A 115,343-nucleotide genomic window follows, 5' to 3' on the forward strand; every position below is an offset into this window, starting at 1 on the left:
AGTGATACTTGACCAGGAAGCTCGCCGTGTCCTGGTTAGTCTTGAACGCGCCGGAATCTTCGATCCCGTACTTGTTCTTCCAGTAGTCATATTCGAAGCCGACATACAGCTGCTTCTCGCCCCAATGCAGCGCCTTGCCCAAGTCGTACTTGACCTGTGGGTTGAAGTGCAGGTTGGCGTGGTAAGTGCCACGGGCGTTCCTGTCGTTGTCCACCACCCAGTCCATGAAGCCGTCGATCAGCACGTTGGAGTTGCCCACGGGAATGGTGTACGACCACACCGGCGTGATCTGCCACACGCCATCGCCCGGGCGGTTGCCTTCGGTCTGGCGCTGGTAGAAGTTCAACTGGAAGTAGTCGAAGCCAGGGATGTTCAGGTCAAAGCCCGGGCCCAGCAGGTACGACTCGTTATCGCCTTCGCCGAACTCGTAAGTGAAGGCCAGCAGCACATCTTTGATCGGGCCGAACGAGAGGTCTTTGTCGAAGATCTTGCCGAACGACAACCGTGGGCTGAACTCGCCGTAGTAGGTGCTTGGGCCGACGTTGCCGTCTTCCTTGCCGTTGTAAAAGATGCGGTCGACGAACAGGAAGTTGTCGCCGTACTTCCACGCATCGGCGTGCTCGAAGGTGACGGTTTGCTGGATCTGCGGGTTAACGGTGAAGTTCTTGCCCCACAGGTACGTCAGGCTGTTGTTCTGCCACTGCAACAAATCGCCTGCCACGGCTTGGCCGCCGGCCAGCAGGGATCCTGCCAGCATCAGGCCTTTGAACATAGGTTTCATTCGGTTGCTCCCGAGTCAAAGTTTTATGGTTGTTTTTCTACGCAGGCGCTCTGGTGTGGCGCCTTTTGGTTCGCTGCAAAAATCGTCTGTTTGGTCAGCTTTAATGCTTTTAGCAAGAGCTGCGCCAAGGTGTTTAAAAAGCCAATAAAAGGCCTTCGGCTGCACTTGATGCAGTCGAATCCGGAGGTTTTTTTCTGCACGTTGGCCGCAGACATTGGGCCAGGATAAGTTGGCCCTGCAGTCAGCTTTTACATTCGCTGTTTTTTTTTGAGTCGATTCGAGCGGGCGCGGAGAATACTGGCTCCCAGGCCTTGGCTCAAGTGCGCTGTTAGAGAGCGCAGGGGGCGAGAATGGGGCGCGGCTTGTGGCCGGCCCCAGGTGAATAGGGTGCATGTGGGTATTTCCTGTTGGTTATTATTTTTGTTGTTGTTTGCTAACAGGCCAAATCAATGCGTGTGGGCGACCGCGGGGCGTTCCGAACCGCCGAGGATGTTGAACAGGATGTTCAGCGACAAGGCGCTGAGGGTGGCCATGGCGATTCCACTGTGGGTAATCGGACTCATCCACAGGGGCAATTGCGCGAAGAATTCCGGGCGCACCACCGGGATCAGGCCCATGCCGATGCTGACTGCCACCAGCAACTGGTTGCGGCGGTCGGCAATGTCGGCCTCCTGCAGGATCTTGATGCCCGTCGCCGCGACCATGCCGAACATGGCAATGGCGGCGCCGCCCAATACTGCCGGTGGAATCGATGCCACCAAAAAGGCGGCTTTGGGCAGCAGGCTCAGCACAATCAGGAACGCCCCGGCCATGATCGTCACCGAGCGGCAACGCACGCCGGTCATCTGCACCAGGCCGATATTCTGGGCGAATGAGGAGTGGGTAAACGTATTGAAGAAGCCGGCGAAAAATGAGGCGCCAGCGTCACACAACAGGCCACGGCGCAGCATCCTTGGCGTGACCTCCTGGCCGGTGATTTTGCCCAGCGCAAGAAACATCCCGGTGGACTCGACGAAGATGATCACCACCACCAGGCACATCGACAGGATCGGTGCCAACTCGAACTTGGGCATGCCGAAATGCAGTGGCGTCACCACTTGCACCCACGGTGCCTGGGACAGGCCGCCGAGGTCGACCATGCCGAGCAGGCCGCACAAGCCATAGCCGAGCGCCATGCCGATCAGCACCGAGATATTTACCCAGAAGCCGCGCATGAAACGGTTGATCAGCAAGATGGTGGCCAGTACCAGCGCGGCAATCGCCAGGTAAACCGGCGAGCCGAAGGTGGCGGCGGCACTGCCGCCACCGGCCCAGTTCACGGCCACGGGGAACAGCGACAGGCCGATGGCAGTGATCACGGTGCCGGTCACCAAGGGCGGGAAAAACCGCACGACCTTGGACATGAACGGCGCGATCAGCATGCCGAAAAAACCGGCAGCGATGGTCGCGCCGAAGATGCCCTGCAGGCCGATGCCAGGCATGCCGGCCATGGCCACCATGCTGCCGACGGCGGCGAAACTGGCGCCCATCATCACCGGCATGCGAATGCCCACCGGGCCGATGCCGAATGACTGCACCATGGTGGCAATGCCAGCCACGAGCAGATCGGCGTTGATCAGAAAGGCGATTTCTTCACGGCTCAAGCCTGCGGCCTGGCCAATGATCAGGGGGACGGCGACGGCGCCGCCGTACATCAGCAAGACGTGTTGCAGGCCTACCAGAATCAGTTGCAAGAGGGGCAGCCGCACCATGGCGGGTGCGGCGGGAATCTGCGGTTCGGCTAACTCGGTCATGCAACACCTCGGATCTTTTTTATTTTTGTGTTGTTTGGAACGCACTCTGTAAATCACCACAAATCCCTGTGGGAGCTGGCTTGCCTGCGATGGCGGTGGCTCAGCAACTCATCTGGTGGCTGATGCACCGCCATCGCAGGCAAGCCAGCTCCCACATTTTGGATTTGTGTTACTCGGGCTGTCAGTTAGTGCGCGCCCCCTGGTTGATCCAGGTGCCAATCAAATCCCGCTCCTGCTGGGTCATCTGGGTGATGTTGCCCAGCGGCATGATCTGGCTGGCCACGGCCTGCGCTTGAATACGCGCCGCCTGCTGCTGGATCTGCGCCGGGGTATCGAACATCACGCCTGCCGGTGCGGTGCTGAACAGCGGGCTGGTGGGCTTGGCCGAATGGCACACGGCGCAGCGTTCCTGGATCACGCCATGCACCTTGTCGAAATCAATCGTCGCCTGGGCCGGTGCCGCAGCAGGTTCTGCAGCGGGTGCGGCTGGCGCAGCAGGTTTCAAGCCACCGCCCAATGCGGTTTCCGGCAATGGCTGGTACTCGATGGCCGCGGGTGCCTTGGCCACGTCAGGTGCAGTCGAAACAGGTTTAGGACCGGTCACATACGCCAGGCAAATCATCGCCAATGCGCCCACCGGCAACGTCCACGCATACTTCTGGCTGTTATGCCGTGTGTTGAAGTAGTGACGCACCAACACCGCTGCCACCGCGATACCCGCCAGGATCAGCCAGTTGTATTGGCTGCCGTAGGTGCTCGGGAAGTGGTTGCTGATCATGATGAACAGCACCGGCAAGGTGAAGTAGTTGTTGTGACGCGAACGCAGCAGACCCTTGGCCGGCAGCGCCGGGTCAGGTGTGCGGTTCTCGGCGATGGCCGCTACCAGCGCGCGCTGGGCGGGCATGATGATGCGGAATACGTTACCGACCATGATGGTGCCGATCACCGCACCTACGTGCAGGTAAGCACCGCGACCGCTGAAGACCTTGCTGAAGCCGTAAGCGGCCGCAATCAACAGTACAAACAGGATAAAGCCGAGCAGGGCAGGGCGTTTGCCCAGCGCCGAATCGCACAGAAAGGAATAGATGAACCAGCCGACGAACAGTGAGCCAATGCCCAGCAGTACGCCTTCGGGGCCACTGAGGCTGCTGCCCGGGGCCAGCAGGTACAAGGTCGGGTTGGCGTAGAACACTACGCACAGCAGCGCGATGCCCGACATCCAGGTGAAATAGGCTTCCCATTTGAACCAATGCAGGTTGTCCGGCATGGTCGGCGGGGCCAGTTTGTATTTTTCCAGGTGGTAGATACCGCCACCGTGAATCGCCCATAAGTCACCGGCCAGGCCGTCTTTGGGGTTGACGCGATTAAGGTTGTTTTCCAGCCAGACAAAATAGAAGGAAGCGCCGATCCACGCGACGCCAGTGATCATGTGAACCCAGCGCACGCTAAGGTTCAGCCATTCCATCAAATGTGCTTCCACAGTCTTTACCTCTCGCCTGTCACCCTTGTTGTCGGGTGATCAGACCTTCTCTTATTGGTGGGGGGCGAGGATCAACCGCTCATCCTCTTTGAAAAAATGCTCATCGCAGTTATTGCCTGTGCCACTGCGATCAACCACCAGGAAGTCATCCCGCTTTTCGATCGTCAGCACCGGGTGGTGCCAGACGCCGCGATGGTAATTAATGCCCTGCCTGCCGTTGGTGACGAAGGCGCGGACCAAGCCCGATACAGGTTCATCGCCAAGTGGCGCGACCACGATCAGAAAGGGGTTGCCGAGCAGCGGGATGAAGGCCTGGCTGCCCAGCGGGTGTCTTTCCAGCATACACACGGTCAGCGGCATGTCCTGCGCATCGGCGCGGAAGATGCTGATGATTGCGTTGTCTTCTGGCGTGGCGGTTTCAACCGTCGCCAGTTTATGAAAGCGCATGGTCGACCCGTTATTGATCATGAAGTGATCGCTGCCATCGGTTTCGATAACGTCTCCGAAAGGGGCGAAGGCTTCTTTGGTCAGGGGTTCGATCACTAGTGTGCGCATGGCTGTCTTCTTATCCGGATTCTGTGTTGTTTGTTCTATTGCTATCGCGGGCAAGCCCGGCTCCCACATTTTGATCTGTGAATACATTCAAATGTGGGAGCTGGCTTGCCTGCGATGGGCTCACCGCTTATTTAGCGACTTTACCGAGGACCCGCAGGCGGCTCACACCACCATCCGGGAACACGTTCAGGCGGATGTGGGTAATCGGCCCCAGTGCCTTGATCTGCTCGGCAAACGTGTGTTCAGCGTGCATTTCCAGTTTCTGCGCCGGCAGCAGCTCGCGCCAGAACAGCGATTGGGTTTCGATCTGGCTGTCGGTGCCGCCCTTCACGAACGCGCCCTGGATCGAGCAAGTGTCCGGGTAGTTGCCCTTGAAGTGCAGGGTGTCGACCACGATTTTCTCGATCTCGCCGGGGTGGCCCAGGGCGACGATCACCCAGTCATTGCCTGGCGTACGACGACGGGCGGTTTCCCAGCCGTCGCCCATGTTGATGCCACGGCCCGGGTTGAGGATGTTGCTCATGCGGCCGAAGTGTTCGTCGGAGCACGCCAGGGCGCGACCGCCGTTGAGGGCCGCTGCCAGGTCGACCTGTTCGTTGTCGCCCACCGAGGACCAGTCGCGGAACGGCACGCCGTACACACGCAGACGGGCCACGCCGCCGTCCGGGTAGATGTTGAAACGCAGGTGGCTGAAGGCCTGGTCGTTATTGATCTCGTGGTAGTGGTGGCTGTTGCCTTGCAGCTCCACGGCCGACAGCACTTCCACCCACTGGGTGTTGGCGTCCGGCTCGCCCGAGGCCAGGAAGCAGGCTTCCAGGGAGGCCGATGGCGGGAAGTTGCCGGTGAAGAATGAAGTGTCGATGTCCACGCCCTTGATCGAGCCGGGTACGCCGAGGCGGATCACCGCGCTGTCGTAGCCTTCGAAGCGCTTGCGGCGTGACTCCCAGCCGTCCATCCACTTGCCGTTGTCATCGAAAACGCCCTCCTTCCACACGGCCGGGGTCGGCTGGAACAGGCGGTTGGCGTCAGCGAACCAGTCATCGGTCACCGAGATGATCTTGGTGCCCAGGCGGGCATCGGCCAGGTTGACGAACTTTTCGAAAGGTACGGCGTAAGCTTTCATTCTTCTTGTCTGCCTTAGATAGAGTGGCTGGGGATGGTCTGTTAGAGGGTCAGTAAACGGAACAACGCGATCTTGTTGATCTCGGCCAGCGCGCATTTGAACTCGGCGTCTGCCGAATTATGAATGCGCGTTTCGAACGCAGCGAGGATCTGATGCCGGTTGCTGCCTTTTACCGCCATGATGAAGGGAAACTTGAACTTGGCCTTGTAGGCATCGTTCAGCTCGGTGAAGCGCGAGAACTCTTCGGCCGTGCATTGGTGAATCCCCGCGCCAGCTTGCTCATCGGTGCTGGCTTGGGTCAGTTGGCCCTGGACGGCAGCTTTGCCGGCCAGGTCCGGGTGAGCGTTGATCAGGGCCAATTGGCTGGCATGATCGGCGCTTAACAGGATATCGCTCATGCGCTGGTGCAGGGTTTCGATCTGGTCGACCGAGCTGTCCTGGCCCAGGTCGAAGGCCTTTTCGGCCACCCATGGCGAGTGTTCGTAGATATCGGCGAAAGCGGCGACAAATTCATCGCGGCTCAGGGTCGATGGCTTCAGGGTCTGGAACGCAGTCATTTCGCCGCTCCCGTGTACGGGTGGGTTTCGTGCCAGTGACGGGCGATGTCAACGCGACGGGTAAACCACACCTGTTCATGGCCTTTGGCGTATTCGATAAACCGTTTTAACGAAGCCAGGCGCGCAGGGCGGCCGATCAGGCGGCAGTGCAGGCCGATGGAAAGCATCTTCGGCGCCTCGGCCCCTTCGGCATACAACACGTCGAACGCGTCCTTGAGGTACTCGAAAAAGTCATCGCCCTTGTTGAAACCCTGCACCTGGGTGAAGCGCATGTCGTTGGTGTCCAGGGTATAAGGGATCACCAAATGCGGCTTGCCGGTCGGGTTGTTCGGCTCCCAGTAGGGCAGGTCGTCGTCATAGGTGTCGCAGTCGTACAGGAAACCGCCTTCCTCCATCACCAGCCGGCGAGTATTGGGGCCAGTGCGGCCGGTGTACCAGCCCAGTGGGCGCTCGCCGGTGAGTTCGGTGAGGATGCGGATGGCTTCGAGCATGTGCTCGCGCTCCTGGGCCTCGTCCATGTACTGGTAGTCGATCCAGCGGTAGCCGTGGCTGCAGATCTCGTGGCCGGCGTCGACCATTGCGCGGATCACATCCGGGTGGCGCTGGGCGGCCATGGCGACGGCGAAGATGGTCAGCGGGATATCGAATTCTTTAAACAGCTTGAGGATGCGCCACACACCCGCACGGCTGCCGTACTCGTACAGCGACTCCATGCTCATGTTGCGGGCGCCTTGCAGCGGCTGGGCCGAGACCATTTCCGAGAGGAAGGCTTCGGACTCTTTATCACCGTGCAAAATGTTGCGCTCACCGCCTTCTTCGTAGTTGAGTACGAACGACAGCGCAATGCGTGCCTTGCCCGGCCAGTGGGGGTGAGGAGGGTTACTGCCGTAACCGATCAGGTCGCGTGGGTAGTCAGCGCTCACTGCAGTCTTCCTTCTTGTTCGTGATAGCAAGTGTGTGTGGCGGCCGGGCAGTGAAAAGACTGGGTGGCGTCACAGCGATGAGTGATTGTATACAACTTATCTGTCACTTTGTAAGCCTACATTTCTGCATTTTTTCTGCATCGCCGGGTTCAGATGCTGTAGCAAGAAACTTGCCTGACTGGTCAGTTAATGGACAAAAGGTCGTTTAAAAGCAAGGTTTACTCACGAATTGACTCATCGAGCAACACCGACGGGAAGATCCAAAGCTTTGTGATTTTTATTGTGTACAATTTTTTTAAAAAGTGTCTTAATCAGCCATCGCCGGCTTTTTCGATGCCCTGAAAAAGTGCAGGTTTCTCTTTTACTGACTTCAGGAGGCGCGTAGACGCCATGGGACGTTTGACCACACACGTTTTGGACGCCGCACACGGCTGCCCCGGTAGCAATATCAAGGTCGAGCTGTACCGCGTCGACGGCGCGCAGCTGGAACGGGTTGCTACTGCCACCACCAACAGCGACGGCCGTTGCGATGCGCCGCTGCTGCAAGGCGACGACTACCGCAGCGGTGTTTACCAACTGCAATTCAGCGCCGGCGACTACTACCGCGCCCGTGGTGTGCAATTGCCGGAACCGGCGTTTCTCGACGTCGTCGTGCTGCGTTTTGGCATCAGCGCCGAACAGGATCACTACCATGTGCCTTTACTGATTTCGCCTTACAGCTACTCCACCTATCGCGGTAGCTGAGTCGTCACCTCGCTTCACACCCCCAAAGCTCTTCGTTGGTTTTTTGCCCGCCCACACTGCGGGCTTTTTTTATTCTGAATGGCTCACGGGCCGCCCAAGTATGTAACGCACCTGGGGCGGTCGAGGTACCTAGGCTCGGCTTTTCTGTATGGAACAGTCCGCCATGAGTACCGACACCACCGCCTGGTTGGCCGCTGAGGCTGCTGCGGCGCAAACGCTTAATTTTGATGACCCGCAAACCTCGGACGCGCAGCGTGATGCGGCGATTCGCACACTCCTGACCCGACGGCTAAACGCGGTCACGCAGCCCAGTCTTGAAATCAATCGCCTGTACGAAGCCCAAGCCAGGGCCAGAGAGGCGGTAAAACTCTTAAAAGACTTGATTGGGCGTGCGCCGAGAGTCTTGGGCATTATCCGGGGCGCATTACGCAAGGCCTTTGCGCTGGACCCCGATACGCTGTTGTTCACCGAGTTCCGGCCGCCGCCTTTGCCCCAGAAGGTCTACAGCCTGACCGAAAAAGGCTTGGCACTTCTCATTGATCCGGATGTGCCGCTGGACATTAACCAGTTCACTACATTGCGTATCAAGGACGAACCGGCACGGACGTTGCCGTTTACCGCTTGGGATGCGTTGGTACGTGTGAAGGGGTTGGCGCTGCTCGGTCAGGTTGAGAAGGCTGAACGAGACTATTGGCAGCAACTGGCCTATGGCTCCTGGCTGACGCGCAAGCAGCGTTGGGTCCAGTTACGAAAATCCTTGTTCGCCGAGCATGCACTGCTGGCCCATCGCGTTTACCAGCTCTCGGACCGCGGCTATGCCATGGTCCGTAAAGTCATGGAGATCCCCGGCGCCGATGCGCGCCGTCGCGCCGCAGGTGAGTGGGCGAATATTCAAGTGAGCAGGGTGGCGTGGCCTGGCACAAATCGGGCACTGGTTCCTGTGCCGGGCGCTTTGCATATTTATCGTGAAGGCATCGCGGGGGACACGCCCCATGTGATTTATCTGCCGGGTCTGATTCGGGAGTTTTACGAGTTCAGTTCCTGGTATCGAATGCAATGTGATCTGCCTGCGCTGGTCAACGGCCCTTTGAGCCAGGTGCTATGGCAGTGTTTGCCACTGCGCCGTTGGCATGAGCTGTGTAACACACCCAGTGTTACGCCTCAGGCGTTTACCCTTCAGCTTATTGGTGTACACCAGGAAGACGTGTTGCTTGCCAGTGCGACCGAGCTGCTGGAGGCGCAGTGGGATAACGAGGTGGCCTGTGCCTTGTCAATCAACCCTGCGGCTGTGGGCGTTCAAGGTGTGGGGCAATTCAACGCTCCTGAGGTGAAACGCTTCCTCAAATTCATCGAAAAAGGCCGTCGCCGGCTGGCATGCAGCCTCCTGCTGGGAAACAGCCTGGACGCCTTGCCGGAGTGGGATCATCAGCGCCGCAGCGGTGAGATTGTGTGTGCAAGTTTGACGCCGGACCTCGCCCTCAAGACCCGTGAAGCGCAACTCAAACGTTACGAAAAAGGCTTGATGGCCCTGCTGGATCCGACGGATGTGGGCAAAAGCACAGCACCCTATCAAGACTTTTTGAACCTCGATCAGCGATGGCAGGAACAAGTGAGCACCGTGAGTCAATTGGCCCATGCCCCGCACGAGCGCATGTTTGAAAAGGCGTTCTGGCTTGAACAGCCTTTGGGCACGTCTAATCGCGGCTCATTGGTGGGGACTGCCCTGCGCCGGGCTTTGCTTCTGGAAGCCCAGATGCAGCAACAGTTGAACCTGATGCCTTCCGTGCATCTGGAGCGATTGAATACGGTATTGAGTGAGTCTTGGGTGCCTGGCGACAGTGCTGCTGATACCTGTGTATTGCAAGTAACGGTCGGCAGTGAGTCCGGCCAGTTGTACCCGCTGCTGGGGGCTCTGCTCGTGACCACCCACCAGGCCCTGGCTCACCCGAGTGGCTCACACTCAGTATTGTTATACGTGACGGGTCTGTATGGCGGGCTTGTGCCCTTTGACAACGTGAACGCGTTCGCCAAGGGGCTTCAAGCCAGCCTGAAAAGCCGCGATGGCTCCGTGTTGTGGCGCTGCATCGAGCGTGATCACCGTGTGGCTGCGCGGGGCTGGATCCAGGCGTTGCCCAAGGATGCGCCATTGGTAGTGAGTTATGAGGCCATCAAGCGCACGATGCTCAAAGACTTGTTCATTAAGCTAATGCAACGTTACGCGGCGTTGAACAAACGTGTGGGCAGGGGTGTTCGGTTGTTCAGTGAGGTGAGCGATCCGCAGTTGAGCCGAATGTTACTGGCCCAGGAGTTGTTCGAGTGCCTGCAAGTACCCGCCAATGATGCTCGCACACTGGCCTTGGCCAATATCAACCTGTTGCAGATGGCAGCCACTCAGGCGAAAAAACTCCCCTCGTGGTTGGGCATTGCCTCAACCGGTAGTCGAAGACACTACAAACGATTGTTACGCCGTTACCTGATGAATGCCTTTGCGGTGGAGAACAAACTGTGGCGGGATTTACCGGACTTGGAGTCATTCGCCCGTAATGGCTTGATTGCGCGATTGACTCGGGACGGGTTTTACCCGCGACTGGATATCGACAAACCCCTGATAGATTTGCCCGATGATGTCAGCTCCCAATTGTGTGGCTGGTCGAGTCAGTGCGCAGTGGGCGATCGCGATACAAAAAAGGTCGTCAGCTCGCAGCGCACCACTTTCAGCCTGCTGCAATTAGCGTTGCATAACCTTGACCCCAAGGCACCCTGGACCCGCTGGCGATTAAATCGCGCACGCTGGCTGGACCCCGCCTGGAAAGAGCGCTTGAGCGTGCGTTACCTGATCAACACCCTGTCATCGCTCGATCTTGGGGGCGAGTACGACAAGCGGATCCTCAAGGCATTTTATCCGCCGACGTCTACTCCGGCCACGTCTCCTGGGCTCTCACAGGCTTTGGTCTATAGGGCTTTGCGACAACGCGCTCAGATGCAGCTGTACTCTGCGGTCCAGCAAGGTTTGAGTGATAAAGCGCAGCGTCTGTTTACCCTGGCGATGGCCGCTGGGTCGGCAAGTGACCTGAAAAAAGATGGGTTCGACGTAGAGTTGGCGGTTCTGCGCCTGATGGACGCAACCCCAGAACATGATCGGCACATTGCTGGCTTATTGTTCATTCATGACAGGTTATCAAAGCTCTGTGTGGTGTATTGGCCCATGGCTGCGGCAAGCCGGGTGATTGTTGCGTATGCCAGTCTGGACGAAGCAGAAAAGGCGTTGAATCTTATCGGCGCACTCCCCGAAAACCAGAAGGCGTTGGCGCGCCAGGTGGCGCCAGGTTGGGAGGCGCAGGCGCTGGCCGGCTACCCCGATAAAGACCCAGGGGTGCAACCCCGCCGGCCTCACTCGCTTGAGCCGGGTCAACCCGGTCTATATCGTTTTGTTGCCATGCTTGTGGAGTTTTTTTTGGCCCCGCACAAAAAACCGGCGGTGGACAATGAAAGCATCGAGGCATTGATCAAGGAGCAAATCGAGTCGCAGCCTGAACATTGGTTAGCGGCTGCGCCCACCACCTGTGGCAATGCCATGGCGTTGTTGGCCCACGCTAAGGTGTTCGATCTGCAACGGCGTACCCAAGCCCAATCCCAGTCTTCCCAGGCGCTGGAGCAATACCGCGAGCAGCGTTTGGGGGAGCAGCACGACGCGACGATTCGCGGGCTGCTGGGCTTTGTCCCGGTACTGGGTGTTGGCATCAGCCTGTATGAAATGCTGCTTGCAGCGCGGCGCTATCATCACAGCGGGTCTGCCCATGATGCTGTGGATGTGGCGTTCTTGACGATGCTTGCGTTCTTCGACGTGCTGACATCCTTTGGCCCTTCCGCGAAAGGCGCGCGCGTGTCGCGTGTCGCTTTAGGCCGCTTGCATCGCCATCAAGGGGTCACGCTCGGTACCCGCGCAGGCCTGAAACCGTCACCGATCAAGCCACGTCACCTGCTGGAGCACTTCCAGTCCCCTGATGGACTGGATGGGGCCATTGAATTGGCGGGGCCGGGCGCTAAAGGGCGGTACGCGAAAGATGGCCGGCAGTTTATTCGCGAGGGTAAAGATATTTACCCGGTATATCAGCGTGAGAACGAATGGGGACTGCGACTGAAAAAGAGCCAGGGAGAAGGGCAAGATGAACTGATTTTACACATCGAGCAGCCCCACGAATGGCAGTTAGGGGCCGATGCACCGGTGCCCGGGCCGAGTTCAGGCGTATGGCAACCTTGGGCGCCCACCAGGAGCGCAGCGGATTGGTCACCGCCTTCGCGTACGGGCCTGGAAGCGAACTTGCGCGCGTTGCCTGTGCCCACCAGTGCCTGGCAGGCGTGGGGTTTTCGGCGCAGTGACTCACTGATCGAAGTACCGCCCCTGGGCCGCAATATATACCGGGTGGCTGCAACGCCGGGTGCGGCGGCTTTTGATCTCTTGCGACTAGGGCCTGATTACTATCGGTTGTTGCCCCAGGGTACAAACGCGTCGTCTTCGAGCATCGTCTTTATAATGAGAAACCAGGATGTTTCGTTCAGGGCATCCGTGGATATAGAGCGCTGGCTGGGCGTGGCTGCTGCTGAGCAGCCGATACCGGCGACCCTGGGTGCCAATGGGCTGTGGACGCCCCATCAAGTGCTGTTTAATGAACGCCTGGACGTCACGGTGGGGCGGGCGTTTCCTGCTATGACCCCGGGCAGCAGGCGGTTTGTCGCCGACCGGCTCACTGAGTTGGCGGACACCGGCCCCAGGGTGACGGCCACGCACTTACTCAATATCAGGGCGACACTCGACCGTTGGACGGCCCCGGGAAACCCGGACCGCCTGCCCGATCTGCTGAGAATGCTACGGCCTGCGGGCGAGCCGGGTGCCCTCACCATTAACATAGGGATCGATGGGGTAGCGCCGGGAGGCACGCGGCTGGATTTCACGCCGCCCTTACACCTTGATCCCTCGTTGCTCAGGCGCAGCCGCGGCAACGGCGTACTTCGTTCGCGAGCTGTTCACACAGCTGTCAGGCAGATACTCGAAAGATATGGATTCACCGTCAGGAGCATTCCAAGGCGGCATGGCGGGGCCAGTACGAGGGACTTTTACTGCACCCATCCGCATTCGAGTTCGGTTTACTTTGTGCTGAATAATTGGGTCGATAATCGCAACGTCAGCCTGCGTTCCAGGGTGGCCCCGCAGCTCTCCGAGGCTTGGTTTCGCGAGCGTATCGGTTCGCAGTCGCCATTCTCGGCGGAGTTTGCCGCCATTGATCAAGCCATGACACAAAACCGTCTGGTTCGGATCGTTGCAGGCATTCAGTGGCAAGTTCGTTATGGAGAGCCCGCCAGTGTGTATTTTGCCAAAGTCGCGCCGTTTAACCCTTGAGCAGCGCTGCGGTTGCCGCCCCGCCAAATAGCGTGGCACTGACGCGATTGAACCAGCTCTGGCCCGCGCCGCTGCGCAGGTAACGCGCGGCACCGTGGGCGCCGAGGCCGTAAGCCAGCTTGCAGAGCAAGTCGAGTACGGTCCAGGTCGCGATCATGATCAGCAGTTGCGGCAGAAACGGCTGCTGGCTACTGAGGAACTGCGGCAGGAAGGCGGCGAAGAACAGGATATCCTTGGGGTTGCTGGCGCCGAGCACAAAGGCCCGGCCGAACAGTGCGCGAAAACGCGGCACCGCCGGCGCCTGCGGTACCTCGGCGCCATGGGTTGGCAGGCGAGATTGCTGCCAGCTCTGCCAGGCCAGATAGAACAGGTACAGCGCGCCGATGATTTTCAAGGCGCTGAACAACTGCTCGGAGGCCAGCAACAATGCGCCCAGGCCCAGAGCCGAGGCGCTCAACAGGCAGATCGAGGCAAACACCCCGCCCAGGAACGCCGGGTACGAACGGCGCAGGCCGTAGTTGAGGCTATTACTGATCATCAACAGCGACAACGGCCCGGGGATCAGGATCACCACCAGTGCCGCACCACTGAACAACAGCCAGGTATCCAGGTTCATCTACATTTCTCCCTCTATGCAAAAGCCCCACCCGAAGGTGAGGCGGTTTTTCAGCCGTTCCCGAACTACAGGAAGATGAACTTGGCGATAAAGATCGCGCACAGCACCCACAGGCTGACAGAAATCTCACGGTACTTGCCGGTGCCTGCCTTGAGCGCCACGTAAGTGATAAAGCCCAAGGCAATCCCGTCGGCGACCGAGAAGGTCAACGGCATCATGATCGCGGTGACAATCGCCGGAATGCTGTCGGTGGCCTCATCCCAGTTGATATGGGCCATGCTCGCCATCATCAGCATCGCCACGTAAATCAGCGCGCCGGCGGTGGCATACGCCGGAATCATTCCCGCCAGTGGCGCAAAAAACATCGCGGCCACAAACAGGATGCCCACGGTCACGGCGGTCAGCCCGGTGCGACCACCTGCGGCCACACCCGCCGCGCTTTCCACATAGCTGGTCACCGGCGGCACACCGACCATGGCGCCAAACACGCTGGAGGCACTATCGGCCTTCAGCGCGCGGGACAGGTTATCGATCTTGCCATCGGCGTTGACCAGTCCGGCCCGTTGCGCGACGCCCATCAGTGTACCCGCGGTGTCGAACATGTGTACAAAAAGAAAAGCAAATACCACGCTTATCATGCTTACATTGAATACACCTTTTATGTCCATGGCCATCCATGTCGGCGCCAGGCTCGGTGGGGTTGAGAGAATGCCGTTGTAGTGCACCAGGCCCAGGCCCCAACCGGCGAGGGTCACGGCGATGATGCTGATCAGGATCGCGCCGAATACCCGGTGATAGCTGAGGATCGCAATCAACAGGAAGCACACGGCCGCCAGCAATGGCGCAGGCTCGTGCAGCGAACCGAGCTTGATCAAGGTGGCCGGGCTGTCGACGATAATGCCGGCGGTCTTCAGGCCGATCACCCCAAGGAACAAACCGACGCCTGCGCCCATGGCATGACGCAAGCTCACAGGGATGCTGTTGAGCAGCCATTCACGCACGCGCGACAGTGTCAGGCCCATGAACAGCACGCCGGAAATAAACACTGCGCCCAGCGCGGTTTCCCAGTGGTAGCCCATGGTGCCGACCACGGTGTAGGTGAAAAACGCATTCAGGCCCATACCCGGTGCCAAACCTACCGGCCAGTTGGCGTACAGCCCCATCAGCAGGCAGCCCAGCGCGGCGGCGATGCAGGTGGCGACGAACGCCGCACCGTGATCGATACCGGCGTCGGCCATGATGTTGGGGTTGACGAAGATGATATAGGCCATGGTGATGAAGGTGGTGAGGCCGGCAATCAGTTCGGTTCTCACTGTGGTGCCATGCAAGCGCAGTTTGAACAGGCGTTCCAGCCAGCCGCCTTGCGGTGGGGCGAGGTCCAGCGTAGGGGCTTCGGTTTTTTGGCTATCCACAGCAAGTACTCCTCAAGAGTTTTATTGTTATTTCCAGCGCCGGTCACAGAGGTGGGCAGCAGCGCTTTGAGGTACTGGCGGGTTTTGTTGACCAATAGGTCAGGAACTCGCACGAAGCGAATTATGCTTTTGTATACAAATAAAGCAAATAATGTTTTCTATTTTGTTTGCGAAAGGGGATGAAAGGCTGATGCCGGCGCGATTTATCGGGTTGCGCAGGGCAAAGTTGTTGTGGCGAGCAGGCTTGCCCTGCGTTGGGCTGCGTAGCGGCCCCCAAACCTGCCAATGGATTCTCGCTGAAGCCCCGCGATGACTGTCTCAGGGCCGCTTCGCGTCCCAACGCAGGGCAAGCCTGCTCGCCACAACAAGCTCGCTCGGCATAGGGTTAAGGTTGGCCGGCGAGGGCCTGGTTCACGGCTAGCCAGCCTGCCACGGCGTCTTCACCGGCTTCACTGAACGCACGCTGCAACAGCTTCACCTGTTCGCGGCGCAACGACTGCTCAAAACGCTGGCCGTCTTCCGTCAGTTCCAGCAGGCGTTTGCGCTTGTCGGCCTCGGAGGCAACGCTGTCGACCAGGTGCATTTCCTGCAATTGGCGCAATGGCATGTTCAGCGCCTGCTTGCTCACCCCAAGCAACTCCAGCAGCTGCTTCACGCTCAAGGCGGGGTAACGCGCGATAAAAAATACGATGCGCTGATGCACGCGGCTCAGGCCACGGCGCTCGAGCATTTCGTCGGCCTTGGCGGTAAAAGCCTGGTAGCCGAAGAAAAAGGCTTCCATGGCTTGTTGTTGGCTGCCCTGGTTTTTAAGGTCAAGCATATTGACGTATCCACGCGAGTCGTCGTAATTTCGGTCAACCAGTTTGACGTATTTGCCCCCGACTTCGCTACCGGTGACCCTATGGCCTTCTCTGAACGTGTTACGCGCCTCAAAAGCTCCTTGATCCGTGAAATTCTTGCGGCGGCCCAGCGCCCGCAAGTGATGTCGTTCGCCGGTGGCCTGCCCGCCGAAGCCATGTTGCCGGTACTGAATTGGGATGAACTGCCACTGAACATCGGCCAATACGGTATGAGCGAAGGCGAGCCGCAATTGCGTGAACTGCTCGCCGCCGAGGCCCGCGCCTTGGGCTTACCGTGCCAGGCCAGTCAGGTGCTGGTGGTCAGCGGTTCCCAGCAAACCCTCGACCTGGCAGCCAAGCTGTACATCGACAAGGGCACTGAAGTCTTGCTGGAAGGCCCGACCTACCTGGCTGCACTGCAAATTTTCCAATTGTTCGGCGCCGATTGCCTCACCGTGCAACTGGAGGCCGACGGCCCGAACCTGGCTGCCCTGCGCGCCAGCCTCGAACGCCATCACCCGGCGTTCATCTACCTCATCCCGACCTTCCAGAACCCCTCGGCCGTGCGCTACAGCGAGGCCAAGCGCGCAGCCGTGGCCGCCTTGCTCGATGAATTCGGCGTAACCCTGATCGAAGACGAGCCCTACCGCGAGCTGACATTCGACGGCGCCAGTGCGCAGCCCATCGCCGGGCGGTTGAAAAAAGCCAGCTGGATCTACACCGGCACCGTCTCCAAGACCCTGTTGCCGGGGTTGCGCGTCGGTTACCTGATCGCCAGCGAGGATTTGTTCCCGCACCTGCTCAAGCTCAAGCAATCGGCCGACCTGCACACCAACCGCATCGGCCAGTGGCAAGCGATGCAGTGGATCGGCACGCAAAAATACCAGCAACACCTGGCGCAGTTACGCGACTTTTACCGCGAGCGTCGCGATGCCTTTCAGTCGGCTCTGGAGCGCCACTTTGGCGACCTGGCCGACTGGCAAGTGCCTCAAGGTGGATTATTCTTCTGGCTGACCTTGAAACAACCCCTCGACACCCGCACCTTGTTGGCGCAAGCATTGGATCAGGACGTGGCGTTCATGCCCGGTGAACCGTTCTTTTCCGAGCCCGATCAACACTTGGGTTCGTTGCGCCTCAATTTCAGCCATATCGACCCGGCCCGTCTGGACGAAGGTCTCAAGCGCCTGGCCGCGGTGGTCCGTCAAGCACAGCACGCGCAAGCGGCATAAGGGGAGCCCCATGTACAAGGTTTATGGCGATTACAAGTCGGGCAACTGCTACAAGGTCAAATTGATGCTCAACCTGCTGGGCATCCCGTACCAATGGATCGATGTCGACATCCTCAAGGGCGACACCCAGACTGCTGAGTTCCTGGCCAAGAACCCCAATGGCAAGATCCCGGTGCTGGAACTTGAAGACGGCACTTGCCTGTGGGAGTCCAACGCGATTCTCAACTTCCTGGCCGATGGCAGCGAATTTTTGCCGTCCGAGCCACGCCTGCGCACGCAAGTGTTGCAGTGGCAGTTTTTCGAGCAGTACAGCCACGAACCGTATATTGCGGTGGCACGGTTTATCCAGTTTTACCTGGGCTTGCCCGCAGACCGTCTTGAGGAATACAAGAAGCTGCACAAAGGTGGCTACAAGGCCCTCAAGGTCATGGAGCGCCAACTGCAACTGACCCCGTATCTGGTGGGCGATCAATTCTCCATCGCCGATGTGGCGTTGTATGCCTATACCCATGTGGCCGAGGAGGGTGGGTTTGAGCTGGACGCTTATCCGGGTGTGCAGGCGTGGCTGGCGCGGGTGGCGAGCCATCCAAAACATGTAGCGATGCTTGATTGAGTTCACGCGGTCAAAAATGTGGGAGCTGGCTTGTGTGGGAGCTGGCTCCCACATTGATAGTGTCCAGTTTCAGTTCGATGTTGTGCCAGACAGCTCATCACTCAGCAGCTCAAAGCAACGCTGCGCCGCCGGGCTGAGGCCCATCCCGCTGCGACTGATCAACCCGATCTCGCGGTTCACGCCGGGATGGTCAATATTGATGCGCTTCAACCCCTGCAAACTGTCCGCCGCCGACTCCGGCAACACGCTGATGCCCAGCCCCTGGCGCACCAACGCCAGCACCGTCGACATGTAGTTGGCTTCCATGCCGGCATTCATTGTCAGCCGTGTCTGATCAAACAACGCGTCCACCTGCTCACGCACACTGCTGTCGCGCCCGGTGAGGATGATCGGCTGGTCCGCCAATTGCTCCAAGGTCAGTTGGCGATGGTGGGCGAGGGGATGTTCCAGTGGCACAAACGCACACAACCGATCATTGAGTACCGGCAAAAACACCAGGCCGTGGCTCAGCCGTGCGCGCACACCAATGCCAAAGTCCACCACGCCTTCGCGCACCTGTGCATGAATGCGATGGGCGACCAGGTCATGCAAACGTACTTCGATGCCGGCAAAGCGTTCGCGAAACAGGCGCAAGGCCGGCGGCAGGGCGCCGGCGCACACCGAGGGCAGTGCGGCGATGGTGACCACGCCGCGGCGCAGGGCGGCGAGGTCGCGCGAGCCAGTGACGATGTTGTCCAGGTCCAGCAACAGTTTTTCCATGGGGCCGCGTGCGTCCTCGCCGGCGGCGGTAATGCTCACATGACGAGGGCTGCGGTCGAGCAGGGCGACACCAAGCCAGTCTTCGAGTTGTTGCACCTGCACCGTCAGGGCTGAGGGCGATAAGTGCAACTCGTTGGCGGCCTTGGTGAAACTGCCGGTACGGGCTACGGCTAAAAAGGCTTGTATGTGTTGGATACTGTTCTTCATTTTGTTTTTCCGAACGTGCCAGGCCGAATATTCCAATTTACAAAGACTAACCTGCTTCCAATACTCCAGGGAAAACAATAACCGGCCACCAAGGCCGCTCTGGAGTAACCCATGCTCGCAACCCTGGGTGTCATCACCATCCTGTGCCTGCTCGCTGCCGTCATGAGCAAACGCCTGTCGCCACTGGTGGCGCTGATCGCCTTGCCGATCATCGCCGCACTGCTCGGCGGTTTCGGCCTGCAAACCAGCGCCTTCATCATTACCGGAATCAAGAACGTCGCCCCAGTGGTGGGCATGTTTGTGTTCGCGATTCTGTTTTTCGGGATCATGACCGACGCCGGCATGCTCGATCCCATCATTGATCGCATCCTGCGCACCGTAGGTACGCGTCCTACGCGGATTGTGGTCGGCACCGCGACCCTCGCGCTGCTGGTGCACCTGGACGGCTCCGGGGCGGTGACGTTTCTGGTGACGGTGCCGGCGATGCTGCCGCTGTATACGCGGCTGGGCATCGACAAGCGCATCCTTGCGTGTGTCTGTGCCATGGCCGCCGGGGTCAATTTCCTGCCGTGGACCGGCCCGGTGCTGCGCTCGTCGGCGGCCTTGCATGTGCCGGTGGCCGACCTGTTCCAGCCGCTGATCCCGGTGCAGATCGTCGGCCTGGTCTTCGTGTTTGCCTGCGCCTGGTGGCTGGGCCGTCGTGAAGAAAAACGCCTGGGCCTGGGCGCCGGTTCCTCGGTGGAGGCGGTACCGCAACGGGTGCTCAGCGACGAGGACATCAAGCTGCGGCGCCCACGGCTGTTCTGGGTCAACCTGTTGCTGACCGTGCTGGTAATGGTGGTGATGATTGCCGGCTGGGTCGACCCGGTGGTGATGTTTATGCTCGGCACCGTGGTGGCGCTGTGCATCAACTACCCGAATGTGGATGCCCAACGGGCGCGCATCGATGCCCATGCGAAAACCGCCCTGACCATGGCCAGTATCCTGCTCGCCGCTGGCGTGTTCACCGGCATCATGCAAGGCACTGGCATGCTCAAGGCGATTGCCGAGGTGGCGGTCGCACAGATTCCCGCCGGCCACGGCAAGTTGATCCCGGCGGTGGTGGGCTTTATTTCCATGCCGTTGAGCATGTTGTTTGACCCCGATTCCTACTATTTCGGCGTGATGCCGGTGATCGCCGAGGTCGGCAAAGCCCTGGGCGTCGACCCGCTGCAAGTGGCCCAGGCCTCGTTGCTGGGCGTACACACCACCGGTTTCCCGGTCAGCCCGCTGACGCCTGCGACCTTCCTGCTGGTGGGCCTGTGCAAGATCGAACTGGCCGATCACCAGCGCTTCACTATTCCGTTTCTGTTTGCTGCGTCGGTGTTGATGACCCTGACCGCATTGCTCCTGGGAGTGATTTGAGATGAAAACCTTGCGCATCGGTTCCGGCGCCGGCTACTCCGGCGACCGTATCGAGCCTGCCGTGGAACTGGCCGAACAGGGCGACCTGGATTACCTGGTGTTCGAATGCCTGGCCGAACGCACCATTGCCCTGGCGCAACAGGCGCGTATCAGCGACCCGCAGGGCGGTTACGACCCACTGCTGAGCGAGCGTATGCGCCGGGTGTTGCCATTTGTTGGCTTGAAGGGCCACCGTCGCCTGCGGGTAATTACCAATATGGGCGCGGCCAACCCCGTGGCGGCGGCCGTTGAAGTGCGGCGGGTTGCCAACGAACTGGGCCTGAACCTCAAGGTCGTGGCGGTGGTGGGCGATGACGTGTTGGAGGTTTTACAGCCCGGTTTTTGGCTGGATAACGGCCAGACCGTTGGCTCTTTGGGCGAGCGGCTGATATCCGCTAACGCCTACCTGGGCGTCGACGGCATCCTCGAAGCCTTGCGCGCCGATGCCGATGTGGTGATCACCGGGCGCGTGGCCGACCCGTCGCTGTTTTTGGCACCGCAGATGTTTGAGTTCGGCTGGGCTGCGGACGAATGGCAGCGGCTGGGGCGCGGCACGTTGGTCGGGCATTTGCTGGAATGCGCGGGCCAGGTCAGCGGTGGCTATTTTGCCGATCCCGGTTTCAAGGATGTGGATGAGCTGGCACGCCTGGGTTTCCCGTTGGCTGAAATCGATGCCGATGGCGAAGCTGTGATCACCAAGGTGGCGGGCTCAGGCGGGCGGGTCAGCCGTGCGACGTGCACCGAGCAGATGATCTACGAAGTACACGACCCGGCGGCTTATCTCACGCCGGACGTGACGGCAGACTTTTCTCAAGTGAGCTTTGTGGAGGAGGGCGTGGATCGCGTCCGTGTCCAAAACGCCAGTGGTCGCGCTCGGCCTGAACAGTTAAAGGTCAGCGTGGGTTACCTGGACGGATGGATCGGTGAAGGGCAGATGTCCTACGGCGGCCCAGGCGCGGTCGCACGGGCTGAGTTGGCGCGGGATATCGTACTCAAGCGCCTGGCACTGATGGGCGTAAAGATGCAAGAGCTACGCGCCGAGCTGATTGGCATGGATTCATTGCACGGCCCACGCAGCAGCGTCGAGCCCTGGGAAGTGCGCCTGCGCGTGGCCGCCCGTTGTGAAGAGCGCAGCGAAGCGGTGCGGGTTGGCAATGAAGTGGAGACCCTCTACACCAATGGTCCGTCGGGCGGCGGCGGCGCGAGTAAAAGTGTGCGCCAGGTGGTGGCAGTAGCGTCGTTATTGCTGCCCCGCAGCGTGGTCAACCCGAGGATCGAAGCATGAAACTGCACACACTGGCCCATTCCCGTACCGGCGATAAGGGCGACACTTCGAACATCTCGATCATCGCCTACCGCGCCGAGGATTATCCGTTGCTGTGCGAACAGCTCACGCCCGAGCGCGTCGCCACGTTTTTTGCCGGCTTGCGTGAGCCGGGCGCAGCACCGGTGCGGCGTTATGAATTGCCCAACGTGCAGGCGCTGAACTTCGTGCTGCCGGGGATCCTGCGCGGCGGCGTGACCCGCTCGCTGGCGCTGGACGCCCATGGCAAGTGCCTGGGGTCGGCCTTATTGGATCTGGTAATACTGACTTAATTACACAGCCAAACAAATGTGGGAGCTGGCTTGCCTGCGATAGCATCAACTCAGTCTACCTGAATCACCGAGGTGCCTGCATCGCAGGCAAGCCAGCTCCCACACAAGCCAGCTCCCACTTGGGTTCTTCAGCGGCTGTCAGACGGCGGCAAACCGCTTGTCGAGGTAATCAATGATCACCTTGGAGTCATACATCCAGGTGGTCTGGCCATTCTCTTCGATACGCAGGCATGGCACTTTGATCTTGCCGCCTTGCTCCAGCAGGGTCTGGCGGTCCTGTTCGTTGTTTTTCGCGTCCTTGAGCGCCACCGGCACATTCAGGCGGTGCAGGGTGCGGCGAGTCTTCACGCAAAACGGGCAGGCGTGAAACTGATACAGCGTCAGTTCCTTGGCCGCCGCGTTGACCTGTGCCTGTTGCTCGGCAGAACGCTGCTTTTTGCGCGGGCGGGTCAGGAAGTCGCCCGCGATGATGATTTGGCCGAGACCCACTCGAAGTGCTTTGACGAACATGGCTGAAAACCTCTTGCCCATGAAGAAGGGGCCGCAGCTTACCTGAATTTCGCGGGCGAAAAAAAACCGGCGATGAACGCCGGCTTTTCCTTACGCAGCCTGTTACTTGATCAGGCTGAGGAATTCGCTGCGGGTGGCCGCGTTTTCGCGGAACTCACCCAGCATCACCGAAGTGATCATCGACGAATTCTGTTTCTCCACACCGCGCATCATCATGCACATGTGCTTGGCTTCGATCACCACCGCCACGCCCAGGGCGCCAGTCACTTGCATCACGGCATCGGCGATCTGGCGGCTGAGGTTTTCCTGGATCTGCAGGCGGCGCGCATACATGTCGACAATCCGCGCAACCTTCGACAGGCCCAGCACTTTGCCGCTTGGGATATACGCCACATGCGCCTTGCCGATAAACGGCAGCAGGTGGTGTTCGCACAGCGAGTACAACTCGATGTCCTTGACCAGCACCATTTCGCTGTTGTCGGAGCTGAACAAGGCACCGTTGGTGACTTCTTCCAGCGTCTGTTCATAGCCGCGGCAAAGGTACTGCATCGCCTTGGCGGCACGCTTTGGCGTGTCGAGCAGGCCCTCGCGGGAAACGTCCTCGCCGAGCTGGCCGAGGATCGCGGTGTAATTCTGTTCCAGGGACATGAAACTACCTGTGGGATTTTCGCAAAGCGCAAGGTTACGGTGGCGGGCACATCGCTGCAAGCCTGACGATGGCACTTGTTACTCGTCGCGCCCTTCCATCATGGTGCGCTTGAGCATCACATACACCGCACCGGCGCCGCCGTGGCGGGCCTGGCAGGAGGTAAAACCGAGTACCTGGGCATGCTGGCGCAGCCAGGTATTGACGTGGCTCTTGATCATGGGACGCTTGCCGTCCAGGCGCACGGCCTTGCCGTGGGTGACGCGCACGCAGCGGATTTCGAATTTGGTCGCTTCGGCCAGGAAGGCCCAAAGGGTTTCGCGGGCTTTTTCCACGTTCATGCCGTGCAGGTCGAGGCTGCCTTCGAACGGGATCTGGCCGATCTTGAGCTTGCGCATCTGGCTTTCCTGCACGCCGTCGCGAGCCCACATCAGCTCGTCTTCGGGGCCTACATCGATCACGAACTGGTCCGACAGGCCATCCACCGTGGTGGCGTCGGTGCGCACGGTCGCGGCCTGGCGCAACTTGGCGATCTGTGCCCGGTCGGCCTTGGGTTTACCGGTGTCGGCACGATCATGCTTGATCGGCTTGACGCCGCGCAGCTCGTTTTTGAACAGGGAAAAATCGTCGTCTTGCATGTGAGCCTCCGCGAAGGGCGGGCAGTTTACCTAAATCGCGGCGGCCAGGGCGCAGGAAACGCTATCCAAGCGCCATCAGTCGTGCTTTTTCATCAAGTGCGAAGCGATGTTCAGTGACAGCGGCTGACGCATTTTCCGACGGCTACGACGCCATAACCACACACCCAACCACAGCACCAGCAGTCCGATTACCAACAGGATAGCCGAACCGCCGGGGCTGGCATTCAACTCGCCAAGGGCCGGCGAATGACCAAACAGGCCGGCGCCACCAGCGCCGGCCAACAGCAAACCTACAATGGCCAGCAACGCGGCAAAGCCGGCTACCAGGCGCAGACGCCAATTGCTCGGGCCTTTGGGGCGCAAGCGACGAGCGTCAAAACCATCGGATATCTTCATTCCGACCTTTCCTCCAGGGTATCGGCCCTTCGACCGGAAGATACACAGGTTGTTCCGACAGCAGCGGTAAATGCGCCAAATGAGAGGGCTTTGCGGATGAGCGGGGCAATAAATACGCCGCTCATCTCAAGGGCGATCAGATCAGATCTTTGGTCAACGCGAGGGTGGCGAAGTTGTCGGCCATGATGGCCATTTCAGTTTGCTGTACGTGCTCGGCGCTCAGGATGCCACCTTTGTAAGGCAGGTCACGGGTGGCGCAGGCGTCTTCCACCAGGGTGCAGCGAAAGCCCAGGTTCTTGGCGGCGCGCACGCTGGTGCTGACACTGGAGTGGCTCATGAAACCGCAGACGATCAAGTCCAGGGAGCCGAGGTCTTGCAGGTGTTTCTCCAGGCCGGTGCCATGGAACGCGCTGGGCAGCAGTTTGCCGATGATGGTTTCATCGCCTTGGGGTTCCAGGCCAGGAATGAACTCGCCGCGCTCGCCCTGCGGGTCGAACAGGCCACCGACGGTGCCAAGGTGACGTACATGCACGATCGGGCGCCCGGCATTACGCGCGGTTGTCACAAGCTGCTTGATGTTGTCGACCGCCGCGTCCATGCCGGACAGGGCGAGTGGGCCGCTGAGGTATTCCTTCTGGGCGTCGATGATCACGAGGGTCGCATGGTTCAGGTTGGCTGCTGCGTAACCGCGACCGCTGAGTTGAAACATCGTCTTTGGAACGGACATTCTGGGGCTCCTGTGAGGGGGGCTTTTGTCACATTGTCCACTGGCTGAGCGGTTCTGTGAATCGCTACCATCGTAAGGTACGCCGTTGTTGACGTGCAGCCATGTCAAGAGGTGGGCTTGATCAGCGCAATGATGGCAATTTGAATGATTTCCGACAGATGGTGAAGGGTTTTCGTACATCGTCGGTACAGGCGAAGGCTGTTAGAATCGCCAGTCGTTTTTTCCAGGAGCTTGCCCCCGTGATTACCTCCCGCCTGCGCACGTTGCGCGACCACATCCGTTGGGCTGTCAGCCGTTTCCATGGGGAAGACCTGTTTTTCGGGCATGGCACCGACAATGCCTGGGACGAAGCCCGGCAATTGGTGCTCGGCGCCTTGCACCTGCCTTGGGAAATTGCCGACAGCTACCTGGACTGCAACCTCGAAGAAGAGGAAGTCGCCCATGTGCAGCGCTTGCTGCACAAGCGTATCCACGAGCGTGTCCCTACCGCCTACCTGTTGAAGGAAGCCTGGTTCTGCGGCATGTCGTTTATTGTCGATGAGCGCGTGTTGATCCCGCGTTCACCGATTGGCGAGTTGATCGAAAACCGCTTCGAGCCATGGCTGGCCCAGCCGCCGGCGCGCATTCTCGACCTGTGCACCGGCTCCGGTTGCATCGGCATCGCCTGTGCCTACGAGTTCCAGGACGCCGAAGTGGTGCTGGGCGACTTGTCCTTCGAAGCCTTGGAAGTGGCTAACCAGAACATTGAGCGTCATGGTGTCGATGAACGCGTCTACACCGTGCAGGGCGACGGCTTCGATGGCCTGCCGGGCCAGCGTTTTGACTTGATCGTGTCTAACCCGCCGTACGTGGATGCCGAAGACTTCGCCGACATGCCGGATGAGTACCAGCACGAGCCGGAACTGGGCCTGGCCTGCGGCGACGATGGTCTGAACCTGGTGCGACGCATGCTGGCCGAGGCCGCCGACCACCTGACCGAGAAGGGCTTGCTGATTGTTGAAGTCGGCAACAGCCAGGTGCACGTCGAGGCGCTGTACCCGGAAGTCGACTTTGCCTGGCTGGACTTCCAGCGCGGCGGGCATGGTGTGTTCATGCTGACGGCTGAACAGTGCCGGGAGCATCAGGCGGTGTTCGCGGCGCGGGTTTAACTTCATTCCACAATAGGAACGCGGTCAGTGTGGGAGCCGACAAGCCAGCTCCCACATTTGGAATGCATTCCAACCTTTCAGCGGTGTGTGGCAATCCAGATCAACAGCCCCGCCTGAAACACCGTAAACGCCACCAGGCACGTAATGGTAAAGCGCAGCCCACTGTCCTCGCGCTTGAACTTGGTGACCTTTTCTTCTTCCTTGCGCAGCTTCACTTCCTGCTCGGCCAGGTTCTGCTCGGCCTGCTGCAGCATTTGCGCAGCTTCGAGGATCTCCACGTACTGCACCTTCTCGGTGTTCCAGCTGTCCAGCACTTCGCTGACTTTGCCGGGTTGCACGTTCCCTTTGAGGTGCTGCACATCGGCGTAGGCCACATCAAAACCCTGGATGCGCAGGAAATGATCGCGACGCAGGCGCGTGGCTTCGTTGAGTGCATCCTTGTTGGCGAGGTCCACGCCGTCTACGCGGTAATGTGACCACTTCTTTTTCGCCCACGCGGCGGCCTGTGCCACCAGAAAGCGTCCCAGGCCACGGTTGGCCGGTTCAATTTCCAGGCTGTTACCCGGGCCGAAGTGCACACGGTGCGTCTCGTGATCGACCCAGATATCCAGGTGGTTCTGCTCGCGGCGCACACGTTGGCCGGGCAACTGGATCACCATGCGTAACAGGCTGTGTTTCTTGTCATGGCGTTCGGTATAGCCAAACTGTACGAACCGCAGCGGCCGTGCGCCGGTGGCACGATCAGTGGCCAGGGGCGCCAGGCGCAGCATCTTGAAGTGTTCGGCCTGAACGTCCGCCCACGGCAGGGCCGCGGCCTCGACAGCCTCGGGTTTTTCGGCCGGGGTGTCGGCGGTAGATTCGGGTGTTGCTTCGGTGGTAGTCATGCGGCGCGATCCTGTCCAAGCCCGGCGAGCCGACAGTCTTTTTACTGTCGACTCTGGGCTTATCGGCCGTTTTATTCAGGACTGGAGGCAAATAATCGCTTAACGGGGTTGAAGTCCGTCGATAAAGCGCACGATGCGTTGGCCCAGCTCGGCGGCGAGAGGCAGTTTGGGGTCGTTGTACGACTCAAGCTGTTCCTTTACATCCTTGGGCACGATGCGCATCACGTGGTTCATGCCTTGAATCACGGTCAGTTGTGCGTCGGGCTTGGCCGCTTGCAACTGCTGGGCATCCGCCACGCCGACCTGGATATCGTTGGTGCCCTGGATGATCAGAGCCGGCATGTTCAGTTTGGCGAAGGCGGCCGACGGGTCGGCACGAAACAGGCTGATCAGGTACGGCTGCACACTGGGGCGGAAAATGCCTTCCAGCGGGCGCGGTACATCGGCATCCACCTGGCCGGCCTTAAGGTGGTCGAGAATTTCATTGCTGCGCAGCAACAGGGCAGGGGGCAGATGATCGGCCAGTTGCTGGCGGATCACCTGGTCCACCGGCCGGGCGCTGCCGGACAGCGAAATAACCCCGGCCGGGTCGAGTTGCGGCGCGGCGAGGGTGGCGACCAGCGCACCTTCGCTATGGCCCAGCACGATCAACTGGCTCATGCGGCTGTCGGCCTTGAGCAGCTTGCCCCAGGCCACCGCATCGGCCACATAGGCGTCCAGGGTGAGGTTGCGTTCGTCGGGGGTGGCGGCCAGGCTCGCGGCCACGCCGCGTTTGTCGTAGCGCACGCTGGCGATGTTATTGCGCGCCAGCACCCAGGCCAGGCGCTTGAGGCTGTCGTTGCGCGCACCATCGGCGCTGTTGCCGTTGCGGTCGGTGGGGCCGGAGCCGGCGATGATCAGCACCACGGGCACCGGCTTGTCGGATTTTGGCAGCAGCAGCGAACCAAACAGCTCGCCGCTGCCGGTGTCCAGGCTGATCGGCCGTTGCAGCACGACGGGGGAGGCGGCGAAGCCAAGGCTGGAAAACAGGGTAAGGGTCAAAAGCAAAACTCGCAGCATCATCACGCCATCATCAGGAAGGTGCCGGTTGGACCAACGTCTACCGGTAAGGTTTCGAGGATGAACTACTCGGTTAGCCTGCGTATACTGGCTGCCTTAAGTTATTACGGTTGAGTTGATTCAACTGATTTCACGGAGCGCCCTGCATGTCCGGCAATACCTTCGGCAAGCTGTTCACTGTCACCACCGCGGGCGAAAGCCATGGCCCGGCGTTGGTCGCCATTGTCGACGGCTGCCCGCCAGGCCTCGAGTTGTCTCTGGAAGACCTGCAGCGTGACCTCGACCGCCGCAAGCCCGGCACCAGCCGCCATACTACCCAGCGCCAGGAGCCCGACGAAGTCGAGATTCTTTCCGGCGTGTTCGAAGGTCGCACCACCGGCTGCGCCATTGGCCTGTTGATCCGCAACACCGACCAGAAGTCCAAGGACTACTCGGCGATCAAGGACCTGTTCCGCCCGGCCCACGCCGACTACACCTACCACCACAAATACGGTGAGCGCGACTACCGTGGTGGTGGCCGCAGCTCGGCGCGTGAAACCGCCATGCGCGTGGCCGCCGGTGCCATCGCCAAGAAATACCTGGCCACCCAGGGCATCGTGATCCGTGGCTACATGAGCCAATTGGGCCCGATTGAGATCCCGTTCAAGACCTGGGACAGCGTCGACGACAACGCCTTCTTCAGCCCCGACCCGGACAAGGTGCCGGAACTGGAAGCCTATATGGACCAGTTGCGCCGCGATCAGGATTCGGTGGGTGCCAGGATTACCGTGGTCGCCGAAGGCGTCAAACCGGGCCTGGGCGAGCCGATCTTCGACCGCCTCGACGCCGAGCTGGCCCACGCGCTGATGAGCATCAATGCGGTCAAGGGCGTGGAGATCGGCGCCGGTTTTGCCTGTGTCGCCCAGCGCGGCACCGAGCATCGCGATGAAATGACGCCGCAAGGTTTCCTCAGCAATAACGCGGGCGGCATCCTCGGCGGTATTTCCTCCGGCCAGCCGATTGTTGCGCACCTGGCGCTCAAGGCCACGTCGAGCATCACCACGCCGGGCCGTTCGATCGATGTGCACGGCAACCCGGTGGACGTGATCACCAAGGGCCGCCACGACCCGTGCGTGGGCATCCGCGCCACGCCGATTGCCGAGGCGATGATGGCCATCGTGTTGATGGACCACCTGCTGCGCAACCGTGGGCAAAACGCCGATGTGCAGGTGAGTACGCCGGTGTTGGGCCAGCTGTGACGGCGTGTGGCGAGGGAGCTTGCTGTGGCGAGGGAGCTTGCTCCCGCAGGGCTGCGCAGCAGCCCCCCACAATATGACGCAAAGCCTCCCATACTGGCGCCTCTCCAGCTTCTACCTCTTCTACTTCGCCCTGCTCGGGGCGACGGCGCCGTTCCTGGCGCTGTACTTCGACCACTTGGGGTTCTCCAGCGCGCGTATCGGCGAGCTGGTGGCCATCCCCATGCTGATGCGCTGCGTGGCGCCCAACCTGTGGGGCTGGCTCGGCGACTACACCGGCCGGCGCCTGGCCATCGTGCGTTTTGGCGCGGTGTGTACCCTGGCGAGTTTCTCGCTGATCTTCTTCAGCAAAACCTACGCCTGGCTGGCCCTGGTGATGGCACTGCATGCGTTCTTCTGGCACGCGGTGTTGCCGCAGTTTGAAGTGATCACGCTTGCGCACCTGCAAAAGCAAACCGCGCGCTACAGCCAGATCCGCCTGTGGGGCTCCATCGGTTTTATCCTCACCGTGGTGATCATGGGCCGCCTGTTCGACGGGCTGAGCCTGGACATTTACCCGGTGGTGGTCGTGGTGATCATGGCCGGCATTATTGGCGCCAGCCTGTGGGTGCCGAACGCGCAGCCCGCCGTCCAGGGCAATCGCCTGGCCGGTGACGGTTTCCTCAAGCAATTGCGCAGCCCCGGCGTACTGGCGTTTTATGCCTGCGTGGCCTTGATGCAAATGAGCCATGGCCCGTATTACACCTTCCTGACCCTGCACCTTGAACATTTGGGTTATAGCCGTGGCGTGATCGGCATGCTGTGGGCGCTGGGTGTGGTCGCGGAGGTGCTGATGTTCCTGGCCATGAGCCGGATCCTGACGCGTTTTTCGGTGCGGCGGGTGCTGCTGGCCAGTTTCGTGTTGGCGGCTATCCGCTGGTTGCTGCTGGGGTCATTCGCTGAAATCTTCTGGGTATTGCTGCTGGCGCAAGTGCTGCACGCCGCCACGTTCGCCAGCTTTCATGCGGCCGCCATCGCCTTTGTACAACGCAGTTTCGGCGCCAGACAACAAGGCCAGGGCCAGGCGCTGTATGCCGCGCTGGCCGGCACCGGGGGCGCGTTGGGCGCCCTTTACGCCGGCTACAGCTGGAACCTGTTGGGGCCGACCCTGACCTTCAGCATCGCCAGCGTCGCCGCCCTGGCCGCCGCCATTATCATTGGCCTTCGATTGCAAGAACCGACTACAGGAACCGAGCAATGAGTTATGTCGCTGTTTACGCTGCCGCCACACCGGATACCCCGAACAAGGTCCTGACCCATTTCGACGATATCGTCTCGACGCTGGCCGACCACGGTGTGCGTTTTGCGCGCTGGCAGCCGGCGCCGATTGAGAAGGGCGCCAGCGACGCAGACATGATCGCCGCGTACCAGCCGCAGATCGATGCCCTTGGCTACGCCGCCGTGCAGGTGCTTAGGGCTGCGGGCGATCCGGCACAGAACGTTGAACTGCGTGCGCAATTCCTCAGTGAACGCCGCTACAGCGAAGACGAAGTGCGTTTCTTCGTCGCAGGCCAAGGCCTGTTCAACGTGCACGTGGGCGACTATGTGTATGCCGTACGTTGTGAGAAAAATGACCTGCTGGTGATTCCGGCCGGCGTGCCGCATTGGTTCGATATGGGCGAGAACCCGCACTTTGTCACCTTGCGTTTGTTCAACACAGCTAAAGGCTGTGAGCCTCAACTCACCGGCGATGCTATTGCCGATGGCTTCCCGGGCTTGGACGACTAAGCACAGATATTTAAATGTTCAACCCAGGCAAGTTGGAAGTTGTTGTGGGAATAAGCCTGATTATCTGTAAGGCGTAGCTGTTTCTGCTGCGCCCTGTGCTTTCAATCCATTCGTTATGTAACTCTCTGCAGACTCGATGTTTATATCACCTGTCAATAGCAGGAATCCGAAAGGTGATAGGGCATCCACTACGAAAGGAGAGAGCACAATGAGTGGCCCAGAACAGTCGTGTCGCACGCCGGTGGACGCGCCGATGACCGTTAGAAGACGTCTGAGCCTGGGCGGCAAGCCCCTCACCCCGACAGAGCTGGAAATTTTGCGCTGGGCCTCGGAAGGCAAGACCGTCTGGGAAATCAGTCAGATCCGGGCAACCTCTGAAGCCACGGTGAAATTCCATCTGCGCAATATCTACGGCAAGCTGGAAGTCACCAACCGCGTACAGGCGATGAATGAGGCCAGCCGACAAGGCTTGTGCTGAAGCCACACAAAAAAGGGCCGCGACGCCTGTAAGCGTCGCGGCCCTTTTTGGTTATCGGTGGTTTATGCCGAGTGGTAGGTCGGCAGGGCAAAGCGGTTCTGGCTTTGCAGCATCGAAATCTGTGGCAGCTCACTGGCTTGTTCGGCCAGGTCGCGGCGGATCGCGCTGATCACCCAGGTCAGTTGGTCAGCGGTGTGCAGCTGTTGATACGAGATCGAACGCTTGACCTGTTTGCCTTCGCTGTTGCGCAGGGTCAGCAGGATACCGCCGTCTGGACGTGGCTGAGTGGTGACGTCGTATTGGGAGAATACAGAAGCGAATTTATCTTGGATCAGGCTCATGTCTATCAGCTCCGTTGGCTCAAGTTGGCAAGCATGGAGAGATAGGTGCAGTGATTGTGCCAGTATTGGATATCTGAAAAAGTCGTTATAAATCAATTAGTTAAAAATTTTACAGATTTTCGGTTTCGTGCAATTTGCATGAATGGCCATCGTGCATCCTGCATTTTGCGTTATTCGCGCCAGCTGTTTCAGGTCAGCCTCGAAGATAAAGACCGCCTCGGTTGGGCAAAATTCCTTTTCGGTGGAAGCCGACTCGGGATACAAAACTTTTCAAATCCCGCATGTACAGTCAAAGAATGGCAGGCGTATTTTCCCGCATGGCATTCGGCATCTGCCTACAGGGCTGCCGCTATGTCTGGATCATACGAAGAATAAGAAAAAGGACGTTCCGCCATGAGCCATCAGCAAGACGACATGATCACGTGGGGCAAGCTCTTACGTAAGGTGCCTGCGATTGTTCGAGCTTTGCCACGCGTAGTGCGTGGCATGCGCGCCGCGAATGTCACCGACCCCGCGCAGCCTTGCGGCCTCGGTTGGCACTTTGAACAGGCTGCGTTGCGCAACCCCGACGGCGCGGCGTTGTTGTACGGCGACAGCGTGCTCAGCTACCGCGAAGCCAACCAGCGCGCCAATCGCATGGCTCATTACCTTCAAGCGCAGGGCATCGGCAAGGGTGATGTGGTCGCGCTGTTTATTGAAAATCGCCCGGAACTGCTCCTCAGCGTACTGGCCGTGGCCAAGCTGGGCGGTATCTGCGCCATGCTCAACACCGCGCAAACCCAGGCGGCGCTGGTGCACAGCCTGAACCTGGTGAACCCGGCGGCGATCGTGGCAGGTGCAGAATTGGTAGACGCCTATGCGGCGGTGCGCGAGCAAGTGTCGATTGCGGCCGAACGCAGCTGGTTTGTGGCGGATCAGTCCTCAAACGCGGTGCCGCAGGGCTACACCGACCTGATGGCCGCCAGCGCTGACAGCCCGGTGGACAACCCTGCCAGCAGCGGACAAATCTTCTTCAACGACCCCTGCTTCTATATCTACACCTCCGGCACTACCGGTTTGCCCAAGGCCGGCATCATGAAGCACGGGCGCTGGACCAAGACGGCGGTGAGTTTCGGCAGCATCGCCCTCGACATGGGGCCGCACGACGTTCTGTATTGCACTTTGCCGCTGTACCACGCCACGGGCCTGTGCGTGTGCTGGGGTTCGGCGATTATCGGCGCATCGGGTTTCGCCATCCGGCGTAAATTCAGCGCCAGCCAGTTCTGGGACGATGCGCGCAAATTCAACGCAACCACCCTGGGGTATGTCGGTGAACTGTGCCGCTACCTGCTGGACCAACCGCCCAGTGCGCAGGATCGCGACAATAAAGTCACCAAGATGGTCGGCAATGGCTTGCGTCCCGGTGTCTGGGCGCAGTTCAAGCAGCGTTATGGCGTCGAGCACATCTGCGAGCTGTATGCCGCCAGCGACGGCAACATCGGTTTTACCAATGTGCTGAATTTCGATAACACCATCGGCTTTTGCCTGCAGCATTGGGCGCTGGTGGAGTACTCCCACGAAACCGGTGAGCCGCTGCGTGGCAGCGATGGTTTCCTGCGTAAGGTGCAAACTGGCGGGCAGGGCTTGCTGCTGGCCAGGATCGATGAAAAGTCGCCGTTCGACGGCTACACCGACCCGGAAAAGAACCGCAAGGTGGTGCTCACGGACGTGTTCGAGAAGGGTGACCGCTACTTCAATACTGGCGACTTGCTACGCAGTATTGGCTTTGGCCATGCGCAATTTGTCGACCGACTGGGCGATACGTACCGTTGGAAGGGCGAAAACGTCTCCACCACCGAAGTGGAAAACGTGTTGCTGCAGCACCCGCAGATCGCCGAAGTGGTGGCCTATGGCGTCGAGATCGAGAACACCAATGGCCGCGCAGGCATGGTCGCCATCACGCCAAGCGAGTCCTTGGCGGCCCTGGACATGCGTGAGCTGTTGCAGTTTGCCCACGGCCAGTTGCCGCACTATGCGGTGCCGTTGTTTTTGCGCATCAAGGTCAAGATGGAAACCACTGGCACCTTCAAATACCAGAAGGTCAAGCTCAAGGAGGAAGCCTTCGACCCGGACAAGGCCGGTAACGACCCGGTGTACGCATGGCTGCCCGGCTCCGACAGTTATGTACCGGTCACCGGGCTATTACTGGCGCAGATCCAGGGCGGGCAGTTCCGTTATTGATTCTGGCTATGAATGCTTTTGACAAAAAAGCCATGACAGCGGGGAACTCCCTCGCGACACTGAGCGCCTTATACACATTCGCAGACAAGGAGCCCCCGCATGTCAGACCAGCCCAAACAAATGACCGACGATGAAGCCGCCGAATTCGCCGAGCAGGTTTTTGATGTGGCCCGCAAAGGCGATGCAGCGATGCTGGCTGCGCTGCTGGCCAAAGGCTTGCCGGCCAATTTTCGTAATCACAACGGCGACACCTTATTGATGCTCGCTGCCTACCACGGCCATGTCGAAGCGGTAAAAGTGTTGCTCGAGTTCAAAGCCGACCCACTGATTGCCAACGACAAAAATCAGCTGCCGATCGCCGGTGCAGCGTTCAAAGGCAACCTGCCGGTGGTGAAGGCGTTGATCGACGGCGGCGCGCCGGTGGATGCAACCTCCCCGGACGGGCGCACAGCGCTGATGCTGGCCGCTATGTTCAACCGCGTTGAAATGGTCGACTACCTGCTCGGCCAGGGCGCCAACCCCAAGGCCGTCGATGCCCAGGGCGCGACCGCGCTGGCTGCCGCGCAAACCATGGGCGCGGCGGATACGGCGGCACGGTTGCAGAAACTGGTGTAGGCTACGCGCCCTCAAAAACCAGCCCGCCACAGGACCTTCCCATGCAAACCGCCCTCGTCGAACTTATCAGCAAAATCAGCGCCGGCGTCATGGGCGAGGACGAGGTGGCGCGTATCGCCACAGAAGCCGCCCAAGCCTACGCGGACCCGGTGGCGTTTCTGGCGGCGAACCCGGATATCAACTACGACGACACGTTCCCTATCCCTCTGGGTGAGTGGGTAGTGGTTGGCAGCCTGCCGGACACGGTGCTGTTCCAGGCCGACACCTATGGCGATCTGTTCGCGCAGATCGTCGCCTCGTTCGGCCCGGGCGTGGCGTTCAACCTCAAGCCCAAGCAGTTGGCCAAGACCGAAGACCTCACCGCGCTGAACCGCATCCAGATCCAGATGAGCGCGTTGAGCCCCGAAGATGGCGGCTATGTGTTGCTTAACTTCAGCCAATTGCTCGATGACGAGATCCAGGCGGTGCTGGTGTACGGCAATGACCTGCCGCGCGTGTTGCAACTGTGCGCCGAAGTGGGGATCAAGGCCGAGCCGTCACTGGAAGCCTTGAAAGTCGCTGTGCACGTCTGAAATAAAACGGAACCCCTGCCAGGGCTGACTATCCTACAAGTGCATGCCCTCACTTAGGAGCGACACCATGGGTTCCACTTTCAACGGTCTTATCGGCCTGATCATCCTGGCGCTGGATATCTGGGCGATCATCAACGTGTTCAAAAGTGGCGCCAGCACTGGCGCCAAAGTGCTGTGGATCCTGCTGATCCTGTTGCTGCCGGTACTGGGTCTGATTATCTGGGCGATTGCCGGGCCGCGCGGTAACGTGCGGATCTGATCGTTCACCCACTCCATCTAGAGTGGGCACAGTCAATGTGGGAGCGGGCTTGCCCGCGATAGCGGTGTATCAGTATCAGATGTTTTGACTGACACACTGCAATCGCGGGCAAGCCCGCTCCCACAGTGGTTTCCAGTGTACTCAGGATTTTGTGTGTCGAAACTATTCGCTGCACACAATTTTCACATCTTTTCCAAGACAATTCGGCGGTTTTACGGCTCTCCCAAGGCTCTAACTCACGTGCCATTAAAGGCCGGGCCACGGCGCACGTTCAGTAATTAATAGCGTTGATGCCGTTGATCGGGCACCATTTGCGCCACCGCGTTAACCGCCTACCCCAGCCAGCCTGGGCGAGGGACGGACGCCACTGCATAATTTCGAAACTTAAACTTCCAATGGGTCCTAGAACGACATGGCAAACCCGGACGCCCTGAGTCAGCAGCGAGCTTCTAATCGCTTGCTGCAACCGACCGTCAAATCCCATCTGGCATACACGCTGCTTTGCGCGCTGGTCATGATGGTGATGTTCTCCCTGCTGCGCCTGGCGCTGCTGGTCTACAACCGCGAGATGATCCTCGACACGCCGGCCTCGACCTTCCTCGAAGCCTTCGTCAACGGCACGCGCTTCGACATCCGCTTTGTGATGTATGCACTGGTTCCGCTGCTGCTGGCCTTGTTCAGCGTACGGGCCATGGCGGCACGCGGGTTCTTCCGTTTTTGGCTGACCATCGCGTCCAGCATTGCCCTGTTCCTGGGCTTGATGGAGATGGACTTCTACCGCGAGTTTCACCAGCGCCTCAACGGCCTGGTCTTCCAATACGTGAAGGAAGACCCGAAAACCGTGATGAGCATGCTCTGGTACGGTTTCCCGGTGGTGCGCTACCTGCTGGCCTGGGCCGTAGGCACGCTGATCCTGAGCATCGCCTTCAAGGGCGCCGACCGTGCGACACGCCCACGTGGCCCGTTCAGCGGCGGCACCGTCGGCACTCGCCAGGTTGCTCCGTGGTACAGCCGCATTGCGGTGTTCGTGGTGTGCCTGCTGATCGCCGTGGTCGCCATTCGTGGCACCCTGCGCCAAGGCCCGCCGCTGCGCTGGGGTGATGTCTACACCACCGACTCGAACTTCGCCAACCAGTTGGGCTTGAACGGCACCCTGTCGTTGATCGCCGCAGCCAAGTCGCGCTTCTCCGAAGAGCGCTCGAATATCTGGAAAGCCACGCTGGACCAGCCGCAGGCTACCCAGACCGTGCGTGACATGCTGGTGTTGCCGCAAGAGAAACTGGTGGATACCGACACCGCCGCCGTGCGCCGTGACTACACGCCACCGGCCGAGAAAACCCTGCCGATCAAGAACGTCGTGGTGATCCTGATGGAAAGCTTCGCCGGTCACTCGGTCGGCGCACTGGGCCGCCCAGGCAACATCACGCCGTACTTCGACAAACTGTCCAAGGAAGGCCTGTTGTTCGACCGTTTCTTCTCCAACGGCACCCACACCCATCAAGGTATGTTCGCCACCATGGCGTGCTTCCCGAACCTGCCGGGTTTCGAATACCTGATGCAGACCCCGGAAGGCAGCCACAAGCTGTCGGGCCTGCCGCAGTTGCTCAGCGCGCGCAAGTTTGACGACGTGTATGTCTACAACGGCGATTTCGCCTGGGACAACCAGTCGGGCTTCTTCAGCAACCAGGGCATGACCAACTTCATCGGGCGCAACGACTTCGTTAACCCGGTGTTCTCCGACCCGACGTGGGGCGTGTCCGACCAGGACATGTTCAACCGTGGCCTGGAAGAATTGAAGGCCCGCGAAGGCGGCAAGCCGTTCTACGCCCTGCTGCAAACCCTGTCCAACCACACGCCGTATGCGTTGCCGACGCCCTTGCCGGTCGAGAAAGTCACCGACCGTGGCAGCCTCAACGAGCATTTGACGGCCATGCGTTACTCCGACTGGGCCTTGGGCCAGTTCTTTGAAAAAGCGCGTAAAGAGCCTTACTTCAAGGAAACCCTGTTCGTGATCGTGGGTGACCACGGTTTTGGTAATGAACAGCAGATCACCGAGATGGACCTGGGCCGCTTCAACGTACCGATGCTGATGATTGCACCGGGCATGCAGGAGAAGTTCGGCGAGCGTGACCACACCGTGGGTACCCAGATCGACATCGTGCCGACCATCATGGGCCGCCTGGGTGGCGACACCTTGCACCAGTGCTGGGGCCGCGACTTGTTGAACCTGCCGGAAGGCGACAAGGGCTTTGGCGTGATCAAACCGTCGGGCAGCGACCAGACCGTCGCCCTGGTCACTGCTGATCGCATCCTGGTACTGCCTAAAGAGATGCCACCGAAACTGTGGGAATACGAACTGGGCGCTAACCCGACCGGTAAGGTGATTCCTGAATCGCCGGACGAAGCCGCGCTGAAACAGAAACTTGAGTCGTTCCTGCAGACGGCCACCAAGAGCCTGTTGGATAACACCGCCGGTGTGATCGACGGCAAGCCGGACTAATAATCCGGGCATAAAAAAAGAGGCCTTCTAGAAGGCCTCTTTTTTTTGTCCGGATTTTATATCCGGCCGAGCAGCAACAGCACCAACAGTACCACCAGCACCACACCCAGAATACCCGACGGGCCATAGCCCCAGTTACGAGAGTGCGGGAACACCGGCAGGCCGCCGACCAGCAGCAGGATCAGAATTATGATCAGAATCAGGCTCATGTTTTTTTCCTTGTAGGCCTTCTGAAAAGACCGGTTGTTTAACGACAGGCCCGTGGGTTTATTTACGGACGCCTTAACAACTCCGACTGTGCCGTTGTGGAGAAAATTCCATAGTTTCTTAAAGCATTTCGCACACTGGCTTATTTCTTTTAATGCGTTCGCAATAATGGGCACTTAGTTGAAAAAGATTGAACTTACGCTATAAGCCGGGCTGCTACCTGGCTGGCGGTTTGCCTGAGGCATTCATCAATTGGATGGTGCGTGGGTGCAGGAAAAACCTTCGCTACACTGCCGATCACTTCTTCCGTGAACTACAAGGCTACTTACCTATGCAAAATCGCATGATGATCACTGGCGCCGGATCCGGCCTGGGTCGCGAAATCGCGCTGCGCTGGGCACGCGAGGGTTGGCAGTTGGCCTTGTCGGACGTCAGCGAGCCAGGCTTGCAGGAAACCCTGAAGCTGGTGCGCGAGGCCGGTGGCGATGGCTTTATCCAGCGCTGCGACGTGCGTGACTACAGCCAGCTCACCGCCTTTGCCCAGGCTTGCGAGGTGAAGCTGGGCGGCATTGATGTGATCGTCAATAACGCTGGCGTGGCCTCGGGTGGTTTTTTTGCCGAATTGTCCCTGGAAGATTGGGACTGGCAGATTGCGATCAACTTGATGGGCGTGGTCAAGGGCTGCAAGGCGTTCCTGCCGCTGCTGGAAAAGAGCAAAGGGCGGATTATCAATATCGCGTCCATGGCTGCGCTGATGCAGGGGCCGGCGATGAGCAATTACAACGTGGCCAAGGCCGGTGTGGTGGCGTTGTCGGAGAGTTTGCTGGTGGAACTCAAGCAGCAGGAAGTCGGTGTGCATGTGGTATGCCCGTCGTTTTTCCAGACCAACCTGCTGGATTCATTCCGTGGGCCAACGCCTGCGATGAAGGCGCAGGTCGGCAAGTTGCTGGAGAGTTCACCGATTTCGGCGGCGGATATTGCCGATTACATTTATCAGCGGGTGGCAGAAGGGGAGTTCATGATTTTGCCCCACGAGCAGGGGCGCATGGCGTGGGCGTTGAAGCAAAAGAACCCGCAGTTGCTGTATGACGAGATGACGCTGATGGCCGACAAGATGCGCGCCAAGGCGCAGGCAACTAAAGGCTGATGATGATCGTTCCCACGCTCCGCGTGGGAATGCCGCCCCGGACGCTCCGCGTCCCGCTTTTGAAGGCGTGACGCGGAGCGTCACCGGATGCGTTACCACGCGGAGCGTGGGAACGATCAGAAACTGGGGCTTGTCTGTCAGAAAAATTACCGGGCTACGTAGGCCTTTCCTGATTTTACTGCAAGCCATTGCTGCGCCAAATCCAATCGCGCATGGTCAAGGTCCTGTCACTCCAAAAGGACAACCGCCATGCTGGTCTTAAGCCGCGCTGTGGGCGAAGTCATCTCCATCGGCGATGACATCGCCCTGCACATCCTCGAACTCAACGGTACCCAAGTGAAATTCGGCATCGACGCCCCGGTGGGTGTGAATGTCCATCGGGCCGAGGTGTATCGCAAGATCCTCGAACGCCAGGCCACAGAAACCCACGCCGAACCCAACCGCTGAACCCTGCTCAGTCAAACAGATGCTTGGGCACGTCGTGCTTGAGCATCAACTGGCATTGCTCGCTCTCCGGGTCGAACACGATCAGGGCCTGGCCCTTGGTCAGCGCTTGGCGCACGCGCAGTACGCGGGTTTCCAGGGGCGTGTCGTCGCCATTGTCGGTACCGTCGCGGGTGACGAAGTCTTCGATGAGGCGGGTCAGGGTGTCGACTTCAAGTGCGTCGTAGGGAATCAGCATACAAGCCTCGGAGGTAGGAACCCGGCGATGCTACTGCGCCGGGGGCCCTTGTTACCAGCAGTTACCATCAGTTACCAGTAGTTGCCAGTGTCAGGACTTCTGTCCGACCAGGCTGTCCACCGACGGCACGCGGGTGTCGCTCTCCATTTGCGTTTCGTGCTCGATCTGATGGCTGAACCGGTCCAGCGAACCCTGGGCCGGCTGTGCGTCGCTGGCAAATACCGGCGGGCTGAGGATGTACGCGCCCAACAGGCGGCTGAGTGCGGCCAGGCTGTCAATGTGTGTGCGCTCATAGCCATGGGTCGCATCGCAGCCAAACGCCAGCAGCGCGGTGCGAATATCGTGGCCGGCGGTGACTGCCGAGTGGGCGTCGCTGAAGTAATAGCGAAACAGGTCGCGGCGCACCGGCAGTTCATTCTCCGATGCCAGGCGCAGCAAGTGACGGGACAGGTGATAGTCATACGGCCCGCCGGAATCCTGCATCGCCACACTCACCGCGTGTTCGCTGGAGTGCTGGCCGGGCGCGACCGGGGCGATGTCGATACCGACAAATTCACTGACGTCCCAGGGCAGGGCGGCGGCGGCGCCACTGCCGGTTTCTTCGGTGATGGTGAACAGCGGGTGGCAGTCGATCAGCAACGGTTCGCCGCTGTCGACAATCGCCTTGAGTGCGGCAAGCAGGGCGGCCACACCGGCTTTATCGTCCAGGTGGCGGGCGCTGATATGCCCGCTCTCGGTGAATTCCGGCAGTGGGTCGAACGCCACGTAGTCACCGATGCTGATGCCTAACGAGTCGCAATCGGCGCGGGTGGCGCAGTAGGCGTCCAGGCGCAATTCCACGTGGTCCCAGCTCACCGGCATTTCATCTACGGCGGTGTTGAACGCGTGCCCGGAGGCCATCAACGGCAGCACGCTGCCACGGATCACGCCGTTGTCGGTAAACAGGCTGACACGGCTGCCTTCGGCAAAACGGCTCGACCAGCAGCCCACCGGTGCGAGCGTCAAGCGGCCGTTGTCTTTGATCGCACGCACGGCGGCGCCGATGGTGTCCAAGTGCGCGGAAACAGCGCGGTCGGGGCTGTTTTTCTGGCCCTTTAGCGTGGCGCGGATGGTGCCGCGCCGGGTCATTTCAAAGGGAATGCCCAGCTCTTCCAGGCGCTCGGCGACGTAGCGCACGATGGTGTCGGTGAACCCCGTGGGGCTGGGGATGGCAAGCATTTCCAGCAGCACTTTCTGCAGGTAGTTGAGATCCGGTTCGGGGATGGTTCGGGTCATGGAAACTCCTGATGAGTTGAGGGCATCGATGGTTTCGATGAGGTGCTGAGAGGTTCATAGGCTGTGCCGGCCTCATCGCGGGCAAGCCCGGCTCCCACATTGGAACGCGATCAAACTGTGGGAGCGGGCTTGCCCGCGATGGCGCCAGTCCAGGCAACACATCACTCAAGCCGTCGGCTGACTGTGCGGAAACAACAAATCCACAAACTTCTCCGCTGTCGGTTGCGGTTCGTGATTAGCCAGCCCGGCGCGTTCGTTGGCTTCGATAAACACATACTCGGGCTGGTCGGCGGCGGGCACCATCAGGTCCAGGCCGACCATGGGAATGTCCAATGCACGGGCGGCGCGCACGGCGGCGTCTACCAATGTCGGGTGCAGGATCGCGGTGACGTCTTCCAGGCAACCGCCGGTATGCAGGTTGGCGGTACGGCGCACCGCCAGGGTTTGGCCACGGGGCAAGATGCTGCTGTAGTCGTAACCGGCGGCGTGCAACGTGCGTTGGGTTTCGGCGTCCAGCGGGATTTTGCTCTCACCATCGGTGGCCGCCTGGCGGCGACGGCTCTGGGCTTCGATCAAAGCACCGATAGAGTGCTGACCATCACCGGTAACCTCGGCCGGGCGCCGAATTGCAGCGGCAACTACCTCAAAGCCGATCACCAGGATGCGCAGGTCGAGGCCTTCGTGGAAACTTTCGAGCAGCACACGGCTGTCGAATTGACGCGCCGTCTCGATGGCTTTTTGCACCTCCTCGATGGTCTGCAGATCCACTGCCACGCCTTGGCCTTGTTCGCCATCGAGCGGCTTGACCACGATGCGCTGATGCTCGTCGAGAAACTCCAGGTTGTCGTCGGCACTGCCGGCCAATTGTTGCGACGGCAGTTTCAACCCCGCTGCGCTGAGCGTCTTGTGGGTCAGGCTCTTGTCCTGGCACAGGGTCATGCTGATGGCGCTGGTCAGGTCGCTCAACGACTCGCGGCAACGCACACGGCGCCCGCCGTGGCTGAGGGTGAACAGGCCGGCGTCGGCGTCATCCACTTGCACATCAATGCCACGTCGATGGGCTTCTTCGACAATGATGCGCGCATACGGGTTAAAGCCTGCCTGCGGGCCGGGGCCGAGAAACAGCGGCTGGTTGATGCCGTTCTTGCGCTTGATCGCAAAGGTGGTCAGTGCGCGAAAACCGAGCTTGGCGTAGAGGCTTTTGGCCTGACGGTTATCGTGCAGCACCGACAGGTCGAGATAGCTCAGGCCACGGCTCATAAAATGCTCCACCAGGTGGCGCACCAGCACCTCGCCCACACCGGGGCGCGTGCACTGCGGGTCGACCGCCAGGCACCACAGGCTGCAACCGTTTTCCGGGTCGTGGAAGGCTTTTTGATGGTTCAGGCCCATCACGCTGCCGATCACCGCGCCGCTGTCTTCATCCTCGGCCAGCCAATACACCGGGCCGCCTTGATGGCGTGGTGTCAGGCGCTCGGCATCGACGGGCAGCATGCCGCGGCCTTGATACAGCTGGTTGACCGCCTGCCAATCGGCATCGGTTTGCACGCGGCGAATGCGAAAGCCGCGAAATACCCGCGTAGCGGGGCGGTAATCGCTGAACCACAGGCGCAAGGTGTCGGAGGGGTCGAGGAACAACTGCTGCGGGTCAATCCCGAGGATTTGCTGGGGCGCTGCCACGTACAGCGCGATGTCGCGCTCGCCCGCCTGTTCATTGAGCAGTTCCTGGGCCAGGCTGGCCGGGTCCGGAAAGGTATGCCCGATCAATAACCGGCCCCAGCCGCAATGCACGGCAATCGGCTCGGCGCCCAGTGGGCTGCCGTCTTCAGCCAGGCGCGCCTGCAGGCGCTCGTAGGTCGGCGCCTGGCCCTTGAGCAAGCGTTGGCTGTAAGCCGCTGCAAGAGGTTTCATCGATCAGATTCCTTGTTCGCTGAGCCACAGGTTCAGCGCCGCCAGTTGCCATAGTTTGGAGCCGCGCAGCGGCGTCAGTTGGCCTTGCGGGTCGGTCAGCAGGCGGTCAAGCATGGCCGGGTTGAACAGGCCGCGATCCTGGCTTGGGTCCATCAGCAAATCGCGCACCCAGTTCAAGGTATCGCCCTGCAAATGCTTGAGGCCCGGCACCGGGAAGTAGCCTTTCTTGCGGTCGATGACTTCGCTGGGGATGACTCGGCGCGCGGCTTCTTTGAGCACCTGCTTGCCGCCATCGGGCAATTTGAATTTGCCTGGCACACGGGCTGACAGTTCTACCAGGCGGTAGTCCAGGAACGGCGTGCGCGCCTCCAGGCCCCAGGCCATGGTCATGTTGTCGACGCGTTTGACCGGGTCGTCCACCAGCATCACGGTGCTGTCCAAGCGCAAGGCCTTGTCCACGGCGGCGTCCGCGCCGGGCATGGCAAAATGCTCGCGCACAAAGTCACCGGCGGCGTCATTGGCGGTCAGCCATTTTGGCGCGACGGTGGCGGCATAGTCGTCGTAGCTGCGGTCGAAAAATGCGTCTCGGTAGGCGGCATACGGGTCGTTGGCGCCGTCCACCTGCGGGTACCAGTGGTAACCGGCGAACAGTTCATCCGCGCCCTGGCCGCTTTGCACCACTTTGCAATGTTTGGCCACTTCCCGCGACAACAGGTAGAAGGCGATGCAGTCATGGCTGACCATCGGCTCGCTCATGGCACGGAACGCTGCCGGCAGTTGCTCGATGATTTCGCTTTCGGCGATGCGCAACTGGTGGTGACGGGTGCCGTAGTGTTTAGCGATCAAATCCGAATACCGGAACTCGTCGCCACGTTCGCCACCGGCGTCTTCAAAACCGATGGAGAAGGTCGACAAATCCTGCACGCCGACTTCCCGCAGCAGGCCCACCAGCATGCTCGAATCGACACCGCCCGAGAGCAGCACGCCGACATCCACGGCCGCACGTTGGCGGATCGCCACGGCTTCGCGGGTGCTGTCGAGCACGCGGTCGGTCCAGTCTTCGAGGCTGAGGTTTTTTTCATCCTCGTGCGGGCCGTAAGGCAGGGTCCACCAGGTTTTCTGTTCGGTGGTGCCGTTGGCATCGATGCGCATCCAGCTTGCCGGCGGCAGCTTTTCGATGCCTGCCAGCAAGGTGCGCGGTGCAGGCACCACGGCGTGGAAATTGAGGTAGTGGTTGAGTGCGACCGGATCCAGGATCGGGTTGATATCGCCGCCCTTAAGCAGGGCCGGCAGCGCTGAGGCAAAACGCAGGCGCTGGCCGGTGCGCGACAGGTACAACGGCTTCACACCCAGACGGTCACGGGCGATAAACAGGCGCTGCGCGTCACGCTCCCAGATGGCAAAGGCAAACATGCCATTGAGCTTGGGCAGCAAGGCTTCGCCCCAGGCGTGATAGCCCTTGAGCAGCACTTCGGTGTCACCGCCGGAATAGAAGGCGTAGCCCAGGGCTTCCAGCTCTTCACGCAATTCCGGGAAATTATAGATTGCACCATTGAACGCCAGGGACAGCCCCAGCTGGGCGTCGACCATCGGTTGGGCGGAGCCGTCCGACAGGTCCATGATCTTCAGGCGGCGGTGGCCCAGGGCAATCGGCCCTTGGGCATGGAAACCCCAGGCGTCCGGGCCTCGCGGGGCAAGGTGATGGGTGATTCTCTCTACGGCTGCCAGGTCGGCAGGTTGATGATCAAAGCGTAACTCGCCAGCTAGTCCACACATAAATTCCTTACCGGTTTTTCCGTTGGGGAGGGCAATACTCGATACGCCCGACAGGGCGCGTACCCAGAAACTGACCCAGTGCTATGCGTGGAGTTTTAGACCGATAAGTTATAAGGCAAATAGCCGCGATGCTCGCGACGGCGTCGTTTCTTCCCTCACGGTGATCAGCGTGTCGCCGGTTTTCCTCGAACCAGCGCGCGCAAGGCAAACCGGTTCGGGTGGCAGGCTTCGGCCACGCTGGCCGGCACCGGCAGCGGTTCGTCGCTCAACCAGGCGGCCAGCAGTTCGCCGCACAGGGGCGCGGTGATCAGCCCGCGTGAGCCGTGGCCGCTGTTGATATACAGGCCCGGCAACCACGGGCAGGGCGTATCCGGGACTTGCCGGGCGTCTTTGCCCAGTACGGCATAAGCCTGTTGGAACGCAGCGCTTTCGGCCAAGGGGCCGACGATTGGCAGGTAGTCAGGGCTGGTGCAACGAAAGGCGGCGCGGCCTTGCAAGTGTTCGGCGTTTAGTGAGTCAGCGCCAAGACGCAGCAGCAGGTCTTCGGAAATCTCCCGCAGCATCGCAAGGTTGCCCGTGTGCTCGGCGAGGGTGGGGGTGAGGTCTTCATTGTTGAAATCAAAACTGGCGCCCAAGGTGTGTTCGCCAAGGCGCGCGGGTGCCACATAACCTTCGGCGCACACCACGGTGGCCAATGCCGCACTCGCCGGAGTTTGCGCCAAACGTGTGATCTGCCCGCGAATGCGCTTGAGCGGCAAGCCCGCACTATGCGGGAATCGCTTGATTTCGGCTGCACCGGCCAGCACTACCACGTTGGCGCTTGCCAGTACGTCATCGCCGTCACGGGCTTGCCACTGCTCGTCGACGCGGTGCAGCTCCAGCGCCTCGTGATGGGTAAGCACCTTGATAAGCGGATGCGTGGCTTGCCATTGGCACAGCGCCGGTGGATGCACCCAGCCACCTTCGGGGAAAAACAGCCCGCCCTGGGCCAATTGTATGCCGGCCTGTAGTTGAGCCTGATCGCGGCCCAGCAGGTGCAACAGATCCGGTGCGAAGGCCTCGGCCAGTTGCGCCTGGCGTTGGGCTTCCTTGGCGTCAAACGCCAGTTGCAGGACACCGCAACCGTCCCAGTCAACGCCGCGCTGCAAGTGCTCCAGCAGGCGCCGGGTGTGGCCGAAACCGCTGAGTATCAGCTGCGACAATGCTGTGCCATGGGCCGACAGCTTGAGGTACAGCACGCCCTGCGGGTTGCCCGATGCTTCCTGGGCCAGGGCGGCGTGACGTTCCAGCAAGCTCACGCGCCAACCGCGAGCGGCCAGGCTGGCGGCGGTGGCGCAACCGGCCAGGCCGCCGCCGATGACCATGGCGTGGCGTTCGCCTTCGATGCCTGCCGGGCGCGCAAACCAGGGTTTGGGTGTGGCCGGCGGTGGCGTATCTTCGGGCCAGCCGAGGAACTCACCGCGCAGTATTTCCCATTTATGGCCGATGCCCGGTGTGCGTTTCATCTTGAACCCGGCGGCATTGATCAACCGGCGTACCCAGCCGGTGCTGGTGAAGGTGCTGATGGTCGAACCCGGTGCCGCCAGGCGCGCCAGTTCGGCGAACAACTCAGCGGTCCACATGTCGGGGTTCTTGGCCGGGGCAAAACCGTCGAGAAACCACGCGTCGATTTGCGCGTCCAGTTGCGGCAATTGCTCCAGGGCGTCGCCGATCAACAGCGTCAGGGTCACCCGGCCGTTATCCAGCACCAGGCGCTGGAAGCCTTGATGGATCGCAATGTACTGAGCCAACAGTTGCTCGGCGAAGGCACTGAGTTCCGGCCAGAGGGCCAGGGCGCGTTGCAGGTCGGTGTGGCTCAGAGGGTACTTTTCCACACTGACGAAGTGCAGTCGCGCACCGGCCACGGCGTGCTGTTCAAACAGTTGCCATGCGCAGAGAAAATTCAAACCCGTGCCGAAGCCGGTCTCGCCAATGACCAGTCGCCCACCCACCGGCAGGGCCGCAAAGCGCGCCTGCAAGCGGTTCTGCTCAAGGAACACATAGCGGGTTTCTTCAAGGCCCGACTTGTCGGAGAAGTACACATCATCGAAGACCCGCGAGTGCGGTCGACCTTGGTCATCCCAATCGAGCTGGGCGTGGGTGATGGGGTTCATGGGCGACTCATAAAAAAAGCAGACAAAGGCAAGGCGGCCATTCTAGCCGATCACGGGGCAGAGGGCTGATTGCGGGTGGTAACCCAATAGATTTTGCATGGAAAAAACTGCTGTGCGCAGCCTCCAAGCCATCAACAATCAGCGCTAATCCTGGGCAGATTGCTGCGGTATCGTCATTCCTTGATTGATAGGCAATAAAGGATATTGCTGATGCGCACCCAGGATGATTTGAACAATAAACTGAGCCAATTGACCCAGAGCCAGCTGCAAGCGGCCTTGCTGGAAATGACGGGCGATCTGGACAAAGCTCAGGTGCTGCAAAAGCAACTGCCTGGCTGGATGGTCAACGCGCCGCCCGGCGTGCTGGATGCATTGACTAAAGATGGCCTGCAGGTTGCAGATGCCCAGGCAGCCGTCGCCGAGCGATTGAAGCCATTGCAGGCGCTGGATGAGTTTTGCAGTGAGCGGCTCAAGCAATACTGCTCTACGCGATGGCAACGGGTTGTGGACCCCAAAAAAGATCTTTTTATTCGTGCGGTAAACGAATACGAGAAAGAGGTCTTGCCGTTGAAGTATGTGAAGACGGTGAGGTTGGTGCAGGACAGCCTGCTGCATGTGGCGATGCAGAATTTCTCAGAGGATGAAGCCCGGGCGCAGCACTTTCCCGTCGGGTCGCTGTTGCAGTCGGGGTCTGCTGATCGTGAAGTCATTGGCATTACACCCCTCGAGTTTGCGCAGGGGTGTCGCGCCCTGGATCTTGGCCGCTTGTATCAGCAGCACATCAGTGACGTGCTTGAACTTGACAGCGACCCGGCAGGTGATAAGCCTTACCTCAATAATGTAGCGACCGATATCGGCCGGATGAAAATCCTGGACGTAAAAGTCGACGCCCATATTGCCTTGATGCGAGGGGACATTACCCAAGGCACCTACGCGATGTTGTGCACATTGCTGGACCGCCAATTGACGCCGTCCCAGGCCCAGGCCGAAGGGGTGCTGTACGACGGGCGCCCGGTCATTTGGCAAGGGCTCAATACCCAGGGCGGATGCCTGTGGAGCATTCTGGTGTTTTCCGCTCGCTCGATTGCGCAATACCCGCAAGCGCCTTGTGTGGTGTACATGCCCAATGAACCGGAACGGCCATTCTTTGAGTATGCCTCGCTTGACGACTTTCAGGTCTACCTCAAGCGCAAGCTTGCACTGGCCGCGTACCGTGCCTTCTTTACGCGTTACCTGAGCCAGGGGGACCGGGTTGGGTTCTTCACCCGTTTCGATCAAGCCCAGAGCCTGGGGGCGCTGGACGCCAACCCCATTACGGCCAGCCTGGCGCGGCACTTTTTCGACACTTACGCCGCAAAGCTGCAAGCCGATGCACGGGCCCTGGCGGTGCCGGTGGCCGAGGTCGATGAGGACGTCCGTGAGCAGCGCTTGCAGACGTATCTGGACGCCGGTTTGACGGTGCTCAACCTCGCAGGGTTTGTCGTCCCGGAGCTGGGGTTATTGATGACAGCCGTGGCGGTAGGCCAGATGCTCGGCGAACTCTATGAGGGCATTGAAGACTGGCGCCGTGGTGATAAGAATGAGGCGTTCCAGCAGTTGGCAGTGATCGCGCAAAACATCACGTCGATGGTGTTGTTCGCGGCAGGGAGCAAGGTTGTCGGTTCGGCCATGCAGCGTACCGGCCTTAATCTGAATGGTTTTTTCCGTAAATTCGAGGTGATAAACCCCGCTGTGGGCAACCAGCGGCTGTGGCGTCCGGATATCACGCAATACGTCCATGATCAGCGCCTTGGCGACGAGCAGGTTGCCGACGCGTCGGGAATCTACACGGTGGAGGGGCATTCGTACGTCAAGGTCAATGACTGTATCCACCGGATCGCGTTCGACGCGAGACTGGATCAATGGCGGGCCAGCCACCCGGTGCGGCAGACGGCTTATCGCCCGAAATTGCTGCATAACGGTGAAGGTAGCTGGCGTTTTGCGTTCGAGAAGCCCGACGAGTGGGAGAACCCGGAGTATCTTTTTTCGCGGTTGAAACCGACAGGTCCCGGCTCTTCGCTCCCTCCTCGCAAACTTCTACAGATCAAGGCCATTATGGATTTGCCCGATGATTGGGGCGTCTATCAGGCCCAGGAGTGTCTGCCGTTTCCCGCACGCTTTCGCGATCTGTACGAACGTTTCAGGCTCGATCAGTCCATTCGCGATTTGAACTGGCAGTTGGAAAGCGGTGCTTCCCCCAACATTGAAAACTCGACCTTGCAGATGCATGCCTTGCCCCTGTTACCGGGGTGGCCCGCCGGGCGCTATTTTGAGCTGCTGGATGCAAAGCGCAGTGTCATGGCGCGTTACCCTGCCAGCGAACCTTACGATGCAGGCCTGCGTTTGACGATCACCGAGCCGATGCTCAGTGAGGGGAAAGTGTTTGAAGTGCTGTTGTCCGGGCTGGATGACGCTCAAAAGACCGGCTTGTTGGGAGAGGGCGTAGACGCCGATCAGGCGCACACCGTGTTGGCGCGTCAGTTGCTCGCGCATCTGAAGGCTGATCGCAAGCCGCTGTTTGAGCAGTTGTATCAGACCTATGATGGGCCCGTACCGCCGGAATGGGCGTTGCTCAGGCGCACCTACCCGCAATTGCCCTGCACGCTGATGCGCGAATTGATGGCCGAAACGACCACCGTGCAGCGTGAGTCCCTGCGCGATAATCAACGGGTTCCCATGGCGTTGGCCGAGTCAGTGCAACGTGCTCTTGAGGCACAACGCCTGGACCGCGCCTTGATGGGGTTTGAGCAGCCAGAGTTGGCCAGCCTGGATACTGCGCTCATCGCCGTTCGGACAATGCCGCGCTTGGCGGGGTGGGGGGCAGAGCTGCGGCTTGAGTTGCGCCAGGACTCGCCTCAAGGCGACTTGTTGGCCTTGGGCGCGTTCAAAGACGCTGGTGTGCGGCGAGTAGTAGTCAGGTCGAACGCAGGGTTTGAAGCGTTCAACGACAACGGCCGCAGTCTCGGTGGACCTTATGCCGGGCCGGAGGGCCTGTTCGAGGCGATCGATGCAACGCTGATGGATGGCCAGCGAGTGGCATTGGGATTGCCGCTGAAGGACGCCAGTAACATTTGGCGTTTGCGATACATGAGTGCCTCGCAAGCGAAAGGCGATCGGGAACTGGCTGCCGAGGCTTTTTCCAGCCAGGTCAGCGAACCGGCGTCGCAGGGGGTGAGCTGTGAAATGGCCGATTTGCCGACGGGGCCGTTGGTTCATCCAGCCGCACTGGTGCGTAAGGTAAAGCGTTTGTACCCATTGTTCAGTGAGGCTCAAGTGTCTTCGCTATTGATGACGTTGGGCGCTGACCATCTGGCCCGGGCCAAGGCGGTCAAACGTTTGAAGGCAGAACTCGGTCATTTGCGCGCGCTGCTCAAGCATTGGAAAACCGATATCCAGGGCATGGAGACACAGCCGGGCCTGAGTGACGTTCGTACTAGCCGCCAGCAGGTGGCTGAGCGCATTGAAGCGTGTTGGCGGCGTCAAAGCTTTGCTCTGGATGAGCATCAGACGTCCGTTGCCAGTTTGAACCTGGATGGGATGCGCGTTGGCTCACTGCCGACGCTGCCAGCCGACATACGTTTCGACCATGTTCGGCAGTTGTCACTCAGGAACATGCGACTGGGCGATGACGTCGCCTATTTCCTGAAGTGCTTTAAAGGCGTGCAGCATTTGAAACTGGGGCGTAACCGCCTGACCCGCTTGCCGGAGGTATTTTCGCGAATGCTCGACCTGGAAAGTTTGTCGATGCCCCGCAACCGTCTTGTGCTCACCGAATACACCCGACTGAAACTGGCAGACCTGAATACGTTGCGCCTGCTGGATCTGAGCCACAACCCGCTGGACAAGTTGGTGGATGTCAGCCGGATGCGTGACCTGCACACCCTGTTGTTGCAGGACACCAAAATCGTCGACTTACCCGCAGGGCTTGGGCGCCTGGCTCACCTGGAGCAAGTGGACCTGCGCGATAACGTGATCACCGTGTTGCCTGAGTGGTTGTTTACGGTGTCACGCAGTTTCAGCCAGTCGATTGACCTGGGCGGCAACCCGCTCTCCAGTACCACGATAACCGCGCTTACGCGTTACCGTGACGAAGTGGGAATTGGCATGGGGTTTGTAGAGGACGATCAGCCACGCATGACCGAACTGAAGGCCAGGGCATTGTGGTTGCCGGACGAGGTGGCCGCCCGAGAGGCCCACAAATCTACCGTGTGGGCCAACCTGCGGGATGACCCGGACTCGACGCCGTTGTTCCACTTGCTGGCTGAGCTGTCCGGTACTGCCGACAATCGTCATGTGCACGAGGACTTGACCCGGCGGGTCTGGGACGTGTTGCAGTCGACCCACGACAGTACCGACCTGCGCGAGCAGGTCTTTCAACTGGCGGCTCATCCGGCGAACTGCGCAGACGACGCCGCGCAGATTTTCAGTCAGATGGAGGTGCTCAAGGAGGTCGAGAAGGCAACGCAGCAGGCCGGTCGTGTAAAAGGCAATTCCGGGGCGCTGTTGAACTTGGGCCGAGGGTTGTTTCGCCTCAGCGAGCTGGAGAAAATTGCGGCCACCTACGCTGTCGAAAACGCGTCCGTGGACCCGCTGGAAGTCAGCCTGGCATTCCGGGTAGGGTTGGCCAAAACCCTGCAGCTACCGGGGCAGCCCAAGCACATTCAATATGGAGAATTTGCCAATGTGACCAGCGACAGTCTGGAGGTGGCGCACTCCCAAGTGCGCACGGCAGAGCTGTCCCCCACGTTCTTGCGTTTTATTTCACAGCTGGCGTTCTGGAAAACCCACCTCAAGCAGCAGTTTTCCGGTGCGTTCGAGTCGGCGACAGAACCCTTTGATACGCAGCAACAAGCACTTTTTGAGAACAGCCAGAATCTCACCGACGCGCAGTACCTTGAGCAAATGGAGGCCCTGCGTTCGCCTCGCCGGCAGGCTATTACCGAAGTGGTAGAGCGGCTCACACAGCAGATGTTGAGGCAGCATGACCTTGGCATTTGCCATCTGCCAGGGAACTAGCCATAGGGGACGGCGATTGATCCATGGCAACTGTTTTGGAATTCTTTGAGTGGCGTGGTGCCCAATCCGCTAGTCTTGAGCCATCTTGAAATGGAGCTGCCCATGTTCGAATCCGCCGAAATCGGTCACGCCATCGATAAAGACACGTACGACGCCGAAGTGCCGGCCCTGCGTGAAGCCTTGCTGGAAGTACAGTACGAACTGCAACAGCAGAAGCGCTTCCCGGTGATCATCCTGATCAATGGCATCGAGGGCGCGGGCAAGGGCGAAACCGTCAAGCTGCTCAATGAATGGATGGACCCACGGCTGATCGAAGTGCGCACCTTTGACCAGCAGACTGACGAAGAACTGGCGCGCCCACCGGCGTGGCGCTATTGGCGTCAGCTGCCGGCCAAGGGGCGCATGGGCATCTTTTTCGGCAACTGGTACAGCCAGATGCTGCAAAGCCGCGTGCATGGCCAGATCAAGGACGCGCGCCTGGACCAGGCCATCGCCGGTGCCGAGCGTCTGGAAAAGATGCTCTGTGATGAAGGCGCGCTGATCTTCAAGTTCTGGTTCCACCTGTCCAAGAAACAGATGAAGGCACGCCTCAAGGCGCTGGCCGACGACCCGCTGCACAGCTGGCGCATCAGCCCGCTGGACTGGCAGCAATCCGAAACCTACGACAAGTTTGTGCATTTCGGCGAGCGCATCCTGCGCCGTACCAGCCGTGACTACGCGCCGTGGCATGTGATCGAAGGCGTGGATGCGAATTACCGCAGCCTCACGGTGGGCAAGATCCTGCTCGAAAGCCTGCAAAACGCCTTGAAGCTGCCCAAGGGCAAGGCCAGCGGCATGAACCCGGCGCCTTTGATTGCCTCCGTGGACAAGAAGGGCCTGCTCGACAGCCTCGATTTGACCCAGCGCCTGGAAAAAGATGATTACGAAGAGCAACTGATTACCGAGCAGGCGCGCTTCTCTGGCTTGATGCGCGACAAGCGCATGCGCAAGCACGCATTGATCACCGTGTTTGAAGGCAACGATGCGGCGGGCAAGGGCGGCGCGATCCGCCGCGTGGCGGCAGCGCTGGACCCGCGCCAGTACCATATCGTGCCGATTGCCGCGCCGAGTGAAGACGAGCGCGCCCAGCCGTATCTATGGCGCTTTTGGCAGAAGATTCCGGCTCGCGGCATGTTCACCGTGTTCGACCGCTCGTGGTATGGCCGCGTATTGGTGGAACGCATCGAAGGCTTCTGCACCCCGACGGACTGGATGCGTGCCTATGGCGAGATCAATGACTTCGAGGAGCAACTGCGCGATGCGGGGGTGATCGTGGTCAAGTTCTGGCTGGCGATCGACAAAGATACACAGTTGGAGCGCTTCCAGGCCCGTGAGGAAATTCCCTTCAAACGCTTCAAAATCACCGAAGACGACTGGCGCAACCGCGACAAGTGGGATGACTACCGGGCGGCGGTGGGTGACATGGTCGACCGCACCAGCACCGAAGTGTCGCCCTGGACCCTGGTGGAAGCCAACGACAAACGCTGGGCGCGGGTCAAGGTGCTGCGCACCATCAACCGCGCGCTGGAAGAAGCGTTCGACAAGACCGACAAGCACGATAAGAAGAAAAAGAAATAAAGCTGGCGGCACCTCCTGTGGTGAGGCTCCCGTGGTGAGCGACGCTTCTGTGGCGAGCAGGCTTGCCCTGCGTTGGGCTGCGCAGCAGCCCCCGACCCAGGCAGCGCGTTCTCTCAGGCAGACCTCATTGACAGGTTTTGGGGCCGCTGCGCAGCCCAGCGCGAGCAAGCTCGCTCGCCACAGTTTGCGTCGCCTTCAAGTCCTGTGGTGAACAGAGGCTTCTGTGGCGAGCAGGCTTGCCCTGCGTTGGGCTGCGCAGCAGCCCCCGACCCAGGCAGCGCGTTCTCTCAGGCAGACCTCATTGGCAGGTTTTGGGGCCGCTGCGCAGCCCAGTGCAGGGCAAGCCTGCTCGCCACAGAAGCCTCGTTCAGGCGGTCATGCTTTTGTATATGCCAGGTGAATGATCGTCGCGGTTGGGCAGGCCGGCCTCTATGCTCGGTCCATCTCCCAACCACAAGATCGAGGTAGCCCATGCGTGAAGTAGTGATCGTCGACAGCGTGCGAACCGGCCTGGCCAAGTCCTTTCGTGGCAAGTTCAACCAGACACGCCCGGATGACATGGCGGCCCATTGCGTCAACGCGCTGCTGGCGCGTAATGGCGTCGACCCGGCGACGGTCGAGGATTGCATCGTCGGCGCCGGCTCCAACGAAGGTGCCCAGGGCTACAACATCGGGCGCAACGTGGCGGTGCTCTCGCAACTGGGCACCGGGACGGCGGGCATGACCCTCAACCGGTTCTGTTCCTCGGGCTTGCAGGCGATTGCGATTGCGGCCAACCAGATCGCCTCGGGTTGCAGCGATATCATCGTTGCCGGTGGTGTCGAGTCCATCAGCCTGACCATGAAAAGTGTCAACACCGATAACCTGATCAACCCGCTGCTCAAAGAGCAGGTGCCGGGCATCTACTTCCCCATGGGCCAGACTGCCGAGATCGTCGCGCGCCGCTATAACGTCAGCCGCGAAGAACAGGACCTGTACGCCCTGCAAAGCCAGCAACGTACCGCCCAGGCCCAGGCCGACGGCTTGTTCAACGATGAAATCGTGCCGATGGCCGTCAAGTACAAGGTCGAAGACAAAAACACCGGCGAGGTGCAGGTGCTCGATGGCGTGGTCGACCGTGACGACTGCAACCGCCCGGACACCACACTGGCCAGCCTCAATGGCCTCAAGCCGGTGTTTGCCGAAGACGGTTCGGTGACGGCGGGCAACTCTTCGCAGTTGTCCGATGGCGCTTCGATGACCTTGGTGATGAGCCTGGAAAAAGCCCTGCAATTGGGACTCAAGCCCAAGGCGTTTTTCCGTGGCTTTACCGTGGCCGGTTGCGAGCCGGACGAGATGGGCATCGGCCCGGTGTTCTCGGTACCCAAATTGCTCAAGGCCAAGGGTTTGCAGGTGGCGGATATCGACCTGTGGGAGCTTAACGAAGCGTTTGCCTCGCAGTGCCTCTATGCTCGCAATCGCCTGGAAATCGACAATGGCAAATACAACGTCAACGGTGGCTCGATCTCCATTGGCCACCCGTTCGGCATGACCGGGTCGCGGCAGGTCGGGCACCTGGTGCGTGAGTTGCAGCGACGTAACCTGCGCTACGGCATCGTCACTATGTGCGTGGGCGGTGGCATGGGCGCTACCGGATTGTTTGAGGCGGTGCGTTAGTCAATCGACAGCTCACACCTATCCATACAAAAGGGGGAGCGTGCTCCCCCTTTGCGCATTCGCTGTTTGGTAATAATCAGGTACTTCTCTGCTTGTTTGATTAGTTGCTCAAAGGCCGTAAATACGGTTATTTTTTAATGCGCGTAATCCCCATCTTACAGAGACGGTCTAATTTGAATTGTTCTCATTAATCTGCATGTAGTCCTTTTCCTTCAGCCAGTTTTAAAGTTTTGGCAAATAGCCATGTTTTTCCTGCGCGCTTTGGCGTACTGCGGCTACTTGGTTTGCGGAAACAGACGGCTTACTTGCTCAAGTGTGAAGTGGAGAATTGCCCGGCGTTGAGCTGATTCCTGGATTGCAATACAACAAGTTGGAAAAACTCAGGAATCATCGGCTTAACAGCACGGGTTATAACCGCTCGTTTAATCAGCCCTGCACCGACCTGTGGCCGGGCTTCTTTAATGACACTTGTTAATAAGTGGGAATCTGTAGATGAATACCAAAATGAAAGCTGCGCTGTTGTCTATCGGTCTGTTGGCCGGCTCGATCTCTGTTGCGCAGGCAGCGGATGGGACCGTCACGTTTCTGGGGTCGGTGCATTCGGGTGCTTGCTCCATCAAGCCTGACTCTGTGGATCAGACCGTTCGCCTGGGGGCGATTGCCAAACACCAACTGGAATCGGGCGGCAAGTCTGAAGCGCGCCGCGTGCTGATTGAACTGGAAGGCTGCGACCTGTCCGGCCTGACCGATAACACCGTGACCACGACCTTCACCGGCGCACCGTCGAGCGTGGTTCCAGGTGCGATCGGTACGGTCGGCGGCGCTGGCGGCGTGGGCATCATGATGACCCACGGTGGCGCACCTGTTGAGCTGGGTGTTCCTACCACCCCGCAAGTCATCTCCACCGGCAACAACACCCTGGAGTTCGGCGCTTATGTGCAAGGTGCCGCCACGGACCCGATCATTCCTGGCGATTTCAGCGCAGTAACCAACTTTACCTTGGCTTATCAGTAAGTTTTTCCCCCCGCCACCACGTGTGGCGGGGGGACGCTGACGGGAGATCCAGGTGAAAACATTCCTACGTTTGGCTATCGCCTCTTCATTGACGACGTTGATCTGCCCTTACGCTCTGGCCCAGGACGCTTCGCAGGGTGAAGGCGTCGTCCTGTTGGGCGGAGAAGTCGTGGACTCAGCCTGCGGGCTGGAGCTGAGCAGTATCGATCAAACCATCGAAATGCCGTCGGAGCCAGTTGGCCGGCTGTTGCGCAACACGCGGGGAGAAGATCACCCGTTTCAGTTGCGTTTGGTCAACTGCTCACTGACACGTCCGGACCCGTCGCGCCCAGGGGCAACCCTGCCTGACTGGGAGCACATGCGGGTGACGTTTGATGGGCCGACCGACCGGGCTGGGCTTTCCTTTGCTGTGTTCGGTGGCTCCCAGGGGGTTGCCCTGCACATTGTGGACGCGGCCGGCGAAGAGAGTATTCCCGGGCAGCGAATGTCGCCTACGCCACTGTCGGAGGGCGATATGACACTTAACTACAGGTTTTATCTGGTTGGCAATGGACTGCCACTGGTAGTGGGCGCCCACAGTGCCGCAGTGCGGTTCAAGTTGGAATACTTTTGAACATTGATGGACAGGCTTTCATGTTGAATACAGCGAAGATCAAAAACACGCTGCGCCCGAGTCTGTTTGGCGGGCTGATGTCTCTGGCGGGAACTGCATTGGGTGCCGGCGATATCGAGTTTAATACCGACGTTCTTGACTTGATTGATCGCACCAACATTGACTTGTCTCAATTTGCGCGCAGCGGGTTTATTTTGCCCGGCACGTACTCGATGGTCGTGCACATCAACGGCCAGCCAATTGCCGAACAATCGGTGGCGTTCTATCACCCCGATAATGATCCCAAAGGCAGTCAGGCGTGTTTATCTCGCAGCCTGGTGGAGCAGTTGGGGCTAAAAGCGGCGGATGCCGACAAACTTGCCTGGTGGAAGGGCGGCGAATGCCTTGATGTTCAAAGCTTGCCAGGCACCGAGGTCAGTGGCGACCTGGCCACGTCCACGCTGAGCATCAATCTGCCCCAGGCCTACCTCGAATACAGTGCCATCAACTGGGACCCGCCCTCGCGGTGGGACGAAGGGGTGCCGGGGTTGTTGGTTGACTACAGTCTGACGGCGCAGTCCAACTACCAGCGCGGCGATGGTAACCGCAATAACCTCAGTGGCAACGGCACTGTTGGCGCCAATGCCGGCGCCTGGCGGTTGCGGGCCGATTGGCAGGGGCGCGTCGAGCGTGGCCGGCAGGAAGCGGCCGGGCCGCAAAAGCTGGAGTGGAGTCGCTACTACGCGTACCGCGCCATTCCTGCGCTGAAGGCACGTTTGGTGGTGGGCGAGAACTACCTGTATTCGGACCTGTTCGACAGTTTCCGCTTTACCGGTGCCGCGCTCAACTCGGATGAAAGCCAGTTACCGCCCAACCTGCGTGGGTATGCGCCGGAAGTGGTCGGGGTGGCCAAGACCAATGCCAAAGTCATCATCAGCCAACAGGGCCGCGTGCTTTACGAAACCCTGGTAGCGGCGGGGCCCTTTCGCATTCAAGACTTGCAGGATGCAGTGACGGGCAAGCTCGATGTGCGGGTGGAAGAACAGGACGGCTCGGTCCACAGCTTCCAGATGGATACAGCCGGGGTTCCTTACCTTACCCGCCCGGGGCAAGTGCGTTACAAGCTGGCATCCGGGCGCCCGTCCAACCTTCAGCATGGCGGCGACGGCGACTTTTTCGGCACCGGGGAGTTTTCCTGGGGCATCAGCAATGGCTGGTCGTTATTTGGCGGCGGCATGACCGATAACAACTATCGGGCGTTGTCCGTGGGGGCGGGGCGCGACTTGCTGGCGTTCGGCGCGGTCTCGCTGGATGTGACGCAGTCTCACGCCGAGGTGTGGAACGAGACGCTGTCGGGCAAATCCTACCGCCTTCAATACTCCAAGAACTTTGAGCAGTACGACAGCCAGGTGACCTTCGCCGGTTACCGGTTCTCCGAGAAAAACTTCTTGAGCATGAGTGAATACCTGGATGCCCGGTATTACGGGCTGAACGGTGAACTCGGCGGGCGTGGTGATTACCGTGACCCGAATGAGGGCTGGAAGCCGATTGGTGGCAGCAAGGCGCTGTACACGGTCACGGTCAACAAGCAGTTTCGTGACCTGGGCGCCACCGTCTACGCCAGCTACAACAAGCAAACCTACTGGGATAGGCCCGACACCCAGCGCTGGAACCTGTCGCTGTCGCGCTACTTCAACGTGGGCACGGTCAAGAACATGAGCCTGTCCCTGAACATGTACCGCACCCAGGAATACAACTACAAAGACAACGGCATGGCCGTCACGGTCAGCCTGCCGCTGGGGCGCACCGGCACACTGTCGATGGACGCCAACCGGGCCGCCGGCAAGAACAACTTTACGACGCGCTACAGCGATCGTCTCGATGAGCGCAACAGCTATCAGCTCAGTGCCAGCGATTCGTCCGCCAGTGGTTACTTGAGCCATATGGGCGACCAGGCCGATATCGACGTCAGCGCCAGCACGCAAGAGGGCGGCTACAGCAGCCTGGGTGTGTCGGCGCGTGGCGGTGGCACGGTCACGCAATATGGCGCGGCCTTGCACCGTACCACCAGTACCGGCGGCACGCGCCTGATGCTCGACACCGGCGGTGTACCCGACGTGCCGGTGCGCGGTTACGGCTCGCCGACCCGCAGCAATGCCTTCGGCAAAGCGGTGATTTCCGATATCAGCAGCTATCAGCGTACGGCAGCCAGCGTGGACCTGGAGCGCTTGCCGAGCACGGTCGAAGCTACTCAATCGGTCACGCAGTTGACGCTCACCGAAGGGGCGATTGGTTATCGCTCGCTGAGCGTGATTGCCGGTGAAAAAGCCATGGCGATTCTGCGCCTGCCGGATGGCAGTTCGCCGCCCTTTGGCGCCACGGTGAAGAACCTCAAGCAACAGGACACCGGCATCGTGAATGACGGCGGCAATGTCTACCTCAGCGGCCTGCAGGCCGGCGAGCAGATGGTCGTCAGTTGGGGCGGCAACGAGCAATGCATCCTCACGCTCCCCACCGTTCTGCCCGTCGATGGCTTGACGCACGCCCTGCAGCTGCGCTGCCAGAGAGTTGCCGCTGCCCCATCCCTGCCCGAGCCAGCCACGCTGACCGGGGAGCTTACCGACACGGAGAACACAGCCTCATGAAGCTTGATATGCGCCTCACCTTCCCAGCGTTCGCGCTGCTGGCCCTAGGCTTGAGCCAGGGCGCCAGCGCCGCGGTTGGCCTGGATCGTACCCGGGTGATTTTCGATGGCGGCAAAGATGCCACCAGCGTGAACATCACCAACAACAATACTCAGCTGCCGTACCTGGCCCAGGGTTGGATCGAGGATGAAACCGGTAAAAAAATCAACTCACCCTTGATCGTGCTGCCGCCGGTGCAGCGCCTGGAACCCGGCAAACAAAGCCAGGTGAAAGTCCAGGCGCTGCCGGCCGCCAAGTCGTTGCCGCAGGACCGCGAGACGGTCTATTACTTCAACTTGCGAGAAATCCCGCCGCGCAGTGATAAATCCAACACCCTGCAAATTGCCCTGCAAACCCGCATCAAGTTGTTCTACCGCCCGGATGCGATTGCGCCGAGCCAGCAAGACCTGTCCAACCCCTGGCAGCAGAAACTGACCCTGACCCGCGAAGGCGACCACTACCGGGTCCATAACCCGACGCCGTACTACGTGACCCTGGTGGATGCACGTGCCAGCAAAGACGGCAAAACCGTGCCGGGCTTTGCGCCGGTGATGGTTCCCCCCAAGGACGCGCTGACCCTGGGCCCCAGTGCCAAGGCACTGGGTACGTCACCTTATCTGGCCTATGTGAATGATTACGGCGGCCGTCCACTCCTGGCGTTCACCTGCAATGGCAATACGTGCCAGGTCAACGCGCAGGCCTCAGCGCCGAAATGAGTAATGCTGCTGGAGAACATCATGAAGTCGCAAAGTGTGAAGGTCTTGGGCTGCCTGTTATGGGTCTTGGCGATGGGCGCGCACGCCGCCGACGATGACGAAGATATCGAAGGGATGAGTGGAATGTTGAATGTCCTCGGGGCCATGAATGAGTCGCCTTGCAGTCTGGATATGACCTCATTGCACCAGACGGTGGACCTGGACGCGGTGTCGACCAGCCATTTGCAACGGCCTGGTGATCAGGCGCCCGCCAAGGCTTTTCAACTGCGTTTTACCGACTGTATGCGCACCGCCGGTCGCGTGCGTAACGAACGCACGGGCAACCTGACATGGAGTGCTTACCAACCTGTGTTGTCGGTGGCGTTTGTCGCGCCGGCCGACGCCGATGATCCACGGTTGGTCAAAGTCCAGGGCATCACCGGGATGGGCCTGCAATTGACCGATCCCCTTGGTCGGGATGTACAGCTGGGCTCAAAGGGCGAACCGTTGATTCTGCCCGTGGGCCGCAATACCCAGACCTGGAATGTTCGGCCTACGCGCACCTCGGCGCCGTTGAGCAGTGGGGCTTTCAGGGCCGTGGTGGAATTCAGGCTCAACTATGAGTAAGGGCAGAGCGATGGCTAACTCAATCGGCCCGTGGGCCATTCTTATCGGTGGCGGTTTACTGTGGCCTGTCAGCCAATGCGTGCAGGCCGACACCAGCCTGACCATCCGCGCGGTCATCATCGCGCCGCCGCCTTGCGTGATTAACAGTGGCGCAACCCTGGATGTGCCGTTCGGCAATGACCTGCAGACGTCACGGGTAGACGGGGTTAATTACCGTCGTGACGTGCCCTATACCGTCACCTGTAATTCGCCGTTCAGCAACGCCCTGACCCTGGAACTCAAAGGCACCGGCGCCGGGTTTGACAGCCGCGTGCTGTCGACTCGCAAGGCCGACCTTGGGGTCAAGCTGTTCGTGAATGGCGCTGACTGGCCGTTGAATACGGCCGTGAATTTCACCTATCCCAACTTCCCGGCGGTACAGGCGGTGCCCGTCAAACGCGTGGGCAGCACGCTGAGCGGCGGGGCATTTGATGCTGTGGCAACCCTGGTGGTCGATTACCAATGACGAGGAATGCTCAATGACATTTTGGCAGCAACGCGTGTTGCTTACCTTGTGTTCCATCGGCCTTTGCAGTGGTGCGTCGGCCAACCTGACGTTCAGCGGCACGCTGAATGAGCCGCCGCCCTGCACGATCGACAGCGGCAACACCATTGAGGTGGATTTTGGCGATGTGGGGGTAAAACGCGTCGATGGTGTGAAATACCGCCGGGGTGTCGGTTATGCCATCAACTGTGGCACCGACACGCTGCCGTGGGAGCTCAAATTGAGCGTCAACGGCACAGCCACCTCGTTTGACGGTGCAGCGGTACAGACCAGTGTGCCGGCACTGGGTATTCGGATTTTCCAGAATAACCTGCCACTTCCACTTAATACGCCACTGGACATCACCCTGTCGTCACCGCCGACATTGGAGGTGGTGCCCGTGCAGCAGCCAGGCGCCATTTTGACGCCCGCGCGGTTTACGGCGGTGGCCACGTTGTTGGCCGAATACCAGTAGGAGTTGAGTCGATGCGAGACCAAATTGTGCAAAAAGGCGGGTTGGCGTTATTGCTCACCGTCGGCCTGATCCCCCTGGGGCACGGCGCGGACAACCTGATGTTCAAGGGCAACCTGGTGGAAGAGGCCTGCACCATCCGCCCTGGCGATGAGGCCATCACGCTGGAGCTCTGGGACGTCACCAGCAAGCACCTTTATATCAACACGCGAACCGTGGGCAAGCGGTTCCAACTGCACTTGGAAGAGTGTGACACCACCATTGGCAACACCGTGACCATCACCTTCGGCGGTGCCGAAAATGGCGAACTTCCAGGCTTGCTCGCGCTGGACGGTGGCAGTGGTGCCTCGGGGATTGGCGTTGGTATTGAGACGCTGAGCGACAAGCCGTTGCCCTTGAATACCGTCAGCGATGAGCAGGTGCTGAGCGATGGTAGCAATGTGATCGAACTCAAGGCCTATGTGCAGGGCGAGCCGACGGCGATAAGAGATCAAACCATTGGGCACGGTGCGTACACGGTGACCTCTACTTTTACGTTGGACTATCCGTAGCGGCTACGTCCTCTTCACGACGTGAGCCGAGTGCCCGGCGGGCGACATTCGGGTAGATAAAAGCCGCGAGAGATTAAAAAATGAAACAGCGCTATGGAGCCATTGTGCTTCTTGTACTGATGGGAATGACTACGGCTGCGAGTGCAACTGATTGTCGTGTGAACGGCGGGGCTTGGATATTTGTAGGTGCGGGTGGGACTTTAAACCTGCAAGTTCCCGTCACAGTTCAACTGAGCGCAGACAGAACTCGTATCATGCTCGAAGGGGCAAGGTTAGAGTGCCGGTTCTCGGGTTTTGGCGGTAGCCAGCCTTGGTATACGGACTACTGGGCTACGTCCGCAAGAGTGGGGCCGGCCTGGGTGCCAGGCCCGAAGTTCACCAGCCAAGGCACCGGCTTACGCATCAACGGCAGCTATCAAAATACCCCGGTCCCGAATGGTATCCGAACGACGACCATGCCTAACAACGGCATCGGCGTGCCGGTCGATGTCACACCTTATATTTTGGTGCGTAACAATCCGACCAATCCTATCGACGTTCGATTAGGAGACGTCCTCGGAAGGTTAAACCTGGACCAGACAAATAACTATAACTCCGGCAGCTCAACGCTCGCGCTCACGTACACGGCCGCCAACAACTTCTCCATCTCCCCATCCACCTGCACCATCAACAATAACAATCCGATCGAGATCAACTTCGGTACCGTCCATCAGCGGGCAATCGGCACCGACCCGTTGACCTCTTCCGTCGTCAGCAACCGCAGGCTCACTTACTCATGCCCGGACGGCGGCATTACCACGCCCATCACCATCACCTACAAAGGCACCCGCTCGGCCTTCGATGCACGGCTGTTGATGATGAGTAACCCGGATGTGGGCACGGCCATGGTGCATGCCGGTACTGCGGTGCCGGTGAACGGCTCGTTCCTGACCCGTATCACTAACAGTGTGGGAGCAGACGATGTGACCTTTTCGCTGGTGCGGCGCAATGGCTCCTTGCCGACCGCAGGCGCCATAAGCGGCAGTGGTGTGCTCGTAATGGGTGTGCCATAAGGCCCAAGCTCGCCGGCAGCCAACCCTACTAACCCCAACACTCTAACGGGCGGCGCGAACAGGGGGCTGAATATTCCTCGGACGGCGCCTGGGTAGAAAAATCACGAGAAGTCAAAATGAAATCACTTTATGGCGCGCTGGCGCTTCTCGCCCTGGCGGGTTTTACCACAACCGCGCACGCCGTCGATTGCCGTGTTAACGGCGGGGCTTGGCAGAATGGCAACCCCAACCTGCAGGTGCCGGTGACGGTCACCCTGGCTGCAGATCGCACGAGGCTCATGCTCGAAGGTGCAAGGCTGGAGTGTCGGTTTACCTATAGCGGAGGCCCCGCTTGGCATACGGACTTTTGGGTCAGTGGAAGCGCCGCAGGTACGGCCTGGACTCCCGGACCAAAATTTGCCGGCGAAGGCACCGGTTTACGCATCAACGGCGCTTTTCGAAACACGCCGGTGCCGTCCGGCATAGGGATTGCGAACATCCCCAACAACGGAGTGTTTTACCCGATCAATGTCACCCCCTACATTTTGCTGCGTAATTATCCGTCCAACCCGTTCGATGTTCGTATCGGTGACAACCTCGGCCTGTTGCGCCTGACCAGCTCGAACAATTACGACGGCACCCGGCCACAGCTCACGGTGACCTACACGGCGGCCAACAACTTCACCGTCTCGCCCTCCACCTGCACCATCAACAATAACAACCCGATCGAGATCAACTTCGGCGACGTCCACCAACGCGCCATAGGTTCCGACCCGTTGACATCCTCCGTCGTCAGTAACCGCAGGCTGACCTACTCGTGCCCCGACGGTGGGATCAACACACCGATCACCATTACCTACAAAGGCACCCGTTCCGCGTTCGACCCGCGCCTGCTGATCATGAGCAATCCCGATGTGGGCACGGCGTTGTTGCGCGGCGGTGCTGCAGTGTCTGTCAACGGCTCATTCCTCACCCGCATCACCAACAGTGTGGGCGGCGATGATGTGACGTTTTCGCTGGTGCGGCGCAATGGTTCACTGCCGACGCCTGGCGCCATCAGCGGCAGTGGTGTGTTGGTGATGGGGGTGCCCTGACCCCCAAATGATCGATACCCAAAGCACAACGCCTCGCCCTAGAATGCCAGCTCCTCCACCTCTGGCATTTTGGGGCGCTCATGCACATCTCTTCCGGTCGCTGGGTCTATGGTTTTGGCCTGACCCTGCTGACTGCGTTTCTCTGGGGCATTCTGCCGATCAAACTCAAGCAAGTGTTGCAGGTGATGGACCCGATCACCGTCACCTGGTTTCGCCTGGTGGTGGCCGGCAGTTGCCTGTTTATCTACCTGGCGCTGAGCAAACGCTTGCCCAGTCGCAAGGTGCTTGGTCCCAGGGGCGGCTGGCTGGTGGCGATGGCCGTGTGTGGTTTGGTGGGCAACTACGTGTTGTACCTGGTGGGCCTGAAAATGCTCAGCCCCGGCACCGCGCAATTGGTGGTGCAGATGGGGCCGATTTTTTTGATGATCGCCAGTGTGTTCGTGTTCAAGGAGCGTTTCAGCCTGGGGCAGGGCATGGGGCTGGTGGTGCTGATCTTGGGCTTTGGTCTGTTCTTCAACCAGCGCCTGGCTGAGCTGCTGACCTCCATGGGCACCTACACGGCGGGCGTGTTGACGATCCTGCTGGCTACCACCATCTGGGTGTTCTATGCCCTGGGCCAGAAGCAATTGCTGACGGTGTGGAATTCGCTGCAGGTGATGATGGTGATCTACTTGTCGTGCGCCCTGTTGCTCACGCCATGGGCACATCCGCTGGAGGCGTTGCAATTGAGTCCGCTGCAAGGCTGGTTGCTGCTTGCGTGCTGCATGAACACACTGGTGGCCTATGGTGCGTTTGCCGAAGCACTGGCGCATTGGGAGGCCTCGCGCGTCAGTGCGACTCTGGCGCTGACGCCGTTGGTGACCTTTGTGGCGGTGGCGGTGGCGGCGTGGCTGTGGCCGGACTATGTGCAGGCAGAAGAGATCAATGCCGTGGGCTATATAGGGGCATTGGTGGTGATGCTGGGTTCAGCGACGGTAGCACTGGCGCCGTCGCTGCTCGCCGGGCTCAAGGCCCGGCGGGTGCGTATGGCATCTTAATACCTTATTAAGGACGAACACTCTCACTGTGGCGAGCAGGCTTGCCCTGCGTTGGGCTGCACAGCAGCCCCAGCCAGCTTTAACTGACTCACCGAGTCGCCAGTTCTCTCAGTGGCCGGCTTCCAGCATGTTCTCCGGGCGCACCCACTGATCGAACTCTTCATCAGTCAGATAACCCAGGTCCAGCGCCGCCTGGCGTAGCGTCAAGCCTTCGGCGTACGCCTTCTTGGCAATCTGCGCCGACTTGTCGTAGCCGATATGCGGGTTGAGCGCCGTGACCAGCATCAAGCCGCGCTCCAGGTGCTCGGCCATTTGCTCGGCATCCGGCTCAAGGCCTGCGATGCAGTGCTCCTGGAAGTTGTTGCAGCCGTCGGCCAGCAGGCGGATCGATTCGAGCAGGTTGTGGATGATCACCGGCTTGTACACGTTCAGCTGCAAGTGCCCTTGACTGGCGGCGATGCCGATGGTCACGTCATTGCCCAGCACTTGGCAGGCCAGCATCGACAGCGCTTCGCACTGGGTGGGGTTGACCTTGCCGGGCATGATCGAGCTGCCCGGCTCATTGGCTGGCAGCTTGACCTCGGCCAGGCCTGCGCGTGGGCCGGAACCCAGCAGGCGCAGGTCGTTGGCGAGCTTCATCAGCGCCACCGCCAGGGTCTTCAGTGCGCCGTGCAGGGTGACCAGCGGTTCATGGCCGGAGAGGGCGGCGAACTTGTTGGGGGCGGTAACGAACGGCAAGCCGGACAAGGCCGCCAGCTCGGAGGCGATCGCCTCACCAAAGCCATGCGGCGAATTGAGCCCGGTGCCCACGGCGGTGCCGCCCTGGGCCAGCTCGCACACAGCGGGCAGGGCGCTACGGATGGCGCGCTCGGCGTAGTCGAGTTGGGCGATAAAGGCCGAGACTTCCTGGCCGAAGGTGATCGGCGTGGCATCCATCATATGGGTGCGGCCGGTTTTCACCAGTTTCATATGGCGTGCAGCCAGCTCGGCCAAACCGCCAGAAAGCGTGGCGATCGCCGGGAACAGGCGTTGATGAACCGCCTGCACCGCCGCAATGCTCATGGCCGTGGGAAAGCAGTCGTTGGAGCTTTGCGAGCGGTTCACATGGTCATTGGGATGCACCGGGCTTTTGCCGCCACGGGCCTTGCCCGACAGCTCGTTGGCGCGGCCGGCGATCACTTCATTGGCGTTCATATTGCTTTGGGTGCCGCTGCCGGTCTGCCATACCACCAGCGGGAACTGGTCGTCGTGCTGGCCATCGAGCACTTCATCGGCGGCCTGTTCGATCAGGCGGGCGATGTCGGCGGGCAAGTCGCCGTTGCGGTCGTTGACCCGTGCTGCGGCTTTCTTGATCAGGGCCAGCGCGTGCAACACCGCCAGCGGCATGCGTTGCTCGCCGATGGCGAAGTTCACCAGCGAGCGTTGGGTCTGGGCGCCCCAGTAAGCGTCATCCGGGACTTGGACGTCTCCCAGGCTGTCGGTTTCGATACGGCTCATCGGGCACACTCCTTCAGGTTCGTTTGCGCAGTTTAGGCTGTGATCCGTTGGTGGGGTTCCATAAAAGACTTTTCATCGAGGGTATTCCCATGCGGTTCAGGCCGCCTGTGATGGCGTCAACGGGTTGTCACTGATAAACCGCGGTGCTTGCATCGCAGCGGTGCGACGATTCGACAAGCCGGCTCGCATAGAAAGGCAGATCCCAGCCCCGTGCCCCCGCAAAACCAGGCTGAACAAGGCCTGGGGTTGAGCCGCAAGGTTTTTTAGGCGCAGAATGGTCGCCCTTGGGGTCTTACCTCGCCTGCTAGAAAGGAAACTCGATGACTCGTCTTCGTGCCATCTGTACCGCGGTTGCTCTGGTTTGCGCCAGCGGCCAGGTTTTTGCCGATACCGCCAGCCATAACGCCAGTGCCGAAGCCTTCCTGACCCTGGCCCACGCTGACAAGCTGGGTACCCCGGTGTACATGCAAGTGCAGCAAATGTTTGCCCAGCGTTTCGCCCAGACCAAGGCACCTGCCGCCAAGCAGTCCGTACTCGACAGCTACCAGGCCAAGGCCAATGCTGCGCTGGACCAGGCCATCGGCTGGCCGAAGCTGAAGCCGGACATGGTCAAGCTCTACACCACCAACTTCAGCGAATCCGAGCTCAAGGACCTGGTAGCCTTCTACCAGTCGCCACTGGGCAAGAAAGTCCTGGAAAAAATGCCGCAACTGACCCAGCAATCGGCCCAGATGACCCAGGCCAAGCTGGAAAGCGCGGTACCTGTGGTGAACAAGCTGCTCGAAGACATGACCAACGAGCTGACGCCTAAAGCCCCGGCCCCGGCCAAGAAGAAGTAAACAGGAATGACCATGCAACAGCGTATCGAATCGGCACTCGTCGCCCTGAGCCCGGAATACTTGAGCGTGCTGGATGAAAGCCATATGCACAGCCGTGGGTTGCAGACCCACTTCAAGGCCGTGCTGGTCAGCCAGCAGTTCGAGGGGCTCAACCGCGTCAAGCGCCATCAGAAGGTCTATGCCACCCTGGCTGACCTGATGAGCGAATTCCATGCGTTGGCGCTGCATACCTACACGCCTGACGAATGGGCGAAAATCGACGCAGCCCCGGCCTCGCCGACCTGCGCCGGCGGGCACTGACACTGTGGCGCATGGGCGTTATGTGGCGAGGGAGCTTGCTCCCGTTGGGCTGCGCAGCAGCCCTGATGCCCATCACTGCGATCTTTGTGAAAGGTCACAATCGCCTTATCGGGGCCGCGTCGCAGCCCAGCGGGAGCAAGCTCCCTCGCCACAGTAAAGAGGCGGCCCATAAACGTCGCCAATTTTGTTAGAATCCGCAACGCGCCGCTTAGCCGGCGCGTTTTTTTTTGCATCCGGTTCACCCCTTACGAGGGTAGCCACCTGGAGAGAACACCCATGACTCAACCGATTGTCGTGGCGGCACTGTATAAGTTCGTCACCCTCGAAGATTACGTCGCCCTGCGCGAGCCACTGTTGCAGGCAATGGTCGATAACGGCATCAAAGGCACCTTGCTGATCGCCGAAGAAGGCATCAACGGCACCGTTTCCGGCAGCCGTGAAGGCATTGATGGTCTTATGGCCTGGCTCAAGAACGACCCACGCATGGACGACATCGACCACAAAGAGTCGTACTGCGACGATCAGCCGTTCTACCGCACCAAGGTCAAGCTCAAGAAAGAGATCGTGACCCTGGGCGTCGAAGGCGTTGACCCGAACAAAAAGGTCGGCACCTACGTCGACCCGCAGGACTGGAACGCGTTGATCAGCGACCCTGAAGTGCTGTTGATCGACACGCGCAACGACTACGAAGTGTCGATCGGCACCTTTGAAGGCGCAATCGACCCGAAAACCACCAGTTTTCGCGAATTTCCTGACTATATCAAAGCCAACTTCGACCCGGCCAGGCACAAGAAAGTCGCGATGTTCTGCACCGGCGGCATTCGTTGCGAGAAGGCTTCCAGCTACATGCTCAGCGAAGGTTTCGACGAGGTTTACCACCTTAAAGGCGGGATTCTGAAGTACCTCGAAGAGGTGCCGCAGGCAGAAACCAAATGGCAGGGCGACTGCTTTGTGTTCGACAATCGCGTGACCGTGCGTCACGACCTGAGCGAAGGCGACTACGATCAATGTCATGCCTGTCGCACACCGGTCAGCGTAGAAGACCGCGCGTCCGAGCATTATGTGGCTGGCATCAGTTGCCCGCATTGCTGGGATAAGCTGCCGGAGAAGACCCGTCGCAGCGCCATCGACCGGCAAAAGCAGATCGAACTGGCCAAGGCCCGCAACATGCCGCACCCGATTGGCTTCAACTACAAGCAAACCCCTTCCGAGGCCTGACCCATGCCCGCGCGCCTGCTCTATGTGATGGACCCGATGTGTTCCTGGTGCTGGGGCTTTGCCCCGGTGGCGCAGGCGCTGGTTGAGCAGGCCCAGGCGGCCGGCGTGGATGTGCACCTGGTGGTGGGCGGTTTGCGCACCGGCAGCGGCGCGGCACTCGAGCCGACTACACGGCGCTATATCCTTGAGCACTGGCAGGCCGTTACCGACGCCACCGGCCAGCCGTTCAAGCGCGAAGGCGCGTTGCCCGACGGGTTTGTCTATGACACCGAGCCTGCGTGCCGCGCCATCGTCACCGCGCGCAGCCTGGCGCCGGATTGCGCCTGGACACTGCTGGGGCTGATCCAGCGTGCGTTTTATGTCGAGGGCCGCGATGTGACCCTTGCCAGCGTGCTGGTGGAACTGGCCGAGCAGGCGGGCATTCCGCGCATCGAGTTTGCCGGCGCCTTCGACCGCGCCGAGCAACATGCGGCGACGGCGGCTGACTTTACCTGGGTGCAGGACTTGGGCATCGCCGGTTTCCCGACGCTGCTGGCCGAGCGTAATGGCCAGCTGGCGTTGCTGACCAACGGTTATCAGCCGTTGTCCGAGCTGTCGCCCTTGCTCGCCCGATGGCTGGAGCGTGCCACCTGTGCAGGATGAGCCCAAACGCACCGACCGACTGACTTGGGCGGAAGTTCGCCGCCTGGCCCTGCGTCACAAGAAATCCCTGTGGATCGCCAATGGCTTTGCCGTGCTGGCGACCCTGTGCAGCGTGCCCATCCCTTTGCTGTTGCCGTTGCTGGTGGACGAAGTGCTGCTGGGCCACGGCGATGCTGCGCTCAAGGTGATGAACCACGCGTTGCCACTGGGTTGGCAGAAGGCAGCCGGTTATATCGGCCTGATGCTGTTGGTGACCTTATGCCTGCGCTGCGGTGCGCTGGTGTTTAACGTGGTGCAGGCGCGGCTGTTTGCGCGGCTGGCCAAGGACATTGTGTACCGCATCCGCGTGCGCCTGATCGAACGGCTCAAGCGGATTTCCCTGGGCGAATACGAAAGCCTGGGCAGTGGCACGGTGACCACGCATCTGGTCACCGACCTGGACACCCTGGACAAGTTTGTCGGCGAGACTCTCAGCCGCTTCCTGGTGGCCATGCTCACGCTGGTCGGTACCTCGGCGATTCTGGTGTGGATGCATTGGCAACTGGCACTGTTGATCCTGCTGTTCAACCCCTTGGTGATCTACGCTACGGTGCAGTTGGGCAAACGCGTCAAACACCTGAAGAAGCTCGAGAACGACAGCACTTCGCGCTTCACCCAGGCGCTGACCGAAACCCTCGACGCCATCCAGGAAGTGCGCGCCGGCAATCGCCAAGGCTTTTTCCTCGGGCGCCTGGGCCAGCGCGCCAAGGAAGTGCGCGACTACGCGATCCATTCGCAATGGAAAACCGATGCCTCCAGCCGCGCCAGTGGCTTGTTGTTCCAGTTCGGCATCGACATCTTCCGCGCGGCGGCGATGCTCACGGTGTTGTTTTCCGACCTGTCCATCGGCCAGATGCTCGCTGTGTTCAGCTACCTGTGGTTCATGATCGGCCCGGTGGAGCAACTGCTGAACCTGCAATATGCCTACTACGCGGCGGGTGGTGCGCTGACGCGTATCAACGAGCTGCTGGCACGGGCCGACGAGCCGCAATATGCCGGCGGCGAAGACCCGTTCACCGGGCGTGAGACCGTCGGCATCGAGGTGCGCGGCCTCAACTTCGGCTATGGCGAAGAGTTGGTACTCAACCAGTTGAACCTGGCTATCGCACCCGGCGAGAAGGTCGCGATTGTCGGCGCCAGCGGCGGCGGCAAAAGTACCCTGGTGCAACTGCTGTTGGGGCTCTATACCCCACAAGCCGGCAGTATCCGTTTCGGCGGTGCTACCCAGCAGGAAATCGGCCTGGCGACCATTCGCGAAAACGTCGCAGTGGTGCTGCAACACCCGGCGCTGTTCAACGACACCGTGCGCGCCAACTTGACCATGGGCCGCGCCCGCAGTGACCAAGCCTGTTGGCAGGCACTGGAAATCGCCCAGTTGGATGCTACCGTCAAGGCACTGCCCTTGGGCCTGGACAGTGTGGTGGGGCGCTCGGGGGTGCGTTTTTCCGGTGGGCAACGCCAACGCCTGGCGATTGCACGCATGGTGCTGGCCGAGCCCAAAGTGGTAATACTGGACGAGGCCACCTCGGCCCTGGACGCAGCCACCGAGTACAACCTGCACCAGGCGCTGGCGCGGTTTCTCAGTGGGCGTACTACACTGATCATCGCCCACAGGCTTTCTGCGGTGAAACAGGCCGACCGGGTACTGGTGTTTGATGGCGGGCATATCGCCGAAGATGGCGACCATCAGCAGTTGATTGCCGATGGAGGGTTATACGCCAAGCTCTACGGGCATCTGCAACAAGTGCGTTGATTTGGCTGAGCTATCGAGAGCGGATTCTCGCGTGCGTATCAAGCAGTGCATGTGCAAGGGATCTCATGAAGCAAAAGCGTACTCTCGCAGCGACGTTAAGCAAGCCTCGGTTGTTGGGCATTGTCTGGCCCTTTATCGCCGTCGTGCTGTTCCAGGCATTGCTGGGCTGCGTCAGCCTCTACATGCTGTCAGCGGTGCGCGGCTATGTAGCAGGCGAGAGCTTGTGGTCCAAGGGCCAGAAAGACGCCATCTACTATCTGAGCCTTTACGCCGATAACCGCGACGAAGCGACGTTCCTCAAATACCGGCAAGCCATCGCGGTGCCCCAGGGCGGCCATGAGCTGCGCGTCGCGCTGGACCGTCCCACGCCCGACCTTGCGGCCGCGCGCCTGGGCATCCTCAAGGGCGGCAACCACCCCGATGACGTGTCCAATCTGATCTGGCTGTACCTCAATTTTCGCCATTTCAGCTACCTGGAAAAAGCCATCGAGTTGTGGACCGTGGGCGATGGTTACCTGGTGCAACTGGATGACCTGGCCCAGGCGATGCACCGGGCGATCCGCAGTGATCAGGTCAGCCCTGGCGACATTGCTGGCTGGAAGACGCGCATCATCGCCATCAACGACGGCGTGACGCCAGCCGCCAAGGCCTTCAGCGATGCCTTGGGCGAAGGTTCGCGGATGATCCTGCGCCTGTTGCTGATCACCAACCTGGCCACCGCCCTGGGGTTGATCGTGCTGGCACTGCTGCGTACCCACAAACTGCTGACCCAGCGCCACGCCTTCGCCACCGCGTTGCAAGCCGAGAAGGAGCGGGCGCAGATCACCCTGGAGTCGATTGGCGACGGCGTGATCACCACGGATGTCGACGGCGCCATTGCCTACATGAACCCGGCGGCCGAGGCGCTGACCCATTGGAAGAACGCGCAGGCCCAAGGGTTGCCGCTGGCGGCGTTGTTCAACCTGCTTGATGAGAACGCCGAGCCCGATGGCTTCGCCCTGATTGAACACATTATCAAGGGTGAACTCAGCGGTGGCAGCGAGCATTCCAAGCTGATCCAGCGCGTGGACGGCAGCACGGTGTCAGTCACCCTGGTAGGTGCGCCGATCCGCAACGCCGGCAAGGTCAGCGGCGCGGTGCTGGTGTTGCACGACATGACCCAGGAGCGCCAGTACATCGCCAACCTGTCGTGGCAGGCGACCCACGATGCCTTGACTGGCCTGGCCAACCGCCGCGAATTCGAGTTCCGGCTGGAGCAGGTGCTGCAACAGGTAGCGCGCCAGCAGAGCGGGCGGCATGCCTTGATGTTCCTCGACCTCGACCAGTTCAAGCTGGTCAACGACACCTGCGGGCATGCGGCGGGCGATGAGCTGCTGCGGCATATCTGTGCGTTGCTGCAATCGGACCTGCGCGAAGGCGACACTCTGGCGCGCCTGGGCGGCGATGAATTCGGCATCCTGTTGGAGAACTGCCCGGCAGCGGTGGCGGAAAAGATCGCTGAAAGCCTGCGCCATACCGTGCAAAGCCTGCATTTTGTGTGGAAGGGCCGGCCGTTCATGACCACCGTGAGCATTGGTCTGGTGCATATCTCGCAATCGCCGACCACCCTGGAAACTTCGCTGCGCGCCGCTGATATGGCCTGTTATATGGCCAAGGAAAAGGGCCGTAACCGGGTGCAGGTCTACCATGCCGATGATTCGGAATTGTCCATGCGTTTTGGCGAAATGGCCTGGGTACAACGCCTGCACATGGCCCTGGAGGAAGATCGTTTTTGCCTCTACGCCCAGGAAATCTCGCCGTTGGGCCATACCGATGGTGGTAATGGTCATATTGAGATACTCCTGCGCCTGCACGACGAGGCGGGTCGGATCATCTTGCCGGACAGTTTTATTCCGGCTGCAGAACGTTACGGTTTGATGACTTCGCTGGATCGTTGGGTCGTGGAAAACGTCTTTAAGATTATCGCCCGTTGTATGCAAGAGCGTGCAGGCCGTCCTATGGCTATGTGTGCGATTAATCTGTCAGGCATAACTATTGGCGATGATGATTTTCTCGGGTTTTTACGTGAGAAATTCGAGGCTTACAGCATTCCGCCGGAAATGATTTGTTTTGAAATAACAGAGACCAGCGCTATTGCCAATTTGGGCAGTGCAATCCGCTTTATTAATGAACTCAAGGCCTTAGGTTGCCATTTTTCACTTGATGACTTTTGTGCCGGAATGTCCTCGTTCGCTTATCTTAAACATTTACCTGTAGACTTCCTGAAGATCGACGGGAGTTTCGTAAAGGATATGCTGGACGACCCGATTAACCGTGCCATGGTCGAAGTGATCAACCATATCGGCCACGTCATGGGTAAGCGCACAATTGCCGAATTTGTTGAAACACCGCTGATCGAGCAAGCTTTACTTGAGATCGGTGTGGATTATGCTCAGGGCTACCTGATCGAACGTCCGCAATTGTTTACCTTTGATAGTCTGCAGTGCCGACCCGTGCGGCCGCAGCCACTGTTGCTAAAGGCGCCCGGCACATTCCGCTGAAGCATTCGACGGTCTGTACAATCACACTAGAAAAGGAGCCCTACAGTGATCGACACCTTCAACCGAACCGGCCCGCTTATGGAAGCCTCGAGTTACCCAGCCTGGGCGCAACAACTGATCCAGGACTGTAGCGAGAGCAAGCGCCGGGTTGTCGAACACGAACTGTACCAGCGCATGCGTGATAACACGCTCAGCGCCAAGACCATGCGCCACTACCTGATCGGTGGCTGGCCAGTGGTTGAACAGTTTGCCTTGTACATGGCACAGAACCTCACCAAGACCAAGTTTGCCCGTCATCCTGGGGAGGATATGGCGCGCCGGTGGCTGATGCGCAATATTCGCGTGGAACTCAACCACGCCGACTATTGGGTGCACTGGGCGCGCGCCCACGGTGTAAGCCTGGAAGAGTTGCAAGCGCAGAACGTACCACCGGAGTTGCACGCACTGAGTCACTGGTGCTGGCACACCAGCTCGGCCGATTCGTTGATCGTGGCGATTGCCGCGACCAACTACGCGATTGAGGGGGCGACTGGGGAGTGGTCTGCCGTGGTGTGTTCGACCGGCGTGTATGCGGCCGCCTTCCCTGAGGAAGACCGTAAACGCGCCATGAAGTGGTTGAAGATGCACGCGCAATACGACGATGCCCATCCTTGGGAAGCCCTGGAAATCATCTGCACCCTGGCCGGGATGAACCCGAGCAAAGCCTTGCAGGTAGAACTGCGTCAGGCGGTGTGCAAGAGCTACGACTACATGTACCTGTTTTTGGAAAGTTGCATGCGGTTGGAGAACGAAAAAGCAAAGGCGCCAGCAGTTGTTCGTGAACGTCAGGTTCGCGCCGCCAGCGAGGCGTGATGTAAGCGTGATGGCGGGGTTTTACCCCGCCATTGCCAAGCGGTTGCGGCCTTCGCGCTTGGCCACGTACAGGGCGTTATCGGCCCGCCGCAACAGGCTTTCTGCCGACTCGGCGGCCAACAGGGTCGAGCAACCCAGGCTCACCGTCAGTTCAATTCGCTTGCCATCGGCCCAATAGTCCTGAGCCTCTGCCGCCCGACGCAGGCGTTCGCCGACCATACCTGCCGCGTCCCGGCCGGTGTTCGACAGCAGGATCAGAAACTCTTCCCCGCCAAAGCGAAACACCATGTCCACATTGCGCAACTGGCTTTTGATCGAGTCGGCGACAGCGCGCAATACGATGTCGCCCGCTGCATGGCCGTGGGTGTCGTTGATTTTCTTGAAATGGTCAATGTCCAGCATCAACAAAGACAGCGGGCTCAGGTGCCGCCGGGCCATGTCGATTTCCCGTTGCAGCGTCTGGTCCATCGCAATGCGGTTGCCGGTTTCGGTCAGCGGGTCACGCAGGGCGCTGCGGGTGGCGGCGCGGTAGAGCAGGGCGTTACGCATCGGGTACAGCAACGTCGACAGCAGTGACTCAAGTTGCGCCAACTCGTCGTCCAGCAAACGCTGGTTGCGCCGGAATATCAACTCGCCCAGATGCTCGCCTTCATGGCTCAAGGTGTAGCTCACCGAGTGATGCCCGCGATGGCCAAACTCCAGGCGCAAGTCGCTGGCCTCATGGCGATATTGCAGCGCGTCCAACGGCACCAGCCGCTGAACTTCGCGAAAGAACAGCGCCAGAATGCGCTCCGGCTCAAGGCTGGTTTGCAACTGCTGGTTCAGTTGCTGACGAAGTTGCGCAAGTGTGGTGGGGCGACGTGGAAGCAGGGACGGCTGACCAAACCCCAGGCGTTGCAATTTGGCACTGTCGAAGTCAATTGCGTTGGTCTGGGTCGGTGATTTCATAAGCTGACGGCCTCTAAGCACTTAACTGTCTTACAGGCTGCACGAGAGCGGCAAATGCCAAGCGTCTTACTGTTCCTTCAGTTCCGTAAAACATTGGAAACAGTTTAAACCGCTTTGCCATGGGTTATAACCCCTGGGCCCTGCCACACGTCTTGTCATCGCTTAACCTGCTTGAAAGGGGTTAGAGCGAGATTCATGCCACTTTGTTTAACTTACAAAAACGCCTTATAAATCAACGACTGTTTTAAAAAACTCAACACAGTCGTTGTGCAGTGACGTCAGTTATTTGGCTGTTTGAACCAAGGTGGAGTGGTCAATCTGGTCAATCGAGGTGACGCCGGTCAAGGTCATGGCCACGCGCATCTCCTTGGCGAAGATATCCAGCAGGTTTTCCACCCCGGACTGGCCGGCGGCGGCCAGCGCATACACGGTCGAACGTCCCAGCAGGCAACCCTTGGCGCCCAGGGCGAGCATGCGTACTACGTCGAGTCCGGAGCGAATGCCGGAGTCCACCAGCACCGTGAGATCATCGCCCACGGCCTCGGCAATCGGCGGCAAGGCTTTGGCGGTCGACAACACGCCATCCAGTTGGCGCCCGCCGTGGTTGGAGACCACGATGCCGTCGGCACCGAAACTCACCGCGTCCTTGGCATCCTGGGGGTCAAGGATGCCCTTGATGATCATCGGGCCTTTCCAGAACTCACGGATCCACTCCAGGTCTTTCCAACTGATCGATGGGTCGAAATTATTCGCCAGCCAGCCGATGTAGTCTTCCAGGTGGGTGGGCTTGCCGAGGTATTTGGAGATATTGCCCAGATCATGAGGGCGGCCCATCAGGCCCACATCGAAGGCCCATTGCGGCTTGCACACCGCCTGCAGCATCCGGCGCTGCGCCGCATACGGCCCGGACATGCCCGAATGCGCATCACGGTAACGCGCGCCGGGTGTGGGCATATCGACGGTGAATACCAGCGTGGTCACGCCCGCTGCCTGGGCGCGCTCCAGCGCATTGCGCATAAAGCCGCGGTCCTTGAGCACATAGAGCTGGAACCAGATCGACTGCGGGCTTTGCGACGCCACCTCTTCAATCGGGCACACCGACACCGTCGACAGGCAGAACGGGATGCCCTTGTTGGCCGCCGCCTTGGCCGCCTGCACCTCACCACGTCGCGCGTACATGCCGGTCAGGCCCACGGGGCTGAGAATCACTGGCATGGCCAGCTCCTGGCCGAACAGCGTGGTCTTGAGGCTCAGGTTGTCGACATTGCGCAGGATGCGCTGGCGCAGGCTGATCTCGGCCAGGTCCGAACTGTTGGCGCGCAGGGTGTGCTCGGCGTAGGCGCCGCCGTCGATGTAATCGAACAGAAAGCGCGGCAGCTTGCGTTTGGCGGCTGCACGGTAGTCGGCGGCGGACGAGATGATCATGAACGGGTTCTCCACAGAGCTGGGTCGCACCACCATAAGCAAAAAGCTGGCATGATAAAAACAACTTTTATTACTAATACCCAGTCGCTATAGGAATACCGATGAACCTGAGAACCGTGCGGGCCTTTGTCGAAGTGGTGCGCCAGGGCGGTTTCTCCCAGGCGGCTGAGGTGGTGGCCCTGACTCAATCCACCGTGAGCAAAGCGGTCAAGACCCTCGAAGACGAGCTCGGCACGCCGCTGCTCAATCGCCTGGGCCACCGTAACGAGCTGACGGCCGCCGGCGAAATTGCCTACCGCCGCGCCCTGGTACTCCTCGCCGAGCACAACGACCTGGTGGCCGAGATCAACGACCTGCGCGGCCTCAAGCGCGGCGTGCTGCGCATCGGCCTGCCGCCGGTGGGCTGCGGCGTGCTGTTTGCCGCTATGTTCGCGGCATACCGCAGCCGCTACCCGGATATCGAGATCGAACTCACCGAATACGGCAGCAAAAAACTGCGCGAATGTCTGGAAGCCGGGGAGGTCGACCTTGCCGCACTGCTGTTGCCGGTGGACGAAGCCTTCGACTACCAGCCAGTGCGCAATGAACCGCTGATGGCGGTATTGCCCATCAGCCACCCACTGGCCCAGCGCAAACACATCGACTTCACCGACCTGGCCGATTCACCGTTCATCTTGTTCGAAGCCGGCTTCGCCCTGAACGCCAAGATCCTCGCCGCGTGTGAGCGCAAAGGCGTCACGCCCCGAGTGACCGCGCGCAGCGGGCAAATCGACTTTATCGTTGACCTGGTCTCAGCCGGGCTGGGCGTTGCGTTTCTGCCGCGCATGCTCGCGCTCAAACATCAACACGCGGGTATCGCCTTGATTGCGTTGGACGAACCACACACCGACTGGCATATCGCCCTGGCCTGGCGGGCCAGCGCACACCTGCCACCGGCGGCGCGTGCGTGGCTGGATCTGGCCAAGGAAATGGCCAGCCCGGTGTAGCGGGCTGCGGCCGTAATTTGCAGGAATTCGTCAAAATGCTCCTCAATGCTTGACTTCTTCTTTTTAATCAGTAACATACGGCGCATTCCGCGATAGCTCAGTTGGTAGAGCAAATGACTGTTAATCATTGGGTCCCTGGTTCGAGTCCAGGTCGTGGAGCCAGATAGAGAAAAGCCTGCAGAGATGCAGGCTTTTTTTTGCCTTGGATTTTTTGAAATTTTTGTTAAGTGCATGATTTTAAAAAAACATAATTTTCAAACTGAACCTGATTTGTTTCACTTTTGAAACAAATTTGTACATTTTATTGACGCCATCAAAGTGCCATCCTAGAATCGCCGCCCATTGATAGCACAACGCTATGTAGAGGGATCTAGACATGTGGCGTTTGGAACGCCGGACCAGGTTTTGCCTGCTGTCCGTTTTTTTCTGCCTGGGCACCGCCGGATTAGCGCACGCCGCGCCCCCGCAGAGCACCCCCGGCATCACCGACCTGATCCGCGACCGTCAGGACCGCCTGCTCGAAGAGCAGCAGCGGCGCCTCGAAGAACTCAAGGATCTGCCCGGTAAATCCGCCGCCCCTGCAGCTCCGGCGACGCCTGCCGACACCCGTTGCTTCCCGATCAAAACCATCGAGCTCGCAGGCGCCGACGCCCTGTCCGTAGACGAGCGCAGCGCGCTGATCAAGCCTTACATCGGCCAATGCCTCGGCGTGCCGCAGCTCAACGAAGTGCTCAAGGTCATCACCGACCGCTACCTGGCCAAGGGCCTGGTCACCAGTCGCGCGTATCTGCCACAGCAAGACCTTTCCAGCGGCAACCTCAAAATTCAGGTAGTCGAGGGCAAACTCGAAAGCCTCAAAGGTGCCCAAAGCAGCGGCATCACCGACCGCCAACTGGCGATGAGCTTTCCCGGCAAACAAGGCGATTTGCTCAACCTGCGTGAAATCGAGCAGATGGTCGATCAGCTAAACCGTTTGCCCTCGAACCAGGCGCAGATGGAACTGGCGCCGGGCAAGGCCGTGGGCGGCAGTGATGTACTGGTCAAAAACACCCCGCAAAAGCCCTGGCGTGTCGGCCTGTCGCGGCACAACGGCGGCCAGCGCAGCACCGGCGAACAACAGTGGGGCGCCAGCCTCGACTGGGACAACCCGCTGGGCCTGGCCGACCAGCTTTCGTTGCGTGGCGGCCACGATGCGGTTAGCGATCACCAGAAAACCTCGCGCAATTCGATGCTCAACTACAGCTTGCCCTTCGGCTGGTGGAACCTCACCTACAGCTACACCGAAAGCGAATACCGCTCTCGGGCCGAGGCCAACAACTTCAAGTTCAAGCAGACCGGCGACAGCCAGAGCCACCAGTTGCGCCTGGAGCGTGTCGTTCACCGCGACGCCTTGAGCAAAACCTCCCTGAGCACCGGCGTCGCCTACCTGCGCACCAACAACTTCATTGAAGACAGCAAGCTGGCGCTGAGCAGCAACCGCCTCAGCGAAGCCCAGTTCGGCATCAACCACGGCCGACGTATCGGCAGTTCATTTCTCAACATCGACCTCGGCATGCAAGACGGCATCGGTGCCTTTGACGCCCAGGCCAATCACAACCCGCGCCACGGCCAGGCCGATGCGCGCTACCGCAAATACACGGCCACCGTCAGCTACCTGTACCCGTTCAAGCTGTGGGGCGAGTCCTTGAGCTTCAGCAGTTTGATGACCGGCCAGCACAGCGAAGATGTGCTGTTCAGCCCGCAGCGCATGAGCCTGGGTGGGCAGTCGTCGATCCGTGGCTACAAGGACCAGATGCTGTCCGGCGACAGCGGCGGCTACTGGCGCAACGACCTGCGCTGGAGCCGCCCGGTGACCTGGGCCTGGCTGCAACCGGTGCTCAGCGAATACGGCACCAGCCTCGGTTATGACCAGGGCGTGATCAGCCGCGACCGTTACAACGCCGAGCAGCATGGGCGCATGAGCAGCAACTCGGTGGAGCTGTTTGCCCGTGGCAAAAACGTCGCCGCCAGCGTGACCTTTGCCCACTCTTTGGAACGACCGGCCGCTATCACAGAGCGTGAAGCGCCGATCTATTTCCGTATGGATTTTTTCCTTTAATTTTTTTACCGCCTTCGGGTATCGAGACACAACATGGACGTTCGCCAGTTCGCCTTCCTCGTGCGCCAGCCTTCTGCTGCCGTAAAAAGCCGTTCCCACTTTTTGGGGCTGCCTAAACGCGGGTTGGCGTTAATCCTGGCCAACGCGATGTTCTGGCACCCGTTGCTGGCCCAGGCCGACGGCATTGTGGTCAGTGCGCCGGGCACAGGCCTCGCGCAGGCGGGCAATGGCGTGCCCATCGTCAATATCGCCGCACCGAATACCAATGGCCTCTCGCACAACCAATTTCATGACTATAACGTCGGTGCCAACGGCGTCATCCTCAACAACGCGACCGACCGCACCCAGGCCACACAACTGGGTGGCATCATCGTCGGCAACCCGAACCTGCGCGGCACCGCTGCCAATATCATCCTCAACGAAGTCAACGGCGGGAGCCCCAGCCAACTGCGCGGCTACACCGAAGTGGCGGGGCAGTCGGCCCATGTGATTGTCGCCAACCCGTATGGCATCAGTTGCAACGGTTGCGGCTTTATCAACACGCCGCAAGTCACGCTGACCACCGGTAAAGCGGTGATCGAAAACGGCCAGATCAGCCGCTATCAAGTCGATCAAGGCAACGTCGCCATCGAAGGCGCGGGCCTCAACGCGACCAATGTCGACCAGTTCGAAATCATCACCCGCGCTACCACCATCAATGCGCAGATCCAGGCGAAAAAACTCACCATCGTCGCCGGGCGCAACGATGTGGACGCACGCACCTTAAACCCCACCGCACGGGCGGCAGATGGCAGCCAGGCGCCGGACCTGGCGATTGACTCGTCGGCGTTGGGCGGCATGTATGTGGGCGCGGTCAAGCTGATCGGCACCGAGGCCGGTGTGGGCGTGAAGCTGTCGGGCGATATGGTCGCCGGTGGTGATATCCAGATTGATGCTGCGGGCAATGTGGTCATGGGCACAACCACGGCAGGCACCTCTGTCGCCGTCAAAGCGGCCAGCTTGCAAGCCAAGGCGGCGGTCTACGCCGGTACTGATCTGTCGGTAAACACCCAAGGTGCGCTCACCACGCAACAAACCCTGGCGGCCAAGGACAGCATCGCGCTGGACGCCGGCGGCCGCTTGACCAACAACGGGATCATCGAAGCAGGCGTCAACGCCGATAACAGCCGCAATGCCCAGGGCGATGTGCGCTTGACCGCGCAGGCCATCGACAACACCGGCAAAACCGTGATCGCCAGCCGCGACCTCAGCGTCAACACCGGAGAGCTGGCCAACCAGGGCGGCACCTTGAGCGCCCGGCGCGACGCACAGCTGACGGCCACGCAGATCGACAACCAGAACCAGGGCCGCCTCCTCAGCGCAGGCAGCCTTGGGATCACCGCCGGGCAACTGCTCAACAGTCAAGGTGGTTTGGTCACCAGCACCGGCAACCTCACGGCGGGTATCGGGCAACTGATCAACCGCAACGGCGAGCTGTCGAGCCAGGCGCAGGTCACGCTGCAACTGAATGAACTGGATAACGTCGCCGGCCTGGTCTCGGCCGGCCAATCGCTGAGCCTGAATGCGACGGGGCTGATCAATAACCAGGGCGGGCGAATTGCATCGCGTCAGACGGCACAGGTCAATACTGGCGCCCTCGACAACAGCCAAAAGGGCTCGCTCACCAGCCAAGGCTCACTGACGTTGAGCCTCAACCAAGGTCACTGGGATAACCGCAACGGCCTGATCAACGCCGGCGGTCAATTGACCCTTAACAACCTCAACACGGTCGATAACCGCCAAGGGGAAATCTCCAGCGCGCAGTCATTCCTCCTGGCCGCCAACAGCCTCGACAGCGGCGCCGGTAAAGTGCTCAGTGACCAAGACCTGACCCTGCGTATCGCCGGTGCAATGAACAATGCGTTGGGCCTGGTTTCTGCGTCGAACCTCGACGTCAACGCCGCCAGCCTGAACAACCAGGGCGGCAAGCTCCGCGCATTTAATCAACTGACGGCGAACACCGCAGGCCTGCTGGACAACCGCGGCGGCGAGTTGCTGGCCACCGACCTGGCGTCCACCACGGGTGAATTAAACAACAACAGTGGCCGCCTGCAAGGTGATCGCTCCCTGGTGCTCAGCAGCGGCGTGGTGTCCAATCAGCGCGGTACATTGGCGGCAGGTGCAACGTTTACCCTCAATGCATCCCGCCTGGACAACAGCGCAGGCACGCTCACCAGCGACGGCGTGTTGGTCGCGGTGATTGCCGGGCAATTGCTCAACCAGACCGGTCTGTTTGCCGCCAAAGGTGATGTACGCCTCAGCCTGGGTAGCCTTGATAACCAACAGGGCAGTCTCGTCGCCCGTAACCTCACCGTGCAATCAAGCGGCCCGCTGAACAACCAGCGTGGCACCTTGCGCGGTGACGTCGCATTTAATTTGAACGCCGGCCAAGTGGATAACAGTGAGGGCGGCCGCATCAGCGCGGGCCAAATGCTGAATGCTGGTATCAGTGGTCTTGATCAGCACAACGATGGTCGATTCTTCGGCCAGGGTGACGTAAGCCTCAACCTCAATAATGGGCATTTGAATAACCAGGGCGGCACGATCAACGCCCCTGGCCAATTACTGCTGAGCAACCTCGCCAGCGTCGATAACCAAGGCGGCGAAATTTCCAGCGCCCAGGCGTTTACCCTGGCCGCCGATACCCTGAATAACCAGCACGCCAAGCTCCTCAGCGAGCAGGGTTTGGCCCTGCGTATCGCCCACGCACTGGATAACACGCAAGGCTTGATCTCGGCTAAAACGCTGGATGTACGCGCCGCCAGCCTGACTAACCAAGGCGGCACGCTCAGCGCGGGTGATGGCCTGATCGCACAGATCGACGGAGCATTGGATAACCGCAGTGGCAAGCTATTGGCGCGCACGGCGTCGGTCAACAGTGCGTCGCTGGATAACCGCGAGGGCCTGCTGCAAGGCGACGCGATGCTCTCGCTCAACAGCTCAGGCTTGATCGACAATCGCCAGGGCACGCTGTTCGCCGGGCAGGCGCTGGACATCACCGCTACGCGCTTGGACAACAGTGGCGGTAAGCTGACCAGCGACGGTCGCCTTACTGCGTTGATCAGCGCGCACCTGTTGAACCAGGCCGGGCTGTTCAGCGCAACCGGCCCGTTGCTGGTGAGTGCGGCAAGCCTGGACAATAGTGCCAAAGGCAATATCCACAGCCAGGCGGGTGTAAACCTTGACCTGAACCACGGCCACCTGAATAACCAAGGCGGCTTGATTCACGCGCCGGGCACGCTGCTACTGAGCAACTTAAGCAGTGTCGATAACCAGTCCGGGGAAATTTCCAGCGCCCAGGCCCTGGCGTTTACTGCAGGCAGCCTCGACAACCGAGGCGGCAAGTTGCTCAGCGAGCAAGGGCTTTTGGTGCGCGTTGCCGGCGCGCTGGACAATACCAAAGGCTTGGTCGCTGCCACGGGGTTGGACCTGCACGCAAACAGCCTGGTTAATGCCGAAGGCAAGCTGAACGTCCGCGATGATCTGGCACTGTCCGTCGACACTGCCCTGGACAATCACCACGGTGAAGTCATCGGTGCTACCACAACCTTGAGCAGCATGAGCCTGGATAACAGCCAGGGACTGTTGCAGGGTGACCGCTTGCTTAACGTCACTACCCGCGGCATCGCGATCAACCGTGGCGGTCGGTTTGTCAGCGGTCAGCAGGCGGTCTTGGCGATTGAGCAATTCGATAACCGTGGCGGTAGCGTAACGGCAACCGGGCCGATGCAGGTAAGCGCCACGCAACTGGATAACCGCGAGGGTGGCTTGCTCAACGCTCGCCAGTCGCTGGTGGTGAAAGTTGATAGCCTGAATAACCAGGGCGGCGAAGTCTCCAGCCTCACCGACCTGTCGTTCAACGGCAGGCAGTTCGACAACAGCAACAAAGGTCGACTTTTAGCGAACGGCGCACTGAGCCTGAAACTGGACCAACTGAACAATCAGCAAGGCACCGTACGCAGTGACAAGAGCCTGACCCTGCAAACCGCCACACTGAACAACGACAGCGGCCGCCTCAGCGGCGGTGCGGCTTTGGATCTGACCGCCAGCGGCGTACTGACCAACCGCAGCGGCGAGCTGCTCAGCGCGATGGCGTTGACCGTGAGCAGCGCCAGCATCGACAACAGCGGCGGCAAAATGATCGGTGACGGCGCTGTGCGCATCACGACCGGCGCGTTGAATAACCAGAGTGGCGGGCGCCTGACCAGTGCTGATCGCCTGGCGCTGACGGCAGGGAACGTGGACAACCGTTTTGACGGCCATATCGCCAGTAACAAGGCACTTACCGCCAGCCTCGCGGGCCTGGACCAACGCAACGGTGGGCAGCTCTACAGCACCAGTGACGTGAGCCTGGACATGAATCACGGCGTTCTTGATAACACCGGTGGCTTGATCCATGCGCCGGGTCAGTTGCTGTTGAAAAACCTCTCCACGGTCGCCAACCAGTACGGCGAAATTTCCAGCGAGCGTGCCTTCACCCTGGCCGCACAAAGTCTGGATAACAGCAACGGCCATGTGCTCAGTGATCAGGCGCTGACCCTCAAAGTCGACCAAGCGCTGATCAACCTCAAGGGCGTCATTTCTGCGGCAGGCCTGGCTGCTCAAGCTGGGCGACTGGATAACACCCACGGCGTATTCAGCAGTTCCAAAGACCTCGCGTTAACGTTGGCGGCTGACCTGCATAACGACGACGGCGAAGTCTCCAGCGGCGGCGCCACAGTGGTCAACGCGATGACCCTGAATAACCGCAACGACGGTCATGTGATGGGCGACATCAGCCTTGACTTGACCACCCGCGGTGCACTGTTCAACCAGGCCGGCACCTTGGGCGCCGGCCAGCGTTTGAACGTGACCGCGGCCAGCCTGGATAACAGCCAGTCCGGCAGTCTGGCGACCGATGGCAGCCTGACGGTGAAAGTCGACGGCCTGCTCGATAACCAAGCCAAAGGTGCCGTGCTCGCCAAAGGCGTGATGGACATCCAGGCTGGGAGTGTGGACAACCGCACCGGTCGCCTGTCCGGACAGAACCTGCTGACCCTGCGCAGCAATAGCCTGGATAACCGTGGCGGCGCGGTGCGCGCCAATCAGGGGCTGAACCTGCACGTCGGCCAGCTCGACAACCGTGAAGGTGTGCTTAACAGCAAGCAGGCGCTGGCACTCGACGGCCAGTCCTTGAACAACCAGAACGGCCTGACCAGCGCGATTGGCCCGGTACGCCTGGCCCTCGATACCGTTGAAAACGCCAAAGGGCGCATCGCCAGCCAGGATGATCTGGACGCCACGATTGGTGTGCTGAATCAGCAGGGCGGTCAGTTGGTCGCGAAGGGTAATCTGAGTCTCAACGCTGCCACCGTGGATAACCAGAACGGCGGTTTGCTCGCCGCGACAAAAGTGCTGAAACTCAAGGCAGGCAGCACCGACAATCGCAGCGGGGAAATCTCCAGCCAGCAGAGCGTCGATTTCAGCGGGCAACGCCTGGATAACAGTGCAGGCAAGTTGTTGGCCGGCACTGCGCTTGAATTGGCGATGGCCGAGGTGATCAATCAGGCCAAAGGTTTGATCTTTGCCCAGGACGCTCGGCTTACCGGCACTGCAGTAGATAACACCGATGGCACTGTTGGCGCTCAGCGTGCTTTGGCGCTTCAACTGAAGGCAGGCCTGGACAACACAGGCGGCAAGCTCACCAGCGAAGGCTCGATGGCGCTGGCAGGCCAGCGTATTGACAACACCAGCGGCAAAATTTCCAGCGCAGGACCGTTGACCCTTGTGAGTGCAGCGGCGCTAATCAACCAAGGCGGCACCGTCGAAAGCGCCCAAAACCTCACACTGACCAGTGCCAGCCTGGATAACACCAACGGCCTGCTCAAAAGCCAAGGCCTGGCAACCGTTAACACCGGACAGTTCACCAACGGCATCGACGGCCGTGTGATCAGCGCCGACAAGCTCGACCTCAGCGCCACCCAGCTAACCAACAGCGGGCATATCGCCAGCGTCGGCGCAATGAATGCCAGCGTCACCGGCCTGACGCAATTGGACGGCGCCGAACTGGTCAGCACCACACAACTCAACCTTGACCTGCACCACGGCGCACTGGTCAACGCGGGTGTGATCAACGCACCGCTGCTGACACTGAACAACCTCGCCAATATCAACAACCGCGACGGCGAAATCTCCAGCCAGAACGCTTTTACCTTGGTCGCAAAAAACCTGGATAACAGCAACGGTAAACTGATCAGCAACCAGGCACTGACCCTGCGTGTCGACCAACTGCTGGCCAACCTCAAAGGCCATCTCAACGCCGCCAGCCTGGATGTGCGCAGCACTCGCCTGGACAATACCGAAGGCGTGCTCAGCGGGCGTGGCGATGTCACCCTCAGCGCCAGCCAATTGTTCGATAACCAACGCGGCAGCGTGATCGCCGACGGTGCCTTGTTGCTGACCAGCGCAACGCTGGACAACCGCAATGGCGAGATCGCGGGCAAGGCGCTTGCGACGATCAGCGCCAGCAACCTCGATAACCAAAACGGCAAACTGATCAGCACCGACGAGCTCAACCTGCGCGGCGCAAACCTTGATAACCGCAACGGTCTGGTAGGTGCCACAAAAGCGCTGAAACTCGACGTGCAGACGCTCGACAACCGCACCGGCGAATTGACCGGCAACGCCGACGTCAGCGTCACCGGTCAGCAGCTCAACAACAGCGACAAAGGTGTGGTGTTCGCAGGCGGTACGTTAAGCCTTGCAGTCGATCAGGTCATCAACCGCACCCTCGGCGAACTCAACGGCGAGCGCCTGACGCTGACCGGCTCCATGCTGGACAACAACGGCGGCAAGCTGCTCAGCCAGCAATCGCTGAAGCTGGATCTCGCCGGTGATTTCGATAACAGCCAGGGTGTACTTAGCAGCGAAGACGCATTGGCCGTCAAAGCCCGCAGCCTGAATAACAGCAAAGGCAGCCTGTCCAGCGCCAATGGTTTGAGCGTCGCCGTCACCGACAGCCTCAATAACAGCGAAGGCAAACTGGTCACCGACGGCGGCCTGACACTGCAAAGCGCCAATCTTGGCAACCAGCAAGGCATCATCAGCGGCAAAGGCCCGGTCACGGTCAGCACGGGCGAGCTGAACAACCAAACCGGCCGCCTCAACAGCGGCGACACCCTGGCCCTGACCACCGCACAGTTGACCAACGGCGGCAGCATCGGCAGCGCCAAGACGCTGACCGCCAGCGTCACCGGGCTGGATCAGCAGGGCGGTAAGCTGTTCAGCAACGCTGGCTTGAGTCTCGACCTGAACAACGGCCAACTGAAGAACCAAGGCGGATTGATCAACGCTATTGGCCCGCTGACGCTTAACAACCTCAACAGCATCAATAATCAGAACGGTGAAATCTCCAGCGCCCAAGCCTTTACCTTGGCCGCGCAAAGTCTGGATAACAGCAACGGCAAGCTGCTGAGTAATCAGGGCCTGACCCTGCGCGTCAATCAAGCCCTGGCCAACCTCAAAGGCCTGATCGGCGCCGCCAGCCTCGACGCTCACGCAGGCTCCGTCGACAACCGAGGCGGCACTTTGAATAGCCGCAGCGACTTGCAACTGACCAGTGATGGCCTGCTGAACAACCAGGACCAAGGCTTGATCAGTGCCAAGCAAACCCTGAATCTCAACGCCGCCGGCCTCGACACCGGCAACGGCGGTGAGGTCTCGGCCAAAGGTGTGTTGACCGCGAACCTCAACGCTCTGGCCCTGGCGGGCGGTCGCGTTGTGGGTGAGCAGGGAATGACCCTGGACCTCAACAACAGTGATTTGGACAACCGCAACGGTCTGCTGCTGACTAACGGCCCGCTGACCCTGAAAAACCTGGGCGACCTTAATAACCAGGGCGGTGAAATCTCCAGCCTGCAAAGCTTCGCTTTGACGGCGCGCAACCTGGACAACCGCGCCGGCAAGCTGATCAGCAGCCAAGTGCTGACTGTCAACGCGGACACCATGAACAACACCGCCAGAGGCCTGCTGTCCGGCTGGCAAGGCCTGAACGTCAGTGGTGGCAACCTCGACAACCGTAACAACGGCACGCTCTCCAGCCGCAGCGGTGCAATCGATGTGCGCCTGAGCGGCGCGTTGCAAAACAACAACGAAGGCGCGCTGGTTAGCCAGGGCCGCTTGGGCGTCAGTGCCGCCAGCCTGGATAACAGTGGCAAAGGCGTACTTTCCAGTGGCGATGGGCAAACGCTTATCGTGACCGGTGCGCTGACCAACGCCGACGGCGGTTTGATCGAAAGCGGCACCACGCTGGATCTGCAAGCGGTAACACTGACCAACCAAAGCACGATCAACGCCCAACAAGCGATGACCGTCACCGGCACCGACCTGAACAACAACAGCGGCACGTTGGCCACCAACGGTCGCCTGACCCTCAACCTGCTCGGCACCCTCAACAACAGCGGCGGCAGCATTGCCAGTTCCGGCCCACTGCTGCTGCAGCGGGCGATGCAGGTCAACAACGACGCCAAGGGCAGAATCATCAGCCAAAGCCTGCTGACGCTGTTCGCCGGTAGCCTGAACAACAGTGGCGGCGGCACCCTTGCCAGTAAGGATCGTGTCGCGATCACCAGCACCGGCATCGTGCAAAACACTAACGACGGCCTGATCTATAGCCAGGACGCCGACGTGCAATTGAACGCAGTGGGATTGAACAACGCCAAGGGCAAGGTGCAGGGCCAGACCGGCCTGAGCCTGGGCGTCAGCGGTGACCTCAATAACCAGGGTGGCACACTCCAGGCCCATAGCCTGAACCTGACTGCCAACCGCCTCGACAACCAGAACGGCTTCATCGCTGCGCAGACCGGCGATGCAGTGGTCAATGCCAACTACTTCGCCAATGCCAACGGCGGGGTGTATGCCACCGGCTTGATGCGAGTCAGTGGTGCACAGCTGGACAACAGCGCCGGGCAAATTGCAGGTCGCGCGGTTGAGCTGAGCGCTGGTGGCGCGTTGATCAACCGCAGCGGTGTGATTGAAAGCGATAGCTCCCTGAGCGTGACAGGCGCCAGTGTCGACAACCAAGGCGGGCAACTGCGCGCGCTGGGCCGTAGCGGCAAAACCAATTTCCAGCTCGGCGGTGCGTTCGATAACCGCAATGGACGACTGGAAACCTCCAACGCTGACCTGACCCTGAATGCCGGCAGCTTCCTGAACCAGGGCGGCAGTCTGCTGCACGGCGGCACCGGCACTTTTGATATCGCCACCGCCAACCTGATCAATGCCGGCGGCAACCTGGTGACCCGTGGTGGCCTGACCCTGGCCGCAGACAGCTGGACCAACAGCAGCGTGATCCAGGCCGGGCGCCTGACGGTCAACGTCAATACCTTGAACCAGACCGCCAGTGGCCAGTTACTCGCCTCCGACAGCCTGACGGGCAACGGCGGCAACTGGAATAACGATGGCCTGATCGCCAGTGATGGCACGGCCAATCTGACGCTGGCCGGCAGTTATGGCGGCAATGGGCGCTACAGCAGCCTGGGCAACCTGGGCTTGAGTGCCGCGCAGATAACCGTGAATGAAGCCGCCAGTGTGGCAGGCGGCGGCGCCTCCCAACTGACCACCGGGGGCCAACTGCTCAACCGAGGGCGTTTGACCTCCAGCAGCGACCTGCGCATCAACGCCGGCAGCATCGTTAACACCGGCACGTTGGGGGCTTCACAGAACCTGGTGCTGACGGCACAAAGCCTGCTCAACGACCACGCCGCCAGCGGCATCGGGGCACGTGGCTTCCTGTTCAGCGGCCAGGATTCGAACCTCAACCTCGGCAGCCTGACCAACAACTATTCGGATATCTACAGCCTGGGCAACCTTACGGTGGCCGGTGTAGCCGCTGGCACTCTGGCGCAGAGTGTGCGTAACGTTTCTGCCAGCATCGAGAGTGTGGGCGACCTCAGACTGTCGGCCAATGACGTGGTCAACGAGCGCGAGAAATTCACCCTCAACCAGCAGCTGACCTCGGTGGGCGTGAGCATCCGTTGCACCCAGCATTGCAGCGGCGGTTGGAGCGACCGGCGCCCGGCGGTGTCCCTGAGCCGCACGGTTGAGAGTGTGATCGAAGCGAACTCGCCTTCCGCCACGATCAGTTCGGGGCGCAACATGGTGATTACCGGTCAGAACTTCACCAACCGCTATAGCGTGGTGTCGGCTGCTAACGATCTGTCGATCAGCGGCGAGAACATTCTGAACCTGGCGGCCACCGGTGGTTCCGGCTCCCAGAGCCAGGAGTACGGCGGCATTACCAAAATCTCCAAAGGCCAATACAACCAGATGGTCGCCGCGGTGCAGGCCTATAACCGTGCGCACCCGCAGGGTTCGCCGGTGGATGAGGCGGCGTTTGCGGCCTTGATGACGCGGTTCAGCCCGTCGCTGTTTCCCGGCATCAACCAGCCCATCGCGGTACAAGGCGGCACCCAGGTGGTGGCCCCGGCGATTATTCAGGCCGGTGGCAACGCTGCGCTCACCGCCAGTAAAAGCATCAACAACATCAACGTGATCAAGACCGCGCTGGCGGTTGATGGCCGTTCGCTGGACACCGGCGTAGGCGCCAACAAAACCCGGGTGGTAGTGCTCAATGCACAATTGCCGCCCGACCTTGCCCAACAGCAGGTCAACCCCTTGACCCTGCCGGGCTTCGGTTTGCCCAGCGGGCAGAACGGATTGTTTCGTTTAAGTGGCCAAAGTGGCACTACGGGGCAGGCAGGTGCTGGTAATCAGGATTGGACGCTGGGCAGCGCCAGCCTGGACCCAAGCCAACGCCAACAAGCCCTGCCTGGCGCCCACGAACGTGTGATTCAGGTGGGTGGCGCGGCGCAAGTGACCACCAACACGCGCCAAGTTGCCGTGGCTGCTCGTGAAGCCGGTGTCGTCAACGCGGTTGCCAGTGCCATTGATACCGGCGCCGTGGGCAGCGCCGATGTGCAGCCCCTGCCACCGGGTCGCACCAGTGGCGTAGACATCACCCGCGTCGATGGCATTGACGCCCGCAATCCTACGGGTGTCCCCCAGCCTGCGGTCGATGGTTCGCGGCCGGGCATCGACCTGCCTGCCGTAACGCCAGGCGATAGGGTTGTGCATACGTCATCTGACGGGGCTCTCCCTGATCTGCGTGTGCCGGGCTTGTCGACCGTTGCACGCAGTGCAGACGTTGCTGCGATCGCACCGCCGGATACCCAACTGCCGGGCCTTACCCCGGCGGCCCACGACGTACCCGTTGTCGGTAACGTACAGCCACCGCAGGTCAGCCAACCCACGGCATTGGCCAGCCAAACCATCAGCCGCGTCCAGGGCCTGCCGGAAAGTCGTGCCGTATCGCAACCGCACAAATACCTGATCGAAACCAACCCGGTACTCACCGACCTCAAGCAATTCATGAGCTCGGACTACCTGCTGCAAGGCGTGGGCTACAACCCGGACGAAAGCTGGAAGCGCCTGGGCGATGGCCTCTACGAACAGCGCTTGATTCAGCAGGCCGTGCAAGCACGCACCGGCCAACGCTTTATCGACGGCCAGACCACCGACGAAAAACTGTTCAAGTACCTGATGGACAATGCCATCAGCAGCAAGCAGCAACTGAACCTGTCGATGGGCGTCAGCCTCACCTCGCAACAGGTCGCGGCGTTGACGCATGACATCGTGTGGCTGGAAGAGCACGAAGTGAACGGTGAAAAAGTCCTGGTGCCGGTGCTGTATCTGGCCCAGGCCAACAACCGTCTTGCACCCACCGGAGCCTTGATCGCGGGTAACGACCTGAACCTGATTGCCGGCGAAAACCTGGTTAACGCCGGCACCCTGCGGGCCACCAACAACCTGTCGGCCAAGGCCGCCAACGACATGACCAACAGCGGGCTGATCGAAGCAGGCAACCGCCTGGACCTGCTGGCGGGCAACAATATCGTCAACAAAGCCGGAGGCATCATCAAAGGGCGTGATGTGACGTTGACCGCCATTAATGGCGATGTGATCAACGAACGCAGCGTGACCGGTTGGGATGACAAAGGGGCAGGGTACTCGCAGCATCGCGATTATGTGGATAGCGCTGCGCGGGTTGAGGCGGCGAATGATCTGAGTATCAAGGCGGGGCAAAACGTAACCAGCGCAGGCAGTGGTTTGCAAAGCGGTCGTGACATGACGATCGTCGCCGGGCGCGATGTGAGCTTCGTGTCCGCCGAAGAGCAAAACGCGATGGACATGGGCAAGCGTCTGCAAACGAGCAGCGCCACGCAACATGGCTCAAGCGTTGAGGCGGGGCGCGATATCAACGTGAAGGCGGGCCGGGATATCACGGCGATTGCCAGCCAAATCGATGCGAAACGCGATATCAGCATGAGTGCAGGCGCTGATTTGATTCTGGCTTCGGCGGCGGATGAGGAACATTCCTCTAGAAAGAGCAAAAAGGAGAAGCGTCAGGAAGATCATGTGAGCCAGGTGTCGACCACGCTGAATGCGGGTGGGGATGTAACGCTTGGTGCGGGTAAGGACCTGCTAATGACCGCCAGCCGCATTAGTGCGGGGGATGAGGCTTATCTGGTCGCGGGCGGCAACCTGGGCTTGCTGTCGGCTGAAGACAGCGATTATTCGCTGTATGACATGAAGAAGAAGGGGAGTTGGGGCTCTAAGAAAACCCAGCGTGACGAAGTGACTAAAGTCACCAACATCGGCAGTGAAATAAAAACCGGTGGCGACCTTACGATTCAAAGCCAGGGTGACCAGAAGTACCAGGCGGCGAAGTTGGAAAGTGGCAATGATCTGACCATTGCCAGTGGCGGTAGTGTGACGTTCGAAGGTGTGAAGGACCTTCATCAGGAAAGCCACGAGAAGTCCAATAACAACGCTTTTTGGGTGTCATCCAAAGGCAAAGGCAATACCGACGAAACCGTGCGTCAAACGCAAATGGCCGCTGCAGGCGCTATTGCGATCAAAGCGGTGGATGGTTTGAAAATTGATGTGACGCAGGTCAATCAGCAAACCGTTAGTCAGTCCATTGATGCAATGGTCAAAGCTGACCCGCAATTGGCATGGATAAAGGAAGCGGAAAAGCGTGGCGATGTAGATTGGCATCAAGTCAAGGAGATCCACGACAGCTTCAAATACAGCAATTCCGGGCTTGGTCCTGCGTCGCAGATCATTATCGCGATCGTGATGGCTGCGGTCGTAGGGCCGATGGCTGCGGCTGCGGCGGGTGGTGGTGCTACGGGAGCGGCGGTGGGTGCGGTTGCTTCAAGTGCAGCGACTAATGCAAGCGTCAGCGTTATCAATAACCGGGGCAATCTTGGGGCGGTGTTCAAGGACGTCACCTCGTCGGATGCAATGAAGGGCTACGTGATATCGGGTGTAACGGCAGGCCTGACGGCGGGTCTTTTCGATGGTTGGACAGGCACGCAGACCAATCCAGGCACGGGAGCTGTTATCACTTCGCCAGCCCTCAACACCTGGACCGGCGTTGGGCAGTTTGCGGCGAACCAAGCCTTGCAGAACGGCACGTCGACGCTGCTGAGCAAAGCGCTCGGGCAAGGTGGTGACTTTGGTGATGCACTCAAAGGCGCTTTGTTCAACACGTTGGCAGCGGCAAGCTTCAATGCTGTGGGGGATTACACCAAGGGCAAACTGACTGATGGCTACCCGCCGAAGATATTGGTGCATGCGATGGTCGGTGGGTTACTTGCCCAGGCCACCGGTGGAGACTTCAAGACCGGCGCGCTGGCGGCGGGTATTAACGAAGCGGCTGTAGTTCACTTGGATTCGTTGGTTAGCGGTGATAAGAATCTGCTAGCTATGAGTTCTCAAATAGTCGGTGTTCTGGCGGCAGCTTCGCAAAAAGATGCTGATGCGAAGTCCATCGAGAAAGGTGGATGGATTGCGAAAAATGCTACCCTCTACAATCGTTCTGCACATAAAGATGAAATTGACGCTATACAGCAAGAGACTGAAAAAGGAGATTTCAAAAAAGAAAATCTCGAAAAAGCGACCTGTTTTCTGACGAAATGCTGGGCGGAGTTTGAACGAGGCGGCGAAGAGTACCGTAATAAATACCTTACGGAGTCAGATATGGCTGGACTCAGTAATGAACTTACGTGGGCGCAAGTGCAGCAAGAAAAAGGGCTGTTTAACTATAGTTTTTTTGATCGTCTGGCTGACGGAACAACGTCCGATGTAATCCCAGTCGGAAAAAGTGCAGTCACAGCGGGGTTGGGTGGCATGACCGTGAGTGCAGGCGTTACGCTATGCGCCACTGCTGCGGGCTGCTTCGTGGGCGCTCCCATGAGTGCGTTTGGAGCAGGTAATGTCTTGGAAGGAACCACGGGGATGTACAACCATTTCTGGGGGGATGAGCCTAAGAGCTACAACCCTGTTAAGTCGGCGTTTGACTTGATTCCAGGTGGCTATGGTCCATTGGTCTACCAAGGGGCGGATACGTTACTTTCCGCCGGTGCTGGCTTTGGGAAAGTCCCTCTCGTGATGGGGGCTTCGGATGGGTTGAGGAAGGGTTCGATCTTCGGGGTTTTGGTTCCGAAGATGGATAATAATTTTATCATTCCGCTGTTAGGTACGAAAACGCCATTTGGTACTGCGCTGGGTGTGTATGTCGGCGGAGTGGGTTATAAAGGCTATGGCTTTTACGAGGAGGCTAAGGGTGACGGTAAGTAAGTTGATGTCTTCGGCGATAATGGCGGCGGGTATTTTAGTCGTAATGCTTTCCATAGGCTGCCTGCTGGCATTGTTGCCAGTCCTGTTTATTTCCGCAGGGTTTGAGGTGGAATTTGATGTGGTATTTGTATGGTTTGGAATGCCATTCTCGATTTTGTTCGCGTTGAGTTGGTTTTATAAGTATGCAGATTTCGCAAAATCAATCATCTTTAGGCGTTAGTGAGATGCGCCTGTGAGCAAGAGAACGTTGAAGCTAATGGCGGCTACGTTGGTCAGGAAGTTAAGTGAGGCATAAAGGTTGCTCGATAGCTGATAGTCACGCGGTGCATTGATTCAGTGTCTGCAGCACGTTTTTCGTGGCTCCGTTGCAGGTCGTGGAGCCAGATAGAGAAAAGCCTGCAGAAATGCAGGCTTTTTTGCCATTGGATTTGGCTGATCGTCGCAACTTTTCCTCTATACAACCCCTCTCCTCAGACCATAAAATGAGAAACATTATCATTAGTGTGGGTCTGAAATGCAGCACGACAGCACCCCCTCGCCCGTCGCCCAGCTGTACGCCAATCACCACAGCTGGCTCCGAGGCTGGTTGCATCGGCGGCTGGGGCATACGGCCGATGCCGAAGACCTCGCACATGACACCTTTATCCGCGTGCTGCGCTCCCAAGAGGACGTGCGTGCATTACGCCAGCCCATGGCATTTCTGGCCACCATCGCCAACGGCTTGCTGATCAACCGCTGGCGTCGCCAAGCCATCGAACGCGCTTATCTGCAAGCACTGGCGGCGCGGCCGGTGGCCGAGGAGCCTTCGCCGGAAGACCGGCATCTGATGATCGAAACGCTGTTGCAGCTGGATTCGCTGCTGGTCGGTTTGTCGGGGCGGGTGCGGCAGATTTTCTTCTTGTCGCAGCTCGATGGCCTGACCTATCCGCAGATCGCCAAACAATTAAGCCTGACGGTGGCCCAGGTGCAGCGCGCCATGGGTAAGGCATTCAGTGTCTGCTATGCGAGCCGGTTTGAATGAGCAGTGTGGCGGTTGACCCGCAAGTGCGCGACAGTGCCATCGAGTGGCTGGTGCGTCTGCAGTCTGGCTTGATGAATGCCGCCGACCATCAGGCTTTGCAGCAATGGCGTCAGGCCAACCCTGCGCATGAGTACGCCTGGCAGCGGGTCAGCAGCTTGCCGCTGTTGTTGCAACCAGGCGCCAATGTGTTGGCCGACGTCACGGCACGCCAGGCATTGCAGGCGGCCGGGACCGATCCTCATCGCCGTCGTCAGGTGCTCAAGTGCCTGTTGGCGCTGGGGCTGCTCGGCGGCGTTGCCTGGCAAGGTGCGGACTCCACGCGTGTACGCGCGGCGCTGGCGAGTTATCGCACCCGCACTGGCGAACGCCGACACTGGACCCTGGCGGACGGCAGTTCGCTGTGGCTGAACACCGCCAGTGCGGTCAACTTGGACGTGAGCGTAGGCCAACGCAGTGTGCAGTTGGTCGAGGGCGAGCTGGCACTCGATACGCCAGCGGGGTCTGCCTCGTTACAACTGCAAACCCCGAACGCGCTGCTTTATAGCCAGGGTGCCAACCTGTTGGTGCGCCATGATCATCAGAGCACGCAGGTGACTGTTTTGCGCGGGCGGGTGCAAGTGAGTGCGCGGCATCAGCCGACGCCCGTGCCGTTGCAGGCTGGCTGGCAGATAAACGTTGACGACTACGCAATCGGGCGCCCAAGCCCGGTTGACTTGTTGCTGGCCCAGGCCTGGATGCACGGCATCCTGCCTGCCGAACGCATGCGCCTGGATCAATTGATCGCCGAACTCTCGCGCTATCGTCCAGGCTTGCTGCGTTGCAGTGAAGCGGTGGCGGCGCTGCGCATCACCGGCAGTTTCCAGTTGGACGACACCGATGCCGCGCTGGCCCTGGTGGCCAAAACCTTGCCGGTGCGCATCGAGCGAAGAAACCGTTATTGGGTGACGGTGGTGCCCGCGTAAAGTTTTTTTTCGCCGACGCGATAGTTTTTTCGATCTGGCTTGGCCTTTAGGTATTACCCACCGGCACAGGTGGGTTTCGATCCCTAGGAGCCTTGCATGATTTCCCCCGTTAGTGTCTTGCGTCGTCATACGTTCAGCTTGTTGTTTCTCGGCCTGCAACCGTTGTGCGGTGAGCTGGTATTGGCCGTCGGTGAACGCCCGTACAGCATCAGCGCCGGGCCGCTGGACCAGGTGCTGTCGCGCTTTGGTGCCGAAGCCGGGATCAGCATGGCGAGCAGTTCGCTGCTCACTGCGGGCAGGAAAAGCCAGGGGCTGCAGGGCGAATTCAACACTGAGAACGGCCTGGCCCAGGTGCTCTCGGGCACCGGCCTCGACTATCAGCGCCAGGCCGATGGCGGCTATGTGTTGCGCCTGCGCCAGGAGGCCGTGCAGTTGCCGACGCAAAAAGTGACGGGCGAAAATCTCGACGAAGAGGAGGTCTACCGCGCGCCGCGTTCGTCGGTGTATATCTCCGGCGAAGACATGCAGCGTTTTGGCGTGGTGTCGGTGGGTGATGTGCTCAAGGGCCAGCCCGGCGTGCAGGTGGGCGACAGCCGCAATGGCGGCGGGCTGGATGTGAACATTCGTGGCATCCAGGGCCAGAGCCGGGTGGCGGTCACGGTGGACGGCTCGCAGCAGGCGCTGGATGTGTATCGCGGCTATGCCGGTACTCAGCAGCGCAGTTATATCGACCCGGACTTGATCAGCGACATCACCATCGACAAAGGCCCCAGCCTGACCTCCAGCGCCATTGGCGGCACGGTAAAAATGCGCACGCTGGGCGTTGGCGACATCCTCAAGGACGGCCAGAACATCGGCCTGCGCCTCAAGGGCGATGTTTGGAACAACGGCGTCGCCCCGGCTTCCCGCGACCCGCACTCCAAAACCCAGGACCTGTATGCTGAGCCGCACCAGAGCCGCGGCGGGCTGTTCGGCTCGCAGGCCGAAGCCGGCAGCGCCGCGTTTGCCTACACCCATGAGTTTTTCGACGTGGTGGCGGCCTACGCCAAGCGCAACCAGGGCAATTATTTTGCCGGTAAAAAAGGCCAGGACCGCTACCGCACCTACAACCGTTGGGGCGATGAAGACACCAGCGTCGCCACCACCTACAACGCCGGCGAAGAAGTGCTCAACTCCTCAGCGAAGACTGAGTCGTTCCTGCTCAAGACCACCCTGCGCCCGGCGGACGGCCATACCTTCGACCTGGGCTATCGTCGTTATGACGGGCGCATTGGCGAGATCATGCCGTCGGATATCTTCCGTTTCGGCACCGGCGGCATCTATCAGTACCCGCTGGGCCATACCAGGATCGACACCTACACCGCTCGCTACAACTACCTGCCCTCGGGCAACCCGCTGGTGGACCTGACCGCCGACCTGTGGATGACCGACGCCCAAACCAGCCAGCTCACCTCGGTGGCCGCACCTGCGTCCCAGGCTTATCGCTCCGACCGCGCCTGGAGCCGCCAGGCAAACCAGCGCATCGGCGGCGGGCTGGCCAACACCTCACGCTGGGCGACCGACTACGGTGATCTGAAGCTCGACCTCGGCAGCTCGTTCCAGCTCGAAGAACTGCGCCCGCAAAAAGGCGTCGCCACCACCCAGCACGATATCAACGCCAACCGCATGCTGCGCGAAGGCTCGCGGCAGGAATACAGCTTCAATGGCAAACTCGAATACAAACCGGTGGACCGTCTGACCTTATGGGGCGGCGGCCGTTATACCCACTACCGCAGCAAAGACCATATTGCCAATGCCACCGCGCGACGGGAGGAGCGTGACCTGCGCTACCTGCGCGTCTACAACGGCAACAATTCCGGCAACATGATGTGGTTCCCGGACCAGAACGGCGAGTACACCAACGCCACTGATCCGCGCCTGAACAACGGCATCGTGTTCCAGAACACCAACTTCCCCTTCGAAGGCGTGCGCTACAACGACTTTGGCGTGATCGATTCGACGGTTTACCCGTCCCAGGTCGGTGACGTGGTGAGCGGCTATGACTATTCCGGCAAGGCCAGCAACAGCGGCGGGGCATTTTCGCCGGCGCTGGGCATCAATATCGAAGTGCTGCCGGACACCTTTGTGTATGCCTCCTACACCCAGGGGTTTCGCATGCCCTCGTTGTTTGAAACCAGCCAGGGCGTGCTGCAAACCCTGCCCGGCAAGGGCTTGAAACCCGAGCGCTCAAGCAACTGGGAGGTCGGCGCCAGCACGTTGCGCAAAGGGCTGTTGGTCGAGGATGACGCGGCGGCGATCAAGCTCGCCTACTTCAACAACACCATCAAGAACTACATCACCCGCTACTACGACCCAAGCCCAGGCACCTGGGGCCAGATGCGTTTCAGCAACACCGACAGCTACAAGACCAGCGGGCTGGAACTGCAAGCCCGCTACGATGCCGGGCGCGTGTTCGCCGACCTGTCGTCCACCTACTACTTGAAAACCGAAACCTGCGACGCGGCCTTCGCCGCCACACTGCGTGCTACCAGCAACAGCTACCAGAAAACCGCCGACACCCCGAACTGCACGCCGGGCAGCTTCATGGGTTCCTACACCAACACCCAGAACCCACCCCGGCTTGCTGGCAACCTGACCACTGGCCTGCGCTTCTTTGACCAAAGCCTTACGCTCGGCACACGTATTACCTACACCAGCGGCCCCACCGTCACCGCCGACAAACCCTGGCAGACCGGCGCCACCACGCCGCAACTGAACTACCGCGAAGTGGCACTGGTGGATCTGTTCCTCAACTATAAGTTGCAGGAGGACGCGAGCCTGAATGTATCGCTGCAGAACGTCACCGACCGCTACTACCTGGACCCGCTGGCGCAAAGCTTCATGCCGGCGCCGGGGCGCACGTTGCGCGTGGGCGTGCAGGCGAAGTTCTAGGGGCCAGGCAACGCCCATCGGTTAAGGCTGGACACCTTCACCGTGGCGAGCAGGCTTGCCCTGCGTTGGGTGGCGAAGCCGCCCCAATTCGGGTGACGCGGTGAGTCAGCTGGAAGGGGCCAGGGCCGCTGCGCAGCCCAACGCAGGGCAAGCCTGCTCGCCACAAGTGACGGTGTTCGTCGTTCACGCTCGCCCACTGGCAGGCAGCGCCCGTTACTAGCTCTCAGTAGCTTACATCGCCTGCACAATGATCTGGCTTTTCAAGTCATTGACCATGCCTTCAATCGCCGGCTTCATCGCCGCGAAATCTTGCGGGGAGCACAGGGCATCCGGCTTGGTGAAGGTATAGTGGCGCGTGATCAGCACCGTGTTGGCTTTTTTCACAGTGATCGTTCCCACGCTCTGCGTGGGAATGCATCCGGTGACGCTCCGCGTCACGCCTTCAAGCGCTGGAAGCAGAGCGTCCGGGGCGGCATTCCCACGCGGAGCGTGGGAACGATCAATTAACCCCTATCCCCAGGGCAACCTGGGTATCGGCAGGCGCTACCCTCCAGGAGAATCAACTGTATGGCATTCACCACCCTGATACTGGATGCCCCCGGGCCGCCGTTACTGTTTGAGGAAGTCGATCGCTTTCTTGAGCTGGGTCTGGGTGTCACCCTCAACCTGTATTATTTCGCGGACAAAGAGCGCATTCGGCAGCACTACGGCGCGCGCATTCACTATACCGAGATCAACTGTCATGACGAGCCTGGCTTTATTGCCGCCGTGAGTCAGGCCGGGGGCTACAGCGTGTTCAAGACGCGCCTGAACATCCCCTTGGGCGCCGGCCTGATCCGCGCTGCCACCTCGCCAGCGTTGGCCACGCCACTGCGCGCCATTGCCCAGGCTGGCACAGGGGTCAATCATATTGACCGGCTGGCGTGCGAGCAGTGTGGCGTGGCGATCCTTAACACGCCGGGTTCCAACGCGGCCGCTGTTGCCGAATACGTCGTGGCCCAGGCGCTGTATCTGTCGCGCGACCTGGATGACTACAACGCCGAAACGCACAACGGCCATTGGGCAAAAGGCACCTTGGCACCTGCCTGCGAATACGCCGAACTGACGCTTGGGCTGGTGGGCACCGGCAGCATTGCCCGGCAGGTGGCGCGCAAGGCTGCGGCGCTGGGCATCAAGGTGATCGCCACCGGGTCCGAACGCTTTACCGAAGCGGTGGCGCGCAGCCTTGGGCTTGAACGACGGGCGGGTCTTGAACCGTTATTGGCCGAGGCGGACATCGTCTCGATCCACGTACCGCTCACCCCGCAAACCCGAGGCTTGTTCGGCACTGCCGAGTTCCGGCAGATGCGCCAGGGCTCAATCCTCATCAATACCGCGCGCGGCGGGATCGTCGACGAACACCAGTTGGCCGCCTTCATGGGCGAGTTTCCCAGGCATATCAAAGCGGTGGCCATCGATACCTTTGCCCTGGAGAAAGACCGCTTCGACTCGCCATTGACCGCTATTGCCAATGCGCAATTGACGCCGCACATTGCCGGCAATACCACCACGGCAATCCGGACGGCATCACGCCAGATCGTCGACAAGATCCACGCATTCAGTGCCGCCGCCATCGTGCGTTAACCTGCCGGACACAAGGAAGGCCGATGACTCATTCTCGCCCGGCGCGCTGTATTAAAGGCCAAGAGGCTGGTAAGAATGACGTCGGATAGTGAGCCGATGTAATCAATCATGAAACGCCATTTCGAAGATTTGCAGCTGGGCAGCATCGAACTGTTCTGCCTCGCTGTCGAGGCCGGCAGTTTTACCGCTGCTGCGCAGGCTGCGGGCGTTACCCCGGCCGCCGTCAGCCGCAGTATTTCGCGCCTGGAAGAACGCCTGGGCTCGCGCTTGTTTGTGCGCACCACGCGCAGCATTCGCCTCACCGACAGCGGCCGCACATTTTACGAGCAGTGCCGCCAGGCGCTGACGCAACTGGTGGAGGCCCAGCAACAGGTGATGGGCGCGCAGGCGGTGCCGTCCGGGCGCTTGCGCATCAGTGTGCCGACCACCTACGCGCATCACCGCTTGCTGCCGCTGCTGCCCAGGTTCCGTGCGCAGTACCCGCAAGTCACTGTGGATATCCACATCAGCAACCGCAATATCGACTTCGTTGCCGAAGGTTATGACCTGGCCATTCGCGTGCGCGCCCAGCCGGATTCGTCGCTGATCGCGCGGCTGCTGGAAGATGCCGAGCTGGTGGTTGTCGCCGCACCAGCATACTTGCAGCGCGCCGGTACGCCGCAGACGCTGGACGATCTGCCATTGCATGAGTGCATTCAATTTGAATTACCCAGCAACGGCCGGCGCATCCCCTGGCTGTTCCAGCTGCAAGGCCAGGAGCAGGAGTTTGCCGGAGAGGCCGGTTACAGCATTGCCCATGATGTGCTGGGCGGCGTAACCCTGGCCAAACACGGCGCGGGGTTGTTTCAGACCTACAAGTTTATCGTTGAGCGTGAATTGGCCGACGGCAGCCTGGTTGAAGTGCTGAAGCCGTTTGGCGGGCGTTCACGGCCCTTCACCTTGCTGTATCCCCATGGGCGCTATGTGCCGCATCGGGTACGGGCGTTTGTGGACTTTTTGCTGGCATGTCGGGACGAATGGGCGACGCGGTAGCGGCCGTAATGTCCCATGTCAGCAGGAGTTGGCTGATCGCCGCGTCGATATCCTTAAACGGCACGTTATCGCGCGCCAGAATCGAAACGCCCTGCAAGAAACTGTCAAATACCGTCGCCATCGACGCTGCCTGCGTGGTGCCCGGCAATTGCCCAAGACGTATCCCGCGCTCAATGCAGGCCACAATCCCGGCCCGGGTGCGCACGCGCGATTGCGTCAGCGCGTCCGCGACCCGCGCGTTCTCCGGGCTGGGTGCGCTCATCACGCCCAGCGCCACCATGCAGCCTTTGGGGTGCCCGTCTTCACACTGCATGCGCGCCGACTGGCGCAGCGCGGTTTCGATGGCCTTACGCGGGGGCAAAGCCTCATCCCACAGGCATTCGGTGACCTGGGCGTAGGTGGCCAGATAACGCTGCACGCATTCATCGAACAGCGCTTCTTTGGAGCCGAATGCGGCGTAAAAACTCGGCGCGGAGATACCGCCACCCAACCCGGCCTTGAGCTGGGCGAGGGAGGTGGCGTCGTAACCGTGCTGCCAAAACAGGTGCATGGCCTGTTCCACGGCCTGGTCTCGGTCGAAATTACGCGGGCGGCCCATTTGTGCCATGTGGGGAATCCTCTGGGTAAGCGAGATAAATACTAGTCGATACATAAGTCGTTGACAACGAGCTGTGTGTGCACGCAACATTTATATCGATCAGTATCCAAGTCATCTCAAGGAGTCTCCCATGACACCCTCACTCAGCTTATCCGCGGCTCCGACCGGCTGCCCATTGGCGCCTTGCTCGCCCTGGCCATGACCGGCTTTATCTGCATCGTCACCGAAACCCTGCCCGCCGGGCTGTTGCCGTTGATCAGCGACGGCCTGGCGATTTCGCCGTCGATGGCCGGGCAGATGGTCACGGCCTACGCGCTGGGGTCGGTGCTGGCGGTGATTCCCATGACCATTGCCACCCGTGGCTGGCGGCGGCGCAACGTGTTGCTGCTGACTATCGTCGGCTTTCTGCTGTTTAACTCCATCACCGCGCTGTCGTCCCAGTACGGCGTAACCCTGGTGGCGCGGTTCTTTGCCGGCGTGGCGGCAGGGCTGGCCTGGAGCCTGCTGGCCGGTTATGCCCGGCGCATGGTTGCGCCGCATCAACAGGGCCGGGCGCTGGCACTGGCCATGGTGGGTACGCCGATTGCGTTGTCGCTGGGTGTGCCGCTGGGCACTTGGCTGGGCAGCCTGGTGGGCTGGCGTACGACGTTCGGCCTGATGTCGGCGCTGACGCTGCTGCTGATCGTGTGGGTGCTGGTGAAAGTCCCGGACTATCCACCGCAGCCTGCGCACCAGCGGCTGTCCCTGGGCCAAGTGCTGACCACGCCCGGCGTGCGGCCGGTGCTGGCGGTGGTGATCAGTTGGATGTTGGCGCACAACATTTTGTACACCTACATTGCTCCGTTTGTGGCGCGTGCAGGCTTGGCTGAACGTGTGGATTTAGTCTTGCTGGTGTTCGGCATTGCCGCGCTGCTGGGGATCTGGTTGACGGCCAAACTGGTCGAACCGCTGTTGCGCAAGACCGTGCTGGCAAGCCTGGTGACGTTTGCGGCGGTAACCCTGGTGTTCGGCTTTTTGGGTAGCGTGCCGCAGGTGATCTACCTCGGCGTGGCCGTGTGGGGCCTGAGTTTTGGTGGCGCCGCGACACTGCTGCAAACCGCGTTGGCCGATGCCGCTGGAGAGGGCGCGGACGTGGCGCTGTCGCTGAACGTGGTGGCGTGGAACAGCGCCATTGCGGCCAGCGGCGTGGTCGGTGGCGTGTTGCTGGAGACGTGGGGCGCCGCCTCATTTCCATGGGCAATGGCGCTGTTGCTGCTGGTGGCGTTGGTGATTGCCTGCACGGCGCATGCCCATGGCTTCAAACCGGGACGGCGGTCAGCCGATGGGCCAGCGGTGGCGGGGCACTAGGCGCTAAGCGAGCTTCACGGTCATGGTGCCGCCTGCCAGTTCGGCAAGTTGCTTCCCCGGCAGGCGCAGCATCCTGCGTGAAGCGCTGGCGTGCTTTAACGAGGTGGGGAGCCTGGCGCAGGTGGCCTGGAATTCGATCCGTCAGGCGTCGCACTAAAGTTTAAAGTGAGGGTCCATTAGGCTCCTCACTTTAAGATATAAAACATGCACTTACGCATTATTGCAGTCGGCCTGTCGGCGTGTGTTCTGCTCTCGCCCGGCGCGCAGGCCCGCAGCCTGCTGGACCTGATCAAACCACCGGCCCATGAACACACTTCGCGCTCAAGCTCCATCAGCCAAAGCGCGGCCCTTGGTCTCTATTCCCGTCAAGAAAAACAGCTCTCCTTCGACGGCTGCGCGGACCTGTTTCCTGGCGCCACGCCGATCAACACGGCCACCGTACCCGCCTCGATGAAACCCATGGCGCTGTGTTCGGATCACTTTGCGGTGCTCTACTCGCAAACCAGCAAGACGCCTTTGGTGGTGGTCGAGCGTTTGAACGCCGCACAGTTGAAAGACGCCAAGGGTGAAGAGCGCACCAACCAGTTTTATCCCGATCCGCGCATTCCCAAAGGTGCCCGCGCCGAGCTGAGCGACTACCGCAGCCAGCACCCGGCGGTGGACCGCGGCCACCAGTCCCCAGCCGCCGATGCGCCAAGTGCAAATGCCATGGCGCAGTCTTTCGCCTTGTCGAACATGGTGCCGCAAGACCCCACCAATAACCGCAAGATCTGGAGCAAGGTTGAGGCCGACGTGCGCAAGTTCGCGGTACGTGCAGGCGGTAATGTGTTTGTGTTCACCGGCCCGTTGTTTGATGCCGGCTACAGCACCATCGGCGACAACAAGGTGTGGGTGCCGACACGCCTGTTCAAGCTGGTGTACGACGCTTCGTCCAAACGTGCCTGGGCCTATGTGCTGCCCAACGCCGAAACCCGTATCCAGAAGCCGATGGACTACGACACCTTTGTGAAAAGCACCGGGCTCAAGTTGCTTGGCAACTTGCCGGTTACCGGTTCAGTGGGGCGGACATGAGCCCTTTCGGCCGGTCTGACTGACGCTTGATCGGCCCGCTGTACTGACACCCACGGGGTGTCGGCACAGCGAGCGCCTCAGGGCTTTAGACTTTTTCGATCCAGCCTGCCGGCGCTTCAACGTCGCCGTTCTGGATGCCCGTCAACTCATTGAACAAACGTTGGGTCATCGGGCCGGCTTCATGTTCACTGTGGAATACATGCAGGTGATCGTTGTAGCGGATACCGCCAATCGGTGTGATAACCGCTGCGGTGCCGCACGCGCCGGCTTCCTTGTAAGCCGCCAGGTTGTCGATATACACATCCTCTTCCACCGCCTTGAGCCCCAGACGGCTTTGCGCAAGCTCGATCAACGAGGCGCGGGTGATGCCAGGCAATACTGAAGGCGAACGCGGGGTCACAAAGGTGTTGTCATGGGTGATGGCAAAGAAATTCGCCGAGCCGACTTCTTCGATTTTTTTATGGGTCAGCGGGTCGAGGTAAATGCAGTCGGCAAAACCCGCCTGCCGTGCCTCGGTACCGGGTAGCAGGCTGGCCGCGTAGTTTCCGCCGACCTTGGCGGCGCCGGTGCCATTGGGGGCGGCGCGGTCGTAGTCCGAAATGATGAAGTTGCTCGGTTGCAACACGCCTTTGAACAACGCGCCGACCGGGATGCAAAACACGCAGAAGATAAACTCCGGCGCGGTACGCACACCGATGTTATCGCCCACACCGATGACGAAAGGTCGTAGATACAGCGAGCTGCCTGTTCCGTAGGGCGGCAGGAAGCGTTCGTTGGCCTTGATCACCTGCTTGCAGGCATCAATGAATTGCGCGGTCGAGACGGGCGGCATCAGCAGCCGTGAGCAACTGCGCTGCATACGGGCAGCATTCTGATCGGGGCGAAACAGGTTGATCGAACCATCCTTGCAACGGTAGGCCTTCATCCCCTCAAAACACTGCTGGCCATAATGCAACGCGGTTGAGCCTTCGCTGATATGCAGCTGGTTATCTTCGGTCAGTGCACCTTCCTGCCACTGACCGTCACGCCAATGTGCGATGTAACGAAGGTCGGTTTTCCTGTAGCTGAAACCCAGGTTATTCCAATCCAGTTGCGGATGTTCCATATCACGACTCCCGAACCCGGCTACGGGTGGTATTTATTGGTTCCAGTTGATGCTCAAGGAAGCATCAAGCCATTGGTGGTAAGCGCTCGCCGCCTCATCCGAGGCATGTACCGAGAAGATGAACCCTGGGTAGCCGCCAAACGCGGGAGGGGGTGGTGAAAGATGCCCTGCCTCGAAAAAAGTCACGATCCGGGCGGTTTCAGGGTGCTCCGCGACCTTTTCCAGCCCGCTGAAACCGTTGAAACGGCCATCGCCGCGCAGAGGAATGATGTAGTTTGCTGCCACTCTGGCGGCCGGCAGCACATCGGGCAGTGCCGGGGTGGGCAAACCCAGGGCGGCCTTCATGCACAGTGCGGCGAACGACACGCCGGTGCTCTGTTCCACCACAAAGTGCGAGACCCCCGAGCCCCCTATGCGTGCGCCGATTTCAATCACATACGCTTGCTGGTTGGCATCCAGGCGCAGCTCCACATGGGCGGCGCCCATGGTAATGCCCAGTGCCTTGACCCCGGCGCGCGCGGTCTCACACAGGGCCATGATCAAAGGGTCGTCGATATCTCGACGCTGGCGGTAGATCGTTTCTTCAAACCAGGGCCCTTCGGGTTGGCCCTTGTCGCCCACTGCCAGGACATGCACCCCTTCGATATCAACAAAGCACTCCACAACGAATTCTTTACCCGGCAAATACTGTTCAACAACCAGGCCTGCGGCTTTGTCCTGGTCATAGAAACGAGCCAGGTCCTTGCTCTGGACCTCCCAGACCGCGTTGACCAGGGCGGGAAGCTCTTCGGCCGTTTTGGCCAGCATCACACCGGTGCTCGACCAGCCGGAGAGCGGCTTGATCACCAGTGGCAACCCCAGGGCGCGGGTTTGCGACAGGTCGTGCGGGTTATCAATGTAGCAAAAGCCCGGCGATCTCAAGCCTGCTTCGGCAAAGGCCTGGCGCATCAGGTACTTGTTGCGGGCCAGCGCCGCCACATGCGGATCGATGCCAGGTGTACCGATTTTTTGCGCCGCCAGTGACGTCCAGATGATCGCTTCTTCGCGAACCGTCATCACCCCGCCAATCCCTCTCTCTTGCACGCCGGCCGCGAACGCTTCCAACGCCACCTGCGGCTCGTCGAAAACCGGCAGCTGCCAGGTCGACGTGACTGCCGGCAAGTGCGCGGGGGCGCTTTCGGTCGTGTCGTAAATCAGTACCAGTTCAATACCTGCCGCTTCTGCGGCCTCAAATACAAAGGACAACTTGGCACTGCGGTGGCAAACCAACGCCAGCTTTTTCATTGTATTTCCTCACTAACCTGTTGGTTTGGGGCACGACGCTTGAACGTCCAGCCCGAGGCGCCTGATGCATCCATGAATAACAGGGTGATCCCCACCATGACCGCAATCATCGCGACGATTTTTACTGCACCCAAGGTCGTGCCGGAGCCGATCAACCACTCACCGGTGACCACGGCGAACGGTGCCAGCAAGCCAATCGCATTGGCATACAGCACGCCGCCCTCGGCCAAAACCTTCTGGTACAACACATACACCGGCGCCGAGCAGGCAGCCCCCAGGATCAGCACTTTGAGCGCATCCTCAAGGTTCAGGCGCAACAAGGGCGCGGGGTCGAGAATGAACAGCGGCACAAAGCACGCCGCGGCGATCAGTGTGACCCAGGCCAGCGAGTTGATCAGTGGCAAATCCTTGAGGTAGCGCTTGGACAGCAGGCCATAAACGGCGTAGGAAAGCGCCGCGACCAGGGCCAGCGCAATGCCAGACGGGCTGACTGCGCTAACGTCACCGGTGTGGGTATTGAACGCCAGCGCCGCGACACTGACGATCACCACACCCGCCAGTTTGAGCCAGGAAAACCCCAGGCTGCGTGTCAGCAGGCCCAGCAAGTAGGTAATGCCCGGGATCGTCGCCAGGACCATGGTCAGGTCGCTGGCTTTCAGCGTTTTCAAGGCGCCGAAGCTGCAGACAAAATAGAGCGAGAACCCCAGGATCGACAGGATGAAAAACCCCGGCATTCTTGCGAGCAGCGGCTTGGATGCCAGCGGCGGTCGCGTGCCGAACGCCACGATCAACCATAAGGCGGCGGTTGTGGCCCACAGCCTGAGCCCAACGGCATGCATCACCGAAATGCTACCGAGCAGGTTTTTCGAGAGCAGCCAACTGATCGAGAACAACGCGAGAATGGCCACGGTGAACAGCAGCAGACGGACCTTCAATGCATTCATTGGGGGCACTCGGCCAGCACGCGGCGTGCGTAGTGCGTGGCCGGGAAATTGAAACGTGCCAGTGGGGTTTGCGGTGTGCCCAGATGCTGCTGCACATAGGCTTTGGCACCCGCCAGGTAGGTCTCGTCGTCGAGTGCTTCGAGGGCCTCGATATCGGCAATCATCGACACAAGCTTTTGGTCAAGACGCTCGCTGTCAAAGCTGAGGTGGCCGTGCTCGGTTTCGACCAATGCCTTGGCATTGATCAGCATTTCAAAGAGCAAAATCCCGGTGCCGGCATCGAACGTCATGTGTTGGTCCGAGCCCTTGGGGTAGCGGAACATGCGCTCGAGCAGAATGAACTCGGCGATTTCACGCCAAAAGTCCGGACGGTGTTCCAGCACCAGGCGCACCGTAATCAGGTCACACTTGGTTTCTTCCAGCAGGCCGGTAAACCAGTTCAGCTTTATGTACAGGTTTTTGTCCAACGGGCGTGGCCCGGTGTGGTGCGCATAGTCATGGTAATAACCCCATAGGCAACGCGCGTCATACATGTCTGGCTCAGACATCTGGCGGCTGCTCAATTGGCCGAACAGAAACGGGCTTTGGCGCCCGAACAGACGGTCTGCCTCGACGAGTGTCTGTTCGTTGTAGATACGCAGAAACTTGCTGAAGAAGAACAGCGCGAAGGTTTGTTTATCGACCTTGGCTGCCGTCGCCACGGACTCTGGAAACAGCACTATGCAATTGCCTTGCAGGAACCCCTTCGAGGCCGCTCCAAGCTTGATGCATTGAAACGGTGCCACGTACTGCTCGGTGTACTGCGCGGCCTTTGCCAGGTAAGGGGTTTCACTGCGGTAGCCGGTGACCAGCTCCAGCCGAAAGCCTTCGGGGTCAGGGCCGTTGGTCGCGCGCATGGGGGCCAGTAGAAACAAGGCGTCGCCGGGTGCAGGGGTGTTGAAACTGGCGAGAGTTTTATCGAATAGAGGCCGTTGATCCAGGCCATTCTTCAGCCAGTTGCCCAGGTCTTCCAGGGTCGCCGTCAACAGCGGCGCAGATAGCCCGTCGATGATTGCGGCGTGCCGGTCGAGCTCGGTGATCAAGCGGTTGATGAGGGCATGGTCGGCTACGTTCGGCGCCTTGATGCTGCCATCCAGTTCCTGGCGGGCACGCACTTCATCGACGATATTGACCAGGGTCGACAGCGGATCAGGCTTTTGCATGGTCGGCTCGCTTCAGCGAATGGACCAGAAAGGCCATCGGCACCTGGCCGAAATCCTCAATGATGTTCAGCTCATGCAGGTCTGCCGCGACCACGGTGGTCACGCACGCATCTGCCTGGCCAGTGCTGCACAGCACGGCGGCATCGGCATTGCTGTTGGCGAACACTTTGCGGTAGTGGCTTGCCACCAGGGATTGGGGCGCGGGATGGGTTGCCACACTCTTTATCTGGTCGGCGCTGGTACGGCTCGCAAGCACCATGGAGTGGGTCGGCATGATGAAGCTGTCGCACAGTTCCATATCGCCCAGGCGGGTAAAAATCAGCGTATGCAAATCGGGGTACGCGGCGCAGCTTAAAAGATAGCCGTCCTGTTTTCCGGACAACTCATCAAAGGCTTGCTCAAGCGTCTCATGCAGAACAATTCGCTGCGTGCCATTGCGCGCTTCACGAGAATCAAGCCACCACTGCGCGGCGGTGGCGCAATTGGTACCCTCGGGGCCGAGCGTATAGATGGTCGGACTGATAGCCGTGTGCATGCTTTAACTTCCTTGTCAGAGCCCACCGGACAGCGGGCCAGAATCCATTCCTGCCACCCATTGGTGGCTGCCTTGGCGGAGGTTACTGTAGGTTTTTTGTTCAAGCAATACACCCGGCGAAACTAAACGTTGCCACCTTCGCAGGCGTTGCCTGGCCGTCTGAATTCCTGCAAAGGCCGACCCTGTCAGGGTTTATACTCACCGCCAAACTTCCCCCCCGATCAAATCCGAGAAAGCCCATGAGCACCTCCCTTTCCCTGACCCCCGCGCGCAAGCCTATCGCGCCGTTGGCGGCTTTTATCATCCTGGTGGCGGGTGCTGTATTCCTGCAAAACAGCGTCGGCTCGCGCCAGGTGCTGTTGCTGGTGGTCGGCGCCGCATTGGGCTTGACCCTGTACCACGCCGCTTTCGGATTCACGTCGGCCTGGCGCGTATTTATCAATGATCGACGCGGCGCCGGTTTGCGCGCACAGATGGTCATGCTGGCAGTGGCGGTGTTGCTGTTCTTCCCGGCGCTGGGAGCGGGCACGTTGTTCGGGCAGCCGGTGGTCGGGCTGGTGGCACCGGCTGGGGTGTCGGTGGTGTTCGGGGCGTTTATCTTTGGTATCGGCATGCAGTTGGGCGGCGGTTGTGCGTCCGGCACGCTGTTCACCGTGGGCGGCGGCAATGCGCGCATGCTGGTGACGCTGCTGTTTTTTATCTGCGGTTCGCTGATTGCCACGCACCATGTGGATTGGTGGTTCGCGTTGCCGGCGTTCCCGGCGGTGTCCATCGTCAAGAGCTTCGGCGTGTTGCCGGCCATGATTCTGAGCCTGGCCGTGTTCGCGGTCATCGCACTGGTCACCGTGCGTTTGGAGAAGGGCCGTCACGGCCAGCTTGAACCCGGCGTGAGCAGCGAGCACATCGGCCTGCGCCGCTTCCTGCGCGGGCCTTGGCCATTGGTGTGGGGGGCAATCGGTTTGGCGCTGCTTAACTATGCGACGCTGGCGCTGGCCGGGCGGCCATGGGGCATTACCTCGGCGTTCGCGCTATGGGGCGCCAAAGTGGCCAGCGGCTTGGGTGTGGACGTGGCCAGTTGGGCGTTCTGGCAAATGCCGGGCAATGCCAAAGCCCTGGCAGCGCCCGTGTGGGAAGACATCACCAGCGTGATGGACATCGGCATCGTTCTCGGCGCGCTGTTGGCCGCGGGCCTGGCCGGGCGTTTTGCCCCAAGCCTGAAAATCCCGGCACGTTCGCTGGTGGCCGCAGTGATCGGTGGTTTGCTGCTGGGCTATGGCTCGCGCCTGGCCTACGGCTGCAACATCGGCGCGTACTTCAGCGGCATCGCCTCCGGCAGCCTGCATGGCTGGGTGTGGTTGGTGGCAGCGTTTATCGGTAACAGCGTCGGTGTGCGCCTGCGGCCGTTCTTCTTCGCAGGCGAGCGACCGCAGGTGGCCTTGAGCGGTTGCTGAACCCCAACGACCTATAAGGCAGGCCCATGATCAGAGAACTGAGAACCTTCGTAAGCGCCGCCCGCCGTGGCACTTTCGCCGCCGCCGGGCAGCAGGTGGGGCTGACGCAATCGGCGGTGAGTGCGCAGATCAAACACCTCGAGGACGCCCTGGGCGTCAAGCTGTTCGACCGCACCGGTCGCTCCGCCACGCTCAATGCGGCCGGGCAGCGCGCGGTGCCGCTGGCGGAGGAGATCCTCGATATTTTCTCGCGCATGGGCACGCCCGATAGCGCCAACAACTTTCAGGGTTCGCTGCGCATCGGCGCCATCGGCAGTGTGCAAACCGGCCTCCTGCCCCAGGCGCTGGTTGCGCTTAAACGGCGTGCGCCGTTTATCGAGGTCAGCCTGGTGCCGGGGGTTTCGCTCAACCTGCTCAGCCAGGTGGATGCCGGTGAGCTGGACCTGGCGATCATGATCCACCCGCCGTTCAACCTGCCCAAGGACCTGAATATCGAAGTGATCGCCCGCGAACCCTTTGTGCTGATTACCGCCAAGGACGTGCAGGGCGACGACCCGCTGCAGATCCTGCGCGAGCAACCCTTCGTGCGGTATGACCGTGGCTCGTTCGGCGGGCGCCAGGTCACGCAGTTTCTCAAGGAACACAAGATCCAGACCCGGCAGGCGCTGGAACTCGACGAGCTGGACGCCATCGTCAAGATGGTACGCAGCGGCCTCGGCGTGTCGCTGGTGCCCCTGGCCGGCCTGTGGCTGGAACACGGCAGTGACGTGCGGGTTTTGCGATTGGACAAGCTCACGTTCTACCGTGAAATCGTGCTGCTGACCAAGTACACCCAGCGCCAATTGCCGCTCTTCGAATTATTCAGGGCGTGCGTCATCGAAGTGCTGGATGCGCCGAAGTAGGGCGCGAGCATCGAAATTATTGAGGCTCAGGGCGAAGGATATCCGCTTTATCCGTGGGGCTTTCTGGTGAAGAATCGGGTTCTAACCAAACAGAACCTGCAGGTAGCCACCGTGAGCCTTTCTCCCTTTCACCTAGCGATTCCCGTCTACGACCTGGCCGCCGCGCGTCACTTCTACGGCGATGTGTTTGGCCTTTCGGAAGGTCGCTCCAGTGCGCAATGGGTCGACTTCGATTTCTACGGCCACCAACTGGTGATTCACGAGCACCCCAAGACGCAATCCCAGGAATCGGTGCACTCCAACCCCGTGGACGGCCACGCTGTGCCGGTGCCGCATTTCGGCGTCATCCTGCAATGGGACCAGTGGGAAGCCTTGGCCGATCGGCTGCGCGCGCGGGAAACCCAGTTTGTGATCGAACCCTACATCCGCTTCAAGGGTGAGGTAGGCGAGCAGGCCACCATGTTCCTGTTCGACCCGTGCGGCAACGCCCTGGAGTTTAAGGCGTTCAAGGACATGGGCCAGCTGTTCGCCAAGTAATTGCTCACCGTGCGCAAACGTCCCAGGGTGATTTTCGCCGCTGAGCCGGTATGTCTGAATCGGTCCTGAAGTGGTCCGGCACCTGCCTGTCGCTCATCGGCGCGGGTGCTTACCATGGCTGCATCAACCGCTGTGATGCAAGCCACAAGGACCTGTCATGAACCATAAAGCCCTTATCGTTATCGATGTGCAGCATTCGTTCCGTCATTCTGCTTACTGGTCCGAAAATGACCTGCCGTTGTTCCTGGAAAAACAGCAAGCGCTGATCGATGGGTGTGTTCAACAGGGCATCCCGGTGATACAAGTCTTCCATGTTGAAGACCAAGGGCACTTTTCGATGGCATCGGGCAATGTCAAAACCTTGAGTGAGTTGTCGATCAACCCCGACCTGATCATTCACAAGCGCTTTCACAGCGCCTTCGCCGGCACGCCGTTGGCTGCACGGCTTACGGAGATGGGCGTGAGCGCGCTGATCATCAGTGGCATCCGCACCGAACAGTGCTGCGAAACCACCACCCGGCAGGCGTCGGACAGCGGTTTTGCGGTGGATTTTGTCAGCGAGGCGACCCTGACCTTCCCGATGACCCACGCACGCAGTGGCCGCGAGTACAGCGCCGCCGAGATTCGTGAGCGTACCGAACTGGTGCTGGAGGAGCGCTTTGCGCGCATCGTCACCGTCGCCCAGGCGCTGGAGCGTTGAACCCGTGAGCGTGCCGGTGCTGTTCGTGCTGTTGCCCAATGTGCTGATGCTGGACTTGGCCGGCCCCGCCGAGGTGCTGCGCCTGGCCGCGCAGAGCGAGGACCCTGCGGCTCTCGACTTCGACTTGCAGTACGTCAGCCCGGTGCCGTCCCTGCAAACCTCGATTGGCTTGCCGCTGGCCGGCTTGGCGCCCCTGCCGCCAAGCCTGGCACCCGGCACGCTGGTGGTGTTGGTCGGCTCCACGTCAAAGGTGAGCAAGGCGCAGCAGCAGGCGTTCGAGTCGGCCAGCGACACTTTGACCCAATGGCTGCAAAGCGTGTTTGCAGCGTCGGGCCAGCGGCTGGTTTGCGTGTGCGCCGGCGCATTAAGTGCCGCCCG

The 115,343-nt window shown here is 60.2% G+C and carries 90 protein-coding genes, 1 tRNA gene and 2 pseudogenes (2 of these 93 cut by a window edge); 57 read left to right on the top strand and 36 right to left on the bottom strand.

Features of this window, described 5'->3' with window-relative positions:
• From AB4P96_RS11070 to puuE, 8 genes are all read right to left on the bottom strand, one after another.
• On the bottom strand, positions 1–781 hold the 5' portion of the coding sequence (locus tag AB4P96_RS11070; protein WP_017137852.1) for an outer membrane protein OmpK. It extends 5 nt beyond the left edge of the window; only the first 781 of its 786 coding nucleotides appear in the window; its start codon is at positions 779–781; its stop codon lies off the left edge, out of view.
• A gap of 15 nt (positions 782–796) precedes the next feature.
• Entirely contained in the window at positions 797–1,174 is a 378-nt protein-coding gene (locus tag AB4P96_RS11075; protein ID WP_157786505.1) for a hypothetical protein, read from the bottom strand.
• A 53-nt stretch (positions 1,175–1,227) separates the two neighbouring features.
• Positions 1,228–2,574 (bottom strand): nucleobase:cation symporter-2 family protein, encoded by a 1,347-nt coding sequence (locus AB4P96_RS11080; protein ID WP_017137851.1) that lies wholly within the window; start codon positions 2,572–2,574, stop codon positions 1,228–1,230.
• A gap of 181 nt (positions 2,575–2,755) precedes the next feature.
• Positions 2,756–4,054 (bottom strand): urate hydroxylase PuuD, encoded by a 1,299-nt coding sequence (locus tag AB4P96_RS11085; RefSeq protein WP_017137850.1) that lies wholly within the window; start codon positions 4,052–4,054, stop codon positions 2,756–2,758.
• 51 nt (positions 4,055–4,105) lie between these two features.
• Positions 4,106–4,609: an ureidoglycolate lyase gene (locus AB4P96_RS11090; protein WP_017137849.1), complete on the bottom strand. Its 504-nt coding sequence runs from the start codon at positions 4,607–4,609 to the stop codon at positions 4,106–4,108.
• Between the two features lie 127 nt (positions 4,610–4,736).
• Positions 4,737–5,732 carry an allantoicase gene (alc, locus tag AB4P96_RS11095; protein WP_017137848.1) on the bottom strand — a complete coding sequence of 332 codons (996 nt, stop codon included), beginning with the start codon at positions 5,730–5,732 and terminating at the stop codon, positions 4,737–4,739.
• 41 nt (positions 5,733–5,773) lie between these two features.
• A complete protein-coding gene (gene uraD / locus AB4P96_RS11100) occupies positions 5,774–6,289 on the bottom strand; it encodes a 2-oxo-4-hydroxy-4-carboxy-5-ureidoimidazoline decarboxylase (protein WP_017137847.1) in 516 nt (171 codons plus the stop codon).
• A complete protein-coding gene (gene puuE, locus AB4P96_RS11105) occupies positions 6,286–7,212 on the bottom strand; it encodes an allantoinase PuuE (RefSeq protein ID WP_017137846.1) in 927 nt (308 codons plus the stop codon). The genes uraD and puuE overlap by 4 nt, the downstream gene beginning before the upstream one ends.
• Before the next feature lie 390 nt (positions 7,213–7,602).
• Between puuE and uraH the strand changes: the two genes are divergently transcribed.
• Together uraH and AB4P96_RS11115 are read left to right on the top strand one after the other, a co-directional pair.
• Positions 7,603–7,956: a hydroxyisourate hydrolase gene (gene uraH, locus AB4P96_RS11110; RefSeq protein ID WP_017137845.1), complete on the top strand. Its 354-nt coding sequence runs from the start codon at positions 7,603–7,605 to the stop codon at positions 7,954–7,956.
• 163 nt (positions 7,957–8,119) lie between these two features.
• A complete protein-coding gene (locus tag AB4P96_RS11115) occupies positions 8,120–13,354 on the top strand; it encodes a dermonecrotic toxin domain-containing protein (protein ID WP_395600762.1) in 5,235 nt (1,744 codons plus the stop codon).
• Here AB4P96_RS11115 and AB4P96_RS11120 read toward each other — a convergent pair.
• The 3 genes from AB4P96_RS11120 to AB4P96_RS11130 all read right to left on the bottom strand — a co-directional run bounded on the left by AB4P96_RS11120 (position 13,344) and on the right by AB4P96_RS11130 (position 16,202).
• Positions 13,344–13,970: a LysE family translocator gene (locus tag AB4P96_RS11120; protein ID WP_099548913.1), complete on the bottom strand. Its 627-nt coding sequence runs from the start codon at positions 13,968–13,970 to the stop codon at positions 13,344–13,346. The two genes, AB4P96_RS11115 and AB4P96_RS11120, sit on opposite strands and share 11 nt — an antisense overlap.
• A gap of 65 nt (positions 13,971–14,035) precedes the next feature.
• Positions 14,036–15,382 carry an NCS2 family permease gene (locus AB4P96_RS11125; protein ID WP_017137842.1) on the bottom strand — a complete coding sequence of 449 codons (1,347 nt, stop codon included), beginning with the start codon at positions 15,380–15,382 and terminating at the stop codon, positions 14,036–14,038.
• Positions 15,383–15,767: 385 nt separating this feature from the next.
• Positions 15,768–16,202 carry a MarR family winged helix-turn-helix transcriptional regulator gene (locus tag AB4P96_RS11130; RefSeq protein ID WP_395600763.1) on the bottom strand — a complete coding sequence of 145 codons (435 nt, stop codon included), beginning with the start codon at positions 16,200–16,202 and terminating at the stop codon, positions 15,768–15,770.
• Between the two features lie 81 nt (positions 16,203–16,283).
• Between AB4P96_RS11130 and AB4P96_RS11135 the strand changes: the two genes are divergently transcribed.
• Positions 16,284–17,450, top strand: a complete 1,167-nt coding sequence (locus AB4P96_RS11135) for a PLP-dependent aminotransferase family protein (protein WP_099548915.1) — start codon at positions 16,284–16,286, stop codon at positions 17,448–17,450.
• A 10-nt stretch (positions 17,451–17,460) separates the two neighbouring features.
• Complete coding sequence (locus AB4P96_RS11140; RefSeq protein ID WP_017137839.1) at positions 17,461–18,063, top strand: glutathione S-transferase family protein; 603 nt, start codon at positions 17,461–17,463, stop codon at positions 18,061–18,063.
• 69 nt (positions 18,064–18,132) lie between these two features.
• Here the strand turns inward: AB4P96_RS11140 and AB4P96_RS11145 are convergent, their stop codons facing one another.
• Positions 18,133–19,029: a LysR family transcriptional regulator gene (locus tag AB4P96_RS11145; protein WP_017137838.1), complete on the bottom strand. Its 897-nt coding sequence runs from the start codon at positions 19,027–19,029 to the stop codon at positions 18,133–18,135.
• A gap of 111 nt (positions 19,030–19,140) precedes the next feature.
• Between AB4P96_RS11145 and AB4P96_RS11150 the strand changes: the two genes are divergently transcribed.
• Genes AB4P96_RS11150 through AB4P96_RS11160 form a run of 3 tightly spaced genes read left to right on the top strand, consistent with a single transcriptional unit; the run spans position 19,141 to position 22,068 of the window.
• A complete protein-coding gene (locus AB4P96_RS11150; RefSeq protein ID WP_099548917.1) occupies positions 19,141–20,433 on the top strand; it encodes a CitMHS family transporter in 1,293 nt (430 codons plus the stop codon).
• A gap of 1 nt (position 20,434) precedes the next feature.
• Positions 20,435–21,757: an acyclic terpene utilization AtuA family protein gene (locus AB4P96_RS11155; RefSeq protein WP_395600764.1), complete on the top strand. Its 1,323-nt coding sequence runs from the start codon at positions 20,435–20,437 to the stop codon at positions 21,755–21,757.
• On the top strand, positions 21,754–22,068 hold the full coding sequence (locus AB4P96_RS11160; protein WP_017137835.1) for a hypothetical protein: 315 nt from the start codon (positions 21,754–21,756) through the stop codon (positions 22,066–22,068). The genes AB4P96_RS11155 and AB4P96_RS11160 overlap by 4 nt, the downstream gene beginning before the upstream one ends.
• 138 nt (positions 22,069–22,206) lie before the next feature.
• Here the strand turns inward: AB4P96_RS11160 and AB4P96_RS11165 are convergent, their stop codons facing one another.
• The 5 genes from AB4P96_RS11165 to AB4P96_RS11185 all read right to left on the bottom strand — a co-directional run bounded on the left by AB4P96_RS11165 (position 22,207) and on the right by AB4P96_RS11185 (position 24,985).
• Positions 22,207–22,578 (bottom strand): glutathione S-transferase N-terminal domain-containing protein, encoded by a 372-nt coding sequence (locus AB4P96_RS11165; RefSeq protein WP_017137834.1) that lies wholly within the window; start codon positions 22,576–22,578, stop codon positions 22,207–22,209.
• A 102-nt stretch (positions 22,579–22,680) separates the two neighbouring features.
• Positions 22,681–23,226: a GTP cyclohydrolase I FolE gene (folE, locus tag AB4P96_RS11170; protein ID WP_003442011.1), complete on the bottom strand. Its 546-nt coding sequence runs from the start codon at positions 23,224–23,226 to the stop codon at positions 22,681–22,683.
• Between the two features lie 78 nt (positions 23,227–23,304).
• Positions 23,305–23,862 (bottom strand): Smr/MutS family protein, encoded by a 558-nt coding sequence (locus AB4P96_RS11175; protein WP_017137833.1) that lies wholly within the window; start codon positions 23,860–23,862, stop codon positions 23,305–23,307.
• A 75-nt stretch (positions 23,863–23,937) separates the two neighbouring features.
• Positions 23,938–24,258 carry a hypothetical protein gene (locus tag AB4P96_RS11180; RefSeq protein WP_056861118.1) on the bottom strand — a complete coding sequence of 107 codons (321 nt, stop codon included), beginning with the start codon at positions 24,256–24,258 and terminating at the stop codon, positions 23,938–23,940.
• Between the two features lie 136 nt (positions 24,259–24,394).
• A complete protein-coding gene (locus AB4P96_RS11185; RefSeq protein WP_395600765.1) occupies positions 24,395–24,985 on the bottom strand; it encodes a cysteine hydrolase family protein in 591 nt (196 codons plus the stop codon).
• Between the two features lie 239 nt (positions 24,986–25,224).
• Between AB4P96_RS11185 and prmB the strand changes: the two genes are divergently transcribed.
• Complete coding sequence (gene prmB / locus AB4P96_RS11190; RefSeq protein ID WP_017137830.1) at positions 25,225–26,133, top strand: 50S ribosomal protein L3 N(5)-glutamine methyltransferase; 909 nt, start codon at positions 25,225–25,227, stop codon at positions 26,131–26,133.
• Positions 26,134–26,210: 77 nt separating this feature from the next.
• On the opposite strand, the gene AB4P96_RS11195 is transcribed toward prmB, so the two are convergent.
• Positions 26,211–27,017: a hypothetical protein gene (locus AB4P96_RS11195; RefSeq protein WP_138452752.1), complete on the bottom strand. Its 807-nt coding sequence runs from the start codon at positions 27,015–27,017 to the stop codon at positions 26,211–26,213.
• A 99-nt stretch (positions 27,018–27,116) separates the two neighbouring features.
• Complete coding sequence (locus tag AB4P96_RS11200; protein WP_395600766.1) at positions 27,117–28,079, bottom strand: alpha/beta hydrolase; 963 nt, start codon at positions 28,077–28,079, stop codon at positions 27,117–27,119.
• Positions 28,080–28,222: 143 nt separating this feature from the next.
• On the opposite strand from AB4P96_RS11200, the gene aroC reads away from it, so the two are divergent.
• From aroC to AB4P96_RS11220, 4 genes are all read left to right on the top strand, one after another.
• Positions 28,223–29,314, top strand: a complete 1,092-nt coding sequence (gene aroC, locus AB4P96_RS11205; protein WP_099548922.1) for a chorismate synthase — start codon at positions 28,223–28,225, stop codon at positions 29,312–29,314.
• Between the two features lie 73 nt (positions 29,315–29,387).
• Entirely contained in the window at positions 29,388–30,551 is a 1,164-nt protein-coding gene (locus AB4P96_RS11210) for an MFS transporter (protein ID WP_017137826.1), read from the top strand.
• Entirely contained in the window at positions 30,548–31,078 is a 531-nt protein-coding gene (locus tag AB4P96_RS11215; RefSeq protein WP_395600767.1) for an acireductone dioxygenase, read from the top strand. Before AB4P96_RS11210 ends, AB4P96_RS11215 begins: the two co-directional genes overlap by 4 nt.
• 208 nt (positions 31,079–31,286) lie before the next feature.
• Positions 31,287–31,556: a response regulator transcription factor gene (locus AB4P96_RS11220; RefSeq protein WP_017137824.1), complete on the top strand. Its 270-nt coding sequence runs from the start codon at positions 31,287–31,289 to the stop codon at positions 31,554–31,556.
• A gap of 62 nt (positions 31,557–31,618) precedes the next feature.
• Here the strand turns inward: AB4P96_RS11220 and AB4P96_RS11225 are convergent, their stop codons facing one another.
• Positions 31,619–31,897 (bottom strand): DUF3509 domain-containing protein, encoded by a 279-nt coding sequence (locus tag AB4P96_RS11225; RefSeq protein ID WP_016970113.1) that lies wholly within the window; start codon positions 31,895–31,897, stop codon positions 31,619–31,621.
• 393 nt (positions 31,898–32,290) lie between these two features.
• On the opposite strand from AB4P96_RS11225, the gene AB4P96_RS11230 reads away from it, so the two are divergent.
• The 5 genes from AB4P96_RS11230 (at position 32,291) to AB4P96_RS11250 (ending at position 38,063) form a co-directional block, all read left to right on the top strand.
• Positions 32,291–34,117, top strand: coding sequence for a long-chain-acyl-CoA synthetase (locus tag AB4P96_RS11230; protein ID WP_099548924.1), 1,827 nt, complete (start codon positions 32,291–32,293; stop codon positions 34,115–34,117).
• A 99-nt stretch (positions 34,118–34,216) separates the two neighbouring features.
• A complete protein-coding gene (locus AB4P96_RS11235; protein WP_017137822.1) occupies positions 34,217–34,732 on the top strand; it encodes an ankyrin repeat domain-containing protein in 516 nt (171 codons plus the stop codon).
• A gap of 41 nt (positions 34,733–34,773) precedes the next feature.
• Positions 34,774–35,304 (top strand): hypothetical protein, encoded by a 531-nt coding sequence (locus AB4P96_RS11240; RefSeq protein ID WP_017137821.1) that lies wholly within the window; start codon positions 34,774–34,776, stop codon positions 35,302–35,304.
• 67 nt (positions 35,305–35,371) lie between these two features.
• A complete protein-coding gene (locus AB4P96_RS11245) occupies positions 35,372–35,563 on the top strand; it encodes a PLDc N-terminal domain-containing protein (protein WP_003172956.1) in 192 nt (63 codons plus the stop codon).
• A 412-nt stretch (positions 35,564–35,975) separates the two neighbouring features.
• The gene (locus AB4P96_RS11250) at positions 35,976–38,063 is read left to right on the top strand and encodes an LTA synthase family protein (RefSeq protein ID WP_017137820.1); all 2,088 of its coding nucleotides are present in this window, start codon (positions 35,976–35,978) and stop codon (positions 38,061–38,063) included.
• A 56-nt stretch (positions 38,064–38,119) separates the two neighbouring features.
• Here AB4P96_RS11250 and AB4P96_RS11255 read toward each other — a convergent pair whose 3' ends face one another.
• Entirely contained in the window at positions 38,120–38,272 is a 153-nt protein-coding gene (locus tag AB4P96_RS11255) for a DUF3309 family protein (RefSeq protein ID WP_015885095.1), read from the bottom strand.
• A gap of 329 nt (positions 38,273–38,601) precedes the next feature.
• On the opposite strand from AB4P96_RS11255, the gene AB4P96_RS11260 reads away from it, so the two are divergent.
• On the top strand, positions 38,602–39,417 hold the full coding sequence (locus AB4P96_RS11260; RefSeq protein WP_017137819.1) for an SDR family oxidoreductase: 816 nt from the start codon (positions 38,602–38,604) through the stop codon (positions 39,415–39,417).
• Between the two features lie 249 nt (positions 39,418–39,666).
• A complete protein-coding gene (csrA, locus tag AB4P96_RS11265; protein WP_017137818.1) occupies positions 39,667–39,864 on the top strand; it encodes a carbon storage regulator CsrA in 198 nt (65 codons plus the stop codon).
• 7 nt (positions 39,865–39,871) lie between these two features.
• Here csrA and AB4P96_RS11270 read toward each other — a convergent pair whose 3' ends face one another.
• The 5 genes from AB4P96_RS11270 to mnmC form a co-directional block, all read right to left on the bottom strand.
• On the bottom strand, positions 39,872–40,099 hold the full coding sequence (locus tag AB4P96_RS11270) for a YheU family protein (protein WP_003192759.1): 228 nt from the start codon (positions 40,097–40,099) through the stop codon (positions 39,872–39,874).
• 90 nt (positions 40,100–40,189) lie between these two features.
• Positions 40,190–41,374 carry an osmoprotectant NAGGN system M42 family peptidase gene (locus tag AB4P96_RS11275; protein WP_017137817.1) on the bottom strand — a complete coding sequence of 395 codons (1,185 nt, stop codon included), beginning with the start codon at positions 41,372–41,374 and terminating at the stop codon, positions 40,190–40,192.
• Between the two features lie 165 nt (positions 41,375–41,539).
• Positions 41,540–43,285: an N-acetylglutaminylglutamine synthetase gene (ngg, locus tag AB4P96_RS11280; protein WP_176992025.1), complete on the bottom strand. Its 1,746-nt coding sequence runs from the start codon at positions 43,283–43,285 to the stop codon at positions 41,540–41,542.
• Between the two features lie 3 nt (positions 43,286–43,288).
• Positions 43,289–45,061 carry an N-acetylglutaminylglutamine amidotransferase gene (locus AB4P96_RS11285; protein WP_395600768.1) on the bottom strand — a complete coding sequence of 591 codons (1,773 nt, stop codon included), beginning with the start codon at positions 45,059–45,061 and terminating at the stop codon, positions 43,289–43,291.
• Between the two features lie 164 nt (positions 45,062–45,225).
• A complete protein-coding gene (gene mnmC / locus AB4P96_RS11290; RefSeq protein WP_176992026.1) occupies positions 45,226–47,214 on the bottom strand; it encodes a bifunctional tRNA (5-methylaminomethyl-2-thiouridine)(34)-methyltransferase MnmD/FAD-dependent 5-carboxymethylaminomethyl-2-thiouridine(34) oxidoreductase MnmC in 1,989 nt (662 codons plus the stop codon).
• 210 nt (positions 47,215–47,424) lie between these two features.
• Here mnmC and AB4P96_RS11295 point away from each other — a divergent pair, with 210 nt between their 5' ends.
• The 14 genes from AB4P96_RS11295 (at position 47,425) to AB4P96_RS11360 (ending at position 65,862) form a co-directional block, all read left to right on the top strand.
• Positions 47,425–52,269 carry an NEL-type E3 ubiquitin ligase domain-containing protein gene (locus AB4P96_RS11295; RefSeq protein ID WP_395600769.1) on the top strand — a complete coding sequence of 1,615 codons (4,845 nt, stop codon included), beginning with the start codon at positions 47,425–47,427 and terminating at the stop codon, positions 52,267–52,269.
• Between the two features lie 102 nt (positions 52,270–52,371).
• Positions 52,372–53,886, top strand: a complete 1,515-nt coding sequence (gene pap / locus AB4P96_RS11300) for a polyphosphate:AMP phosphotransferase (RefSeq protein ID WP_017137812.1) — start codon at positions 52,372–52,374, stop codon at positions 53,884–53,886.
• Between the two features lie 471 nt (positions 53,887–54,357).
• Positions 54,358–55,542 (top strand): thiolase family protein, encoded by a 1,185-nt coding sequence (locus AB4P96_RS11305; protein WP_017137811.1) that lies wholly within the window; start codon positions 54,358–54,360, stop codon positions 55,540–55,542.
• Between the two features lie 492 nt (positions 55,543–56,034).
• Complete coding sequence (locus tag AB4P96_RS11310; RefSeq protein WP_099548931.1) at positions 56,035–56,556, top strand: fimbrial protein; 522 nt, start codon at positions 56,035–56,037, stop codon at positions 56,554–56,556.
• Positions 56,557–56,608: 52 nt separating this feature from the next.
• On the top strand, positions 56,609–57,169 hold the full coding sequence (locus tag AB4P96_RS11315) for a fimbrial protein (protein ID WP_017137809.1): 561 nt from the start codon (positions 56,609–56,611) through the stop codon (positions 57,167–57,169).
• 20 nt (positions 57,170–57,189) lie between these two features.
• The gene (locus AB4P96_RS11320) at positions 57,190–59,793 is read left to right on the top strand and encodes an outer membrane usher protein (RefSeq protein WP_395600770.1); all 2,604 of its coding nucleotides are present in this window, start codon (positions 57,190–57,192) and stop codon (positions 59,791–59,793) included.
• Complete coding sequence (locus AB4P96_RS11325; RefSeq protein WP_099548932.1) at positions 59,790–60,548, top strand: fimbria/pilus periplasmic chaperone; 759 nt, start codon at positions 59,790–59,792, stop codon at positions 60,546–60,548. The genes AB4P96_RS11320 and AB4P96_RS11325 overlap by 4 nt, the downstream gene beginning before the upstream one ends.
• 21 nt (positions 60,549–60,569) lie before the next feature.
• A complete protein-coding gene (locus AB4P96_RS11330; RefSeq protein ID WP_026013763.1) occupies positions 60,570–61,154 on the top strand; it encodes a fimbrial protein in 585 nt (194 codons plus the stop codon).
• A gap of 10 nt (positions 61,155–61,164) precedes the next feature.
• A complete protein-coding gene (locus AB4P96_RS11335) occupies positions 61,165–61,659 on the top strand; it encodes a fimbrial protein (RefSeq protein WP_017137805.1) in 495 nt (164 codons plus the stop codon).
• Positions 61,660–61,672: 13 nt separating this feature from the next.
• Positions 61,673–62,152: a fimbrial protein gene (locus AB4P96_RS11340; RefSeq protein WP_395600771.1), complete on the top strand. Its 480-nt coding sequence runs from the start codon at positions 61,673–61,675 to the stop codon at positions 62,150–62,152.
• A gap of 11 nt (positions 62,153–62,163) precedes the next feature.
• Positions 62,164–62,700: a fimbrial protein gene (locus tag AB4P96_RS11345; protein WP_017137803.1), complete on the top strand. Its 537-nt coding sequence runs from the start codon at positions 62,164–62,166 to the stop codon at positions 62,698–62,700.
• 80 nt (positions 62,701–62,780) lie between these two features.
• On the top strand, positions 62,781–63,752 hold the full coding sequence (locus AB4P96_RS11350) for a fimbrial protein (RefSeq protein ID WP_169984778.1): 972 nt from the start codon (positions 62,781–62,783) through the stop codon (positions 63,750–63,752).
• Positions 63,753–63,868: 116 nt separating this feature from the next.
• Positions 63,869–64,825, top strand: coding sequence for a fimbrial protein (locus tag AB4P96_RS11355; RefSeq protein ID WP_017137801.1), 957 nt, complete (start codon positions 63,869–63,871; stop codon positions 64,823–64,825).
• A gap of 80 nt (positions 64,826–64,905) precedes the next feature.
• On the top strand, positions 64,906–65,862 hold the full coding sequence (locus tag AB4P96_RS11360; protein WP_169984776.1) for a DMT family transporter: 957 nt from the start codon (positions 64,906–64,908) through the stop codon (positions 65,860–65,862).
• Between the two features lie 108 nt (positions 65,863–65,970).
• Here the strand turns inward: AB4P96_RS11360 and AB4P96_RS11365 are convergent, their stop codons facing one another.
• Positions 65,971–67,359, bottom strand: coding sequence for a class II fumarate hydratase (locus tag AB4P96_RS11365; protein ID WP_017137799.1), 1,389 nt, complete (start codon positions 67,357–67,359; stop codon positions 65,971–65,973).
• 320 nt (positions 67,360–67,679) lie between these two features.
• Here AB4P96_RS11365 and AB4P96_RS11370 point away from each other — a divergent pair, with 320 nt between their 5' ends.
• From AB4P96_RS11370 to AB4P96_RS11400, 7 genes are all read left to right on the top strand, one after another.
• A complete protein-coding gene (locus AB4P96_RS11370) occupies positions 67,680–68,198 on the top strand; it encodes a DUF2059 domain-containing protein (RefSeq protein ID WP_017137798.1) in 519 nt (172 codons plus the stop codon).
• 6 nt (positions 68,199–68,204) lie between these two features.
• On the top strand, positions 68,205–68,498 hold the full coding sequence (locus AB4P96_RS11375; protein WP_099548936.1) for a BolA family transcriptional regulator: 294 nt from the start codon (positions 68,205–68,207) through the stop codon (positions 68,496–68,498).
• Positions 68,499–68,774: 276 nt separating this feature from the next.
• Positions 68,775–69,716 (top strand): rhodanese-related sulfurtransferase, encoded by a 942-nt coding sequence (locus tag AB4P96_RS11380; protein WP_017137796.1) that lies wholly within the window; start codon positions 68,775–68,777, stop codon positions 69,714–69,716.
• Between the two features lie 36 nt (positions 69,717–69,752).
• Positions 69,753–70,358 (top strand): DsbA family protein, encoded by a 606-nt coding sequence (locus tag AB4P96_RS11385; RefSeq protein WP_177034541.1) that lies wholly within the window; start codon positions 69,753–69,755, stop codon positions 70,356–70,358.
• Positions 70,348–72,150, top strand: a complete 1,803-nt coding sequence (locus tag AB4P96_RS11390; RefSeq protein WP_395600772.1) for an ABC transporter ATP-binding protein — start codon at positions 70,348–70,350, stop codon at positions 72,148–72,150. The genes AB4P96_RS11385 and AB4P96_RS11390 overlap by 11 nt, the downstream gene beginning before the upstream one ends.
• A gap of 65 nt (positions 72,151–72,215) precedes the next feature.
• Positions 72,216–74,690, top strand: a complete 2,475-nt coding sequence (locus tag AB4P96_RS11395) for an EAL domain-containing protein (protein ID WP_099548937.1) — start codon at positions 72,216–72,218, stop codon at positions 74,688–74,690.
• 45 nt (positions 74,691–74,735) lie between these two features.
• Positions 74,736–75,542, top strand: coding sequence for a TenA family transcriptional regulator (locus AB4P96_RS11400; RefSeq protein ID WP_017137792.1), 807 nt, complete (start codon positions 74,736–74,738; stop codon positions 75,540–75,542).
• Positions 75,543–75,563: 21 nt separating this feature from the next.
• Here AB4P96_RS11400 and AB4P96_RS11405 read toward each other — a convergent pair whose 3' ends face one another.
• Positions 75,564–76,490 (bottom strand): GGDEF domain-containing protein, encoded by a 927-nt coding sequence (locus AB4P96_RS11405; protein ID WP_017137791.1) that lies wholly within the window; start codon positions 76,488–76,490, stop codon positions 75,564–75,566.
• A gap of 282 nt (positions 76,491–76,772) precedes the next feature.
• A complete protein-coding gene (gene lldD, locus AB4P96_RS11410; protein WP_017137790.1) occupies positions 76,773–77,915 on the bottom strand; it encodes an FMN-dependent L-lactate dehydrogenase LldD in 1,143 nt (380 codons plus the stop codon).
• A 101-nt stretch (positions 77,916–78,016) separates the two neighbouring features.
• Between lldD and AB4P96_RS11415 the strand changes: the two genes are divergently transcribed.
• From AB4P96_RS11415 to AB4P96_RS11450, 8 genes are all read left to right on the top strand, one after another.
• Entirely contained in the window at positions 78,017–78,901 is an 885-nt protein-coding gene (locus tag AB4P96_RS11415; protein WP_177034517.1) for a LysR family transcriptional regulator, read from the top strand.
• An 86-nt stretch (positions 78,902–78,987) separates the two neighbouring features.
• Positions 78,988–79,063, top strand: a tRNA-Asn gene (locus AB4P96_RS11420).
• A gap of 214 nt (positions 79,064–79,277) precedes the next feature.
• Entirely contained in the window at positions 79,278–80,999 is a 1,722-nt protein-coding gene (locus AB4P96_RS11425) for a ShlB/FhaC/HecB family hemolysin secretion/activation protein (RefSeq protein ID WP_395600773.1), read from the top strand.
• Positions 81,000–81,032: 33 nt separating this feature from the next.
• Positions 81,033–95,720: a filamentous hemagglutinin N-terminal domain-containing protein gene (locus tag AB4P96_RS11430; RefSeq protein WP_395600774.1), complete on the top strand. Its 14,688-nt coding sequence runs from the start codon at positions 81,033–81,035 to the stop codon at positions 95,718–95,720.
• On the top strand, positions 95,707–95,940 hold the full coding sequence (locus tag AB4P96_RS11435) for a hypothetical protein (protein ID WP_017137011.1): 234 nt from the start codon (positions 95,707–95,709) through the stop codon (positions 95,938–95,940). Before AB4P96_RS11430 ends, AB4P96_RS11435 begins: the two co-directional genes overlap by 14 nt.
• Before the next feature lie 294 nt (positions 95,941–96,234).
• Positions 96,235–96,741: a sigma-70 family RNA polymerase sigma factor gene (locus AB4P96_RS11440; RefSeq protein ID WP_395600775.1), complete on the top strand. Its 507-nt coding sequence runs from the start codon at positions 96,235–96,237 to the stop codon at positions 96,739–96,741.
• Positions 96,738–97,703: a FecR domain-containing protein gene (locus AB4P96_RS11445; RefSeq protein WP_395600776.1), complete on the top strand. Its 966-nt coding sequence runs from the start codon at positions 96,738–96,740 to the stop codon at positions 97,701–97,703. The genes AB4P96_RS11440 and AB4P96_RS11445 overlap by 4 nt, the downstream gene beginning before the upstream one ends.
• Positions 97,704–97,799: 96 nt before the next feature.
• Positions 97,800–100,634, top strand: coding sequence for a TonB-dependent receptor domain-containing protein (locus AB4P96_RS11450; RefSeq protein WP_395600777.1), 2,835 nt, complete (start codon positions 97,800–97,802; stop codon positions 100,632–100,634).
• A gap of 231 nt (positions 100,635–100,865) precedes the next feature.
• On the opposite strand, the pseudogene AB4P96_RS11455 reads toward AB4P96_RS11450, so the two are convergent.
• Positions 100,866–101,018: pseudogene (locus AB4P96_RS11455) on the bottom strand (hypothetical protein); the annotation flags it as partial.
• Positions 101,019–101,201: 183 nt separating this feature from the next.
• Between AB4P96_RS11455 and AB4P96_RS11460 the strand changes: the two are divergent.
• Together AB4P96_RS11460 and AB4P96_RS11465 are read left to right on the top strand one after the other, a co-directional pair.
• The gene (locus AB4P96_RS11460; RefSeq protein ID WP_395600778.1) at positions 101,202–102,257 is read left to right on the top strand and encodes an NAD(P)-dependent oxidoreductase; all 1,056 of its coding nucleotides are present in this window, start codon (positions 101,202–101,204) and stop codon (positions 102,255–102,257) included.
• 108 nt (positions 102,258–102,365) lie between these two features.
• Positions 102,366–103,289 carry a LysR substrate-binding domain-containing protein gene (locus tag AB4P96_RS11465; RefSeq protein WP_395600779.1) on the top strand — a complete coding sequence of 308 codons (924 nt, stop codon included), beginning with the start codon at positions 102,366–102,368 and terminating at the stop codon, positions 103,287–103,289.
• Here AB4P96_RS11465 and AB4P96_RS11470 read toward each other — a convergent pair.
• Complete coding sequence (locus AB4P96_RS11470) at positions 103,192–103,896, bottom strand: TetR/AcrR family transcriptional regulator (RefSeq protein WP_395600780.1); 705 nt, start codon at positions 103,894–103,896, stop codon at positions 103,192–103,194. The genes AB4P96_RS11465 and AB4P96_RS11470 overlap by 98 nt on opposite strands.
• A 121-nt stretch (positions 103,897–104,017) precedes the next feature.
• Between AB4P96_RS11470 and AB4P96_RS11475 the strand changes: the two are divergent.
• Together AB4P96_RS11475 and AB4P96_RS11480 are read left to right on the top strand one after the other, a co-directional pair.
• Positions 104,018–105,234, top strand: a pseudogene (locus AB4P96_RS11475) (MFS transporter).
• A gap of 204 nt (positions 105,235–105,438) precedes the next feature.
• Entirely contained in the window at positions 105,439–106,305 is an 867-nt protein-coding gene (locus AB4P96_RS11480; protein ID WP_017136998.1) for a DNA/RNA non-specific endonuclease, read from the top strand.
• Positions 106,306–106,390: 85 nt separating this feature from the next.
• On the opposite strand, the gene AB4P96_RS11485 is transcribed toward AB4P96_RS11480, so the two are convergent.
• The 5 genes from AB4P96_RS11485 to AB4P96_RS11505 are packed head-to-tail and all read right to left on the bottom strand — an operon-like array spanning position 106,391 to position 111,375.
• Entirely contained in the window at positions 106,391–107,410 is a 1,020-nt protein-coding gene (locus tag AB4P96_RS11485) for a branched-chain amino acid aminotransferase (protein WP_017136997.1), read from the bottom strand.
• A gap of 33 nt (positions 107,411–107,443) precedes the next feature.
• Positions 107,444–108,694, bottom strand: coding sequence for an ATP-grasp domain-containing protein (locus AB4P96_RS11490; RefSeq protein ID WP_395600781.1), 1,251 nt, complete (start codon positions 108,692–108,694; stop codon positions 107,444–107,446).
• A complete protein-coding gene (locus AB4P96_RS11495; RefSeq protein WP_395600782.1) occupies positions 108,691–109,638 on the bottom strand; it encodes a DMT family transporter in 948 nt (315 codons plus the stop codon). Before AB4P96_RS11495 ends, AB4P96_RS11490 begins: the two co-directional genes overlap by 4 nt.
• Positions 109,635–110,840 carry a DUF6421 family protein gene (locus tag AB4P96_RS11500; protein ID WP_099548950.1) on the bottom strand — a complete coding sequence of 402 codons (1,206 nt, stop codon included), beginning with the start codon at positions 110,838–110,840 and terminating at the stop codon, positions 109,635–109,637. The genes AB4P96_RS11495 and AB4P96_RS11500 overlap by 4 nt, the downstream gene beginning before the upstream one ends.
• A complete protein-coding gene (locus AB4P96_RS11505; protein ID WP_017136993.1) occupies positions 110,827–111,375 on the bottom strand; it encodes a hypothetical protein in 549 nt (182 codons plus the stop codon). Before AB4P96_RS11505 ends, AB4P96_RS11500 begins: the two co-directional genes overlap by 14 nt.
• Before the next feature lie 239 nt (positions 111,376–111,614).
• Here AB4P96_RS11505 and AB4P96_RS11510 point away from each other — a divergent pair, with 239 nt between their 5' ends.
• From AB4P96_RS11510 to AB4P96_RS11530, 5 genes are all read left to right on the top strand, one after another.
• Positions 111,615–112,826, top strand: coding sequence for a YeeE/YedE family protein (locus tag AB4P96_RS11510; RefSeq protein WP_017136992.1), 1,212 nt, complete (start codon positions 111,615–111,617; stop codon positions 112,824–112,826).
• A 26-nt stretch (positions 112,827–112,852) separates the two neighbouring features.
• Positions 112,853–113,728: a LysR family transcriptional regulator gene (locus tag AB4P96_RS11515; RefSeq protein ID WP_099548951.1), complete on the top strand. Its 876-nt coding sequence runs from the start codon at positions 112,853–112,855 to the stop codon at positions 113,726–113,728.
• A gap of 111 nt (positions 113,729–113,839) precedes the next feature.
• Positions 113,840–114,265: a VOC family protein gene (locus AB4P96_RS11520; RefSeq protein WP_026013706.1), complete on the top strand. Its 426-nt coding sequence runs from the start codon at positions 113,840–113,842 to the stop codon at positions 114,263–114,265.
• A gap of 157 nt (positions 114,266–114,422) precedes the next feature.
• Positions 114,423–114,965, top strand: coding sequence for a cysteine hydrolase family protein (locus tag AB4P96_RS11525; protein ID WP_170037882.1), 543 nt, complete (start codon positions 114,423–114,425; stop codon positions 114,963–114,965).
• A gap of 4 nt (positions 114,966–114,969) precedes the next feature.
• Positions 114,970–115,343, top strand: the beginning of a protein-coding gene (locus AB4P96_RS11530) for a GlxA family transcriptional regulator (RefSeq protein WP_017136987.1). 610 nt of this gene lie beyond the right edge of the window; the window shows 374 of its 984 coding nt (coding positions 1–374); the start codon lies at positions 114,970–114,972; the stop codon falls past the right edge of the window.

It is taken from the genome of Pseudomonas sp. B19125 (genome assembly GCF_044218855.1).
Classification (GTDB): Bacteria; Pseudomonadota; Gammaproteobacteria; order Pseudomonadales; family Pseudomonadaceae; genus Aquipseudomonas; species Aquipseudomonas edaphica.

Coding starts and splice junctions, on each gene's coding strand:
- AB4P96_RS11075 (WP_157786505.1), bottom strand. CDS start 1,174: ATGCACCCTATTCACCTGGGGCCGGCCACAAGCCGCGCCCCATTCTCG.
- AB4P96_RS11080 (WP_017137851.1), bottom strand. CDS start 2,574: ATGACCGAGTTAGCCGAACCGCAGATTCCCGCCGCACCCGCCATGGTG.
- AB4P96_RS11090 (WP_017137849.1), bottom strand. CDS start 4,609: ATGCGCACACTAGTGATCGAACCCCTGACCAAAGAAGCCTTCGCCCCT.
- alc (WP_017137848.1), bottom strand. CDS start 5,732: ATGAAAGCTTACGCCGTACCTTTCGAAAAGTTCGTCAACCTGGCCGAT.
- uraD (WP_017137847.1), bottom strand. CDS start 6,289: ATGACTGCGTTCCAGACCCTGAAGCCATCGACCCTGAGCCGCGATGAA.
- uraH (WP_017137845.1), top strand. CDS start 7,603: ATGGGACGTTTGACCACACACGTTTTGGACGCCGCACACGGCTGCCCC.
- AB4P96_RS11115 (WP_395600762.1), top strand. CDS start 8,120: ATGAGTACCGACACCACCGCCTGGTTGGCCGCTGAGGCTGCTGCGGCG.
- AB4P96_RS11120 (WP_099548913.1), bottom strand. CDS start 13,970: ATGAACCTGGATACCTGGCTGTTGTTCAGTGGTGCGGCACTGGTGGTG.
- AB4P96_RS11130 (WP_395600763.1), bottom strand. CDS start 16,202: ATGCTTGACCTTAAAAACCAGGGCAGCCAACAACAAGCCATGGAAGCC.
- AB4P96_RS11135 (WP_099548915.1), top strand. CDS start 16,284: ATGGCCTTCTCTGAACGTGTTACGCGCCTCAAAAGCTCCTTGATCCGT.
- AB4P96_RS11140 (WP_017137839.1), top strand. CDS start 17,461: ATGTACAAGGTTTATGGCGATTACAAGTCGGGCAACTGCTACAAGGTC.
- AB4P96_RS11145 (WP_017137838.1), bottom strand. CDS start 19,029: ATGAAGAACAGTATCCAACACATACAAGCCTTTTTAGCCGTAGCCCGT.
- AB4P96_RS11150 (WP_099548917.1), top strand. CDS start 19,141: ATGCTCGCAACCCTGGGTGTCATCACCATCCTGTGCCTGCTCGCTGCC.
- AB4P96_RS11155 (WP_395600764.1), top strand. CDS start 20,435: ATGAAAACCTTGCGCATCGGTTCCGGCGCCGGCTACTCCGGCGACCGT.
- AB4P96_RS11160 (WP_017137835.1), top strand. CDS start 21,754: ATGAAACTGCACACACTGGCCCATTCCCGTACCGGCGATAAGGGCGAC.
- AB4P96_RS11165 (WP_017137834.1), bottom strand. CDS start 22,578: ATGTTCGTCAAAGCACTTCGAGTGGGTCTCGGCCAAATCATCATCGCG.
- folE (WP_003442011.1), bottom strand. CDS start 23,226: ATGTCCCTGGAACAGAATTACACCGCGATCCTCGGCCAGCTCGGCGAG.
- AB4P96_RS11175 (WP_017137833.1), bottom strand. CDS start 23,862: ATGCAAGACGACGATTTTTCCCTGTTCAAAAACGAGCTGCGCGGCGTC.
- AB4P96_RS11180 (WP_056861118.1), bottom strand. CDS start 24,258: ATGAAGATATCCGATGGTTTTGACGCTCGTCGCTTGCGCCCCAAAGGC.
- AB4P96_RS11185 (WP_395600765.1), bottom strand. CDS start 24,985: ATGTCCGTTCCAAAGACGATGTTTCAACTCAGCGGTCGCGGTTACGCA.
- AB4P96_RS11195 (WP_138452752.1), bottom strand. CDS start 27,017: ATGACTACCACCGAAGCAACACCCGAATCTACCGCCGACACCCCGGCC.
- AB4P96_RS11200 (WP_395600766.1), bottom strand. CDS start 28,079: ATGATGCTGCGAGTTTTGCTTTTGACCCTTACCCTGTTTTCCAGCCTT.
- aroC (WP_099548922.1), top strand. CDS start 28,223: ATGTCCGGCAATACCTTCGGCAAGCTGTTCACTGTCACCACCGCGGGC.
- AB4P96_RS11210 (WP_017137826.1), top strand. CDS start 29,388: ATGACGCAAAGCCTCCCATACTGGCGCCTCTCCAGCTTCTACCTCTTC.
- AB4P96_RS11215 (WP_395600767.1), top strand. CDS start 30,548: ATGAGTTATGTCGCTGTTTACGCTGCCGCCACACCGGATACCCCGAAC.
- AB4P96_RS11220 (WP_017137824.1), top strand. CDS start 31,287: ATGAGTGGCCCAGAACAGTCGTGTCGCACGCCGGTGGACGCGCCGATG.
- AB4P96_RS11225 (WP_016970113.1), bottom strand. CDS start 31,897: ATGAGCCTGATCCAAGATAAATTCGCTTCTGTATTCTCCCAATACGAC.
- AB4P96_RS11230 (WP_099548924.1), top strand. CDS start 32,291: ATGAGCCATCAGCAAGACGACATGATCACGTGGGGCAAGCTCTTACGT.
- AB4P96_RS11235 (WP_017137822.1), top strand. CDS start 34,217: ATGTCAGACCAGCCCAAACAAATGACCGACGATGAAGCCGCCGAATTC.
- AB4P96_RS11240 (WP_017137821.1), top strand. CDS start 34,774: ATGCAAACCGCCCTCGTCGAACTTATCAGCAAAATCAGCGCCGGCGTC.
- AB4P96_RS11245 (WP_003172956.1), top strand. CDS start 35,372: ATGGGTTCCACTTTCAACGGTCTTATCGGCCTGATCATCCTGGCGCTG.
- AB4P96_RS11250 (WP_017137820.1), top strand. CDS start 35,976: ATGGCAAACCCGGACGCCCTGAGTCAGCAGCGAGCTTCTAATCGCTTG.
- AB4P96_RS11255 (WP_015885095.1), bottom strand. CDS start 38,272: ATGAGCCTGATTCTGATCATAATTCTGATCCTGCTGCTGGTCGGCGGC.
- AB4P96_RS11260 (WP_017137819.1), top strand. CDS start 38,602: ATGCAAAATCGCATGATGATCACTGGCGCCGGATCCGGCCTGGGTCGC.
- csrA (WP_017137818.1), top strand. CDS start 39,667: ATGCTGGTCTTAAGCCGCGCTGTGGGCGAAGTCATCTCCATCGGCGAT.
- AB4P96_RS11270 (WP_003192759.1), bottom strand. CDS start 40,099: ATGCTGATTCCCTACGACGCACTTGAAGTCGACACCCTGACCCGCCTC.
- AB4P96_RS11275 (WP_017137817.1), bottom strand. CDS start 41,374: ATGACCCGAACCATCCCCGAACCGGATCTCAACTACCTGCAGAAAGTG.
- ngg (WP_176992025.1), bottom strand. CDS start 43,285: ATGAAACCTCTTGCAGCGGCTTACAGCCAACGCTTGCTCAAGGGCCAG.
- AB4P96_RS11285 (WP_395600768.1), bottom strand. CDS start 45,061: ATGTGTGGACTAGCTGGCGAGTTACGCTTTGATCATCAACCTGCCGAC.
- mnmC (WP_176992026.1), bottom strand. CDS start 47,214: ATGAACCCCATCACCCACGCCCAGCTCGATTGGGATGACCAAGGTCGA.
- AB4P96_RS11295 (WP_395600769.1), top strand. CDS start 47,425: ATGCGCACCCAGGATGATTTGAACAATAAACTGAGCCAATTGACCCAG.
- pap (WP_017137812.1), top strand. CDS start 52,372: ATGTTCGAATCCGCCGAAATCGGTCACGCCATCGATAAAGACACGTAC.
- AB4P96_RS11305 (WP_017137811.1), top strand. CDS start 54,358: ATGCGTGAAGTAGTGATCGTCGACAGCGTGCGAACCGGCCTGGCCAAG.
- AB4P96_RS11310 (WP_099548931.1), top strand. CDS start 56,035: ATGAATACCAAAATGAAAGCTGCGCTGTTGTCTATCGGTCTGTTGGCC.
- AB4P96_RS11320 (WP_395600770.1), top strand. CDS start 57,190: ATGTTGAATACAGCGAAGATCAAAAACACGCTGCGCCCGAGTCTGTTT.
- AB4P96_RS11325 (WP_099548932.1), top strand. CDS start 59,790: ATGAAGCTTGATATGCGCCTCACCTTCCCAGCGTTCGCGCTGCTGGCC.
- AB4P96_RS11330 (WP_026013763.1), top strand. CDS start 60,570: ATGAAGTCGCAAAGTGTGAAGGTCTTGGGCTGCCTGTTATGGGTCTTG.
- AB4P96_RS11335 (WP_017137805.1), top strand. CDS start 61,165: ATGGCTAACTCAATCGGCCCGTGGGCCATTCTTATCGGTGGCGGTTTA.
- AB4P96_RS11340 (WP_395600771.1), top strand. CDS start 61,673: ATGACATTTTGGCAGCAACGCGTGTTGCTTACCTTGTGTTCCATCGGC.
- AB4P96_RS11345 (WP_017137803.1), top strand. CDS start 62,164: ATGCGAGACCAAATTGTGCAAAAAGGCGGGTTGGCGTTATTGCTCACC.
- AB4P96_RS11350 (WP_169984778.1), top strand. CDS start 62,781: ATGAAACAGCGCTATGGAGCCATTGTGCTTCTTGTACTGATGGGAATG.
- AB4P96_RS11355 (WP_017137801.1), top strand. CDS start 63,869: ATGAAATCACTTTATGGCGCGCTGGCGCTTCTCGCCCTGGCGGGTTTT.
- AB4P96_RS11360 (WP_169984776.1), top strand. CDS start 64,906: ATGCACATCTCTTCCGGTCGCTGGGTCTATGGTTTTGGCCTGACCCTG.
- AB4P96_RS11365 (WP_017137799.1), bottom strand. CDS start 67,359: ATGAGCCGTATCGAAACCGACAGCCTGGGAGACGTCCAAGTCCCGGAT.
- AB4P96_RS11370 (WP_017137798.1), top strand. CDS start 67,680: ATGACTCGTCTTCGTGCCATCTGTACCGCGGTTGCTCTGGTTTGCGCC.
- AB4P96_RS11375 (WP_099548936.1), top strand. CDS start 68,205: ATGACCATGCAACAGCGTATCGAATCGGCACTCGTCGCCCTGAGCCCG.
- AB4P96_RS11380 (WP_017137796.1), top strand. CDS start 68,775: ATGACTCAACCGATTGTCGTGGCGGCACTGTATAAGTTCGTCACCCTC.
- AB4P96_RS11385 (WP_177034541.1), top strand. CDS start 69,753: ATGTGTTCCTGGTGCTGGGGCTTTGCCCCGGTGGCGCAGGCGCTGGTT.
- AB4P96_RS11395 (WP_099548937.1), top strand. CDS start 72,216: ATGAAGCAAAAGCGTACTCTCGCAGCGACGTTAAGCAAGCCTCGGTTG.
- AB4P96_RS11405 (WP_017137791.1), bottom strand. CDS start 76,490: ATGAAATCACCGACCCAGACCAACGCAATTGACTTCGACAGTGCCAAA.
- lldD (WP_017137790.1), bottom strand. CDS start 77,915: ATGATCATCTCGTCCGCCGCCGACTACCGTGCAGCCGCCAAACGCAAG.
- AB4P96_RS11415 (WP_177034517.1), top strand. CDS start 78,017: ATGAACCTGAGAACCGTGCGGGCCTTTGTCGAAGTGGTGCGCCAGGGC.
- AB4P96_RS11425 (WP_395600773.1), top strand. CDS start 79,278: ATGTGGCGTTTGGAACGCCGGACCAGGTTTTGCCTGCTGTCCGTTTTT.
- AB4P96_RS11430 (WP_395600774.1), top strand. CDS start 81,033: ATGGACGTTCGCCAGTTCGCCTTCCTCGTGCGCCAGCCTTCTGCTGCC.
- AB4P96_RS11440 (WP_395600775.1), top strand. CDS start 96,235: ATGCAGCACGACAGCACCCCCTCGCCCGTCGCCCAGCTGTACGCCAAT.
- AB4P96_RS11445 (WP_395600776.1), top strand. CDS start 96,738: ATGAGCAGTGTGGCGGTTGACCCGCAAGTGCGCGACAGTGCCATCGAG.
- AB4P96_RS11450 (WP_395600777.1), top strand. CDS start 97,800: ATGATTTCCCCCGTTAGTGTCTTGCGTCGTCATACGTTCAGCTTGTTG.
- AB4P96_RS11460 (WP_395600778.1), top strand. CDS start 101,202: ATGGCATTCACCACCCTGATACTGGATGCCCCCGGGCCGCCGTTACTG.
- AB4P96_RS11465 (WP_395600779.1), top strand. CDS start 102,366: ATGAAACGCCATTTCGAAGATTTGCAGCTGGGCAGCATCGAACTGTTC.
- AB4P96_RS11470 (WP_395600780.1), bottom strand. CDS start 103,896: ATGGCACAAATGGGCCGCCCGCGTAATTTCGACCGAGACCAGGCCGTG.
- AB4P96_RS11480 (WP_017136998.1), top strand. CDS start 105,439: ATGCACTTACGCATTATTGCAGTCGGCCTGTCGGCGTGTGTTCTGCTC.
- AB4P96_RS11485 (WP_017136997.1), bottom strand. CDS start 107,410: ATGGAACATCCGCAACTGGATTGGAATAACCTGGGTTTCAGCTACAGG.
- AB4P96_RS11490 (WP_395600781.1), bottom strand. CDS start 108,694: ATGAAAAAGCTGGCGTTGGTTTGCCACCGCAGTGCCAAGTTGTCCTTT.
- AB4P96_RS11495 (WP_395600782.1), bottom strand. CDS start 109,638: ATGAATGCATTGAAGGTCCGTCTGCTGCTGTTCACCGTGGCCATTCTC.
- AB4P96_RS11500 (WP_099548950.1), bottom strand. CDS start 110,840: ATGCAAAAGCCTGATCCGCTGTCGACCCTGGTCAATATCGTCGATGAA.
- AB4P96_RS11505 (WP_017136993.1), bottom strand. CDS start 111,375: ATGCACACGGCTATCAGTCCGACCATCTATACGCTCGGCCCCGAGGGT.
- AB4P96_RS11510 (WP_017136992.1), top strand. CDS start 111,615: ATGAGCACCTCCCTTTCCCTGACCCCCGCGCGCAAGCCTATCGCGCCG.
- AB4P96_RS11515 (WP_099548951.1), top strand. CDS start 112,853: ATGATCAGAGAACTGAGAACCTTCGTAAGCGCCGCCCGCCGTGGCACT.
- AB4P96_RS11525 (WP_170037882.1), top strand. CDS start 114,423: ATGAACCATAAAGCCCTTATCGTTATCGATGTGCAGCATTCGTTCCGT.